At 57.2% G+C, this 115,343-nt stretch carries 87 protein-coding genes and 4 pseudogenes (2 of these 91 only partly in view); 42 read left to right on the top strand and 49 right to left on the bottom strand.

Annotation, left to right across the window (positions count from 1 at the left end):
• A protein-coding gene (locus RGM3321_RS22495; protein WP_244394889.1) for a hypothetical protein crosses the window boundary here: on the top strand, positions 1–106 show its 3' portion. It extends 92 nt beyond the left edge of the window; only the last 106 of its 198 coding nucleotides appear in the window; its start codon lies off the left edge, out of view; the stop codon is at positions 104–106.
• Positions 107–284: 178 nt separating this feature from the next.
• Here the strand turns inward: RGM3321_RS22495 and RGM3321_RS22490 are convergent.
• Positions 285–570: pseudogene (locus RGM3321_RS22490) on the bottom strand (adenylyl-sulfate kinase); the annotation flags it as partial.
• A gap of 214 nt (positions 571–784) precedes the next feature.
• Between RGM3321_RS22490 and RGM3321_RS22485 the strand changes: the two are divergent.
• From RGM3321_RS22485 to RGM3321_RS22475, 3 genes are all read left to right on the top strand, one after another.
• Positions 785–2,239, top strand: a complete 1,455-nt coding sequence (locus RGM3321_RS22485; protein ID WP_244394888.1) for an iron-containing redox enzyme family protein — start codon at positions 785–787, stop codon at positions 2,237–2,239.
• Positions 2,236–3,180, top strand: coding sequence for a class I SAM-dependent methyltransferase (locus RGM3321_RS22480; RefSeq protein WP_244394887.1), 945 nt, complete (start codon positions 2,236–2,238; stop codon positions 3,178–3,180). Before RGM3321_RS22485 ends, RGM3321_RS22480 begins: the two co-directional genes overlap by 4 nt.
• A 172-nt stretch (positions 3,181–3,352) precedes the next feature.
• A complete protein-coding gene (locus RGM3321_RS22475; RefSeq protein ID WP_244394886.1) occupies positions 3,353–3,766 on the top strand; it encodes a VOC family protein in 414 nt (137 codons plus the stop codon).
• Between the two features lie 4 nt (positions 3,767–3,770).
• On the opposite strand, the gene RGM3321_RS22470 is transcribed toward RGM3321_RS22475, so the two are convergent.
• The gene (locus tag RGM3321_RS22470; protein WP_244394885.1) at positions 3,771–5,282 is read right to left on the bottom strand and encodes a Fic family protein; all 1,512 of its coding nucleotides are present in this window, start codon (positions 5,280–5,282) and stop codon (positions 3,771–3,773) included.
• Positions 5,283–5,505: 223 nt separating this feature from the next.
• Here RGM3321_RS22470 and RGM3321_RS22465 point away from each other — a divergent pair, with 223 nt between their 5' ends.
• From RGM3321_RS22465 to RGM3321_RS22420, 10 genes are all read left to right on the top strand, one after another.
• The gene (locus RGM3321_RS22465) at positions 5,506–7,650 is read left to right on the top strand and encodes a TonB-dependent receptor (RefSeq protein WP_244394884.1); all 2,145 of its coding nucleotides are present in this window, start codon (positions 5,506–5,508) and stop codon (positions 7,648–7,650) included.
• Complete coding sequence (locus tag RGM3321_RS22460) at positions 7,650–8,429, top strand: ABC transporter ATP-binding protein (RefSeq protein ID WP_244394883.1); 780 nt, start codon at positions 7,650–7,652, stop codon at positions 8,427–8,429. Before RGM3321_RS22465 ends, RGM3321_RS22460 begins: the two co-directional genes overlap by 1 nt.
• A 1-nt stretch (position 8,430) precedes the next feature.
• Positions 8,431–9,390 carry an ABC transporter substrate-binding protein gene (locus RGM3321_RS22455; protein WP_244394882.1) on the top strand — a complete coding sequence of 320 codons (960 nt, stop codon included), beginning with the start codon at positions 8,431–8,433 and terminating at the stop codon, positions 9,388–9,390.
• A complete protein-coding gene (locus tag RGM3321_RS22450) occupies positions 9,387–10,427 on the top strand; it encodes an iron ABC transporter permease (RefSeq protein WP_244394881.1) in 1,041 nt (346 codons plus the stop codon). The genes RGM3321_RS22455 and RGM3321_RS22450 overlap by 4 nt, the downstream gene beginning before the upstream one ends.
• Before the next feature lie 177 nt (positions 10,428–10,604).
• Positions 10,605–11,933 carry a UDP-glucose/GDP-mannose dehydrogenase family protein gene (locus RGM3321_RS22445; protein ID WP_244394880.1) on the top strand — a complete coding sequence of 443 codons (1,329 nt, stop codon included), beginning with the start codon at positions 10,605–10,607 and terminating at the stop codon, positions 11,931–11,933.
• The gene (locus RGM3321_RS22440) at positions 11,930–12,925 is read left to right on the top strand and encodes an NAD-dependent epimerase (RefSeq protein WP_244394879.1); all 996 of its coding nucleotides are present in this window, start codon (positions 11,930–11,932) and stop codon (positions 12,923–12,925) included. The genes RGM3321_RS22445 and RGM3321_RS22440 overlap by 4 nt, the downstream gene beginning before the upstream one ends.
• Positions 12,926–12,936: 11 nt before the next feature.
• Positions 12,937–13,680, top strand: coding sequence for a glycosyltransferase family 2 protein (locus RGM3321_RS22435; RefSeq protein WP_010213812.1), 744 nt, complete (start codon positions 12,937–12,939; stop codon positions 13,678–13,680).
• Positions 13,677–13,961 (top strand): lipid-A-disaccharide synthase N-terminal domain-containing protein, encoded by a 285-nt coding sequence (locus RGM3321_RS22430; RefSeq protein ID WP_003367870.1) that lies wholly within the window; start codon positions 13,677–13,679, stop codon positions 13,959–13,961. Before RGM3321_RS22435 ends, RGM3321_RS22430 begins: the two co-directional genes overlap by 4 nt.
• Entirely contained in the window at positions 13,958–15,487 is a 1,530-nt protein-coding gene (locus tag RGM3321_RS22425) for a glycosyltransferase family 39 protein (protein WP_244394878.1), read from the top strand. Before RGM3321_RS22430 ends, RGM3321_RS22425 begins: the two co-directional genes overlap by 4 nt.
• 289 nt (positions 15,488–15,776) lie before the next feature.
• Positions 15,777–16,103 (top strand): SdiA-regulated domain-containing protein, encoded by a 327-nt coding sequence (locus RGM3321_RS22420; RefSeq protein ID WP_244394877.1) that lies wholly within the window; start codon positions 15,777–15,779, stop codon positions 16,101–16,103.
• Between the two features lie 54 nt (positions 16,104–16,157).
• Here RGM3321_RS22420 and RGM3321_RS22415 read toward each other — a convergent pair whose 3' ends face one another.
• Positions 16,158–17,735, bottom strand: coding sequence for a carbohydrate porin (locus RGM3321_RS22415; protein WP_244394876.1), 1,578 nt, complete (start codon positions 17,733–17,735; stop codon positions 16,158–16,160).
• 167 nt (positions 17,736–17,902) lie between these two features.
• On the opposite strand from RGM3321_RS22415, the gene RGM3321_RS22410 reads away from it, so the two are divergent.
• The 7 genes from RGM3321_RS22410 to RGM3321_RS22380 all read left to right on the top strand — a co-directional run bounded on the left by RGM3321_RS22410 (position 17,903) and on the right by RGM3321_RS22380 (position 25,680).
• Positions 17,903–19,177 (top strand): ABC transporter substrate-binding protein, encoded by a 1,275-nt coding sequence (locus RGM3321_RS22410; protein ID WP_244394875.1) that lies wholly within the window; start codon positions 17,903–17,905, stop codon positions 19,175–19,177.
• A 21-nt stretch (positions 19,178–19,198) separates the two neighbouring features.
• Entirely contained in the window at positions 19,199–20,161 is a 963-nt protein-coding gene (locus tag RGM3321_RS22405) for a sugar ABC transporter permease (RefSeq protein ID WP_003403357.1), read from the top strand.
• On the top strand, positions 20,158–21,000 hold the full coding sequence (locus RGM3321_RS22400; protein ID WP_244394874.1) for a carbohydrate ABC transporter permease: 843 nt from the start codon (positions 20,158–20,160) through the stop codon (positions 20,998–21,000). Before RGM3321_RS22405 ends, RGM3321_RS22400 begins: the two co-directional genes overlap by 4 nt.
• 27 nt (positions 21,001–21,027) lie before the next feature.
• Positions 21,028–22,173, top strand: coding sequence for a sn-glycerol-3-phosphate ABC transporter ATP-binding protein UgpC (ugpC, locus tag RGM3321_RS22395; protein WP_347880982.1), 1,146 nt, complete (start codon positions 21,028–21,030; stop codon positions 22,171–22,173).
• Positions 22,170–23,684: a glycoside hydrolase family 32 protein gene (locus RGM3321_RS22390; RefSeq protein ID WP_244394872.1), complete on the top strand. Its 1,515-nt coding sequence runs from the start codon at positions 22,170–22,172 to the stop codon at positions 23,682–23,684. Before ugpC ends, RGM3321_RS22390 begins: the two co-directional genes overlap by 4 nt.
• A gap of 67 nt (positions 23,685–23,751) precedes the next feature.
• A complete protein-coding gene (locus RGM3321_RS22385) occupies positions 23,752–24,744 on the top strand; it encodes a LacI family DNA-binding transcriptional regulator (RefSeq protein WP_244394871.1) in 993 nt (330 codons plus the stop codon).
• Between the two features lie 129 nt (positions 24,745–24,873).
• Positions 24,874–25,680, top strand: a complete 807-nt coding sequence (locus RGM3321_RS22380) for an isocitrate lyase/phosphoenolpyruvate mutase family protein (protein WP_244394870.1) — start codon at positions 24,874–24,876, stop codon at positions 25,678–25,680.
• Between the two features lie 748 nt (positions 25,681–26,428).
• Here RGM3321_RS22380 and RGM3321_RS22375 read toward each other — a convergent pair.
• The 7 genes from RGM3321_RS22375 to RGM3321_RS22345 all read right to left on the bottom strand — a co-directional run bounded on the left by RGM3321_RS22375 (position 26,429) and on the right by RGM3321_RS22345 (position 31,331).
• The gene (locus tag RGM3321_RS22375; protein ID WP_244394869.1) at positions 26,429–27,568 is read right to left on the bottom strand and encodes a hypothetical protein; all 1,140 of its coding nucleotides are present in this window, start codon (positions 27,566–27,568) and stop codon (positions 26,429–26,431) included.
• A gap of 502 nt (positions 27,569–28,070) precedes the next feature.
• On the bottom strand, positions 28,071–28,406 hold the full coding sequence (locus tag RGM3321_RS22370) for a hypothetical protein (protein WP_244394868.1): 336 nt from the start codon (positions 28,404–28,406) through the stop codon (positions 28,071–28,073).
• A gap of 2 nt (positions 28,407–28,408) precedes the next feature.
• Positions 28,409–28,771, bottom strand: coding sequence for a hypothetical protein (locus tag RGM3321_RS22365; protein WP_244394867.1), 363 nt, complete (start codon positions 28,769–28,771; stop codon positions 28,409–28,411).
• Positions 28,772–28,887: 116 nt separating this feature from the next.
• Positions 28,888–29,385: a hypothetical protein gene (locus RGM3321_RS22360; RefSeq protein ID WP_244394866.1), complete on the bottom strand. Its 498-nt coding sequence runs from the start codon at positions 29,383–29,385 to the stop codon at positions 28,888–28,890.
• Between the two features lie 45 nt (positions 29,386–29,430).
• Complete coding sequence (locus RGM3321_RS22355; RefSeq protein ID WP_244394865.1) at positions 29,431–29,652, bottom strand: hypothetical protein; 222 nt, start codon at positions 29,650–29,652, stop codon at positions 29,431–29,433.
• A gap of 230 nt (positions 29,653–29,882) precedes the next feature.
• Positions 29,883–30,452 carry an acyl-homoserine-lactone synthase gene (locus RGM3321_RS22350; protein ID WP_024959005.1) on the bottom strand — a complete coding sequence of 190 codons (570 nt, stop codon included), beginning with the start codon at positions 30,450–30,452 and terminating at the stop codon, positions 29,883–29,885.
• A gap of 84 nt (positions 30,453–30,536) precedes the next feature.
• Complete coding sequence (locus RGM3321_RS22345; RefSeq protein ID WP_122278722.1) at positions 30,537–31,331, bottom strand: autoinducer binding domain-containing protein; 795 nt, start codon at positions 31,329–31,331, stop codon at positions 30,537–30,539.
• A 110-nt stretch (positions 31,332–31,441) separates the two neighbouring features.
• Between RGM3321_RS22345 and RGM3321_RS22340 the strand changes: the two genes are divergently transcribed.
• From RGM3321_RS22340 to RGM3321_RS22300, 9 genes are read left to right on the top strand one after another with little or no spacing between them, the layout of a single operon-like run.
• The gene (locus RGM3321_RS22340; protein WP_244394864.1) at positions 31,442–38,146 is read left to right on the top strand and encodes an SDR family NAD(P)-dependent oxidoreductase; all 6,705 of its coding nucleotides are present in this window, start codon (positions 31,442–31,444) and stop codon (positions 38,144–38,146) included.
• On the top strand, positions 38,143–41,163 hold the full coding sequence (locus RGM3321_RS22335) for an alpha/beta fold hydrolase (RefSeq protein WP_244394863.1): 3,021 nt from the start codon (positions 38,143–38,145) through the stop codon (positions 41,161–41,163). Before RGM3321_RS22340 ends, RGM3321_RS22335 begins: the two co-directional genes overlap by 4 nt.
• On the top strand, positions 41,164–46,620 hold the full coding sequence (locus RGM3321_RS22330) for a beta-ketoacyl synthase N-terminal-like domain-containing protein (RefSeq protein ID WP_244394862.1): 5,457 nt from the start codon (positions 41,164–41,166) through the stop codon (positions 46,618–46,620).
• A complete protein-coding gene (locus RGM3321_RS22325; protein WP_244394861.1) occupies positions 46,604–52,027 on the top strand; it encodes a beta-ketoacyl synthase N-terminal-like domain-containing protein in 5,424 nt (1,807 codons plus the stop codon). Before RGM3321_RS22330 ends, RGM3321_RS22325 begins: the two co-directional genes overlap by 17 nt.
• Entirely contained in the window at positions 52,017–52,904 is an 888-nt protein-coding gene (locus RGM3321_RS22320; RefSeq protein ID WP_244394860.1) for an ACP S-malonyltransferase, read from the top strand. Before RGM3321_RS22325 ends, RGM3321_RS22320 begins: the two co-directional genes overlap by 11 nt.
• Complete coding sequence (locus tag RGM3321_RS22315) at positions 52,901–54,304, top strand: FAD-dependent oxidoreductase (RefSeq protein WP_244394859.1); 1,404 nt, start codon at positions 52,901–52,903, stop codon at positions 54,302–54,304. The genes RGM3321_RS22320 and RGM3321_RS22315 overlap by 4 nt, the downstream gene beginning before the upstream one ends.
• A 7-nt stretch (positions 54,305–54,311) precedes the next feature.
• Positions 54,312–54,893 (top strand): isochorismatase family protein, encoded by a 582-nt coding sequence (locus tag RGM3321_RS22310; RefSeq protein WP_244394858.1) that lies wholly within the window; start codon positions 54,312–54,314, stop codon positions 54,891–54,893.
• A gap of 58 nt (positions 54,894–54,951) precedes the next feature.
• The gene (locus RGM3321_RS22305) at positions 54,952–56,181 is read left to right on the top strand and encodes an MFS transporter (protein WP_024684157.1); all 1,230 of its coding nucleotides are present in this window, start codon (positions 54,952–54,954) and stop codon (positions 56,179–56,181) included.
• A complete protein-coding gene (locus tag RGM3321_RS22300; protein WP_244394857.1) occupies positions 56,174–57,805 on the top strand; it encodes an ATP-binding cassette domain-containing protein in 1,632 nt (543 codons plus the stop codon). Before RGM3321_RS22305 ends, RGM3321_RS22300 begins: the two co-directional genes overlap by 8 nt.
• A gap of 254 nt (positions 57,806–58,059) precedes the next feature.
• On the opposite strand, the pseudogene RGM3321_RS22295 reads toward RGM3321_RS22300, so the two are convergent.
• Positions 58,060–58,431, bottom strand: a pseudogene (locus RGM3321_RS22295) (IS21 family transposase); the annotation flags it as partial.
• Positions 58,432–58,445: 14 nt separating this feature from the next.
• Here RGM3321_RS22295 and RGM3321_RS22290 point away from each other — a divergent pair.
• Together RGM3321_RS22290 and RGM3321_RS22285 are read left to right on the top strand one after the other, a co-directional pair.
• Positions 58,446–59,213 (top strand): annotated as a pseudogene (locus RGM3321_RS22290) (IS66 family transposase); the annotation flags it as partial.
• A 55-nt stretch (positions 59,214–59,268) separates the two neighbouring features.
• Positions 59,269–59,409 (top strand): annotated as a pseudogene (locus tag RGM3321_RS22285) (GNAT family N-acetyltransferase); the annotation flags it as partial.
• A gap of 31 nt (positions 59,410–59,440) precedes the next feature.
• Here the strand turns inward: RGM3321_RS22285 and RGM3321_RS22280 are convergent.
• Entirely contained in the window at positions 59,441–59,899 is a 459-nt protein-coding gene (locus RGM3321_RS22280; protein WP_008012704.1) for an Lrp/AsnC family transcriptional regulator, read from the bottom strand.
• Positions 59,900–59,954: 55 nt separating this feature from the next.
• Here RGM3321_RS22280 and RGM3321_RS22275 point away from each other — a divergent pair, with 55 nt between their 5' ends.
• Together RGM3321_RS22275 and RGM3321_RS22270 are read left to right on the top strand one after the other, a co-directional pair.
• Complete coding sequence (locus RGM3321_RS22275; RefSeq protein ID WP_328590143.1) at positions 59,955–60,647, top strand: alpha/beta hydrolase; 693 nt, start codon at positions 59,955–59,957, stop codon at positions 60,645–60,647.
• A complete protein-coding gene (locus RGM3321_RS22270; protein WP_008012709.1) occupies positions 60,640–61,389 on the top strand; it encodes an alpha/beta hydrolase in 750 nt (249 codons plus the stop codon). The genes RGM3321_RS22275 and RGM3321_RS22270 overlap by 8 nt, the downstream gene beginning before the upstream one ends.
• A gap of 49 nt (positions 61,390–61,438) precedes the next feature.
• On the opposite strand, the gene RGM3321_RS22265 is transcribed toward RGM3321_RS22270, so the two are convergent.
• The 5 genes from RGM3321_RS22265 to RGM3321_RS22245 form a co-directional block, all read right to left on the bottom strand.
• Positions 61,439–63,007: an IS66 family transposase gene (locus RGM3321_RS22265; RefSeq protein WP_244394856.1), complete on the bottom strand. Its 1,569-nt coding sequence runs from the start codon at positions 63,005–63,007 to the stop codon at positions 61,439–61,441.
• A 61-nt stretch (positions 63,008–63,068) separates the two neighbouring features.
• Entirely contained in the window at positions 63,069–63,404 is a 336-nt protein-coding gene (tnpB, locus tag RGM3321_RS22260) for an IS66 family insertion sequence element accessory protein TnpB (protein ID WP_244394855.1), read from the bottom strand.
• Entirely contained in the window at positions 63,401–63,733 is a 333-nt protein-coding gene (locus RGM3321_RS22255; RefSeq protein WP_244394854.1) for a transposase, read from the bottom strand. The genes tnpB and RGM3321_RS22255 overlap by 4 nt, the downstream gene beginning before the upstream one ends.
• Before the next feature lie 295 nt (positions 63,734–64,028).
• A complete protein-coding gene (locus tag RGM3321_RS22250) occupies positions 64,029–69,353 on the bottom strand; it encodes an ATP-binding protein (RefSeq protein WP_244394853.1) in 5,325 nt (1,774 codons plus the stop codon).
• Between the two features lie 348 nt (positions 69,354–69,701).
• Positions 69,702–70,865, bottom strand: a complete 1,164-nt coding sequence (locus RGM3321_RS22245) for a DUF6516 family protein (RefSeq protein WP_244394852.1) — start codon at positions 70,863–70,865, stop codon at positions 69,702–69,704.
• 164 nt (positions 70,866–71,029) lie between these two features.
• Between RGM3321_RS22245 and RGM3321_RS22240 the strand changes: the two genes are divergently transcribed.
• Positions 71,030–71,419, top strand: coding sequence for an antitoxin Xre-like helix-turn-helix domain-containing protein (locus RGM3321_RS22240; RefSeq protein ID WP_122278732.1), 390 nt, complete (start codon positions 71,030–71,032; stop codon positions 71,417–71,419).
• Positions 71,420–71,943: 524 nt separating this feature from the next.
• On the opposite strand, the gene RGM3321_RS22235 is transcribed toward RGM3321_RS22240, so the two are convergent.
• The 3 genes from RGM3321_RS22235 to RGM3321_RS22225 are packed head-to-tail and all read right to left on the bottom strand — an operon-like array spanning position 71,944 to position 76,258.
• Positions 71,944–73,293, bottom strand: coding sequence for a transposase (locus RGM3321_RS22235; protein ID WP_244394851.1), 1,350 nt, complete (start codon positions 73,291–73,293; stop codon positions 71,944–71,946).
• A complete protein-coding gene (locus tag RGM3321_RS22230; RefSeq protein ID WP_244394850.1) occupies positions 73,290–75,299 on the bottom strand; it encodes a transposase in 2,010 nt (669 codons plus the stop codon). The genes RGM3321_RS22235 and RGM3321_RS22230 overlap by 4 nt, the downstream gene beginning before the upstream one ends.
• The gene (locus RGM3321_RS22225) at positions 75,296–76,258 is read right to left on the bottom strand and encodes a hypothetical protein (protein ID WP_244394849.1); all 963 of its coding nucleotides are present in this window, start codon (positions 76,256–76,258) and stop codon (positions 75,296–75,298) included. The genes RGM3321_RS22230 and RGM3321_RS22225 overlap by 4 nt, the downstream gene beginning before the upstream one ends.
• Before the next feature lie 616 nt (positions 76,259–76,874).
• Between RGM3321_RS22225 and RGM3321_RS22220 the strand changes: the two genes are divergently transcribed.
• Positions 76,875–78,482 carry a TnsD family transposase gene (locus RGM3321_RS22220; protein ID WP_244394848.1) on the top strand — a complete coding sequence of 536 codons (1,608 nt, stop codon included), beginning with the start codon at positions 76,875–76,877 and terminating at the stop codon, positions 78,480–78,482.
• 162 nt (positions 78,483–78,644) lie between these two features.
• Positions 78,645–79,157, top strand: a complete 513-nt coding sequence (locus tag RGM3321_RS22215; RefSeq protein ID WP_236436698.1) for an HAD domain-containing protein — start codon at positions 78,645–78,647, stop codon at positions 79,155–79,157.
• Positions 79,158–79,289: 132 nt separating this feature from the next.
• Here RGM3321_RS22215 and RGM3321_RS22210 read toward each other — a convergent pair whose 3' ends face one another.
• From RGM3321_RS22210 to rpmH, 22 genes are all read right to left on the bottom strand, one after another.
• Positions 79,290–80,168, bottom strand: a complete 879-nt coding sequence (locus tag RGM3321_RS22210; RefSeq protein ID WP_244394847.1) for a hypothetical protein — start codon at positions 80,166–80,168, stop codon at positions 79,290–79,292.
• Positions 80,169–80,437: 269 nt separating this feature from the next.
• Complete coding sequence (gene glmS / locus RGM3321_RS22205; RefSeq protein ID WP_244394846.1) at positions 80,438–82,273, bottom strand: glutamine--fructose-6-phosphate transaminase (isomerizing); 1,836 nt, start codon at positions 82,271–82,273, stop codon at positions 80,438–80,440.
• A gap of 9 nt (positions 82,274–82,282) precedes the next feature.
• Positions 82,283–83,050, bottom strand: coding sequence for a DeoR family transcriptional regulator (locus tag RGM3321_RS22200; RefSeq protein WP_244394845.1), 768 nt, complete (start codon positions 83,048–83,050; stop codon positions 82,283–82,285).
• Positions 83,051–83,270: 220 nt separating this feature from the next.
• Positions 83,271–84,638, bottom strand: a complete 1,368-nt coding sequence (glmU, locus tag RGM3321_RS22195; protein ID WP_244394844.1) for a bifunctional UDP-N-acetylglucosamine diphosphorylase/glucosamine-1-phosphate N-acetyltransferase GlmU — start codon at positions 84,636–84,638, stop codon at positions 83,271–83,273.
• A 125-nt stretch (positions 84,639–84,763) separates the two neighbouring features.
• Positions 84,764–85,189, bottom strand: a complete 426-nt coding sequence (locus RGM3321_RS22190) for a F0F1 ATP synthase subunit epsilon (protein WP_002555981.1) — start codon at positions 85,187–85,189, stop codon at positions 84,764–84,766.
• 44 nt (positions 85,190–85,233) lie between these two features.
• Positions 85,234–86,613 carry a F0F1 ATP synthase subunit beta gene (gene atpD / locus RGM3321_RS22185; protein WP_002555982.1) on the bottom strand — a complete coding sequence of 460 codons (1,380 nt, stop codon included), beginning with the start codon at positions 86,611–86,613 and terminating at the stop codon, positions 85,234–85,236.
• 27 nt (positions 86,614–86,640) lie between these two features.
• Complete coding sequence (gene atpG / locus RGM3321_RS22180; RefSeq protein WP_003367855.1) at positions 86,641–87,501, bottom strand: F0F1 ATP synthase subunit gamma; 861 nt, start codon at positions 87,499–87,501, stop codon at positions 86,641–86,643.
• Positions 87,502–87,551: 50 nt separating this feature from the next.
• A complete protein-coding gene (atpA, locus tag RGM3321_RS22175; protein ID WP_002555984.1) occupies positions 87,552–89,096 on the bottom strand; it encodes a F0F1 ATP synthase subunit alpha in 1,545 nt (514 codons plus the stop codon).
• A 21-nt stretch (positions 89,097–89,117) separates the two neighbouring features.
• A complete protein-coding gene (locus RGM3321_RS22170; protein WP_003315956.1) occupies positions 89,118–89,654 on the bottom strand; it encodes a F0F1 ATP synthase subunit delta in 537 nt (178 codons plus the stop codon).
• A gap of 12 nt (positions 89,655–89,666) precedes the next feature.
• Complete coding sequence (locus tag RGM3321_RS22165) at positions 89,667–90,137, bottom strand: F0F1 ATP synthase subunit B (RefSeq protein ID WP_002555986.1); 471 nt, start codon at positions 90,135–90,137, stop codon at positions 89,667–89,669.
• 57 nt (positions 90,138–90,194) lie between these two features.
• Positions 90,195–90,452, bottom strand: coding sequence for a F0F1 ATP synthase subunit C (gene atpE / locus RGM3321_RS22160; protein ID WP_002555987.1), 258 nt, complete (start codon positions 90,450–90,452; stop codon positions 90,195–90,197).
• Between the two features lie 138 nt (positions 90,453–90,590).
• Positions 90,591–91,460, bottom strand: a complete 870-nt coding sequence (gene atpB, locus RGM3321_RS22155) for a F0F1 ATP synthase subunit A (protein ID WP_244394843.1) — start codon at positions 91,458–91,460, stop codon at positions 90,591–90,593.
• A 16-nt stretch (positions 91,461–91,476) separates the two neighbouring features.
• The gene (locus RGM3321_RS22150; protein ID WP_002555989.1) at positions 91,477–91,884 is read right to left on the bottom strand and encodes a F0F1 ATP synthase subunit I; all 408 of its coding nucleotides are present in this window, start codon (positions 91,882–91,884) and stop codon (positions 91,477–91,479) included.
• A 146-nt stretch (positions 91,885–92,030) separates the two neighbouring features.
• A complete protein-coding gene (locus RGM3321_RS22145) occupies positions 92,031–92,903 on the bottom strand; it encodes a ParB/RepB/Spo0J family partition protein (RefSeq protein ID WP_244394842.1) in 873 nt (290 codons plus the stop codon).
• A 9-nt stretch (positions 92,904–92,912) separates the two neighbouring features.
• The gene (locus RGM3321_RS22140) at positions 92,913–93,704 is read right to left on the bottom strand and encodes a ParA family protein (RefSeq protein WP_002555991.1); all 792 of its coding nucleotides are present in this window, start codon (positions 93,702–93,704) and stop codon (positions 92,913–92,915) included.
• Positions 93,705–93,722: 18 nt separating this feature from the next.
• Positions 93,723–94,367 (bottom strand): 16S rRNA (guanine(527)-N(7))-methyltransferase RsmG, encoded by a 645-nt coding sequence (gene rsmG / locus RGM3321_RS22135; RefSeq protein WP_244394841.1) that lies wholly within the window; start codon positions 94,365–94,367, stop codon positions 93,723–93,725.
• The gene (mnmG, locus tag RGM3321_RS22130; protein WP_244394840.1) at positions 94,364–96,256 is read right to left on the bottom strand and encodes a tRNA uridine-5-carboxymethylaminomethyl(34) synthesis enzyme MnmG; all 1,893 of its coding nucleotides are present in this window, start codon (positions 96,254–96,256) and stop codon (positions 94,364–94,366) included. The genes rsmG and mnmG overlap by 4 nt, the downstream gene beginning before the upstream one ends.
• Before the next feature lie 587 nt (positions 96,257–96,843).
• A complete protein-coding gene (mnmE, locus tag RGM3321_RS22125; RefSeq protein WP_244394839.1) occupies positions 96,844–98,214 on the bottom strand; it encodes a tRNA uridine-5-carboxymethylaminomethyl(34) synthesis GTPase MnmE in 1,371 nt (456 codons plus the stop codon).
• Positions 98,215–98,292: 78 nt separating this feature from the next.
• Entirely contained in the window at positions 98,293–99,984 is a 1,692-nt protein-coding gene (yidC, locus tag RGM3321_RS22120; protein ID WP_244394838.1) for a membrane protein insertase YidC, read from the bottom strand.
• A 2-nt stretch (positions 99,985–99,986) separates the two neighbouring features.
• On the bottom strand, positions 99,987–100,232 hold the full coding sequence (gene yidD, locus RGM3321_RS22115) for a membrane protein insertion efficiency factor YidD (RefSeq protein WP_002551313.1): 246 nt from the start codon (positions 100,230–100,232) through the stop codon (positions 99,987–99,989).
• Positions 100,225–100,626, bottom strand: coding sequence for a ribonuclease P protein component (gene rnpA / locus RGM3321_RS22110; protein WP_002551314.1), 402 nt, complete (start codon positions 100,624–100,626; stop codon positions 100,225–100,227). The genes yidD and rnpA overlap by 8 nt, the downstream gene beginning before the upstream one ends.
• A gap of 16 nt (positions 100,627–100,642) precedes the next feature.
• Positions 100,643–100,777, bottom strand: a complete 135-nt coding sequence (rpmH, locus tag RGM3321_RS22105; RefSeq protein ID WP_002551315.1) for a 50S ribosomal protein L34 — start codon at positions 100,775–100,777, stop codon at positions 100,643–100,645.
• Positions 100,778–101,360: 583 nt separating this feature from the next.
• Between rpmH and dnaA the strand changes: the two genes are divergently transcribed.
• From dnaA to gyrB, 4 genes are read left to right on the top strand one after another with little or no spacing between them, the layout of a single operon-like run.
• A complete protein-coding gene (dnaA, locus tag RGM3321_RS22100) occupies positions 101,361–102,896 on the top strand; it encodes a chromosomal replication initiator protein DnaA (protein WP_058407678.1) in 1,536 nt (511 codons plus the stop codon).
• A gap of 38 nt (positions 102,897–102,934) precedes the next feature.
• The gene (gene dnaN, locus RGM3321_RS22095; protein ID WP_244394837.1) at positions 102,935–104,038 is read left to right on the top strand and encodes a DNA polymerase III subunit beta; all 1,104 of its coding nucleotides are present in this window, start codon (positions 102,935–102,937) and stop codon (positions 104,036–104,038) included.
• Positions 104,039–104,060: 22 nt separating this feature from the next.
• Positions 104,061–105,164 carry a DNA replication/repair protein RecF gene (gene recF, locus RGM3321_RS22090; protein WP_244394836.1) on the top strand — a complete coding sequence of 368 codons (1,104 nt, stop codon included), beginning with the start codon at positions 104,061–104,063 and terminating at the stop codon, positions 105,162–105,164.
• A gap of 4 nt (positions 105,165–105,168) precedes the next feature.
• Positions 105,169–107,586, top strand: a complete 2,418-nt coding sequence (gene gyrB, locus RGM3321_RS22085; RefSeq protein ID WP_244394835.1) for a DNA topoisomerase (ATP-hydrolyzing) subunit B — start codon at positions 105,169–105,171, stop codon at positions 107,584–107,586.
• Positions 107,587–107,641: 55 nt separating this feature from the next.
• On the opposite strand, the gene RGM3321_RS22080 is transcribed toward gyrB, so the two are convergent.
• From RGM3321_RS22080 to RGM3321_RS22070, 3 genes are read right to left on the bottom strand one after another with little or no spacing between them, the layout of a single operon-like run.
• The gene (locus RGM3321_RS22080; protein WP_244394834.1) at positions 107,642–108,529 is read right to left on the bottom strand and encodes a transporter; all 888 of its coding nucleotides are present in this window, start codon (positions 108,527–108,529) and stop codon (positions 107,642–107,644) included.
• Positions 108,530–108,556: 27 nt separating this feature from the next.
• Entirely contained in the window at positions 108,557–109,591 is a 1,035-nt protein-coding gene (locus RGM3321_RS22075; RefSeq protein WP_244394833.1) for a phenylacetaldoxime dehydratase family protein, read from the bottom strand.
• A 1-nt stretch (position 109,592) separates the two neighbouring features.
• Positions 109,593–110,603, bottom strand: a complete 1,011-nt coding sequence (locus RGM3321_RS22070; protein WP_244394832.1) for a nitrilase — start codon at positions 110,601–110,603, stop codon at positions 109,593–109,595.
• Positions 110,604–110,769: 166 nt separating this feature from the next.
• Between RGM3321_RS22070 and RGM3321_RS22065 the strand changes: the two genes are divergently transcribed.
• Positions 110,770–111,759 (top strand): helix-turn-helix domain-containing protein, encoded by a 990-nt coding sequence (locus RGM3321_RS22065; RefSeq protein ID WP_244394831.1) that lies wholly within the window; start codon positions 110,770–110,772, stop codon positions 111,757–111,759.
• A gap of 126 nt (positions 111,760–111,885) precedes the next feature.
• On the opposite strand, the gene RGM3321_RS22060 is transcribed toward RGM3321_RS22065, so the two are convergent.
• The 4 genes in view from RGM3321_RS22060 to glyQ are tightly spaced (at most 57 nt apart) and all read right to left on the bottom strand, a layout consistent with a single transcriptional unit that may run on beyond the window.
• Positions 111,886–112,656: a lysophospholipid acyltransferase family protein gene (locus tag RGM3321_RS22060; RefSeq protein WP_244394830.1), complete on the bottom strand. Its 771-nt coding sequence runs from the start codon at positions 112,654–112,656 to the stop codon at positions 111,886–111,888.
• Positions 112,657–112,713: 57 nt separating this feature from the next.
• Positions 112,714–113,268, bottom strand: coding sequence for a D-glycero-beta-D-manno-heptose 1,7-bisphosphate 7-phosphatase (gene gmhB / locus RGM3321_RS22055; RefSeq protein WP_244394829.1), 555 nt, complete (start codon positions 113,266–113,268; stop codon positions 112,714–112,716).
• A 10-nt stretch (positions 113,269–113,278) separates the two neighbouring features.
• On the bottom strand, positions 113,279–115,333 hold the full coding sequence (gene glyS / locus RGM3321_RS22050; RefSeq protein ID WP_244394828.1) for a glycine--tRNA ligase subunit beta: 2,055 nt from the start codon (positions 115,331–115,333) through the stop codon (positions 113,279–113,281).
• A protein-coding gene (gene glyQ, locus RGM3321_RS22045; RefSeq protein WP_002551326.1) for a glycine--tRNA ligase subunit alpha crosses the window boundary here: on the bottom strand, positions 115,330–115,343 show its 3' portion. It continues 934 nt past the right edge of the window; 14 of the gene's 948 nt are visible here — the last part of the coding sequence; its start codon lies off the right edge, out of view — the gene reads right to left on this strand; it ends in the stop codon at positions 115,330–115,332. The genes glyS and glyQ overlap by 4 nt, the downstream gene beginning before the upstream one ends.

The following is a 115,343-nucleotide window of genomic DNA, read 5'->3' as shown; positions in this document are numbered from 1 at the left end:
TTTCGAGGCTCAGGCGCTGCTTGCACGTCGGGGTCTTCAGGTGATGATGGCTATGAAGGTCTTCGGGGTTGGAACCTTGCTTGATAACAACCTGCCAGGACGCTGATCACATCCGGTCATCAATGGCACACGGTCTATCTATAAGACGAGTCCCCAGGCAGGCTGGACACCAGCCTTGCCTGTGGATAAGTCACTCGGTTACTGAAAAGGGTATAGCCATGACTCGTATGACTATAGAAGATCTATTCATTCACGAACGCTCAGATATTTACAGCGCCGAAAGTCACTTCAGCGATGCGCCTGATGTTCTCCGAACGGTCTGCCGCAGCAAAACCCAGATCCCGGCACAAACCCTGGCGTATGTTGTCGCCATCCTGGGTATACGCAAGCCTGCCACGGTCCATCAACGCTCGCTCCAGTGCAAACGCTATGGTGGATTTTCCAGCGCCGCTGAATCCGGTCAGCCAGACTGTTTTCGGGGGTTTGCTTCAAATGCTGCTCACGGTCTGTCGAGGACACTTGGCTGGTTTGCCAGACAAGGTTCTGTACGCCATGTGAGTTGTCCCTGATCGCCTGTTCCTGATGTGCACACAGAACCAGAATACATTTTTTCCGCAAGGCATTCGTGCTTATGGAATAACCACATTCGCCACCTATCGGTCCCCGGCAAAATACGCTGAATTTCCCCGTATCACGATACTCACTTATTCACGCTGTACAGAAAAACAGAAAGTCCCGCGTGACCGCGTCAATCGTGATTTTCAACTGCCGAGGTACGATTTTCATGACGTCTCTTCAAGTGATGACCGGCAATACCGTCGTCAAAACCGTCGTTGAAGAAGCCTGTTCAAAAACCGTCTATCAATCATGGATGAGTGAACGTGCTCCAGAATATCAACACGATGCGGTCATGTTTCTGAACCACTGCCTGGCCCAGGCCGAGCGGGAAAACTGCGACCTTCCGGCTCAGCCTGAAATGCTGGAGCACTGGATGGAGCAGAACGTAGGGGTCGTAGCCGATCACTATGCGCTCTATCTTGAACAACGTCGCGCCGGACAACCCAGGCGATTTTTCAAGACCAAGGCTCAAGCGATGTATTTCATTCAGCAGGTCGCGCCGACCAAGCTGGTTGACGGCGCATGGCTGTATGGCTTGCTGCCGCATTGGGCAGACTACCGTTTTCACGGCCTGATTCGTACTTACCTGGAAGAACTGGGCGACGGCGAACAGGCGCAGAATCATGTCTCCCTGTACCGCAAATTGCTGGCCGATCTGGACTGCGATACCAGCGCCCCCCCCCTGGCAGATGACGCCTACCTGCAAGGTGCCATTCAGCTGTCGCTCGGGCAACTGAGCGAGCAGTACCTTCCCGAGGTGATTGGTTACAATCTGGGCTATGAACAGCTGCCACTGCATTTGCTCATCACATCTTTCGAACTGAATGAACTGGGCATCGACCCTTATTACTTCACGTTGCATGTGACGATCGATAACGCCAGCACCGGCCACGCACGCAAGGCTGCGCAGAGCGTTCTTGAGCTGTTGCCTGTGGGCCAGGAGCGTGACGAGTTTTATCGCCGTGTCGCCAATGGTTACCGACTGAACGAGTTGGGTATGGGCTCTACCCAGGTCATCCAGTCGTTCGATCTTGAACAGGAAGTGATCGCCATGCTGGAGCGCAAGCGAACCTTTGGTCAACACATGCATTCCGACTATTGCCGTCTGGACGGCAAGACGGTCAACGAGTGGCTTGCCGAGCCCGACCAGATCCCGGAGTTTCTTGCCGTGCTGCAGAACAGGGGCTGGATCAAGCGTAACGAAGACCCTCTTAATAGCCGCTTCTGGAAACTGTTCGAAGGGGTCGGTGCACCGATGTTCGGCGTGTTCAACGGCTACGAGAAGCAATTGGTGCACGACTGGATCGCTGGCGACTGGCTGTCGGATGGCAGCGCTCAGCCGCCTGCCGGCAAGCGTCTGCCGGAAGCATTTCGTTCCCGTTTCCGCAACCTGCAAGGCGGCGCTCAGCCATCCCCGGTTCTTGCCATGCCTGCGTCGGCGGACGCTGACCCGGATGTGCGCGAACTGCACATGAAACTCGAATCGGCAGCAGCGTCCGAGAAGATGTCCACGTTGATCGAGAGCATGTCCCCGGCAAGGCACGCGACGGCCGCCGGGCTGCATGCCACTCGCCTGTTTGTCAGCAGCATGGCCGAGCGAGTGACAGGAGCCCGTCCATGAGTCATTCACTGCCCGACAGCGCCGCGCTGATTGCGCTCGCCCAGCGTCTCAAAACCAGTGGCTATCGTTTCATCACGCCCACGCCGTTGACTCATCAACACGTCAATCAACGCCCGGAAAACCGCATTGCCGCGTCACTGCGGGATGTCTTCGGATGGAGCCGTACGATACCGGAGTCCATGCTTCCGGTTGCAGAGGCTCAAGGGCTGTTGGAAGCCGGTATTCTTCAACGCAGCGAAGACGGCTTGAAGAGCCGGGTGAGATTTTCAAGCCTGGATGACTTGTTACTGGTGCATTCCGCGTTTCCTACCGGCGATGAAGACTCGGTGTTTTTCGGTCCGGATACCTATCGCTTTGCGCACTCCATCAATCGCCATCTGCAAGGCACTTCGCACCCGATCAACCGCGCCGTCGACATAGGCTGTGGCACCGGCGCTGGTGCCCTGCTGATCGCGGTTGCGTGCCCGCAGGCGCAGGTCTGCGCCGTCGACATCAACCCCAAGGCCCTGCATTTCGCTCAGACCAACGCCAAGGTGGCCGGACTGAAAAACATGCAATGCTGCCATAGCGATATCCTCTCGGGCCTGACGGGCAACTTCGACCTCATCGTTGCCAACCCGCCGTATATGAAAGACGCCAAGCGCCGCGCCTACCGCCACGGTGGTGATGCATTGGGCGCGGATCTGTCAGTGCGCATCCTGCGCGAATCACTGGATCGCCTTACCCCGGGCGGCTCGTTGGTGCTCTATACCGGCGTGGCCATGGTGGGCGAGCACGACCCGTTCTTCGAGGCCGTGCGCGACGATATCGATCATGCGGCCCTGGCATGGACCTACCGCGAACTGGACCCGGATGTGTTTGGCGAAGAGCTGCTTGAAGAGGGTTACGAAGATGTGGACCGTATTGCAGCGGTGGAGTTGGTGGTAACAAGGCGGGCATAGAAATGCCCCGCAGGCCATTTCGGTTTTCTTCAATAGTTCAGGCTTATAACGCACATAAGAACAGAGCATTGGTCTGCGTGTCGGCCTCCCGTGAAACTTGCCACAAGCCTTTGATCAACGAAACGCCGCTGATCAAGGAAGACTTGTCGCAAAACGGAAGGGATGACGCCACATGCTAAGACTCAACAAGATTATCGAAACGGCGCTCTATGTAGAGAATCTCGCCAAGGCCAAGGACTTCTATTCCGACACCCTTGAACTGGAGGTCATGTTTGAAAGCCCCACATTGGTGGCATTCAATGTGGGCGGTGTGAGTACCTTGCTGCTGTTCAAATGTGGAGGTTCACTGCAGACGCAGTATCTGAGCGGCGGAGAAATACCGCCTCATGATGCGCAAGGGCGAATTCATGTGTGCTTCGCTATCAACGCCGACCAGATGCAACCCTGGGCTGATCGCCTTGCTCAGGCCGGAGTCGCCATCGAAGGCCGGACTGAATGGCCTCAGGGCGGATCAAGCATTTACTTCCGCGACCCCGATGAAAATCTCGTCGAGCTGCTGACTCCAGGATGCTGGGCGATTTATTGAGTCGTTATTGATCAGTGACCCCAGCATATTTCTGTGCCGCATGCTGCTCAGCGAGCACGGCGTTCGTGATTTTTTCGATGTAATCAAACACCTCTTCCTGCACCGAATATATGTAGTGTTTGCGACGGTTTTTGGAGACAGTCCCGTTATTGGCGAGGCACATCATGACCAGATTAGCCAGGTCGCTTCCCCGCACGTCATAGCTTTCGTTGACCTTCTTTACGATCGTGTCGTAGTTCTCAAGGAAGATCATCTCGTCACGAAGCTCGACCTCAAGCGCTTGTTTCGCCATTTCCAATGTAAAACGCACAGCGGGTGTCGCGTCCCAAAATCGATAAATCGCGGAGTCACCGGAGAACTTGAATACATACTGCTGCTGATCAATCCACTTTACATCCCAGAACTCTCGCGCCGGGCGGGAAAACAGTTGGAGTGTCTCCAGATACAACCGCTCCTCACGTTTCATCGCAACAGAAACCGGCAGGAGCAGCCCATTTCCTAACGCGCCCGCACGACATAATGTGTGGTGGATCAGAAAACGGGAAAGACGCCCGTTCCCGTCCATGAACGGATGCAGAAACACGAAACCAAACGAGATTATCCCGGCAGCGACCAAAGGATCGATACGCATTGGAGCGTCATTACCCAACGACATCAGCTGTCCCATCAGCTCGCGGCACAAATCCGGTTCGGGAGGAATGTAGGTTACCCCTGCGGCGCCTTGCAAACCGCTCGCCAGATGATTCTGCTCATGGCGAAATGCCGCCGCCATGTCCAAGGGGTTTGAAATCGTCGCGTTCTGAAGACTGACAAGATAATCCTCACTAAGAGGAATACGTTCATGGGCTTGTCTGAGCAACTGGATGAACTTGCGAGATTTGTCTTCGCTTGGTGATTCTTTTTCGATCGCAAACGAATTCTGGGTTTCATGGAGGTATGCCCAATGGATGGCCCGATCCATCATGTCCGCTGGCAGGCCTTTGATGAAGGCTTGAGCGCGCCCCACGATGTCATACTCCAGAAGGGCTACAACCTCAGGTGTCCGCTCGACGATGGCACAGTAAGCAAGTGTCCCGATGCCGTTGAACTCCACACGCCAGCGAGAATTGCGCTCACCAGACATGGTGATGTAAAGGTTCGGGTCAAACAGAGGGACGAACTGGCCTCTCACGGGCGAATGCTGGCGTACTTGTTCGTGGGTAAACGCTTCGCGCAAAAAACAGGCTTTACGGATGTAAATGCCATTGGGGGCTCGCTCCAGCTCTTTTTCCAGCGCGGCCAGAGAAATGTGTGGCAACGCCTGGGCAAGAATGCTCAGGCTTATCCCTTCGTGCTTGAGCGCGAACAGCAAATGGCCCAGCAGATCCTCCGGATCGGGTGCAACGCTTGGGGGTACGGCCAGGGTTTCGCCGACTTGCTCAATCCTCGTGACAGGCTGAACCCTTGCAGGTCGATACAGAGGAAAGCCGGCGAGCTTTAGCGATTCCTGAAGCCAGGCATATCCGGCCAGATGCATGGGAAAATCCTTATTTTTCAGTCCAGACGTCCAGGTTTTTCTCACTTAGCAAAGAAAATCCTGACTTCAAGCGATTATGCTCGTTTTTTCTTGATTAACTAGCAATAGGCGTAGGTCTTTTCACATCCTTGGAGAAAAACCGACGTGCGTATCGTCGCTAAAATGATATGTTATAACACCTACAAATCATCAAGCGCAGTCCCCTAAAGCGACCCTTCAATTCATGATCAGCCCTCTTTTCCAATCCCGCCGTGCAGTCACAACGCTCTGCCTGCTGGCCTGCGGCGCAGGTTACGCAAACGCTTCAGAACAGGTCGAGCTTGCTCCGTCCACGATTAACGCTATGGCCCTGTCGCAAGATGGAGAGCATCTCGGTTCAGTTACCCATGCCGGTTCTCGCCTGTCATTGACGGCCTTGCAGACCCCGTCCAGCACCAGCTCGCTCGATGGCGACGAGGTGCGCAGTCACGGTGACGCCAATGTGCAGCAGGCCGTAGCCCGCAGCCCTGGTATCACGGCGATCGGTACGCCCGGCGACGGAGGCACGGCGTTGTCCGCGCGTGGTTTCACTGGTCAGGGCTCGGTGATGCAATTGTATGACGGCAGTCGCATGTACAGCGCCATGGGCACCGTCACCATGCCGGTCGATACCTGGGCAATCGACCGCATTGAAGTGCTGCGCGGCCCGGCCTCCGTGCTCTATGGCGAAGGTGCTACCGGGGCAGTGATCAATGTCATCCCCAAGAAGCCTTTTGAAGGCGATATCGAAAACCACCTGCGCCTTGGCTACGGTTCGTACGATAGCCAGCAAACCGCGCTGGACAGCGGCGGCTCGTTAACCGATCAATTGAGCTATCGCTTGAACCTTAATCAGCTGCGCAGCAACGGCTGGATCGATGACGGCGACTCGCAAGGCACGTTCTTCAGCGCTGCCCTGCGCAGGCAGGCCAGCGAAGACCTGTCGTTCACCCTCGCCCATGACGGCGGCAATCAGCGCCCGATGAACTACTTCGGCGTGCCGATGATCAACGGCCGTTACCACGAGGGCTTGCGAGACAAGAACTACAACATCGAGAACGACAAGCAACATTACGATGACCAATGGACGCGGCTGACCACCGACTGGCAGATCTCCGACCGGCTGACTTCATCCAACGAGCTTTACTACCTGACCTCGCACCGACGCTGGCAGAACGCCGAAAACTACAACTGGGACGCTGCCACTCAGCAGCTGTCGCGCAGTGGGTATTTCAGCATCAAGCACAATCAGGAGCAGGTGGGAGATCGACAGACGTTCACCTTCAAACACAGTCTGGGCGGGCTGGATAGCCAGAGCGTGCTGGGGATGGACGTCAACCGTATCCGTTTCAAGTTGACCAACAATTCCCCCTACAACGATGTGAGTCCGGCGGGAGACCCCATTGATATCGAACATCCCGCACCGGGCAATTTTCAGAGTGCGTCGCCCTATTCGGAGCTGTTCAAAAGCACGACCCGACAACTGTCGGTCTTCGGGGAAAACCGCACGCAACTGAGCGAGCAACTCTCGATAATCACAGGCGTGCGGCGTGACTACGTGGATATCGAACGCAACGGCCTGCGTGACGACAGCCGCACAGAAAAGGACCTGATCGGCAACAACTGGAAAATCGGACTGGTTTACGCGCTGACGCCGGAAAGCTCTGCTTACGCTCAATACTCGACCAGCACCGATGGCGTTGGCAGCCTTGTCTCGCTCAACCCCACGCAGCAACAATTCGACCTCGCCACCGCCAGGCAATCGGAGGTAGGTTTCAAACAGTCACTGTGGGACCAGCGCCTGGAGTGGACGCTGGCGGCTTACCATATCGTCAAGAAAAAGCTGCTCACCACCGATGCCGGCAATCCAGACCTCACCCAACAGGTAGGCCAACAGTCTTCCGACGGGCTTGAGGCCAGCATGAAGCTGCAACTGCCACAGGACTGGGCCCTGACCGCCAACGCGGCCTTCGTTCGGGCGCGCTATGACCAATTTGATCAAAGCGTATCGGGCGTGGCCGTCTCGCGTGACGGCAATACGCCCGTCGATGTGCCAAAGCGCACGGCTAACCTGTGGCTCGATAAACAGCTCGACAGTTCTGTGCAGATCGGCGCCGGGCTGCGCTACGTCGACAGCCGATACGCCGATATCGCCAACACCCGCGAACTGCCCGCCTACACCGTGGCCGACGCCAGCCTGTCATGGAAAGCACTGCGCAATACCACGCTCGGCTTGCAGGCGCGCAACCTGTTTGATCGGCAATACGCAGCGAGTCAGTACAACGAAGGCCAGCAATGGATTCTGGGTGAACCCCGCTCGCTGTACGTGACTGCGGACCTGAGTTTCTGATGCTTGCGCTAGAGCGTCTCGCGTGGGCACCAGAAAAGGCGTCGGTCTGCGCGCACGAACACTTCGCCCTGAAAGATATCGACCTGCAGATCGCTGCCGGCGAGTTTGTCGGCCTGATCGGTCCCAATGGCAGCGGCAAGACCAGCCTGCTGCGTTGCGCATTCCGCTACAGCCGTCCGCACAGCGGCAAGGTCGCGATCAGCGCTCACGATATCTGGTCCCGCAGCCCGCGCTGGTGCGCTCGGCACGTCGCAGTGGTTGCCCAGGAGTTTCCCGATGCATTCGGCCTGACACTGCTGGACGTGACGAGCATGGGCCGCGCGCCTCATCAGGGCTTCTTCGCTGCGGACAGCGCCCACGACCGCGCGATTGTGCAGAGTGCTTTGAACGCCGTAGGGCTGACGGGCTATGAACAGCATCGGTTCGACACATTGTCCGGCGGCGAGAAACAGCGTTGCCTGCTGGCGCGGGCACTGGTGCAAGAGCCTCGTTTGATGGTGCTGGACGAGCCGACCAATCACCTCGACCCGCGCCATCAACTGGAACTGCTGGGGCTGGTCAAACAGCTCGGCGTGGCGACGCTGGCCAGTATCCATGACCTGAACCTGGCGGCAGCATTCTGTGATCGCCTGTGTGTCATTCATCACGGCCGGCTCATTGCGCAAGGCACGCCCCAGGAAGTGCTGACCCCGGAAATGCTGCTCAACGTATTCGGCGCCAAGGCGCTGGTCGACAGCCACCCTCTGCGTGATTACCCGCGCATTACCTGGATACCCTGAAATGAACGCCCTGCTCACCCGCTTGGCTTTGATCACTTTGTTGTGCAGCCCGATGGTGCAAGCGCAACCCAGCGCCTACCCCGTCACCGTGCAAAGCTGCGACCGCTCGGTGACCTTCACGGCTGCGCCGCAGCGTGCAGTCAGCAACGATGTAAACCTCACCAAAATGATGGTTACCCTGGGTTTGCAATCACACATGGTGGGCTACAGCGGCATCACCGGCTGGAACAAACCTGATCAGGGCCTGCTGCGCGACCTTGGCAACCTGCCCGAGCTGGCCAGCAAATACCCGTCTCTGGAAACGCTGCTCAATGCCAACGCCGACTTCTATTTTGCCGGCTGGAACTATGGCATGCGGGTGGGAGGCGACGTCACGCCGCAGAGCCTGGCCCCATTGGGTATTCAGGCCTATGAGCTGACCGAGTCCTGCGCGCAGATAATGCCGCGCGCTGAAGCAACGCTTGCGGATGTCTACAACGACTTGCTGAACCTGGGCCGGATATTCGACGTACAGGCCCGCGCAGAGACGCTGGTTGCGCAAATGCGCCACAGCGTAAGCAAGGTTCAGGCAAGCGTGGCAGGCAAATCGCCGCCCCGGGTTTTTCTGTATGACAGCGGTGAAGACCGGCCCATGACCGCCGGGCGTCTGGCAATCCCCCAGGCACTGATCAGCGCCGCGGGCGGGCAGAATGTCATGGGCGACGTCGCGGCCAGTTGGACCCACGTCAACTGGGAGTCGGTTGTGCAAAGTAACCCCGAGGTTATCGTGATCGTCGACTACGGCGAAGTCAGCGCCGCGCAGAAACAGCACTTCCTTGAAAGCAACCCGGCGCTGCAATCAATTGACGCGATCCGCAACCGACGCTATGTCGTGCTGCCCTACGTGGCGATGACGCCTGGTATCGATAACGTCACAGCCATCGAGACGCTTGCAGCGGCATTTCATGACGTGACGCGATGACCCTGGCGCAGTGGCTGACCGAGCGTCCTCGCCGGTACACGGGTTTGCTGATCACTCTGACGCTCGTGCTGCTGCTCTCATGCCTGGTGTGCATCACCTTCGGCGCGGCCCCTGTGCCGTTGAACCGGGTGATGGATATCCTGATGTTCAAGCTGTTCGGCGCGAGCGAAAACCCACCCCTCTGGACCGCGGGACAGGAAACCATCGTCTGGCTGATACGCACGCCCCGTGTGTTACTGGGTGTGCTGGCAGGCGCGGGACTGGCCCTGATCGGCAGCGTCCTGCAAGCCGCGACGCGCAACCCGCTGGCCGACCCTCACCTGCTGGGAGCGACCTCGGGCGCGACACTCGGCGCAGTTATCGTGGTCATGCATGTGGGAGAAGTGCTTGGCACGCTGACATTGCCACTGGCTGCATTTGTCGGCTCGCTGGTCAGCCTGTGCCTGGTGCTCTGGCTGGCCAGCCATAAAGGCCGCCTGGACAGCCAACGCCTGCTGCTCGGCGGCGTGGCCGTGTCCTTCGTGATGATGGCAATCGCCAACCTGTCGCTGTTTCTGGGCGACCACCGCGCCAGCTCTTCAGTGCTGTTCTGGATGCTCGGCGGGCTGGGGCTGGCGCGTTGGGAGCTGCTTGTTGTGCCACTGATCACGGTTCTGTCTGGCTGGGTTCTTTTGCAAGGTCTGGGTCGTTCCCTGAACGCACTGATGGGCGGCGATCAGACCGCCACAAGCCTTGGTCTGCAAGTACGCAATGTGCGCCTGCTGGTTTTCCTGATCGCCTCACTGATGACCGGAGTACTGGTTGCGCTGTGCGGCTCCATAGGTTTCGTCGGCCTGATGGTGCCGCACATCGCCAGACGTCTGGTGGGCTCGGAACATCGACGACTGTTGCCCGTCGCCACGCTTCTGGGTGCTTTGTTGATGATCTGGGTGGATGTCATTTCCCGCACGCTTATCGCGCCAGAAGATCTGCCTATCGGTATTGCGACGGCTTTGTTGGGAGGGTTGTTTTTTATTTTCATGATGAAGCGAAACTAGAGGCTGCCAACTGATCACTTGAAGTATGACCGCCCTTGGCTTTTTCACTACATGACAAACTCATGTCATCGTTTCTTAACACATTTATGACATTTATCTTGCGCTAGTTGTTCAAGACGCGTTCGGGCACCTGAAACAAACCAGGCTCCACAATTCATGGAGCAGAAGGAGCAGCACGTGAAAGTGACAGTGTTCGGAACCGGTTATGTGGGGCTTACCCTTGCCACCTGCCTGGCGGAAGTGGGCCACACTGTATGCTGCATGGATGTCGACAGCAAACGCATTGATGCGCTGCGCGAAGGCATATGTCCTATATTCGAGCCCGGTCTTGGCGAACTTCTCCGCAACGGCCTGGACTGCAAAAGACTAAGTTTCACAACCGATGAAGTGCACGCCAGCCGCTTTGCAGAGTTGGTCTTCATCGCAGTTGGCACGCCAGCGCAAGCCGACGGCAAGGCAGACCTGAGCCAGGTGTTTGCCGTGCTGCGCTCCGTGCTTAGACACGCTGACGGTGCTCGGATCATTGTCAACAAGTCCACTTCGCCCGTAGGGACAGTTGACCGCCTGCTCGCTGAAATCGCTGCCAGTCCACGACGCGATGACGGCTTTGAAGTGATCAGCAACCCAGAGTTTTTCAAGGAAGGCTGCGCGGTCAGTGACTGCCTGCGGCCGGATCGCATTATCGTCGGCGGGGCCAGCCCGCGAGCGCTGGAGCAGATGCGCGAGTTGTATCAGCCGTTCAGTCGCAACCGCGAGAAGTTTGTGATCATGGATGCACGTAGCGCGGAACTGGCCAAGTACGCTGCCAACTGCCTGCTGGCGACCAAAATTTCGTTCATCAACGAGATGGCCAACCTGGCCGAACAGGTGGGTGCCGACATAGAACAGGTCCGGCTTGGCATTGGCTCCGACCCTCGCATTGGCTACGACTTCATTTACCCAGGCTGCGGCTTCGGTGGCTCATGCTTTCCCAAGGACTTGCAGGCGCTTATCGGCACGGCCAGCGAGCACGGCGTGGAAACGGCATTGCTCAACGCCGTCGAACAGGTCAATCGTCGCCAGAAGAATCGTCTGTTTGAAAATATCCACGCTCATTATCACGGCGAACTCAGGGGCAAGGTCTTTGCTGTCTGGGGGCTGGCCTTCAAACCCAATACCGACGATATTCGCGAAGCATCCAGCCATGCCCTGCTTGAAGCACTCTGGGCAGCCGGTGCCAGGGTTCAGGCCCACGATCCGCAGGCGATCGAAGCTATCAGGCATCATTATGGCGAGCGTGATGACCTGCAACTGGTGCAGTGCAAGGAAAGTGCTTTGGAGGGCGCAGACACTCTGGTAGTGGTTACCGAATGGCAGGACTACCGGGTGCTGGATCTGGACCAGCTCGGCGAGAAACTGCGGGATAGAGCGGTTTTCGATGGCCGCAACCTGTTCGACCCGTCGCAATTGCGTGATGCCGGATTTGCCTACTATGGCATTGGTCGTGGCCAGGCGATCCAGTCATGACGGTGCTCGTGACAGGTGCTGCCGGATTCATTGGCTTCCATGTCGCCAAACGTCTGTGCGAGCTCGGTATAGAGGTCGTCGGTATCGACAACCTCAACGACTATTACAGCGTCGAACTCAAACAATCGCGACTGGCCATACTCCAGCGCCTGCCAGGTTTCACGTTCAACAGGCTGGACATCACCGATGCCGAAGGTCTGTCCGCCCTGTTCGCGCACAATGAATTCGAACAGGTCATCCACCTGGCAGCCCAGGCCGGTGTGCGTTATTCGCTTGAGCAACCGAATGTTTACGCCCAATCCAACCTGGTCGGCTTTATCAACATGCTCGAGGCCTGTCGGCAGTATCGACCCGCGCACCTGATCTACGCGTCGAGCAGCTCGGTCTACGGCGCCAATACGCGCATGCCGTTTCAGGTTGAGGATGCCGTCGACCGGCCGTTGTCCCTGTATGCCGCCACCAAGCGCGCCAATGAACTCACCGCCTACAGCTATTCCCACCTGTACGGCCTACGCGCCACAGGACTGCGTTTTTTCACTGTTTACGGACCTTGGGGCCGGCCTGACATGGCGCTGTTCAAGTTCACAAAAGCCATGTTGGCCGGGCAGCCTGTGGATATCTACAACCATGGCGAAATGGCCCGGGACTTCACTTACATCGACGATATTGTCGAAAGCATCCTGCGTCTGCGCTTGCTGCCGCCCGTCACCGTTGGCAGCGAGCCGCCTCACCAACTCTTCAACATCGGCCGCGGTCAGCCCGTCAAGCTGCTGGAGTTCGTCGATTGCCTGGAGGCCGAGCTAGGCCTGCGCGCCGAACGACGCTACCTGCCTTTGCAAGCAGGCGACGTGCTGCAAACCTGGGCTGACGTCAGTGCGCTGAGCCAATGGATCGACTTTCAACCACAGGTCTCGGTCGACACCGGCGTCAGGGCCTTCGTCGACTGGTATCGGGAGCATTATCAGGCCCGGCTCTGTGTGCCACTTCAATAACAAGGACTTCCATGACCACGCCCACTTTTCTCTCCGTCGTGATACCGGCCAAAAACGAAGCCGATAACCTGCCCAGCTTGATAAAAGAGATTTGCACAGCGCTGGACGGTGAGCGCTACGAGATCCTGGTCGTTGATGACGGCAGCACAGACGACACCTTGAAAGTGCTGACTCACCTCAAGGACAGCGGGCTGACCGTGTTGCGGATCCTGCGCCACGAGCAGTCGCTCGGCCAGAGCACCTCGGTCTATCACGCAGCACTGGCGGCCAACGGCACCTGGCTGGCGACCCTGGACGGTGACGGTCAGAACGACCCTGCGGACATTCCAGGAATGCTGGCGTTGGTACGCGCTCACGAAGCAGGCCCCGGGGCGATCCAACTGGTGGCAGGGCACCGTGTGAACCGACGCGATACGGCCAGTAAACGCTGGGCCTCGCGATTCGCAAACGGCCTGCGTAGTCGCCTTCTCAAGGACGCTACCCCAGACACCGGTTGTGGCCTGAAACTGATCGAGCGGGCAGCTTTTCTGCGCCTGCCGTACTTCGACCATATGCACAGGTTCATTCCAGCGCTGATTCAGCGGCATAACGGCCGCATGGTCACGCACCCCGTCAACCACCGCCATCGCCAGGCTGGCGTGTCCAAGTACGGCAATCTGGACCGCGCACTGGTGGGCATTCTGGATCTGGTAGGCGTCTGGTGGCTGATCCGCCGCACCCGCCTGGATGTTGAAGCACAGGAACTGCGGTCATGAAACCGGACAACGAAACCTTCTGGCTGATCCTCGGCTTTGTCGGTCAGGCCGTCTTTACCGGACGCTTTGTCCTGCAATGGCTGTACAGCGAATTCAAGAAGCGCAGCATCATCCCGGTAGGCTTCTGGTACCTGAGCATGCTGGGCAGCACGATCCTGCTGGCCTACGCCATTTATCGACAGGACCCGGTCTTCATCGCCGGCCAGGCCTTTGGCCTGCTGGTGTACATGCGCAACCTGCAGCTGATCAGCCGACAGGCCAAGACACCTGAGGAGCAATGACGGTGCGAACTCACCTTTCGCCGCGCCTCGAGGGATGGCTACTGGTCGCGCTGGCCATTTTACTGGTCGGGGGCGGCCTGGGCTTGCGTCTGCCACAGAACGTGGATGAAGAGCGGTTTCTCGGCGTTGCCTTGGAAATGCTGCAGAACGGCTCATGGTTCGTCCCGCACCGGGCCGCGCAGATTTATGCCGACAAACCGCCGCTGTTCATGTGGGCGACGGCATTCTTCATTTGGCTGACCGGCAGCCCGAATATCGCGCTGTACCTGCCCGGGCTGCTCTCTGCAGGCGCAACCACCGCAGTCCTCTACGATCTGGGCACCCGCCTGTGGAACCGACGCATCGGTCGGTACGCCGCACTGTTGTTCCTGGCGACCTATCAGACCTACAGCATCCTGCGCACCGGGCAGATCGACAGTTTTCTGTGCCTGTGGATTGCGCTGGGCTTCTACGGCCTGGTTCGCCACGTGTTGCTCGGGCCGGCCTGGGGCTGGTTCTATTTCAGCTGTGCGGCCATGGGCCTGGGCATTATCACCAAGGGCGTCGGTTTTGTTCCCGCGTTGATGTTGATCCCTTACGCCTATGCCGCGCACAAAGGTTGGCACGGTGTCGTGGCCATGCCTGGGCAGGCCGCGCGCTGGGCGCTGGGACTGCTGGTGTTATTGCTGGCCTGCTGCCTGTGGCTGGTGCCGATGATTATCTCGGTCGTGCGTGACGGCGGCCCGGAAGGGTTCGCCTACGTGCAGGAAATACTCTTGCACCAGACCGCCAATCGCTACGCCAGCGCCTGGGACCATCGCGAGCCCTTCTGGTATTTCTTCGTCAAAGTCATCCCCCAGTATTGGCTGCCATTGGTGCTGGTACTGCCCTGGCTGATCCCGGCATGGCGCCGACAACTGAGCAAGCGAGATGGCCGGGTTCTGGTACTGCTCGGCTGGGTCTTGCTGGTGCTGTTGTTCTTCAGCCTCTCCAGTGGCAAACGCAAGATCTACATCTTTCCGGCGCTGCCCGGACTGGTACTGGTCGCCGCCCCCTTGCTGCCCTGGTTGTTGAAACGTTGGTTCCACGACCACGTCAGGGCTGGGCGACTATTCCCGGCAGTGGTGGTTGTCTGGCTCGGCCTGTGGTTCGCCAGAGGGTTCATCGAACCCGTCATAGAGGGAGAAAATCCACACAAGAACCTGATGGAACAAGCCGCCAGCGTCACCCAAGGAGCCGACCTGGTACTGGTCAACTGGCGCGAGGGCCACTGGCTGTATGCACGCCAACCCATTGTGCATTTCGGCTTTGCCAAGCCATCGGCAATCGAACAGGCCGCCCGTTGGCTACGAGAACACCCCGGCACCTTTGCTCTGGTCCCAGGTGAACAATTGGCCAATTGCTTCTTGCCGGAAAAAGCCCGGCCGCTGGGTCAGACCTCCAGAGCTGACTGGTTCATCGTCGATGCCGATGCCGACAACGGCCTGTGTAAACCGGAACCGCTCATGAACGCCTATCGCTTCGCCTGGCAGCAGAATGTTGATTAATCACCCGCCCAGCCGCCCAACACGCGGGAGTGCCTGAAGCCATGCAGTTGGAAACAATCAAGGCAAATCGGCTGACGTGGTCGAATGTCGCTCGAAGGCAGGTATCACTCGCATAGATAGTGCTGAGTGCAGGTGCTCTGGGGGTTCTGCTGCTGGCTTACGCCGTGTCGGCACACTTTCAGGTCCACCAACAGCTGTACCATTACGGTCGCACCTGGTTGAAGGGCAATACGGCAGCCGAAAAGAATATCTGGTTGCCGGAGTCCTGCGCTCCATCGATCAGAACCGTTTGCAGATCAAAATTGCCGACCGGCTGGACTGGATCACGAAAAGTGTCGCTGCACGCGACCTTTCAGACGGTCACTACGATCCGCGAACCGGTCATTTACTGCTGCTCAGCGACCAGTCACGCTCGATCACAGAACTGGACGGTAAAGGGCGGTTCGTCAGCATTCGATCGCTGCTGGGTGCATTTTCCGACCTCCAGAACAGCGCTCCCCAACCTGAAGGCCTGACCATGGATCGCGACGGTAACCTGTACGTCGTCAGCGAGCCAAATCTGTTTTACAAGTTCTCAAAAATGCCGAAACAATCCGTTGAAGAAATCAGGCCCTGAGCGCAGCGACGAGTTGAGAGCCTGACATTTCACTGGCACTTCTGAAATACCGAACTAGAACCAGGTTTCCATCTGAACGCCAAACTGCCAGACACCCCCGGAGTTGAAGTCGGTTTTGCCGAAGTTGCCGCTCGTGCTGTATCGGTCCAGGTCCGAAGACCAGTTCATGAGGCTTGCGAACACTCGCAATTCGGGACGCGTTAGCAGGTCACCCATGTCCGGCTTGAACGTCGGCGCAACTGTGAACTTCCAGAAGTTGCCGTCGACTGCATTGCGTTGCAGGTAGCCTTTGGGGTCAAGGTCCATGGTTTGCCAACTCAGCTCGTAGGCCATCTCGAAGTTACTGTTGATCTCGTTGGCCAGGCGCATGTTCAGAGTGAGCCAGCGGTAATCGTCGCCTTTGACGTATCGGTCTTTGCTCTGCTCGGCCAGCAAGCTCGGGCCGATGCGCCATCCCGGCGCAATAGGCGTCTCGCCGTACATCGCCAGACGCACCGCGCGGGCGTCGTCGATCAGTTCGCCATCCGCGCCAATGTCCTTGACCTGAGCCCCCAGGCCCTGCCCATAGAGCAACGCCGTCTTGAAGAAGCCTTCCCTGCCGAAAAAGTCTTTCTGGTGATTGGCCAACATGGAGTGCAGGCCTGAATCTGCGGGCGCAAAACCCGCTTGATTGGTGCGCGTACCGACGTCGTTTTTCTTTGCTCCAATGGCATTGAACATCCACTGCCACTGACCATTGTCGAAGAATTGGTTGGAGGTCAGGATATAGCTTTCCACATCGGCATCGACGCCGCCCTCACTGAAATCTCCGTAGTTACGTCCGATCAGGGAATAATTCGAGCGCCAGTCCTTGTTCATCTGCACATCGTAGATACCGCCACCGGTACCGGCCAGAAAGACCACGTCCGAGTCCAGCCAGTGAATATCGAAATTATCCCTGTCGAATCGCTTGCCGGCCCACAGCGTGGCGTTCTCGAACACCGAATTACCCTTGAAGGCGGCAATATGGTCGAGTTCAGTAAATACCTGACGCACGTTCAGGCTGCTTTCTTCGGCTGTCCAGTCGTTATAGCTTTCAACGCCATCGGCGATGGAGACGGTGAATTTGGCACGCGTGCCGTTCTGCGCGTAGATCTCTTTCGACAGATCGAAGCGCATGTAGGTGTCGTCTTCGTTACCCAGCCGCCCGACCGCCCCACCGACTGAACCCGCGGGGGTTGTATAAGGCCCGCCGCGACCGCCGCCCAGCCTGTCGTTGATCAATAGACCGGAGCGAGCATAGCCCTTGAAGCTGAACCCGTCGGTGAGGTGCCCGGCACTGCCTGGCTTGTCCATGCTTTGCTGGCGGGCTTCGAGTTTTGCCACACGATCATCCATAGCGGGCTGTGGACTGGCTGCCACAGTCGGCGCGGAAGTGGCCGCGGCAGGCTGCGCAGCGGGGGTGGCGAGTTTGAGTTGCTGCAGTTCCCTGGCGAGCGCCTGGGTTTGCTGTTCGGCTGCGGCTGCACGTTTTTCCGCAGCGCTGGCACGGGCTTCAAAAGCGGCCATCCGTTCTTCCAGAGTCGCGGCCTGAGAGACGGTTGTCGAGGTGCCGAGTACCCCTGCGAGTAGCCATCTTGATGCGTTCTGCATGTGGACTTCCTGTTTTGTTTTTATTGTTTTCGTGACGTCGGCCGCGCCTTTTTCCTTCAACGCAAAATTGTGCAAATCGAAGAAAAAAGGGTGCTACATCGAAAATACGCTGCTACATTGACGATGTTAACGTTAACTTTTATAAAAACAAAAATAAAGAGGGCTCTATGAAACAGCTGAAATCTCTTCTTCCCGCCGCGCTGCTCACCCTGTCTGCCGGTTTTTCTGCGCTGTCGAACGCAGCCGATCTGACGATCTCGTGCGGGGCCGTCGGCGCTGAATTGCAACTGTGCAAGGAGGCAGTCGATAGCTGGTCAAAACAGACCGGCAACAACGTTCAGGTGGTTTCCACGCCTAACTCTGCGACCGAGCGCCTGTCGTTCTACCAGCAGATCCTCAGTGCCCAGTCCACTGACATCGACATCATTCAAATCGACATGGTGTGGCCGGGGATGCTCGCCAAACACCTGACGGACCTGCGCGAACTGCTTCCGGCGAATGCGACACAAGGCTATTTCCACTCCCAGGTGGACAACGCCACCGTCGACGGCCGACTGGTGTCGATGCCCTGGTTTACCGATTCGGGGCTGCTGTATTACCGCAAGGATCTGCTCGACAAGTACCAACAGCCGGTCCCCCAGACCTGGGAGGACATGACCGCTACTGCCAAACACGTGCAAAAAGCCGAGCGCGATGCCGGGAATGCCACTATGTGGGGCTATGTGTTCCAGGGGCGCGCCTATGAAGGCCTGACGTGCAACGCCCTGGAATGGATCAGCAGCCAGCCGGACGGCGGACTGGTCAACCCGCGCGGAGACATCGTGGTCAACAGCCAGGCCTCACGAGTCGCGCTGACCCTGGCCAAAAGCTGGGTCGGCGACATCTCCCCGCGCGGCGTACTCAATTACACCGAGGAAGAAGGGCGCGGTGTATTCCAGTCGGGTAACGCGCTGTTCATGCGCAACTGGCCTTACGTCTGGGCCTTGGTGCAAAGCAAGGACAGCGCGATAAAAGACAAGGTTGGCGTAGCGCCCCTTCCCAGCGGCGGCGCGAACGGCACCCATTCTTCAACGCTCGGAGGCTGGGGGCTGGCGGTTTCGCGCTACAGCCGCAACCCCAAGCTGGCGGCAGATCTGGTTGCCTACCTGACCAGCGCCCAACAGCAAAAACAGCGTGCCTTGGCAGGCGCCTACAACCCGGTCATCGAGTCGCTGTATGCCGACCCCGAGTTGCTCGCGGCGATGCCTTACTACCCCCAGTTGCACAGCATACTCAGCAAAGGGGTCATGCGCCCCGCCGCCATCACGGCCAACGGCTACCCACGCGTCTCCAACGCCTTCTTCGATCGGGTGCATAGCGTGCTGGCGGGCGATATACCGGTCGATCAGGCACTGGTCGAACTGGAACGCGAACTGACCCGCATCAAACGCCGGAACTGGTAAGCCACACGTAAGGAAATCAACATGCCTGTCTCTTCTACCGACTACCCCGGAGACGACGAACTCGTCACCCGGGAAACGCCTGTACAACGTCGCAGGCTACGCGCCGCCTGGCTGTTTCTGACGCCGATGCTGGTGTGCCTGGTGCTAGTGGCGGCCTGGCCATTGTTGCGCACATTCTGGTTCAGCCTGACCGACGCCGATCTGTCGGATACCGGCAGTGGCTCATTCGTGGGCCTGAGCAATTATCTGCTCTACGACGGCGTCATCTGGTCTGGCGTGCTGGTCGATCCGCAATGGTGGAACGCGGTGCGCAACACCCTGTATTTCACCGTGGTGTCGGTCGGGCTGGAAATGGTTCTGGGACTAATGGTGGCGTTGCTGTTGAACGTCAAGTTCACCGGCCGCGCGCTGGTCCGTGCATTGATTCTGATCCCTTGGGCGATTCCGACCATCGTCTCGGCGAAGATCTGGTCGTGGATGCTCAATGACCAGTTCGGCATCATCAACCACATGATGCTGAGCCTGGGCCTGATTGACGCGCCACTGGCCTGGACGGCAGATGCGGATCTGTCGATGTGGGCAGTGATCATCGTCGATGTCTGGAAGACCGTGCCCTTTGTCACCCTGCTGATGCTCGCGGCACTGCAGATGCTGCCAAGCGATTGCTACGAAGCCGCCAGGGTCGATGGCATTCATCCGGTGCGGGTGTTCTGGCGAGTGACGTTGCCGTTGCTGATGCCCGCCTTGTTGGTCGCCGCGATCTTTCGCATCCTCGACTCGTTGCGGGTCTTCGACGTCATCTACGTTCTGACCTCCAACTCTTCGAGCACCATGAGCATGTCGGTCTATGCCCGCCAGCATCTGGTGGAATTCCAGGACGTCGGCTACGGCAGCGCCGCCTCCACCCTGCTGTTTTTGGTGGTGGCCGTGATTGCCATGCTTTACCTGTACCTCGGACGTCGCCAGCTGGAGGTGCGCTCATGAACCTGCGTCAACTGAAAAAAGCGCTGCTGCGCCTGGCCTTCTGGGGCCTGGTCGGGGTCGTGCTGCTGTACGCGATCTTCCCTTTCTATTACGCCATCCTGACCTCGCTGAAACCGTCCAGCGCCTTGTTTGAGGTGAGCTACTGGATCACCGCAGCCGACTTCTCCAATTACGCAGCGGTCCTCAGCCAGGCTTCATTCCTGCAGGCCATCGCCAACTCGCTGGTGGTTGCGCTGAGTGTGGTGATGCTGGCGCTGTTCCTGGGCCTGACCGCGTCCTATGCCTTGGGTAGGGTCAAGTTCCGTGGGCGCGGCACGGTCCTGATGATGGTGCTCGGGGTCTCCATGTTTCCTCAGGTCGCGGTGCTGTCGGGACTGTTCGAAGTGATCCGCGCACTGGGTCTGTACAACACCTCATGGGCGCTGATCCTGAGCTACACGATTTTCACCCTGCCCTTTACCGTCTGGGTGCTGACCACGTTCATGGGGCAACTGCCGCATGAACTGGAGGAAGCGGCAATCATGGATGGTGCCTCGCCTTGGGTCACGCTCACCCGTGTGCTGTTACCGCTGCTGTGGCCCGCACTGGTCACCACTGGCCTGCTGGCCTTTATTGCCGCGTGGAACGAATTTCTGTTTGCCCTGACCTTCACCCTGACAGATGCCCAACGAACGGTCCCGGTCGCCATCGCCCTGATTTCAGGTGGCAGCTCTCACGAATTGCCCTGGGGTCTGTTGATGGCGGCGTCGGTACTGGTGACCATCCCCCTGGTGATTCTGGTGCTGATCTTCCAGCGCCGCATCGTTTCCGGCCTCACTGCCGGCGCGTTGAAAGGCTGATGCACACAACTGACAAGGAACAGCATCGTGATGAAATTGAAGCTAGCCAACATCAACAAGCAATTGGGCGGCGCGCGTATTCTGCGCGACGTCAGCCTGGAGATCGCTGCCGGTGAGTTCGTTGTGTTCGTCGGCCCTTCGGGCTGCGGAAAGTCGACGCTGCTGCGCTTGATCGCCGGACTGGATTCGATCTGTGCTGGCGACCTGCTGATCGACGGACGCCGGGTCAATGACCTGGAACCGCGCGAGCGTGGCGTCGGCATGGTCTTTCAGTCTTACGCTCTGTACCCGCACATGAGCGTCTACGACAACATCAGTTTCGGTCTCAAGCTGGCCAAGATGGAAAAAGGCAGCCTGCGCGAACGCGTGCTGAAAACCGCACAGATCCTGCAACTGGAAAAACTGCTGCAACGCAAACCCAGGGAGCTATCCGGTGGGCAGCGCCAGCGTGTTGCAATGGGCAGAGCCATGGCGCGGGAACCGGACATTTTGTTGTTCGATGAACCGCTCTCCAACCTCGATGCCTCGTTGCGGGTGCAGATGCGCAACGAAATCGCCAGGCTCCACAAACGGCTGGGCTCGACCATGATTTACGTCACTCACGATCAGGTAGAGGCCATGACCCTGGCTGACAAAATTGTCGTCCTCAACGGCGGTCAGGTCGAACAGGTTGGCTCACCACGCGAACTCTACGAGCGCCCCGCCAGCCACTTCGTCGCAGGTTTTCTGGGCTCGCCGAGAATGAATTTTCTGTCAGTACGCTTGCACGCACCAAGCCGCAACAGCCTGATCGATATCCCGGCACTGGGCATGACATCCCTGCCCTTCGACAGCTCGAACCTGGCCGACGACGCGCAATTGACCCTGGGTGTCCGTCCGGAACACATATCTCTAAGTGCAGCGAACAGTGGCACTGGCGTCACCGTGACCGGTGTCGAATACCTGGGCAGCGAGGTCTACGTGCACCTCGCTACAGACGAGAACGAGCCCTTGATCTGCCGGTGCGAAGCAAAAGCCGGATGGCAGGTGGGCGACCGGGTCGCGCTTTATTTCGATACCGAAAATCTGCACGTGTTCGACGCCGATGGCCTGGCCTTGAAACGCCACTCTGACACCGACCAACACCTGACCCGCGACACCACGCCGCACTTCGTACAAGCGGGTTCCCTATGAGTTTTTCTGTGAATGCCATGAACGGTCCAATGTCCACCACCCTTGAGCGCGCGCACCATGCATTGAGGGATAGCCTGGCGCAGGTGATCCACGATTATCGACCCGGTTATCACCTGGCCCCGCCTGCGGGCTGGATGAACGACCCTAACGGGGTGGTGTACTTTCGCGGCGAATACCACGTGTTTTATCAGCACCACCCCTTCGATGCGAAATGGGGCCCGATGTACTGGGGCCACGCCAAGAGTGCTGATCTGGTCCATTGGCAGCACCTGCCCATTGCATTGGCACCGGGCGATGACTGCGACCGGGACGGTTGTTTTTCCGGCAGCGCAGTGGTGTGTGGCGACACACTGGCACTGATCTACACCGGGCACACCTGGCTGGGTGAGGTAGGCGACGAGCTTTTGATCCGTCAGGTGCAGTGCCTGGCCACCAGTCTGGACGGCATCAACTTCGTCAAACACGGCGCCGTCATCGACAGCCCGCCACAAGACACGATCATTCATTTTCGTGATCCGAAGGTCTGGCAGCAGGATGACCACTGGTACCTGATTGCCGGCGCGCGCCTGGGCGACGAGCCGCTGCTGCCGTTGTATCGGTCTGCGGACCTGCACGCCTGGGAGTTCGTGAGCTATGTATCCATTGGCAATGAAGGCGATGGTTATATGTGGGAATGCCCAGACCTGTTTCGCCTTGATGGACGCGATGTACTGCTTTACTCCCCCCAGGGCATGCCAGCCCAGGGCTACGAGCGACTGAACAAGTTTCATACCGGCTACCGAGTGGGCCAAATCGACAGCCAATGGCAGTTCAGCGGTGGGCCCTTTATCGAATTGGATAACGGCCACGACTTCTATGCTGCGCAGACTCTTGTGGCTGCCGATGGCAGACGTCTGGTGTGGGCGTGGCTCGATATGTGGGAAAGCCCGACCCCCACTGCAAACCATCACTGGCGCGGAATGCTCGGCCTGCCTCGCGAACTTGAGTTGCGTGACGATCGCCTTTGCGTACACCCCGCCCGCGAACTGACAGCGTTGCGCAACACGTCATTGCCAGGCACTCCGTGGTGGAACGAAACGGGTACCCAGTGGCAGACCGACGTACACGGCGATCTGCTCGAAATCCACGTGCACCTGGACCTGCTCGACTGCATCGAAGGTCATCTGGGAGTGGCGTTGCGCTGTAGTTCAGATGGCAAGGAGCAAACTCTGCTTTACTACGATGCGTCGCTAAAACGTTTGATACTGGACCGCGATCAGTCGGGCACCCACGTCAGCGGTCAACGCAGCGTAGCAATAGACCCACAACAGGAGCGGCTTGAGTTGCGAGTCTTCCTGGATCGCTCGTCCATTGAGGTGTTTGACCAAAACGGCCGCTTCAGCTTCAGTAGCCGTTTTTATCCACAGACCGACAGCCTGGGGGTCAAGCTCATTGCCAATGGAACCGGAGGCCGGGTGCGTATTGCCAACGCTTGGGAACTCTCCTCGGGATACTTACAGGTAAATCATTGAAGTCGCGAAAAAAATCAGGCCTCTGTAGCATTATAATTATCAGTCAACCTGACAGGCCCCGCCTTGCATGACCTCAGTTAAAGACGTTGCACGATTGGCCGGTGTGTCCCTGATGACGGTATCTCGGGCGCTCAATAATCCGGAAAAACTGAGCCCTGAGACGTATCAGCGAGTCCGTAGCGCGATTGACGAGCTTCAATTCGTACCCAGCCTGTCAGCGCGCAGGATTCGCGGCGACAACTTACAGACACGAACCATCGGAGTGTTTGCGCTGGACACCGCGACAACGCCGTTCGCGGTCGAGCTGCTGCTGTCCATCGAGCAGACCGCACAGCAAGCAGGCTGGAACGTATTTATCCTCAACCTGCTAAGCAACCCGCCCACCGACCAGAACGTCGACCTTATGCTGTCCCACCGACCTGACGGGTTGATCTTCAGCGCCATGGGGTTGCGCGAAGTGACTATTCCCCAGCGCTTGAAAAGCAAACCGCTGGTGCTCGCTAACTGCGTAGCCGATGACAGCAGTCTCGTCAGTTATGTGCCGGACGACGAAACAGGTCAGTACCGCGCATTGCACTACGCGTTCAGCCAGGGCTATCGACGTCCTTTGTTTATCAATCTGCCAAAAAAGAGCCTGGCCTGGAAAATTCGCCAGGCGGGTATGCAGCGTGCTTGCCAGGCATTCGGCCTGGCTACCGGCGAACTCTTGCAGTACGACCTCTCCGAGCACGACGCCTATGGGGAAACCGCAGCCATCCTCGAACGGCACATGATTGATGGCCGTCCGCAGTTCGATATTCTGATCTGCGGCAATGACCGTATAGCCTTTTGTGCCTACCAACTGCTGCTGGGCCGTGGCCTGAAAATCCCCGGTGATGTCGCCGTGCTGGGCTATGACAATATGATCGGCATCTCCGAACTGTTCATCCCCGCGCTGACCACGGTGCAACTGCCGTATTACGAGATCGGCCGCAATGCCGCCCGCTACTTGATCGATGGCCTCGAAGTCTCGGGTGCCCAGCCGGTAGATTGCCCGCTTGTGGTGAGGGAATCGTTATGAAATGAAGGGCTTGTGTGGGCTGGATCGCGCCTCAACGCGGAGTAACCACGCTTGTATAGCGGACGGCTTCTACCTCCAGTCGCCTGCCTGCCAAGGTCAACAGATGGCAACTTTCAGACAGGAAGTGTTATGAAACCACTGGACAATGTTTTTCATGAGTTGCACAAGAATGGCCTTTTGATCCTGGCCAATGTCAGCGATGCAGGCGGCGCAAGAGTCGTAGAGTCATTGGGTGCCACCGCGATCGCCACCAGCAGTGCGGGCATGGCATGGGCGCATGGTTACGCCGATGGCAACCAGCTCCCCCTTACGCGGCTGGCGGCCAGTGTTGAATCCATGACGCGAATACTGCACGTCCCACTGACCGTAGACATTGAGGCCGGTTACTCCGACGACCTCCAACACGTTGCCAGGGTTGTCGAAGCGGTTGTCGCTTCAGGTGCCGTGGGTATCAACATCGAAGACGGTACCGCACCACCGGAGGTACTTGTGCGCAAAATCGGAATTGCCCGAGAAGTCGCCAACAAGCACGGCGTTAACCTATTCATCAATGCGCGCAGTGATGTCTACCTGAAAGGCCTGGTGCCCGCCTCCCAGCGTCTCGATGAAATCATCCGGCGTGCAGCGCTTTATGCACAAGCAGGAGCCAACGGCCTTTTCGCCGCAGGTATGGTCACACCCGCCGAGATTTCCACACTGTGCAACGCCTCCACACTACCGGTGAACCTGCTTGCCCGCGATGGGCTGTCAGCGCCCGGCGAATTGCAGCGCCTAGGCGTTAGACGCCTGAGCGCTGGCTCAAGCATTGCGGAGTTCCTGTACGGCGCGATGGAAGGGCTGGCCCGCTCTTTCATCGAGCGCGGACAGCTGGATACGCAGGCGCTTACGGGTTTTACGTATGGGAAGTTGAATGGCTTGATGGCGGAGCGTGGATAAAGCGACAGGCCCTTGGGCAGATTGAGCGAAAAGTGCTCAGGAGCATTGGGCCATGACGTCTTCCGCGACATCTCGACTTAAGTAACGCGGCGCGGTGATAGGCCCTTTAAGGCCCATCACTGCGGATGCAGAACACTCCAGACCGGTGCTTTTCAGGGACCTAAGCCCGCGATGTTCATGTATTCAGGGAATCTCGTGGGGAAGGAAAAGCGGCGGCGTGCGAAGGTTCTAATTCACAAATACCACCTGGATTTTGAGAATTAAAGCTGTCGCAGCAGGCTTCCATTTTCCGGGCCCTGCAGCCCATCGGAGAGGAAACGCAAAACTGTCGCAAAAGCCGAAAACCACGAAAAGAGATGACGCGCTAGAGAATTAAATCTGTCGCAGCTAGTAATGACGTGGCTTGCCGGCCGTTTTAACTTAAACCAAGCACCGGCGATTGATCAGGAGGCGATGCGCCGGAGACCGGATTCGCCATAGGTACGCAACACTCATACCAGCCCGCGTACTACGGTTAATTTATGACCGTCCGACTTTTCGCAACGGCGAAACCTCTGAGCACACCTGTACTGCATGCGAAATAGCGGTAGACAGTGCCTGTGGCCATTCCCGTATCAACAGCCACGCCTGAAACCTGGGTTTCTTTCTAAAACGCCGTGGTTGACTAACGCTCGAACGGACTCAAGGATGCGACTTGGATTATCTTTGAGGCGAGCTTCGACTGCTGACGTTTCAGCAAGCAGGCCTCTCAAATGTCTCCAGCCGATGGCAATAGCAGCATGAGTGAATGACTCAGAGCATCGCGCAATCCCGTCGGGATGCTCGCTGAACCTTGCCGTGAAATTGGACTCACCATCTGCCCATCAAACGCATTGCGGATTGTGTCGATTACATCGTCTCGTACCTTCGTCATGTCGTATTGAACGATGGGGGTCGTGCCAGGGAACAGTGTATGTATTTCCATGAGCTGTGCCAGCTCGGCCAGCCTATGCTCATGCGTCGCTACAAACGCAACTTCGACATGGCCACCATTCACTGGAGGCTTCAACAGCAGCTCTGGCGTCCTCAACAGCAATAAATCCCACGCTGTAGCGGAAATATTTCTGACCGCCTTTTTACGTGAGCTGTTCTGCTTGATCCCAAGCAAAGAGCCTGCTTGACCACTGAAATAATGCAACGCCAACTGACTTTCCCGCGCAAGAGAGAAATTCAGCATGGAGCTGATGAACTGTTGATAAGCAATATACTGTTCAGCCGGCGAAGCCCCTCTCATTTCAAACTCGCGCAACAAGACCATTTTTAGCAGCGCAATTTCTGTGGCTTCAACGGTCTCTAGAGCCTCGCGCTGGCTGTGACTAGTGATAAATGAATGCACGTGCTTTTCTGCGATGTCATCAAGGGAATCTGCGGCTTCCTTCGCAAGATAATGCTCAATGGCGGCCGGAAGCAGGCGTACGGTACCCGTCGCTAGAAAATAATCGGTGTCCATCGCTAAGAATTGGTACAGCAGCCGTAATCGCCTGGTGGCGTGGAGCACGAAATTAGCATGCGTTGACTTTGCGTACTGCTCCGTTAAAAAGAAGCCGGCGCTAATATCCCATCCTTCGCGTGAAACGAACTCAGTAAAGCCTCGCATGCCATCGCTGACCTCCCCACCGGACATCAATTCTGCGATGCCGTCGAGCAAGTTCGAGTCGACCACGACCTTTGCACAGGCTGGATAGGCCAGCTCGCCTTCTTCCCAGTACTGCTGATTGATCAAATACGGCTGTTTGCCACCAAATTGATCAATCAGCATGACGGGCTTATTGATCCCAAACGTCTTCGTACCGCGTAGCCAAGGCGATTCGATTGGAGAGTCCTTCACCAACCATTTGAATGCCGTCATGTTGCTCCTTCATTTCCCGGTTTTTTTGCACAACTGCTTACGAATCAGCCGTATTCTGCCAGCGATGTTAGTACGCGGGCCCTTTGGCTGGCGCGCTCGATCAAATCGGCCACTCGCTTCCCGCTCAGACATACCGATTCGGTGTTTGGACATTCGACGCTCATGAGCTGTCTGACCAAGCTGCCCAGCCAACACCAGCACCTCTGCTGTCAATCTCCAGAGGGCGGGCTTTGTTCCTTCTGATCTTGAAGGGCTTCCCGCATCGTGTTATCGCTGATGCAGCATTGACCCATCTGCCGACTTGGCGATGCCTCCTAAGTATTCAGCCCACAGTTAGACCTGCTAACGCATTACGAAGTAGAAACTTGGGTCAGCGAAATTTCGGCAGCTGGGTCAATTCTTCATCAGCGGCAACACAAAACGGGGGTGGCCATTCGTCTTACACATCATAGATACATCCAGCGAGTCGGGGAAATGGCGTACAAGTCTGTCGGAGATCGTGTTATCCCGCAGGCTTAATCGATACCAGCTCTATGTATCTGAATTTCTTGCGAGCAGCCTTCGTCGCATCGAGCTCGGCCTGAAGCGTACTCAAGGTGTGGGCTTCATAGACAAACAACTCCATCTTGCCTTCAAACTCATTGCCGACAGGCAGCGTGACCACAACTTTGGGAATACCCGATCCTGACGATTTACGTTTTGCAATCGGCTTGCTAGGCGAAGGCGCTGCTGGGGGCAGGGTCTCATTTTGCTCCTTTGCAGAAGCCGGCGACGGAGCCGCTCTTGCAGTTCCAAACAAGGCTCGACGCATTTCCTCTTCAGTAAGATTTGGACACATGTTCAATCGTCCAATGAATGCTTACGCCGAAGGTGCTCGCCCAGATCTGCCGCCCGCTTTTGAACCACGGTGAGCTGACCTTCTCGAATACCGAAATCGGACGGAGAGGTGCAGATCTCAATTTCGGCAGCCTCCTTAAGCGCAATCTGGAAATAGGCAAATCCGTTGACCTGGACCGTATGCTCCCCACAAAACTCGATTTCGATGATTCCGGCCGTATCCTCTTCGTCAGCAAGGTCGCCAGCAGGAGACAGACGTGCTCCGGTAAGCGCGTGCGTCAGCGGACCAGTGGTGGCAACACTGCACTGGAACTGAGGCAACTGGCGAAGTGCATCGATGTAGCGAACGCTCAGATTTTTTTGCAAATTAATGCTCCTTTCACTTGTTGGGTAAACACCAAATCCAGCTCAGAAATATCATTTAGGGCCAAGCTGCAGTTCCGCCTATCTCAAAACCATGAACAGTACACGACGGATAGCAATCAACGCATGATCGCATGCGTTAATCGATGAGTCGCTAATCGGCAAATCATCGTCCCTACTAGTAGGCGCCGACCAAACCGCCAAGGACAGATATCGGATAGGTCAAACTCGTCAGTCACCTCATCCCACTTCGGACGCGTTTTGAGCACGAATCGATCGATGAACGCGGAGACGACGTTATCGTGGAGCCGGGCGGACTTGACGGCGTGCTCCAGCTCGCTCCGCTTCATCGTGAGGATCGCCGCCTGACTCGCGATGCCAATCGACTCAAGCGCATGGACGAAGCCGAGGCCTTCTTCTAGCGTAAAGCCCATCGCTGCGTTCCAGAACGCGAGAAAAGTCTCGGTATCGTCACCGTCTGTGGCAGCACCGATGCTGCCTTCTTCACCTATCAACTCTTCGATCTCGCCCGCTTTGGCGTAATGCTGTTTGGACCGGACAGCATGGGCTTCGAACCGCTCGTTGGTCGCCTTAGACAAAAGAGGGTCGAGCACCATTTCTCCCAGCTCGTCGCGGAAGAGAAGGTCACCTAATGGAGATATCTACAATTGGGCAGGTACCAGCGGATAACCATGCTCGGCCAGCAACTGACATACTGCCTCCGAGTCATCCGCCGCCACTGCTGGCAAAACAGCGATCGCCGACTGCTGCCCAGCCACATTGAACATGGTGAGTTTGTCGCGAAACCGCTCGATCCATACCACGGAGTCACCAGGGATGGCCCAGCGCTCGCGAATAGCAAGGTGCTGAGGGTCATCCTTCAAGGCGGTGACACCTGCCAGATGGCAGAGGATCAGCTAGGATGCCGGGATCTTTCTGGAAACTGCATCGGGAGCTAAAAGTAGAAAAATGGTACAAAGAAAATCTGCGAGAAATCGACGAGAAATCTTTGCCCGAGATCCGTTACCCCAACCGTCAAGCGCAGCTACCCAGTCAGTTCGCTGTGTCACTGGTGCCTGGGATGGGGTCGTGGTGAACGCGCGAGAGGCTTGGTTCAAGCCGACATCTTATGTCGTGGGCACGGCAAGGCACCTTGCTGCCCCGCCTGAAAACGCAGCGCCACCAGTGTGTCGTTCTCGTGTCGGTGCGTCGGGCCCATACGCTCATGCCAAATGCCGTGCCTGCGAAAGTATCTTTCCAACTGCACCGTCGTGACCGCCACGACAGTATCGGCCCCCGATGCACCCGCTTCTAACAGCGCATGGCGAAAGAGCGCAGCCCCAACATCAGGACCGGCCTGTTTGGCAGCAGCGAAGCGCGATACTTCCCACACATGTGGATCGACCGGCAACGGAGCATCGCTGATCCACGCAAAAACCTCTCCCAGTAGATAAGGTTTGAGCGTGGGCAATAATCGAGCGCAACTCACGACCTGTCCGTCCTCCAGACCAACGATGTAGCGCGCATGAGGAGTATCGAACTGATCGGTCTCTACGCGGGCCGTCTGCTGATCCAAGGGAAGGCGCCATCGCAATTTACGGATGAAAACCTCGTAGCGAAAACGTATAAGCGATTGGTAGACACTGTCGCCCAGTTCACTCGCGCTGCCCGCCAGAATCTCCATCTACATCACCCGAAGTTTGAAAGCACGCAATTACCCCATGACCGAGCGATCAACGACAACTACCTCTTCTGGTAGCGCGAGCGTTCAGATCAGATTCAATGCCACGGCGTGTGCGGCCGCGTGTGCCTTGTTGGGCGATCCAAACTTACCGACGATCTTCTTGATATGAAAATTCACCGTGTTATCGGAGATGCACAGGATCTGGGCGATATCACTGACGCATTTGCCGTCTGCAGTCCATCTGAGGATTTCCACTTCCCTGTCGGAAAGGACGCAGCGTTCGACTGCCGACAGGTTCCACCGCGCCAACGCCTGGCGGCTGGCATCGCTCAGGCAACGCAGCTTCACCCCCAGCTCCAGTTGCTCGATCTGACTGACCCGGCCACGGCCTCGAGCAAAAGAGATGACGTGCGTATCACGGCTGGTCGCCAAGGCACTGTAGGTCATTCCATGAACCAGGCCAAACTGAGCGGCCTCGGCGAAGAAACGTCGGTGGCAGCTGGCTTGAACATCACTCCAGTTCAAGACATCCGCTTTGGCCATGCTGTGCTCAATCACAGGATCAATCGCACCATAACTTTGCTCGTCATAGCGCTCCTGCCACTCAAGCGGATAGGTGCCCATGATGAGCGTCTTACGCCGAGTGAAAGGCGTGGGCGCTTGCAAGGCCAGACCAACATGTTCGAAGCCACACTCTATGGCCTCACGGTGCAGGATCGACACCAGATTTTCGATTTCATGAGCCGCCGAAATTTCTCTCATGACGTCGCTATACCACTCCAACATTCCCAATCCCACCGACGAGCCCTCCTGGTCATCCACCGGCTGAACAGTGTAGAGCGCTTTTGCCCGTCTCGCAGCCCCGGTCAGACCACACATCGCCTATACGAATAAACGCCACGATTAATCACCTACCAATTCTTGTAATTTCTTGCATCTGGCCACTGCCCTAGCATCCCTGTTCCCGCCCGCAGCCAGAAGGCAATGCCATGCAATCCGATGAGCGTTCGACTTGCCACACCGCGAAAATCGTATGGTCTGCCGAATCTTGCAGCCCTGCCTCGACCGGTAGAACGTGGCTTGCAATAGCAGATGGCCAACACTGCGATACCCCCGACGGCTGCATTCCGATCGATGCCGACCGGATCGCAGGCAGCGCCCTCGCGGCGGGCGACACTGTGCTGGTGGCTGTATCCGAAACCGAAACCTCTGGCCCATGGCAGCTGGCGCAAAGCCAGTTTGAGTCGATTCATCGCATCATCGCCGCGCTGCTGGCGACGGGCACGCCTCTGAAGCTTTTGCTTTTCAGCGGTATCGCCAACGCCGACGCAGCTGCTGCGCACGGCTTGTTGCAATCCCTGCGCTGCGAAACCGAACAACTGGCTCACACCTGGCTGGAAAGCGATGCGAGCCTGGCACAGTCACTCACCATCTGCGGGCTAATGCAGCAGGAAGGGCTTCGGCGCCTGCGAGTCGAGGGTGGCAAGCGCCTAGTGGCTCATCTGCACCAACAAGTAACGCCGCTCGCGAACGAACCCAGAAGCCAGGACGGGCCGGCGCTGATCATCGGCGGCTTGGGTGGCATCGGCCAGCACCTGCTGGAACATATCGTCGGCCAGCAACCGGTTTTCGTCATGGGCCGCTCGCCCTTGAGCGATGAACGACGCTCGCGCTTGAAAGCGCTGGGTTGCTCAGGCTACTTCCAAGGCGATGCGACGGACACCGAGAGCCTGCGACAGACGCTTTCGACGCTCCATGAACGCTACGGTCGGGTGGACACCGTCTTTCACCTCGCCGGTCATCTGGAAGATGGCCTTTTCCAATCGCAGACGACTCCCTCTTTGGAAAAGGTCATGAAGACCAAGATCGCGCCGGCCCTTGCCCTTGCGCATCTGCAGAACGAGATGGCAATACGCCGCGTGGTCATGTTCGGCTCGCTATCAGCAACCGTCGGTCTGGCAGGACAGACGGCCTACGCATCAGCCAACGCCTACCTGCATGCTCTGGCTGAGCGGCAATGCCTGCAAGGCCATACGGGCTGGTCAACCATCGGCTGGGGTATCTGGGATGTGAGCGGTATGGCGATGGGCCAGGACCGCGGACTGCTGTTGCCTATGGCCCCTGACAAAGCCCTGGCGGCGATGGATGAGCTGCTTGCCGCCCGCTGCGCCGACGCCCTGATTTACGCTGGCAGGCTGCTGACTGAGGCACCCTCCGGTCGACAAGCGGCGAAAGCCAGTCGCGCGCCAACGCTGGATACTAAGCTGCTAGTGCGCCAAGCCATTGCCAAGTTTACTGGCCTGGAAAATCTCGCAGAGGCTGAAAACGTGCTGGATCACGGCGCTGACTCAGTCGCGGCGATCAGCATTGCCGCAGAGATCGAACGCCGCCTGGCCGAGGCAGGCATGGTCACTAGAGTCCCCCGCTCCATCCTGTTCGAGCACCCGAGTATCTCGAGCCTGTCGGCCTACATAGAGGCTCGCGCGGCAATCATTGGACTGCAGCCCGAGCCCGCGGTGGCCCCCCAGTCCCCTCCCGAGCTCACTTGGCGAGCCCCCTCCCCAGATGTGCGCTCTCACACCCAGGACGAGCCGCACTGGCGGGCGCAGGATATTGCCATCGTCGGTATGGCGGGCTCTTTTCCAGGTGCTACCAGCATGGAAGAATTGTGGCCGCTGCTGGCAGAAGCGCGATTGGCAGTGCGCCCCGTCCCATCGCAACGCTGGGACTGGCGCGCGTTCTATGACAGCGATGCCAGCGCCGCGGGCCGTAGCTATGCCCGCCATGGCGGCTTCATCGACAATGTCGAGATGTTCGACCCGCTGTTCTTCCAAACCACGTTCAAAGCTGCCGAGCGCATGGACCCAGCCGAGCGCAAACTGCTGCAGACGACTCACCATGCGCTGGAAAACTCAGGATTCTTCGCCGCGCCGACTCCAGACGTAGGGGTTTTCATCGCAGCGATGTACGGACACTACCAGCAATTGGAAGCGTCCCAGCCCATCGACACCTCGTTCTCTGCCCAGGCCAACCGGCTTTCTTATCATTTCGACTTCCGTGGGCCATCGCTGACCTTGGATACCATGTGCTCAGGATCGCTGACGGCCCTCCATCTGGCCATCGCAGCACTGCGCCGCGGCGAGTGCCGGCAGGCAATCGTAGGCGCAGCCAATATCATGGTCAGCCCACATAAATATCGGGTGCTCAGCCAGGGCAAATTCCTCAGCCCGACAGGCCGCTGTCATACCTTCGGTGCACAGGCAGACGGGTATGTCCCAGGTGAAGGGCACGTGGTCTTCGTCCTTCAGCCCTTGCAGGAGGCAATCGATGCCGACGCACGCATCCATGCGGTCATCCATGGTAGCGCGGTTAACGCAGGCGGGCGCAGCAGCGGCTTCACGGTACCCTCGGCAGCAGCGCAAACCAAGGTCATCGAAGCCGCACTGCGCGATGCCGACCGCCAGGCACACGACATCACCTACATCGAGGCGCATGGCACCGGCACTCGCTTAGGAGATCCGATCGAGATCGAAGCGCTGAACGGCATATATGGGGCACGTGATTACGGGCACTGCGCCGTAGGATCGATCAAAAGCAATATCGGCCATCTGGAGCCTGCCGCCGGTCTGGCGGGGTTGGCCAAGATCGTGTTGCAACTTCGTCACCGCTCGCTCGCCCCTACGATCGGTTGCGACATCGCCAATCCATTGATACCCGTCGGTGAGGGAACAGTTCGTCCGCAGACCGAACTTGTGCCTTGGAACACACCTGACGGCCAGCGTCGCTACGCCGGTCTAAGCAGCTTCGGCGCTGGTGGTGCCAACGCCCATGTCATCGTGGGCGAATACATGCCGCCGCAGGTGAATGCACCGGCACGACATGACGCCGTACCCATGGCAGTGGCCATCAGCGCGCAAAGTGAAGCGTCGTTGAATGCGCTCAAGGCCGCCATCCTCGACTACCTGCTTAAGCAGGAGGGGCTGTGCCTGGAGGACGTCGCCTACACGTTAAACGTGACCCGTCCGGCAATGCGCTACAGGTTCTGCGCCTTGGTCACCGACCTGGATGACCTGGCCAACGCACTGGCATCGTCGACTGCGCACCAAGCGACCTTCAGCGCTCAGCTCGAGCAGGCAGCCAGCCGCTTTCAGGCAGGGGAAAGCATCGACTGGCGGCACCACAACCCACCGGGCAAGATGCTCGACCTGCCGAGTTATCCTTTCGAGAAAATACCACTGTGGGCCAATGAACTACGTGTATCACACGAACCACAAAGCTCGAATCCACCACCAGAAACCGATGATAGGCTTCTGCTCGCAGTTGCGGACTTCACGTCCAATGCGTCCGAGACAACGCGCACGTTCACCAGCCCCTTCACCTTAATTGTCGATCCGGAGCTGGATCGACAACTCCGAGGCCATGGGCATCGGATCGTCGTGCTGGACCCGGTCGACCCGGCGCCAACATCGTCCTGCGGCGCCCCCCGTACCACCAACCTCGTACAAGCCTGCAAGCGCGCACTCGACGACATCCCGCAAGAGCATCCCATCGTCATTGCCCTAGGTAACACATCGAGTACCCCTATCGCGCAGGAGCCTACCCAACGCGCGCTGCACTGGGCACTGTTCCAAGCCATTGCTCATCTGCAAGGCCCAAGATCACTGATGGTCTGTCTGCCAAACGAACCCGATGCCCAAGCAGGTCTCGTCGGCTTGCTGCGCAGTCTTTGCAAGGAACAACCGCAACTGAGGATCTTGTCACTGCAGCTCGGCGGTTCGCTGGCTCACCCCAATGTTCTCCAGCAGGCCTTGGCACGCCTAGCGTTCATACCAGTCAGCGGCCACGTGCACGAACGCCTGCAGGGCACGCAAAGCCAACGCCTGCAATGGCGCCCGATAGAGTTGCCAGTCGCACCCCCGACGCTATGGCGTCAGGGCGGACATTACCTGATCGCCGGAGGCTTCGGCGGAATCGGCCAAGCCGTCGCTCGCCGACTGGCGAGTGACTTCGGTGCCCATATCAGCCTGGTAGGACGGCGACCTGACAGCGCGCACATCAGGCATGAGTGCCAACAAATGAGCGCGCAGGGCGGGACGGTTCGCTACTACAGCGCTGACCTGGCAGACGTCGGGGCAGCCAAGGCATTGCTCGCCCAAATGAGCCCACTGAACGGTGTGCTGATCGCGAGCGGCGTGCTGCGCGATGGGGTACTGACCGACAAGGCGTTCGAAGACTTTGAACAAGTCGCACGCAGCAAGATCGAGACCACCCTGGCGCTGGACGAAGCGATCGGCTCGGCCCCGTTGGACCTGTTCATGCTGTTCTCTTCAATCGCTGCGGCATTCGGCAACGCAGGGCAGACCGACTACGCCTACGCTAACGCCTGGCTCGATGGTTTCGCCCAGGCGCGCAGCCGTGCGGTGGCGCTCGGGCAGCGCCATGGCCGCACCCTCAGCGTCGCATGGCCGCTCTGGAAAGACACTGGCATGCAAGTCGATACCCAGACCCTTCAGTTCATGACACATGAAACCGGGCTCGAGCCCCTTGAAGCGAACACTGGGGTAGATCTGGTACTGCGACTGCCCTCAGCACTGGCCGCAGATGTGTGGGCGGTGGCGGTACTTGGCGGCGATACCGGACGCATCACCGAACGGTTGCTCGCACCACCTCGCCAAGATCCCGCAGGCAATCGGGCTTGCGAGTCGAACTCACCTGATGCATTGCGTGAGGCAGTGAACGAACTGCTCGAGACGCTCACCGCCATTCCTGCGCAGAGGATTGATCCTGAGGCGCGTTGGGGCGAGATGGGGCTCGACTCGGTCGGCCTACAAGAACTGGCGAAAAACGTACAGGCTCGGTTCTCGGTGCCGATGGCCGCCAGCGCCCTGTTTCGCTACAACACCCCGAGTCAGTTGGTCCGCTATCTCGACAGCCAACGGGCATCCGACACACAAGACCTAAGCACGAGCAGAGCACCCGACGCCGGCCATCCCGATGAATCGCTCACAGGCTATGCCATCATCGGTATGGCCGCCACGTTGCCAGGTGGGGACACTGTCGAGACATTCTGGGACTCGCTCCTGCATGGGCGCAGCGCCATCGTGCCGATGACGCGCTGGCCCGAGGAGGACCTCTACGGCGGTGCGGTGCGGAATATCGAGCATTTCGATGCACGCTTCTTTGGTCTCTCGGCACGTGAGGCGATGCTGATGGATCCCCAGCATCGACTGTTCCTGCAAACGGCATACAACGCCTGCCTCGACGCGGGCTATCGACCAGGCGACATCACTCGCACCGGTGTCTTCGCGGGCGTGCAGTTCAACGACTACCAGGTGCTGCTGCAGCTGTGGGGTCGCTCAAAACATCCCTTCGCCGCCACGGGCAACGCTCATGCGATGCTCTCCAACCGGGTGTCCTACCAATTCGGTTTCAGTGGCCCCAGCGAAACGGTCGACACCGCTTGCTCGTCAACACTGGTCGCCTTGCATCGCGGCATCAAGGCCCTGCAGGAACAGGAGTGCGATACGGTACTGTGTGGCGGAGTCAGCCTAATGATCGACCCGGTCGTAACCCACGCGGCCGCCAGCATGGGTGTGTTGTCGGCGAGCGCTCGCTGCGCCACGTTCGATGAATCGGCTGATGGCTATGTGCGCGGTGAAGGGTGTGGCGCCTTCCTCATCAAGCGCTACGCCGATGCGGTGCGCGATGGCGACAACATCAGAGCGCGGATCGTCGCCAGCCAGGTCAATCACGGGGGGCGTGCCAATTCGCTGACTTCCCCCAACCCGAACGCCCAGTGTGATCTGTTGCTGGCGGCGTACACGCCCGAGTTGGCAGAGCGCCTGGGCTACATCGAGGCGCATGGCACCGGGACGCGCCTTGGTGACCCGATAGAGCTGCAAGCCCTGAGTGCCTTCATCGCCCAGCAAGCCCCCGCAAAGCCACCGGCAAGCGTGCTGGTCGGAGCGGTCAAGACCAATACGGGCCACCTGGAACCTGCAGCAGCCGTACCGGCCTTGGTCAAGGTCATCAAGGCGATAGAGACCGGCTGGCTGCCTGCCAACTTGAACTTCCGTCAGCAAAATCGGGAAATCGACCTACAGGACACGCCTTTTTCACTGCTCACCGAAAAGCAACCCTGGCGGTCAAACGACCGTGTCGCAGGCATTAGTTCCTTCGGCTTTGGCGGCACCAATGCGCATGTGGTGCTAACGCAGGCCGATGCACCGACACAACAAGTCACGGCACAACCTGGGCAACTGCACTTGGTAGGCCTGTGCGCCAGAACCAAGGAATCGCTTGAACGCATGCGCGATGAACTGATCGAGCATCTGCGCAGCAACCCGCACCTGCCCCTGGCAGACGTGGCCCGGACCTTGGCAATAGGGCGTGAAAGCTTCGAGCACCGACTGGTGGTAAGCGCCATGGATCTGCCCTCATTGATCGAGCAGTTGAGCAGCGCGGCCTTGCACTACGTCGAGCCCCAAGCCCTCAGGAGCCACGTCAACGAAGGGCCGCTGCTGGAGCTCGACAACAGCGTCGTCACCGAGCTTGCGTCCGCTTACCTGCAGGGCCGCGACACGCTCAGACGCATTTACCTGAAGGGCCCCGGCAGACGCATTTCGCTACCTGGCTATGCCTTCGACAGCAAACCTTACTGGTTCGAAACCGCCGCAGACCTGGAGGCCTCATGACTCACCCTGACGCATTATCGTTATCGGCCCTGCAGAAACTGTTCGCCGATGCGCTGCTCGAAGTCGAGCCGCTCGACGCAGACGAACCCTACATCGAACGTGGCGTCGATTCGATCCTCGCGGCGCAGCTGGCGAAGGCCATTGCCCAACGCTTCGCAGTGCCCTGCCGCACGGCGGACCTGTTTGAGGCCGCCTCGCTGCGCGAGCTATTGAAACTGCTTCAAGTACGCATCGAACCTTCGACCACAACACGGACAACTCCAAACGAAAACCCTCGCTCCAAGACTGGACGCACACCGGTGATCGTGGGCGCCGCCGGTCGTTTCCCAGGTGCGGCATCGCTCGACGAACTGTGGGCAGTGCTCGAGAGCGGCAAACCGCAAACCGGCGTCATGGGTGAGCACAAACGAACCGGGAGCTTCAAGGGTGGGTTTCTGCGGGACATCGACGCCTTCGACAATGGCTTCTTCCATCTCTCGCCCAACGAGTCGGTCTGCGTCGATCCGCAGCAACGGCTTTCCCTGGAGCAGGCCTGGCACGCCATTGAGTGCAGCGGACTGACCCTGACCGAGCTCAAGACACTGCGTTGCGGCGTATTCGCCACCGGGCTGCCGGGCGACTACCGCCACGTACTCAGCGCACACAGCGAGCAAGCAATCAGTGCTGCGGCTTTCACCGGCAATGCGTTCTCCGCCTTGGCCGGTCGTATCGCCTACTGTTTCGACCTGCCGGGACCTGTGCTTTCGATCGACACCGCCTGCTCATCCTTCCTGGTGGCACTACACCAAGCCGCCATGGCGTTACGCAGTGGCGAGTGCGATGCCGCTATCGTCTGCGCAGCGACGCTGTTCTGCACCGATGAAGTTTTTCGCCTAGCACAGGCAAGCCAGGTGCTCTCTGCCTCCGGGCACTGTCTTGCATTCGACGAACGCGCTGACGGCTTCGCACCCGCCGAGGGCGCCGGAGCGCTGTTGTTGACCACCCAAGAGGTGGCCCAGAACCTGGGGCTGGCAATGCTCGCGCAGCTCGATGGCAGTGCGGTTGGCCACGATGGTCGCAGCAATGGCCTGATGTCGCCGAGTGTGAGCGGGCAAACCGAGGTCATCCGTGCAGCCTGGGAGGATGCGCGACGACAAGGTGGGCAAGGACCTGAGCACATTGCCCTGATCGAGACCCACGGTACAGGAACCCCAGTGGGCGATCCGCTCGAAGCCAAGGCGTTGGCGCAGACCTACGGGGAGCTCGAGGGACAAGGGCTGCGATACCTTGGAGCGAACAAAACGATCTTCGGTCATACCTTGGTCAGTTCTGGGCTACTCAGCGTGCTCAAGGCTCTATTGGCCCTGGACCGGCAGCAGATACCCGGGCCGCTGCTGAGGCCATCCTCTTCTTCGCACTGGCACGACATCATGCCGGTATCATCCCCGCACACCGCACATGCGCTGCCGCCCGGCGCCGGCATCGCCATCAGCGCGTTCGGCTTCACCGGTGTGAACGCCCATGTGTTGTTGCACAAGCCAGGCAGCGCAAGCGCTGTACAGGTCGATATCGAAGGCCTGTGCATCAGCGCCGCCAGTGAGGCCGGACTACAAAGAACGGCACTATTGCTGGCCCGATTTCTCGCCCAAGGCACACTGTCATATGCACAAGTGTGTGCCAGTTGTGCCGCCAGAACGCCTCAGGCCGTGCGGGCGGTGGTCTGCGCAGAGCAGGTCGACCAAGTGGTCGATGCCCTGGCGCGATGGGGGCGCTCGACTCCGACAGGGGTGGTTGTCGCTCGCGACTACCAAGAGCTGCCCGCCAGCACTCGTCGACCCGACGGCGTCGCTGCTCGCTGGCTGCAAGGCATGGCTACCCGCATCGGAGTATCCCAGGCCATCCATGTGCCCCCCTACCCCTTCGCCCGCCGCGCGTTCTGGCCTGGCCTGCCAAGCACAGCCACAGACCAGGACAACGCTGGCGGATCCGCCAACGTGCTGGAGGAACTGCGCCAACGCCTGGCCCAGCTGTGCGGCTACCGACTCGAAGAGGTCGATAGCCAAGCTCCGCTGTCCAGCCTTGGGCTCGACTCCCTGACGGTACTGCAACTGCTGGCACCCTTCCAGAAACGGAGCGGGAAGATAGCTGTCGAACAGGCCTTTGCCGCAAGCACTCTTGCCGAACTGGCCACGCTGATCGAACGTGCGGCGCAGTCGGGCCGGGTAGCTGACCAAGCGGCGACCGACCTGCCACTGGGCCTGCGCCGGCGTCAGACCCGCAGCGGCCTGACAGTGCTGGACCAGGCAGGCAACTTGCCGCCTGTGATACTGGTCAGCCCGCTCAATGCCTCACCCAGAATCTGGGTGCAGCAGTTGCCCATGCTGCGTCGTGATGGCTGGAATCCTTGCATCGTCGAATTGCCGCTGCATGACGCAGTACAGCCCGATACCCCAGAGATCGATCTGGGTAGGGTCGCTGCGCAATTGGCGCAATTGTGCGAGGAACTGTCCGTGGCGGGTCAGCCAGTACCGTGCATCGGCTGGTCGCTTGGAGGCTGCGTGGCACTGCATGCTGCGCTCCAACACTCGCCCTGCGTAGGGCCCATCACGGTGATCAGTGCCGCGCCGTGGTTCGGCGAGACGATCCTGGAAGACACTCTGCAAGCGCAAAGTGAACTGGAGGGGCGCGGCGAGATGTTCGACCAAATTCTACCGGGTAACGGCAGCGTCGCCTCACGGATCGGCGCGGGCCTGAACCTCAGGAGCCTGGGTGCCTACATTAATGCGCTGAGTACATTCGACATCCGCGAGGCATTGGGAGATCTGAACGTGCCGCTGCTGGTCATCCACGGCGCTCAGGACAATGTGATCCAGGCCCAGTGCGTCATGCCGCTGCGACAGCTCGAAAAGGCACGGTTCTTGGAGATTGCCGATGCCGGTCACTTCTCGCCTCTGACACACGCCACGCTCGTCAACCGAACGTTGCTCGACTGGCTACACGTCAGCAAGCCCTCCGCCAACGTCACTCAGGTAGCTTGAATGGACACCCTCATTGCCGATTGCCGTCCTGCCACACCAGAAGAAACGCTGATCTGGCGCCGCAGCCAGACGCATGCCGGCGATCCGGGACTGATATTGAGCTACCGCTTCGCGCTGGCATCATCGGTGGATGTCCAGCTTCTGGACCATGCACTGTATAGGTTGCTGGCCGGGCCCTTCGCCAGCCTGCGCAATACGTTTTTGCTCAACAACGGCACGCTGCTCAGCAAGCGCCTGGCCCTCAGCCCTGAGGTGCTGGAATACGATAGTTGCCCGCAACCATTGCAATCCCTGACGCAGGGCCGCTCAAGGCACTATCGCTTCGTCCTGCAGACACTTGAGGACGGGCAGTGCTACCTGGACTGCCTCTTCAGCCACCTGGTGATGGACGGCGTGAGTCTACAGCGCTTTCTGGCAGCCCTTAGCGAATGCTACGCCGGCCGCACGCCGGTGCCCTGCCCCGCAGCCGGCCCACGCACACCGGCGCCTGCAGGTTTCTGGAGCGAGCTGCTCGGCGGCTACACCCTTGAGCAATCCCTGCCGATGATGCCGCCTGCCTCAGGCCCCCGGTCAGGTCAGGTCAGGACAGCCACAATGACCTTGAGCCGGGTCACCCCCGATCAGTGCAACACCCTGCAAACCAGCGGATTTCGCCTGACCTGCGCGGCCATGGCACTGACCCTTGCCCGCTACCTGCGGGCTTGGGAGCAGAACGCCAAGATAATGCTATGCCATACAGTACAAGTGCCTGGCGGCCCCGACGCAGGGACCTGCAGCAACCTTGTTCCTCTGCCTGTCGACGTGGATGCCTGTTCAGACGCTCACACACTGTTGCAACACATTGGCGAAACACGTCGACGCATCCGTCCCTTCCAGCACACACCATGGAACGAGCTGCTGGCTCAGTTCCCGGCGGGGAGCGCAGGCAATGTCGTCATCAATGAGTCGCCTGGGCTGCTTACACCGACCGCCCCAACGATAGGCGAGGTCTGCGAAGTTCGTGCCTTGCCATGCGCAGGTGGACCGTACGATCTGGCCGCCGTGTGCTCGATGGCCGGAGGATGTCTGCAAGTGCGCCTGGAAGCCAGTCACGAACGCAGCACGCCGCGCTGGTTCGCGCAGTTCGCAGAACAGTTTCAACACAGCCTACACGACTTGCTCGAGGACACGCAGCAGCCCTTCGCAGCGCTGGCAACACTGAAGCGACCAGAGCCTGGCGAACGAGGCCAACGAATCCCTCCCGTTTCGCTGGAGCAGATGCTGTGCGCACTGGAACAGGCCGAGGCAGAACGGATTGCGGTAATTGACGACGATGGTGAGCTGACCTACAGCGCACTGCGCAGCAGTATCGATGCCACCGTTGTACGCCTGGCGCAACAAGGAGTCAGCCAAGTCGGGGTCTGCATCGGCCGCAACCGTTGGCTGCCGATCGCACTGCTGGCAGCGCTCAAGCACGGCGCTCGCTTCACCCCACTTGAGGCCGGCCTGCCCGACGAAGCATTGAGCGATCTGATCCACCGAACCCAGATCAGCTACGTACTGTGCGATCGCTCTACCCATGCCCGTCTTGCCCATGCGGCTCCCCAGGCGGTGCTCCTGAACATCGAAACACAGGTGATGTCCGGGGCAGGAACGTCTACATCGTCTTCGCAAGAAATCGACCCCATTGCCTACCAGATGTTTTCCTCAGGCAGTACTGGCGTCCCCAAGGGTATCCAGATCGGCCGTGACAATCTGGCAGCCTTCCTGACGGCCATGGCCGCGATGCCGTTCTGCTATCCGGGTGCGCGCTGGATTGCGCTGACTCCACTCAGCTTTGACATTTCCTTGCTCGAAGCACTGCTACCGCTGTGCAGCAACGGCTGCATTGTGATGGCCGACGACCCTGTACGACGCAGTGGCCGACAACTGATCGATCGTATCGAGCGAGATCGGATCGAAATCCTGCAGCTCACCCCATCCAGCCTGCGTCTGTTGAAAGACTCCGACTGGCAGGCACGACGCCCCATCACCCTACTGTGCGGTGGCGAGCGTCTGAGTCAGGAAATGGCAGACTGGGTCCTGGCTGCAGGCCATACGCTGTTTCATGTCTACGGCCCTACCGAGGCCACCATCTGGGCCAGTTGCCAGCGCGTCACCCGCGGCATGCCGCTCAGCATCGGGCATCCGCTGGACAACACCGCCCTGCAGGTCGTGGACGATCAATTGCAGCCGCTCGCCTTGGGTGTTCCCGGCGAACTGCTCATCAGCGGATCGTTGGTCGGAGCGGGTTACCTGCCGCCGGCCCCGCAGCACAACTTCATCGAGCCATTCAGCGCGCAGAGCAATCGCGCCTACCGCACCGGCGATCGAGCTGTAGCCTGGGGCGAGCAACGTATCGACTACCTCGGTCGGCTGGACTCTCAGGTCAAGATACGCGGCCATCGCGTGGAGCTGTCCGAGGCTGAGGCGCTGATCAGGCGCCTTGCACCCGGTGTGGAGCCTTGCTGTGTGGTGCGCGAGGAGCCTGTCGCCTACCTGTGCGCATTCATTCGACCGGCTCAAGGCCATCCATTCGACGTGGAAACGCTGCGCGCACAAGTCGCCTCTCGGCTACCCGAGCAGCGTTGCCCATCACGCTATGTATTGGTGGACCAGTGGCCGCACACCCCCAACGGCAAGCTCGATTTGCGCAGGCTGATGCAAGCCGAGTTGCAGACGCTGGCTCGCTCGGCGCATGAGCAAGAGAGCGGTCCAAGCCGCGACAGCGAGTCGCAGGGAATCACCGAGCTGCGCAGATTAATTGCCGAAACATTGGGTGTACAGGTCCAAGACCCCAATCAGTCACTGGTCGCTGCGGGTGTGGATTCAATCGGCTTCAACTTGTTGGCAGAGCGCTTGCGCCACGAACTCGCAGTGGATATTGCGCCGCATCGCTTTTACGAACTCAGCAGTCTCACCGCCATCGCCAACGCATTGCATACCGAAACGCCCAGCGAACTTTCCAGTCCCAAACCAGCAGCCCAGTTTGAGGCTGCGCCGCTGGCCATCCTCGGGATGGCAGGCGTCGGCCCGGCAGGGCTGGACATCGATGAACTTTGGCAAGCGATGCTGGAGCAGCGCAATTGCATAGCCCCATGCGTCAGATCCGATTCGCCGAGCATCTTGCCGGGCGGCTACCTGAATGACATCGACAGCTTCGATGCCTCTTTTTTCGGCATTTCGGCCGTTGAGGCTGCGCACATGGACCCACGCCAGCGTCTGCTACTGCAAGAGTGCTGGCGGACCTTCGAAGATGCCGGCCTAGTCCCCGACGACTACCGCGGCGCGCGCGTTGGTTGTTATATCGCGGCCACAGGCTGCGAATACGCCACGGTCGTATCGGCGCGGCAAAAAACGGCCCATGCCTACGACATGACAGGCACCTCGGCGAGCATCCTGGCCAACCGGCTGTCGTACCAATTCGACTGGCGGGGGCCATCGGTGACGATCGACACGGCCTGCTCCAGCGGTCTGACCGTACTCGCCCGAGCTGCGGCCGATCTGCATCAGGGCCGCTGCGACATGGCGTTCGTAGGTGCGGTGAATCTTCTGATCGATTCACGCACAGATGATGCATTGCGTGCAGGACAGTTCCTCTCACCGAATGGTGTCTGCTCCCCATTTGCCGAAGCTGCGAACGGGTATGTCAGGGGCGAAGGCGTGTTTGCCATGCTGTTGTGTAGAGCCGGAGAGACATTGCCCGGCCTGGGGCCGTGTGCGCTGCTGGCAGCGGTCGAGGACGGCCATTGCGGACGCTCCGCATCCTTGACCGCGCCAAGCGCCAGCGCCCAGTCTGACATGATCGCAAGTATTTATCGCTCCCTTGGCGGCACCTCAGATGTCGGATTCATCGAGACCCACGGAACAGGCACGCGCCTGGGCGACCCCATCGAGGCCGAAGGCATCAGTCGCGCACTGAGCAGCATGCACGTTCGGGGCGACGCACCGATCTGCCTTGGCACGTCCAAGGCCGCCTTCGGCCATCTGGAGGCTGCTGCCGGACTGTTCGGCCTGATCAAGGCGGTCAAGGTCGTCGCCGAAGCCATGGTGCCGGCAAACCCGGAGCGAGGCCCTGAGAACCCGCGGGTGAAACTGGAGGGTGCGGCACTAGCCAAGGCCGGCAACCAGAACTGGCCCAAGGCCGGCGATATTCGCCGGGCCGGGGTCTGCAGTTATGGCTTTGGAGGTTCCGGGGCACACGCGGTGGTGCAAAACGTTCCCTCACGGCCCGCCAGCCACGAACGAATGCAAAACCAAGCCCCCTGCCTTGCAGTGCTCTCGGGATTCGATGCGCCAGCACTCAAGCGTCAGGCCAAGGCTCTGAAAACCTGGCTGACGGAACATCCGGATGCGAGTCTTGCTGCCATTACCAAGACCCTGGGATTGCATCGCACCGCAATGGCCTCGCGCGTTGCCGTGGCGGTGCACGATCACCAGAGCCTGCTTCAGGCCCTGGAATGCATCATCGAAGACCATCCCCTACCTGCAATCGAAGACCTTGCACTGCAACAGGCAGCAAGCAACTACCTGCAGGGGGGCGCGCTTGAGCCGTCACTGTTCGACCCCTCGATACTCCCAGTACGCTTGCCAACTTATCGCTTCGATGGCAGCCATCGCTACCCACTGCCATCGACCTTGCAGCTGAACTTGAAGCACTGCCACGATCGCCCCTCGGAGGTGACCGCACGTCACCCTGTCTTCCAAGACCATCAGGTGAACCGCCAAGGCGTTCTACCCGGCGTATGCGCATTGTATTGGGGGTTACGTCTCGCCCGCCACGATACCTTGCACAGGAGCCTGATGGACATCACCTGGCGCGTACCGCTCAGCCAGTTCGCCGCCGATAGCGCGCTGGATCTGACCCTTACAGACGATGGCACGTTCAGGTTGCTGGCAGGCGACACACCGTTGGTCAACGGGACGCTCTCGTTCGACCTGCATTACCCGGCTCCGACCAGCCAGGCATTGCAGCGCCTGCGTGAGGTCCAAGGACGCCTGCCGGATGCGCGGCGTATAGATGCTGCCCGTCTTTACGAGGCATTCGATGCCTTGGGTATCGAGTACAGCAGGGATTTTCGCAGCGTCATCTGGGTTGATCGGCAAGGGCCGCTCGCATGCGCACGCCTGATTTGCCACGGCACTGAAGCGATCCAGCAGTGGGGGTTGCTCGACGGGGCATTGCAATCGGGATTGGCCTTGACCCTGGAGAGCCGCAGTACACCCGTATTGCCATTCACCCTGGGCGCACTGGTCTGGAGCGCACCTGTGGACTGCCCGGCCGGCACCTACTACGCCTTGACTGAGAAGACCAGCGACTTCAGGACCCAGATCCTGCTCTGCGATGACCGTTTCCGAGTGATCGCGCAATTCATAGACCTGGGCATCAAGCCTTATTCCGGGAACATTTTGGGAGACGCGCATGAACAGCAACGCTGACACACCAAGCCTTGGCCTCTTCGAGCCTGACTGGCAATTCACCATGACCGCGCATTCGCCCCAAGAATCGGTGCCAGACTGGATTCTGGTGCCAGCAACACAGCCGTCGCTGGCAGAGGAAATGGCAGGACTACTGGGCGAGCAGCGGGTGCGAACCTTTACCGAAGCGCCGCTTGACCTGCCACCCGGTGATCACTACGCAATCATCGTACGCAGCCCTTGGGCACAAGGGGCACAAACGTCGGTGACAGTGGCGGTGCTGAATCTGCTCAAGACTCTGAGCCGGCTACAGCGCGCACGGATCGATGTGGTTGCCTGCCGAGCCCTTGCAGGACCACCCGGCCAGGATGTCCGCTATCCGTTGGATGCGACCTGCCTGGGGCTGGCCCAGACTGCCAGTCGCGAGTATCCCCACCTGAGCATCAATGCCTTCAGCCTGTGCGATTTCGCTGTAGCCACCTTGCACCGCGCGTTCAGCCACCGCCCCACACATGCCCCCGCGACACCGGTGCACATCACTCAGGACGGCTATGCCGTCCGCCACTTCAAACGGGCATCGCTGAACAGCAGCGTATCGGGCCTAGCCCTGCGCAAAGGCGGGCACTATCTGGTGCTGGGTGGCACGGGCGGTCTGGGACGGATGCTTGCCAGCTATCTGGTTGAGCGCCATCAGGCGCGGGTGCACCTGGTCTCGAGGTCTGCGCCCGACTTCGAACTGCATGAACTCATGCGTCATAGCTCCTGCGACATCAGCGTGCCTCAAGCGCTCGAGGCGATCTTCGAAGCGCACGGCCCGTTCGACGCGGTGATTCATTCTGCGATGGATCTGCACGACCAGACCCTAGACACCTTGCAGCCTGCCCAGCTTGAACGCAATCTGCGGCCCAAGCTCCTGGGCAGCTATGGTTTGATTCAAGCACTGCGCCAGCATCCGGTAGATTTCGTGCTGTTCTTTTCCTCGATCCAATCACACCTTGCCAATCCTGGCCAAGGCGCCTACACGGCCGCCTGCGCGGTCAAGGACGCCATGGCCGCCTTGCTTGAGGAGACCTTCCAGATCCCTTCGAAGATCATCAACTGGGGTTACTGGGGCAGTGTCGGCGCGGTGGCCGCGCCTTACTATCGGGAACGCATGGAAAAGGTCGGGGTTGGCTCACTCGAAGCCGAAGACGGCATCGCCACCATCGAAGCCCTGATCAGCAGCGACCAACGCCAGGTGATGGCGCTCAAGGCCAACGCACAAGCCCTGTTGGCCATGGGCTTCGAAACCGCCGACAGCCCAGGCGTCGTGCCAGTCGATGAACTTCAAAGCCTAATCCCCCCGTTTGATGATCAGGCCGAATGGGTCAGACGCAACGAGCAGGCCAGCGTGGCGCTGGATGAATACGCCCGTCGCGCCATTCATCGCATAGGCATTCCCACCAACATCGCAGCTCACCACCAAGCACTGGCCCAGGCACTGAGCGCCATAGAGGATGCGCCCCAGGCGCTGGATCGACACAGCTTGTTGCAGCGCTTTGCCCACCTGCGCGCGCACCTTGATCTGCTGGACGCCTGCATGGCCGACTTCGCCTCGATCCTGCAAGGCAAGACCGATCCGCTAGAGGTGCTGTTCCCCCATGGCAGCTTCGACCGGGTAGAGGGGGTGTACCGTAACAACCCCGTGGCCGACTATTACAACCAGACCATGGCGACCATCGTCGAGCGTCTGGCCGTCAGCACTGAACAGCCGCTTCGCGTGCTCGAGATTGGCGCTGGCACAGGCAGCACTACCGAGCAAGTGATGGCGCGCGTGGGCCACAGGCTAGGCCAGTACCGCTTCACCGACCTCTCACTATCTTTCATCAACCGGGCCAGAAGAACCTTCGACCAGCCCTGCTTCGAGGCCAGCATCTACAACGTGGAACAGCCTCCTCAATGGCTTGGCGCATTCGACATCGTGCTGGCGACCAACGTGATCCACGCCACCCGCGACATCCGCGAGTCACTGCGCAATATTCGTCGCGCATTGCGTCCAGGCGGCGTAATCGTGCTCAACGAGGTGACGGCACTGCAGCACTACGCAACCTTGACGTTCGGCCTGACCAAGGGCTGGTGGCTCAACACCGGCCCCGAGCGAATAGAAGGAAGCCCATTGCTCGACGCGGCCACCTGGCAGCGGCTGTTGCGCGAAACCGGCTTCGAAAACACCGAGCACCACGGCAATCAAACCCAAGGACTGATCGTCGCCCGCGTTCCTGTATCGGCCACGGCAGGCGCGCCAGCCGAAAGGGCCCCTGCCGCCAGCGCCAGCCAAACCTCGGGCGCAGCAGCCGCGAACATCGACGAGGTGCGCTTGAGCTCGGCGATGGCGTTCGCTCGGGACGCGATCGCCTCGGTCATGCACCTGACCCCTTCTGATCTCGACCCCACGCGAGCACTGAAGGACTATGGGATCGACTCCCTGATTGCGCTGGAGTTAGTGAAGCCGTTCAAAGACAAGGTCGGATACGTGCCAGCCACGCTGTTCTTCGAATACCCCACCCTCGCCGACCTGGCGGGCTATCTGGAGCAGTGCCACCCAGAAGCCTTCAAGGTTGCGGACAGCAGCGCCCCTGCAACCGCCGCGCAGCCTGGTGGGGAGTCCGACACCCTGCACTTCGTGCGTGAAAGCATCGCCAAGGTCATGCACATGTCCCTCGACGAACTCGACGATGACGCTGCATTCGCCAGCTACGGCATCGACTCACTGATCAGCCTGGAATTGATCAAGCCGTTGCAGGCTCGTTACGGCTATCTGCCCGCGACCTTGCTGTTCGAATACCCAAGCATCGCGCAACTGGCCGGTCATCTGGGCCAGCACGCCACGAGCGCGCAAGCCAAGGTAACAGCTGCGGGTCATGCACACGCCACGACCGGGCAAGGACCACAGCCTGCTGACATGCGCACCGATCAACCAGCGCAGGCGCAAGCGATCGCCATCATCGGCTACCGCGGACGTTTCCCGGGTGCGGAGGACACCGCACAGCTCTGGGAGCGACTGCTGCAGGACGTGCCTCTGAGCAGTCCGGTACCTCCCGCACGCTGGCCCCGGGAGCAAATGCAAACGTCGACCTATGCCGGTGTTGGTGCATTTCTCAGTGACGTCGACAGGTTCGATCACGGGTTCTTCAACATAACACCAATGGACGCAACCCTGATGGATCCCCAGGAACGGTTGTTCCTGGAGACCGCGTACCAGACATTTCTGCATGGTGCTCATCCGGCATCGCGACTCAAGGGCAGCCGAACCGGCGTGTACGTCGGCGTGATGAATACCGGCTATGCCAACCTGACACCGATAGACAGCGACGGCCCTAGGCCGACATCACTGCATTGGTCGATCGCCAATCGGGTGTCATACCACTTTGATCTGCACGGTCCGAGCATGGCGGTCGATACCGCATGCTCTGCCTCCTTGACCGCTCTGCACACTGCGGTGAATGCGTTGCGCCTAGGCGACTGCGACATGGCCCTGGTCGGAGGCGTGAACGTGATCGCACACCCTCGACAGTACGACGACTTGTGCCGCTTGCACATGCTCTCGCTAGAGGGCGTATGCCGACCGTTCGGCGAGGGCGCCGATGGTTTCGTCGACGGCGAAGGGGTGTGCGCCATGCTGCTCAAACCGCTCGACCGGGCTCTGGCGGATGAGGATCCGTTGTACGGGGTGATAGAAGCCTCGGCACTAAATGCCGGAGGCAAATCCAACGGCTACAGCGCACCCAACCCGCAGGCGCAGTCCCGCCTGATTCGCGAGGCCTTGGACAAGGCCAAGTGGGCTCCGACGCAACTGGACTACGTCGAGGCTCACGGCACCGGCACCGCGCTCGGCGATCCGATCGAGTTCAAGAGCCTGGCGGCGGTGCTTGGCGAAGGACGCACAGAGACCTCGCGTCTGCCGATCGGCTCGATAAAGGGCCACATCGGCCACCTGGAGTCGGCAGCCGGACTGGCGGGTGCAGTGAAGATCCTGCTGCAGATGCGTCATCGCACACTGCTCCCGTCGCTGCATGCACACCCGGCCAATCCATTACTGGAGCCTCAGGCGACCGGGCTGATGGTCAATCGCCATGCCAGGCCATGGCCTGCACGCGATAACCAACCCTATCGCGCGGCGTTGTCGTCCTTTGGCGCAGGAGGTGCCAACGCACACGTGCTGCTGAGCTCTGCGATCCAGACCTCGAGGCCGGCGAGACATCCGACATCGGCGAGACAGCTGATCATGCTGTCGGCCCATAGTGTTCAGGCACTGGATGCCTCTCGTATCGCGCTATTGCAATGGTTGGAGCAAAACGATGTGCCTCTGCCACGCCTGGCCTCCAGCCTTGCCCACCAGCGTGATCACCTACGCCACCGCCTAGCCGTGTGCAGCGACTCGACGCAGGATCTGCGCCGCCAGTTGGCGCTATCGTTGGTAGACCTGCGTGGTAACGGTGAAAGCACTGCAGTGGCGGGTTGTGATGCAAACGCGATGAACTCGATGCGCATGCCGGACCAGCAGCAAGACATGGACCTGGACAGCGTTCGCCAGGCTTATCTGGGTGGTGCACTGCCAGATTGGCACGCCCTGTTCGCAGCCGATGAACCGCTCGAGCTGCCGGAATATTGCTTCGACGGCACGCCACTCTGGGTGCAGGCTCGGGAGTCGGGTTTCGAAAGCCTTGACACGCTGCTGGCCGACCACAACATCGACGGACAGGCGATAGTACCGGCAGGCTACTACTTGGCACGCCTGCTGGCTGACACTTCAACCGCTGGACTGATGGATGTGCGATTCGAGGCCCGCGCCCAGTCGTTTGATTACGTCGGCACGGAGCAGACAGCGGATAGGTTTGCAGTGACCATCGCCAACACTACTGTCGCCAGCGCCTCCACCCTGGAGCAGCACAGCCACGACCAGCAGCAGCCTTGGACGCTGGACTCGGGCCATTACCTGCAGCGCACAGCGATCTACCAGAAGTTCGCACGCATGGGCTATTGCTACGGTGACTCACTGCGCCTGCTGCGCTGGGCCTGTGTTGGAGACGACAAGGTGCAGGCGAGTGTGCTGCCCGCGCGCAGCTTCGCTTTGCCACTGTCGCCCGCGATCATCGACGCCGGTCTGCAGACCGCGCTACTGCTCGACGACGGAGAGGCAGGTCCGGCCTGGGTACCTTGGATGGCCGAGAAGGTCGAGCGGCTGTCCACTCATGCGGCGATTGCCTACGTGTGCTGCCAGCGACGCGAAAAAACCGCCCGGAGCGTGACCCACGATTTCGAGTTTCTTGCTCAGGACATGAGTCCGGTCCTGCGTATCCAAGGCTTGGTTTCACTGAACCCAACCCATGATGTGGCGCGCGGGCAAAAGCCTGCGGCACGCCCGAAGGTGGTGCTGCATGAACTTTGAACGACCTGGCGCGCTGGCAATCGTCTTTCCTGGCCAAGGCTCGCAATTTCCTGGAATGGGGCTGGAGCTTCTGCCCAGGTTCCGCGAGATGACCGAAATCGCTGAGACACTGCTGGGCCTGCGGCTAGCCGAGTTGCTCGAAGATGCCGGCAGACTTGCCGACACCGCTTTCACGCAGCCTGCCGTATTCGTCGTCAGCGCGATGAGCTTCGAGGCAATGCGCCAGGACCGCGATATAGATCGAGCCGACCTGATGCTTGGCCACAGCCTGGGGCTGTTCGGCGCCATCCACGCCAGCGGCCGGCTCGGTTTCGCAGACACCTTGAAACTGGTGATCGAGCGTGGACAGCTGATGAAGGCTGCCGGGGACGGGGCGATGCTCGCGGTGATGGGCATCGACGCCCAGGGCCTGGAGGCCTGCCTGCTCGAACAGGGGCTGGACAGTCTCGACATTGCCAACGTGAACGGGCCGGAGCAAACCGTGCTCAGCGGTCCGAGCCAGGCCATCGAGCGCGCGGCACACGACCTTCAACAACGCGGCCTGCGCGCGGTGCATCTGAATGTCAGCGGGGCGTTTCATTCCCGGTACATGGAAACCGCACGCGTAGCCCTGAGTCGCTATGTGGAGCGGGTCACTTTCAGCCCCGGGACCTGTCCATTGATTTCCACCACCCATGGCGGACCGGTACCTGACACCCATCTGCTCGAAGAAATCGTTTTCCAGCTGACCAGCCCGGTGCGCTGGCTGCAGACAATCCAAGTGCTGAGGCAACGTTATTCACTGCTCGACTTCATCGAGCCGGGCCCGGGCCAGGTACTTACGCGCCTTATAGCTGCCATAGACGCCCATCACCAATCGAAAGAGGCATCGCGATGAAACCACAACGAATCGCTATCGTTGGTGGCGGGACCGCAGGCGCGACGCTTGCCTGGCATCTCGCCGCGCTGCACCAGGTCACCCTGTTCGAGGCGGGCGAGCAGTTGGGTGGCCACGCTTTCACCCACACCCTGATACATGAGGGCAAGCTAATCCATGCCGACATGGGTGTCGAATATTTCACGGAGCGGCTCGCACCCAATTTGATGGCGCATCTCAAGGCGCTCGATGTGGGAACCTTCGTCGCGCCCTTGTCATTCAGTTGCCTGAACCCCGACGCCTCCGAGCTATGGAGCAACCAGCACACCGGCAAAGCATTGAGTCCGGCGCTGCGACAGGCATTCGATCGGTTTCATCAGGACATGGTTGAGGTCAGCCTCCACCAGGAACGCTACAAGAGCTGGTCGGTGGGAGATTTCGTCAGGGAGCGGGGCTACGACTCCAGCTTTGTCCACCAAGCCTTGCTCCCGCTGTTGACCGTGTACTCCGGATGCAATGGTCCCTCACTGGACTACAGCCTGGTGTACTGCGCGGTCTCCTTCAACATGAATCTGCTGTCGTTCTTCTCACCCGCCTACTGGCGCAAGGCCACAGGCGGGATTGATGGATACCTGAAGATCATGCATCGCGTGCTCGGCCCGCGGGTGCGCCTGAATACCCCAGTGACGGCTGTCCGTCCGCACGAGCGGGGCGTGGAGGTCAGCACGTTTGCAGGATCACAGGATTTCGACCAGGTTGTACTGGCGAACCACGCCGATCAGGCGCTGCGCCTGCTCGAGACGCCCACTCCCGAACAGACAACCCTGCTCGGGGCGTACGAATATGTTCCGGTCGAAGCCATCCTGCACAGTGACAGCGCAGCGGTCGCCCACGGCTCGCCCGAAAGTTACTGCGTCTTCGTCAAAGCCGCAGACGCACCGGCCGAGGCGAACAATGCCTGGGGGACCCTGACCCGAGTAGTCACCCACTTCGAGCCCTCATCCACGCCGCTTTACGTGACGTTCGACCCGAAAATGGTGCTGGACCCATCCAAGGTCATCCTGCGCAAGCAGTGGAAGCTGCCCAAGCTGCGACCACTCGACCTGCATCGGCGCTCCCTGATAAGGGCGATCCAAGGCCGTGAACGAATCTGGTACTGCGGAACCGACTTCTCCTATGGCGGCCATGAAGGCGCCCTGACCTCAGGTCTGGTGCTGGCCCAGCGTTTCGGCGCGTCAGTGGACCAAGGCAGCAATGCCAGTGCACGCATCCAGTTCGAGCTGGTCAAGGACCTGATGGGCGTTGAATCGGCGTCCGGGAAACTGATACGCCAACTGGACCAGCGCCTGCTGCGCATCGCCGAAAAAATGGGCGCCGTCGAGCGTCTCGCACCGCGCGTGATGCGCCATTACTTGCAATGAGGCTTGCATGACATCTTCGATCCCTTCCCGTGCCCATGGCAAAAAAACCCTAATCATCAACAACATGCAAGTCGATCTGCTGCCCATGATCCAGGACGCTAGCCGCGTGCTGGAGCATTGCTGCTGGCTGGCGGAGCTTGCCCAGGAAATCGAGCTGCCCATTGCTCTAGTCTGCCATGAAAAGCTGGGCGCGCTGCCAGCACGACTACGCAAGGCAGCAGGTGTTTGCACAACATTCTCCAAATGCCACTTCAATGTGCTCGATGAACGGGGGATCGACATCTTCCGTACCGCTACGCCCGGCAATCACTGGATTTTCGCGGGTGTGGAAACCCACGTGTGTATCCTGCAATCGGCACTGGCGCTACGCGCACGCGGTGACCAGGTTTCGGTTGTGGTAGACGCAGTGGCGTCCCGCAGCGTCCTGGATCACGAGGTCGCGCTCTCGCGCATGTCACGCCACGGTGTGGAACTGATCACCCGCGAAATGTTGTTCTTCGAAACCATGGCGCAGTCGGAGCGATGCGATTACCTGGCGCTGAGCCAACGCTTTCTCGATGGCCGCTACCTGAGGACCTACGGCGAATGACTCGGATTGCCGCACCTGACACCATGCCCACTCGCACCTTTTTCGCAAGGAGTCAGCCATGACCGCCGTTCTCTCGCAGACCCCCGCCACTGCCAAGGCCGCGCCCTTGATCCTGCTGATGATCATTTTCATCGACGGCCTGGGCACGGCATTGCTGCTGCCGATGCTGCCGATGCTGCTCGACCCGGGCGACCCTGCGGGGGTGGTTTTCGGCAGCGCACCTACTGCCGCTCGGACCGCCGGGCTCTACGGCGTGCTGTTGGCAGGCTACGCCTTTGCGATGATGGTGGGCGCGCCTCTGCTGGGTGCGCTTTCAGACCGCATCGGGCGGCGCCCAACGCTTCTGCTTGCGGTGACAGGGTCGGTCGCCGGGTATGCCCTGAGCACTTGGGCCGTGAGCGTGGGCAGCGTGGGCTTGCTGATCGCCGGGCGCTTGCTGGGAGGCACCTTCGCCGGTAGCGTCCCGGTAGCACAGGCCATGCTGGTCCAGACCCCCGACAGCGCAATGAAACGCATTGGCTGGGTAATGTTTGCCATGACTGCGGGGTTTTTCGCCGGTCCCGCGCTCACGGGCATCCTGCTAGCAGCTCATACACCGGGAGCAAGCCTGCTCCTGCCCTTGCAGGTCGCGCTGACCCTCAGCGTGCTGTGCCTGTTGATGGCCTTCTTGCTGCCCTCTACCCCAGCTCCGGCTGCAACAATGGGCCCATCGCTGATCAGACAGGTCTTGAACGGCTTCACCTCGCCAGCCACGCGCAGACCATTGTTTGCGCTGCTCTGGCTGCAAATCGGCTGGAATCTCTTTTACCAGTACTTGCCCTGGATGCTCGCACGCCAGAGCCAGACCGTAGGCAGCATCAGCCTACTGCTAACAGTGGTCGGGATCGGCATGTGCATCGCCTTCATCTGGGTGGCCGGAGCCTTGCAAACCCGGTATCCAGCGCCACAGATCGCGCGCGCTGCCATCCCCGTGCTGGTGGTAAGCTGCGCATTGCTAGCGGCCACGCTCGACAACTCGCTTGCCCTGGTTTTCGGTGCGCTTGCCGCGATCGCATATGGGGTGGCCTACACTGCCTTGATCGGGCATGCCTTGGCATGCGAGCAGTCAAGCCTGCGTGGCACGGTGCTGGGCATCGCCGCTTCACTGGCTGCCGGCGCCGCAGCCGTCACGGCGTTGCTGGGCGGGATAATCGGCGTCTGGGGCAATCTGCTGCTGGCCTCGTTGAGCGTGGCTGCGCTGGCCCTGAGCTGGGTCATCCTGCTTTTGGGAAGAGATCGAGATGAGTAGCGACAACGCCACCTTGATCATCAAAGACCTGACCTTGCGCCTGCCAGACGGCAGGCCGCTGTTCTCGAGGCTCAACGCAACGTTCTCCAGGCAGTTCACCGGCATCGTCGGGCCCAACGGCAGCGGCAAATCGATGTTGGCGCAGATCATGGCGGGTCGCCTGACCGCGAGCGAAGGCAGCGTCCAGTGTGCTGGCAGTGTCGGTTATTTGCCGCAATGGCTCGGGCCTATCGACGGGACCGTTGCCGACCTGCTGGGGGTACATAACGCTTTGCAGGCCTTGGCAGAGGTCGAGGCGGGCGCCTGCGACCCAGCGCTGTTCGACCTGATCGACGACCGCTGGAACCTGCTGGGCGATATCCACGCCTGTCTGACGCGCTTGGGCCTAGCCCATCTGCCGCTTGATCGCGCAAGCGAGGCCTTGAGCGGAGGCGAGACTGTACGCCTGATGCTCGCCGGTCTGCGCCTCGGCGGCGCGCGGGTATTGATACTCGACGAGCCCACCAACCATCTGGATCGCCAGGCCCGCGAGCAGTTGAGCAAAGAGCTGCGCCAAGGCAAGGAAACCCGCATTGTCATCTCCCACGACCGGGCGCTGCTGGAACATGCCGATCGTATCCTCGAGCTTCGCAGCGACGCGCTGGTTCAATACAGCGGCGGCTACAACAACTATCGCGAGCAGCGCCAGGCGGAGCAGGACAACGCACAGGCTACACTGGTCAGGGCACGCGCGGCACGCGACAGCGTCGAGCAGCAGATCACCATGGCCCGCCAGCGCGAAGTGCAAAGTGCCAGTCATGGTCGAAAGGTGGCGCGTGCCACAGGCACCCCGGCCATCGTCGCCAATGCGCAGGCAGAGCGCGCCGAGCAGCACAGCGGCCATCAGCGCATCCAGCAGGCGCGTCTGAGCCAAATGGCGCGAGAGCGGGTCGACCAGGCCAATGCGAACGTCGAGCCGGTACGCCCAAGCCAACTGCTCGCCCCGACCGGCCTGGTCGCCAACGCGACCCAAGTGGTCACGCTCGAACACTGCGAGCTCCCCTACGGCCCCCCCGACAGCCGCTTCATAGATCTCACCCTGCACGGCCCGATGCGAGTCGCGGTGATCGGGCCGAACGGCTGCGGAAAATCAACCCTGCTGAAGGTGATAGCCGGGCAACTGGCGCCCGCCAGCGGCATCGCCCGGCATATCTTACGCACTCACCTGATCGACCAGCACGCTCAAACCTTCGACCCCGAGCACAGTATCGAGCAGGTGCTACGCAATGAGCTGGGCACTGTCGAGGAGGGCCGCTTTCGCCAGGTCTTCGCCAACGCCGGGCTCGACGCTCGGCAGATGGCTACGCCATTCGGTCGGCTCAGTGGTGGCGAGCGCCTGCGCGCAACGCTCGCCTGGCTGGCAGGCGGCCCCGAACAGACGCAACTGTTGCTGCTCGACGAAGTGAACAACCATCTCGACATCGCGGCCTTGGAAGCAGTCGAGCAGTTGCTCGGACAATTCAAAGGCGCGCTCATAGTGAGTGCTCACGATCCTGATTTTCTGCAGGCCTTGGAATTGACGCACCAGTTCATCTGGCAACCAACAGGTTGGCGCTACGAGCCGTGGGATGATGGCGGGCAATGAATAGCGAAGGCTGAATTACGATTCCGGGCATCGACAGGTAAGAAATTCCCGAATCTGAAGCCCGGTGTTATCGCTGATGCAGAATTGACCCATCTGCCGACCTGGCGTTGCCCCATAAGGAGTTAACCCAAAGTCAGACCTGCTACCGCTTTACGAAGTAGAAGCGTTGGTCAGCGAAATCTCGGCAGCAGGGTTAAGTCTGCATAAGCGGCAATGCGGTGCGCTTGGGCTTCTGCTTTTTCTCGGCCGGAGTTATGGGCATCAAACAGCATCTCGTGGCCTTGGCTGGGGTACGCAATCAACCAGAATGCGCGGCTGGCGCACAGCTTCATGTGGGAGACCTGGATACGTCGAAAAAGACCACCGATCAACAGACCTTCTTCGCTCCAGTCAAATTGAAAGGCCTCACCGAGCGCAAACGTCAGCGGTACAAAAGCGCGTAAAGACTTGCCTTGCTCGCCTCGCCAAGAGCGCACAAACGCCGTGAGCTGGCTGTAACCGCCGTCATAACCCTCGGCCTTGATTTGCTCAAAAAGTGCTTTGGCGCTCCTGCGGTTGTGTTTTGGCCGGAACGAATCGGCCTGGAGCGCCTGCTCCAAGGTCTCGTGAAAAAGACTGAGCTTATTGAAGGTTGCGCACCGTTCAGATGCTCGCGCCAGGCGAGAAGAAAACTCACCGCGCTTACGTCTGGGCCTACAGCACCACGCCGTTTTCGGCGCTCAAGGCTGTGGTTTATGACTTCAGTCCCAGTCGTGCAGGCGAGCATGCACGCAACTTCCTTGGGCGGTGGAACGGCAAGCTGGTATGCGACGATTTCGCTGGCTACAAAGCCGGTTTCGAGAAAGGCATCACCGAAATTGGCTGCATGGCCCACGCCCGTCGCAAGTTTTTCGATCTGCACGTGGCGAACAAAAGGCAGCTGGCTGAAAAAGCGCTGTACTCGATTGGCGGCTTGTACGAAGTTGAACGCCAGGCTCGGGACATGAGCGATGAGGATCGTTGGCGAATACGCCAGGAAAAGGCAGCCCCGATCATCAAAACGCTGCATGACTGGATGTTGGCCCAGCGTGATCTGGTGCCCAACGGATCGGCAACAGCCAAAGCCCTGGATTATAGCCTTAAACGCTGGGTAGCGCTAACGCGCTACCTGGACGATGGTGCTGTACCCATCGACAATAACCAGGTGGAGAACCAGATCAGACCATGGGCACTTGGGCGCTCAAACTGGTTGTTTGCCGGATCGCTTCGCAGTGGCAAACGGGCGGCCGCGATCATGAGTTTGATCCAGTCGGCGCGCATGAATGGGCATGATCCGTATGCCTATCTCAAGGATGTACTGACGCGGGTGCCAACGCAAAAGGCAAGTCAGATCGAACAACTGCTGCCGCATCATTGGATAGGTGGCTGATCTGCGCGAGGCCTATTTCCCGTACCCTCACGGACAAACGATACTAAGGACAGATATGCGCATTCGAGCAACAAGCGAGAACGACTGGATGCTACTCAAGCGCGTCAGGCTTGCCGCGCTTCTGGATACGCCAACAGCCTTTGGCGTCAGTTACAAGACTGCTGCTGACTATGACTGTGACCAGTGGAAACAAAGGTAAGCGTCTGGCAATCACGTCTTGCGAGCAGTTAATTGTCTGGGTCACTTCTCGGACGTACAGGTACCTGTTTGCGCACGGCATTGGACAGAACCAACGATGTCGTGACCGAACCATGGACAGCCAGCGCATCGACTATAGTCTCCAAATCAGCAGGCTGAGAAAACGCGCAACGGACTATGAAGCAGTCTTCTCCCGTAATCCTGTCAGCTTCTAGCACCTCAGGTATGTTGTTAAACAACTCCAGATAGCGCTTGATGTGCTGGTGAGTTGTGCGAATGCGCAGAATCGCCTGCAACCCCAACCCTACCTCACGCAAACTTACCCGCGCGCTGTAACCCTCTATGACACCCGCAGCTTCGAGTTTCTGAACTCGCTCGCTCATAGCCGGTTGGGAAAGCCCAATGCGCTTGCCCAAGGATGCCAGGCTTTGCCGTGCATTCTTTTGCAGTGCCTCCAGTATCTGCCAATCTTTGCTGTCCAGCCCCATGCTTTTCCTCTACTGAGTAATCCGATGAATCATCGGTTGACGACGCTTCTTTCGGATGATTTGCCATCCAAGGTCGATGTGTCATTCGCTACATTCTGCGGACACCCCTTCTGAGAAACAAGAAATGACACCTTCGATATTGCTCCTCCCGGGCATTGGCAATTCCGGCCCAGGTCACTGGCAGACGATATGGGCACACACCGACGCTTCCATGGAGAGCATTGGGGGGCAAGACTGGAATCGACCAGTTTGCACAAAGTGGGTCGAGAATCTGGAGGCCGCTATTAGCCGAGCGGGGCCCGACATCGTGTTGGTAGCCCACAGCCTTGGCTGCCTGCAAGTCGCCCACTGGGCGCAATGTAGTCGCACATTGGTTAGGGCCGCTTTGCTGGTTGCCGTACCAGACCCCGACCGCTCCACTTTTCCGAACGAGGCGCTAGGATTTAGTCCACTTGGCCTGAAGCGTTTTGCATTTCCAAGTACCGTTGTCGCAAGCTGCAACGACCCATATGCAGATATGGATTATAGCCAGCGATGTGCAGAAGCCTGGGGCAGCCGCCTGGTGAACATCGGGCCCCAAGGGCACATTAATTCGGCCAGCGGACTTGGTGATTGGCTTCAGGGGAGAGCGTTGCTGGAAGATCTCGTCGCAATGTCTGTGAGACCCGTCCCAGATGTTCGCTCAACCGTTCACGATGCTAAAGAAAAGAACTCACTTCATTGTTCGCAAGGAAAGCCAAATGAATAACGCATCCAACGCCCCTGTTGTATTCATCAACGGCCTTATCGGTACGTTGAATGATCCTGAGATTCATAGACAGCTCGGTGATCGACCCTTCCTTGCACCTGATCTTTACGGCTATGGAAACCATCAAGGTACGCCTGTAGGGAATATCAATATTCAGGGACAGGTCGAACGAATACGCGAGGTGGTCGAAGCCGAGTTCAATGAATGTGCAGTGAATCTTGTTGGGCATTCGGTCGGTGGAGTGGTGGCCTATGCATTTGCCCACCGCTACCCAGAGCGCGTGAAGAGCCTTGTCAGTGTTGAAGGTAACTTCACCCTGAAGGATGCCTTCTGGTCATCGTCCGTCGCGAACATGTCAGTAGAGCAAGCAGAAACCATGCTGGAGGGATTCCGGGCCGATCCCGAGGCCTGGCTGGAGCGATCCGGAATACTGGAGCCCGCTGGCCAAACAGAAACCGCGAAGACCTGGCTTGCCCACCAACCTGCTTCAACCTTGCAAGCTATGGCCCAATCGGTAGTGGCGGTCACAGGGCGCCCTGACTATCAAACAATCTTAAGGAGCGTGTTCGCTTCGGTACCGGTGCATTTGTTGGCGGGTGAGCACTCAGTCGGAGGTTGGGATGTTCCTGACTGGGCAAATAAGGGAGCGACGAGTCTCACCATCATGCCAGACGTTGGACACCTAATGATGTTGCAACATCCCGCTGCATTCGGTCGACTGGTTGCGGGCCTATTAGCCTGAGTGAGAGTTGATACACGCAAAAGCGTCTGCCGAAGGCACCATGCCTAAGCTAGGAACCCGTCCACTGATGCGGCAGCAGTTGTCCGATCTCGCTTGCTCGCTGCGTCGGCAGCCGCTTGAGAACATCCTTTAAATAGGCGTATGGATCATGCCCATTCAGCCGCGCCGACTGGATCAAGCTCATGATCGCCGCCGCTCGTTTGCCGCTGCGCAGCGACCCTGCAAAGAGCCAGTTCTTGCGTCCAAGAGCCCATGGCCGGATCTGGTTCTCTGCCCAGTTGTTGTCTATGGGTACGGCCCCGTCATCGAGGTAGCGCGACAGCGCCGCCCAGCGTTTCAGGCTGTAATCCAGGGCTCTGCTGATAGCCAAACCTTCAGGCACAAGGTCGCGCTGGGCGATCATCCAGGCATGCAGCATATCCATCACCGGCACGGCTTTTTCTTGCCGTATTCGGCGCCGTAAATCCGGCTCCAGATCGCGGACTTCGCTTTCGATTTCGTAAAGCAACTGGATGTAGCGCAGAGCCTGCTCGGCGAGCGTGCTCTTGTTGGTGGCATGCAGTTCGAAGAACTTGCGCCGCGCATGGGCCATGCAGCCGATCTCGGTTACGCCAAGTTCAAAGCTGGCCTTGTAACCGCCAAAATCATCACAAACCAGCTTGCCCTTCCAGTCTTGCAGGAAGTTGCGAGCATGTTCACCGGTGCGGCTGGGGCTGAAGTCGTAAACGACCGCTGTCGTTTCGCAGAACTGGCTGGTAGCGTAGGCCCACACATAAGAGCGGTGGGTTTTCTTTGTTCCCGGCATGAGCATCTGCACCGGTGTCTCATCGGCGTGGATGACCTGCTGCCCAAGCACTATGTCGCGCAGCGCATCGACCAGAGGCTGCAACTGCACGCCAGTTGCACCCACCCATTGAGCCAGTGTTGAGCGTGGAATCGCCAGGCCCGCTCGACCGAAGATCGACTCCTGACGGTAAAGAGGCAGGTGGTCAGCAAACTTGGCGATCATGACATGGGCAAGTAGGCCCGCAGTCGGGATGCCCTTATCAATAACCTGCGCCGGAACCGGTGCCTGAATGAGCGTTTCGCAGTCATCGCAGACCCATTTGCCACGCACATGGCGTTCAACGGTGAACACGCCGGGCGTGTAGTCCAGCTTTTCGCTGACGTCTTCACCGATGCGTTTGAGGGCGCAGCCGCATGGGCAGTGCGTATTGTCCGGTTCGTGATGGATCAGCGTGCGTGGAAACTCAGCCGGTAATGCAGTGCGCTTGGGCTTCTGCTTTTTCTCCGTCGCCGCTGGCGCGGTTTGCAAGTATTGAAGCTCGGCTTCAATCGCTGCGATATCGGTGTCGATCAAGTCATCCAGCAGGCTGGCCTGCTCAGGATTCATCTGCTCGCTGCACTTGGCAAACTTCAAACGCTTGAGCTGAGCGATCTCGTGAGTCAGCTTCTCGATAACCGTTTGATCGCGGTTGATCTTCTGGCCCATCGTTTCGACCGTCTTGCCCAGCGTGTCGACCTGGTGGTCGAGGGTCTCGACACGCTGCATCAACTGCGCGGCCAAGGCGCGCAGTTGTTCAGGGGTCAAGTGATCAAGATTGGGTAGCGAAGTCATGGGGCCGATTTTGCCAGAGCAGGCAATTCGCGGCGATAGACCGATAGGCTAATGGCAGCCATTAAAGCAGTGTGATCGAGCCTCCAGAACCTGCGCGTTGCCATGGCAGACCCAGCACCAATGCCTGAAGTTGCTCGGCATCCAGTTCCATCTCAGAACCATGGCGAATGCCAGGCCAGTGGAACTTGCCTTGGTTCAACCGGCGCGCCGCCAGCCATATTCCGAAGCCGTCATGCACCAGCACTTTCATGCGATTGGCGCGGCGGTTGGCGAACAGATAAGCGCAGTGCGGCTGCGCCGCACCGAACACCGCGATAACCTTGGCTAACGCCGTTTCGGTACCTGCGCGCATGTCCATCGGTTCGATGGCGAGCCAGATGGAGTCGATGCGAATCATCGCAAAAGGTCTCGAAGAAAAGTCGCACAGGCGGCAGCACTTTCAGTTGGCCAGTTCACTTTGATGGTGCCGCGCGGGTGCTGTATTTCAACGCAGATATTCGATGATGCTGGATGGGAGTTTGCCCCGGCCAGCGGCATGGCTAACGGAATAAATGCAGGTAGGAGCGCCGGGCTTTTCTGCGCTTGCAGCCGAATCCATTTGTGGACGAGGTTTGCGTTGAGGCTATGGCCGAGCGCGACGCTGGCAATCGAAGCGCCGGGCTGTGCACACTCTTGAATGACCTGGGCCTTGAAGGACTTGGAATAGGAACGGCGTGTTGGCTGCATGAAATACCCGCTTTAAAGGCTAGAACTGGTGCCCACTTAATTTAAGTGCACACCATGTCGTGGCCTTGCAGGGCTGAGTAGATGACTTGGCCGGACGGATACCATCAAGCTAGAGGACGGGTTGGTTGGCGAGAAGCCAAATCTCCCCCCGCCCACCCCATCACTGAGTTCTCCTGGCATTCGGTAGCCCGCTTCACGACCTGATAGCCGGACAATCACACGTTTCCCTGCCACGTCGAGTGCAGTCGAGCCCCGTTTCCAGACTGTCTCTGGCTCCCCTAAGAGCTTTGTTCTCTCAAGTAATCCTCACGGTTTTGAATGCTTCAGTGACCTGCACTGCCGCTGCGCGGCGATTTCCCATGTCAACTAGAGCATCGAGGCCTCGCAGCAGGACCTGTGCCGTCTCACAAGGAAGCGGTGACACCTTCTCGGAAAACCTTTGAATGAGATTGGCGATTCTTGCGGGTAGATTCCTATCCTGCCACCCCGCCGGCACGCCGTCTGCATGAGTGAGAACGATATCTAGCTGTGCAGCAAAACGATCCAGGGGGTAATGTTCAAATGCACGCTCACACTGGGTTACAAATGCATCAGCTACCACCGCCACACTCCCATGGGCATTCAGCAAAGGTGCCGAGACGTCAAAAACCGCAGGGAGCTCACGCCAGTTTCCGTTAGCAAATCGCGCCGCGCCACCTGCCTTTTCGATCTCGACAAAGAACACTTCTCTAACCATGGTAGATAAGTCGGAATCTGAAAGAGAACCGTACCTGCCAGAGTAGCGGAAGCTTTCGCAGGCAATCATCCTCGAAACTATTAGCCTGAGCAGCCTCAACGGTACATCTGAAAGTTCGGCCTCATCGAGCAGGCTACTAATCAAACTTCCCTGGTAACTGACCATCAGAGAGGTGAAGACTTTATCGCTTGACGCAGCAGCTGGCTCAACAAACCGTTTAGAGCTTTCTTCAGTACTGATGAAAAGAGACAGTTTGCCGAGAAAACCGAAAAGACAACGTCTCCATACATATAGATCCGACGCCTTTTCGTCCCAGTCTGTCCTCCCTTCTTTTATCGCCCACGAAGGGTAAACACGCTCAATCGTCCACAGAACCAAATCGTCGCACCATGCCAAGAAGAGCGGCTTGCGCTGTAGGTCTGACAGTACAGCTTCGAGCGGGATGTAATTAAGGATTTTTCCTAACCACTCAGTGTCGGGCTGAACTGATGGATAATCCCACTCTGCGATGACAGCTCGCCCACGAACCGTTCTTTTCAATGGAGCCTCGTCTGCGACAGGCACCCAAGCCGGAGGGATTTTAGGAAGCTCTTTAGGTTCCCGCTCGGAGGAGTTGACCCCGTCCAACGCTTTCGCTAACAAAAGCGAAATGCGAGCTCGGCTAAGCTTCTCTTTCTCTTCCTGAGGCATCGCGAACGGATGGTGCTCAGTCATTGCTAATGATACCGCCAGGTCAAGTGCTGACCACGCGACGTCTGGCAGCCGGTTCCAAGACCTCAGCATCCCTCCAATTGCCTCAATGCAAATCTGCTCATATGGGTGCGCAGAAAGCCTGACTAGCAGGGAGTGCGCGTCTTTACCGAGCGGAGATTCGTCAAGCAACGCCACCAGGCCGCGGGTTATGTAGAGCACTGGGTGATGCATCAGATGGGAACTGCGCACGAAGAACTCTGGACATTCTGGCGTCATCACTCCTCTGTCACAAACGTCTACCGCCCAGTCAGCATCTTCATTGTCGGACCGATGCGTGAGGACAATTGCTGCTACACCTGCAACTATCCCTTGCCGCCGGTACTCTGGGCTTATATGAGAGTGCCCAGCAACAAAGAGATCGGGTGTGTCCAAAGACTTAGCATATGCGATGACTTCTTGGAGCCCTATCGAGACATCGATTGCCCCCTGCTCGAAGGTTGTATCAACCCATTGAAGGATCCTGAGATGTTCGAACATCTCCTGATGTTTACGACTTATTTCCTGAACATCAGAGGCTTGGACTCTGGGGTTATCCATTTGGATAGATACCTGAGTTCCATGCTCCGCTACCTCAAAACGATAGTTTTCGACCTTTCCGACCTCCGCCCAGATCTCGGCATTGCGTACGAGTTTATTCACCAAGGCCTTATCGGCGCGCTCCTCCTCATAGTCAAAAGGTAAGCTCGCAGGAAAATCCTGTAGCGCTGCCGCAAGCTCTGTCGCTAACGTTCCCCGTTGAGCCACAAATGCTGACGATAGCCATCTGATGTCAGTGCGTCTAGAAGGACGATTATTGGCGACTTCGACCGCATCAAAGTGGCTTTTATCTGGATGCTCAAAGCCTATTCGATTAGCTAGTGCAGAGCTTGTCTCCGAGGCGCACCGATTTATATCCCAAGTCCAAAGCCGCTGGTTGGACAACAGCGGAAGACTTGAGGCACTTAGAAGCTGAGACTCTAGAATGATCGCAACGCCGATCCCTAAGGCGGCGATACTTGTATGACCTTCTAGGACATCACGGAGGACTATGTCCGGTTCAGTGCCATTCGCCAATTGACCGATGGCCCAGGCCTCCAGCGCCATCAGTCCACTGGCTATGGGCTTTGGGCCTCCTACGCCCCGACCCCATAGGTAATGCCGCCCATCCCCTTGGAAGCTGCATTCGCCCCAAGGGAAATGGAGCGATAGCGGAATCGGAGTACCGGTTCGCAGATAGCTGTGTACATGGAGCTGACGCCAAGCCTCAGCAGCGTGGTTCGTCAGCTTTCTCACAAGTGTTCGTGCCTGCTCAGGAGCAGAAATAAAGAGTGAGTGGAAGGGCTCTCGAGTTGGAGCGGCAGGGAAGAAACCATGGGACTGATCGGTGCAAAGATTCTCCCAATCGTGATATCCGAAGTCTTGCTCTACAAGACGTCTGGATTTGGAATTCCGATTGGCCTCAAGGACTGCATCCGGTAACGGGTTTTGCAATGCTTGGAGTGCGAAAGTGACCAATGAATCGGGACACACTCTGCTCAGCGTTGGCGCGTGTAAGAAGACTTCAGACACGACATTAGTTGGCAGGTTTTCTCTCTCAGCCCATTTATCCACATAAGCTGAGACCAGTGCAGGGTAAGCAGTACCGGCCCTCAGCACCAACAGCCGCAGGCGTGACTCCAACTCCTCGATTTTTCCATATCCCAACTCATCCCAGACACCTTTATTGAATGAAATATTTTCAGAATGAGTGACAGTTTCGATGCTCTCCAGCCAAGAGCCAACCTGAGTCAAAATGGCTTGCGTAACCGGATTTTGAAAGCCAGCACAGGCGTTCTGCCATACTTCGAAAACCGACGTGATCTCGGGTCGAAGTGACACAGCTAATTTATCCGCGTGTCTCACAAGCCAAAAGCAGAAGCGGCGCCATGCAGAGAAATCAGAAGGAAGGGCCATCAGGTCGGACCACACCCAGCGCTTCAATGGATCAAGATCAGGAAACAGTTCCACGTTCAAGGGCAATGGATTTGGTCGTGTCTTGTCTGCCTGAAACCAGACCGCTAGGCGCCCAACGAGTGCAGTTGAACCCTGCAATACAGCGGAGTTGTAGGCGGATTCGTATTTGGCGAAATTTGGCAGCCCAAATGGGCCCAGCAACCATGCGCGTAGCCACTGAGTCCGGATAGTCGTCGTATGCTCAAGAATGTCTAGGTGTTTATGCCACTCTTCTCCCTCAGACAACTCGGCCTGCGAAAGCAACTCTATAACCCGTCCGAGAACCGGAGGTTCGCCCACATTGCGGATGACGTCGATCCATCGATCATCTTGTGAGACCAGCAATTGAAGAAACGCCCACTCAAAGTAAATATCGTGAACAAATTTAACCGTTAAGCCCGCCCTAACAGGGCGCACGATCCCATCTGCCATTAAATCCGCAAGCGCGTCAGGATCTACGTCAACAGAGGAAATCTTTTTTCCAAGCTGAAATGCGCCGTTTTGTGCGAGCTGCAAAAGCGCCCTCTGACGTCGAGCAGCTTGAGCTGACTCAGCGCCATACCCACCTGCAAGCCACCATGCTGTCGCCAGCTGTATTTCGGAATTCATCGTCTGATGAGACATGCCTACGTGTCTGACCAGGATGGAGGTGAAGAATGGGCGTCTCACTACCGCTTTTATCTGGGGGGCACCGAAAAGTAGTGGTTCCATTGCTGGAACGCTGTCGGCCAAAGTCCTCGCCTCAATGTCATTAAATTCTGACACCTCCACGACCTGCACACCACCTTGCACCAATAGAGCAGGTAGCCACGTCCTCACTGGCTCCATTCCTATATCACGCAGGGTCGCAATGGCTCTCCAATTTTGGAGAAGCGGCGAAGCGACAATAGTGTTCATTACATCCAGCACTACCCGCCGACCGTCCACTTCAAGCCTGTCTATTCCGTCGATATAAACCACTGGGGTGCCAGTGGCTTCAATTTCAACCATAAGACTTTCCAAAGTGGCATTCGATAGTCCGATGCTGGTCGCATACTGCGCCCAAGAAGCTCCTGCAAGACGGTCTGCTTTGAGGAAAAGTACGGGGCCAGCCGTAAGCCTTCGGTCAATGAGCGAGCTAAGAACAACGGACTTACCGGTACCTGGCAGCCCCGTGATCAAGACGACTTTGCTCTGTTGCATAGCATCGAGCGAAGCTTCGACATATGTGTCCCTGGAAATCGCTAGGCCAGCAATTGTGTCAAGCACCTCTAATCGCGCTCGCGAAGATTCTTCGGCTATCCGTCGAATATCTGCATGCAGGGAGGGTGCGCCGTTGAGATGAAAGGTGCCATTGAGCCTAGATACCAACGTTTTACGGTCAAACGAAGCTGCAACTCCTTCCGCCACTCTCACGAGTGAAAGCAGACGCCGCCAGAGATCATCAGCTCGTGGCTGCTCGGTCGGGTGAAGGCAATTTGCCAAGGAAATTACTGCTTGGGCTTCGGTGGTCGAGCCCTCGTGAAGCATCTCCATACGCATAAGCACAAAGTGAGCAAGAAGCTGGTGTGCGGCTACGTCATGGTCACTATCAGGATCGGCAGCGGCTATCAGGACTTTGACAATGTCGAAGTAGGTGGCCTTGTTGCCCGCCACTCCCTTGGCTCGAAGCTTCTTGATAAACCGGTGCGGATCGCTGTCGCCTCGTGCCCATTCACACAGAGTCTCAAAATCACGCTTACTGGCGTCCGCCATTTCGCCGATAACAGCCCCCACCCGGTCTATGCCAACCCGAAATGCATCCGTGTGGAGGGTGAGGTGCGCGCGCTGGATAGTTTCTTTGAAATCGGTGTTGGATGCCGAAGCGCTCACTACTAGCTTGCGTTTCACCTGCAGACTCAAGCTCATCCGAGTCCCGTCTTGGCCCTCAGCCCAGACGATAACGTCATCCAATGGATGGCCTGACGAACCTTGTTGAACCGCCAGGTGCCTTACTATTCTTCCAGGAACTCCTGGGGCCGTCGTCTCTGCGAGCAGCGCGGTCGCATAGACCGCCGCAATTCCATCCTCAAAAGTGAACCCTGCACCTGCAGTCAGTTCGGGACTTGCTGGAGCTGCGGCGCCATTGGCAGCTTCAGCCGATTTCACGCTAGGTCGCCCGCCTTCTTTCCTGCTGGCCATATCCCTATTCACCCGATAATTCACTTTGGTTATTAAGCCAAAGTCTCTCATAGAGTCGAGGAAGCATGCTATCAACCCGGATCAAACAGTTATTGAGGTAGCCGACAATATGCACCTATATGAATGGGTGTATTGGTCAACTAATTTCGGACACCGCGTTAAGTTTTTTCACGGCCATAACTGGCGTCAGCCCGTTGCTTGTCGATAGGGGTACCGCACCGAGATATCACTGACCCTGTCAGACTCCTCGCGTACCCCTACCTTTGCTGGGTTCGTGTTGATGTAAAGGTGGGTTGATCTCACGTCAGCACCTGGGTCAATTCAGCATTGGCGCTGAAAACTCTGAGATCATTGGTTCGAAGTCATCAGCCAGGCTTCGGCGTCCGACACCATTTTTCTAATCAATTTCACATCCATTCCAACGTTCCCATAAGTGAAACTCGACTCGACAATCTTCTTCTTGGACTTTCTCAGGTCAGGATGGAGGTGGTCTGGCCCATAGGGCACGTCATGGTGATTGGCCGAGTCAACTCGCGACAAATTCGTCCCGTTGGGCGCTTGAACGTTGTAAGCGTAATTCATGGGCGACACATACCTGACAATAATGGCTATCCCAGAAGGCCGTCTGGCCGTGATGGTTTGGTCTTGCACTTTCTCGATTACGCAGCCGAGTTCCGTTTTGAAGGCATCGCATGCTAGTTCCAGTATCTCACTCGCGCTCACTTGCTTGAAATTATCGAACATCACCATCCCACCCAGATGCATGGCAACGTAGTTCATCAAGGTTGATTGCTCTTGCGCTTCTTCTTCATGTGTAGAGCAAAGTTGCAATCCGATGAGCAGACCTGAGCCTCCCTTTATCGTGCTCGTGGATACCCGATTTGTTTCTGTCCCGCACACCAAACATTTGCCATTCGATGAAAGCCAGATCGCTCCGTCCACCGCCGTATTTTTGCGACGCCCCTGATATAGACCCTCAAATGAGCGAGTTTCATTGTCGCGCTCCTGGCGCCAGCTGCTGAAGCGCTGAGGATAGTTACGATCGTCAATAAGCTCGGAGAAACCAGTGTCGTGAATCGGCCTGAGGGTTATTCCATTCTGCTCAAGAAATACACCAATGCTAGCTAACATGAGCATATTATCGGTCTTTAGGAAGTAGATTCGCGTCGCAGGAAACCTGTTGGCCGGTTTGTAGAGAGCGTTTATATGAAACGTTCCCGATGCAATGTACAGATGAACGTCGTCTGCTCCTTGCATCATCCATAACAGCGTTTCCTTTTCACGAACCTCAATCGGCAATAGCGGATTCTGTTCTGAAAGGAAATTGCCGCCGAAGACTTGTATTGCGCCGTCAGTCGCGCGGCCGTCGAGCTTGAGTGCTACGCAGTCTTTGATTACATCATTAAGTTTCAACGTTAGGTTCCACTTCTGTAATTGTCTTGCTCGGTAGATGGGGGCCTCCAGGCGAATCCACAAGCCGTTGTCCAAGAGGGAGAGCAGGATGCGAAACAATTACGTCATCGCTGAATCGTAGACCGTAGCGATGATCTGGACCCGGCTTCTTTCGATAGCGCCCAGCCTACACGCGGGCAGAGTGATTGGAGTCGCCTTCACAGTGACCAAATGGCTCGCATCTGAATGTAAACTGCTTTCACAGCAGAGGAGGTGCGATCACTATGACCAGCAAACGTATTTCTCAACAGCAATCTATGATCGGCCTTAGGGTCGCCCTACGGATCATTAGCGCCTGGCAAGCGACACCTGCCCAGGCATGCGGCATTCTTCGTATCTCCGCCTCGACTTTCCGTCGTGTTTCGCAAGGCGTGGACGCTGGCCGCAGGCTCGATTTGGATCAACAGCAGCGCATTGGGATGGTGCTCGGTATCCACGCATGCTTGCGCACCGTCTTCGACAACCCGGCGAACGTTCAAGGTTTTCCAAGCCTCACGAACCATAATCCCTTCTTTGAGGGACGATCACCGATTGAAATCATGGCCAATGGCGACATGATCTCCTTTTACGAGACCTACAAGCGTATTGAGCAATTTCAGCTGGGCCAGCACTGAGCCGCAGCCCATTTAGGCCGGGGAGGGAATATGGATTCGAGGCGACAGGAAGTAACTTCGCACGAGTTCGACAGGCTTTTAAGTCAAATCGATCCAGAAGATACCCTCTAGTGAAGTGAGCTCGCTGCCTAGCTGTTAAAGTTTGCCGGTGAGCCTGCCGGTTTAACCCTGTATTGCGTGGCGACGATGATGCTCCTTTCAGGCCCTATGGCTTACCGAGCGAGGAGCAAAGCACTTGCTAACGTAGGTACAGATAGCACCGGTCCCAGTTACCTATAGAAGAATTATTCTCGGTACGAAGATCAAGTCCCTTGATTGCTCCAGCGTTGCAGCGGGCGAACATGTGTGCCGCCAGGATTGCGATTATGGGCGGCGGCCTTCCTTGGAACGGGGCGAGAGATATGGTCCGACCTGAAAATTGCCATACTCGCTCCAGATTGAAAAACTTAATTAAGTGTTGCTCCTTCACAGCCGTCTTCCAAGGCTCAATGATCTTGAAGCTCTGAATGACCTCCTATGCCTAACTATTTCGGCTTCTTGGGTTTTTGAGGCGCAACAGTGTCGATGAATTCGAGGAATGCATTCGCCTGCTCATCGGCCGACAGAGTCACGACAGGAGCACGTACGCGGGACCTTGACGACTTTGAGGTTTCCAGAGAGGGAGGAAATATATCTCTCATGATCGCGCGCTCTTTTTCAGTCATGGCTGAATCGTAGACCGTAGCGATGACCCGCTCATGTCGATCGGCTCGAGCGAAATTCACAACGTTGGCTCTCATCGCCACAGGCAAATCAAAGGGGCACTGCAGATCTCGATTCGTCTTCTTTTTTCGACCGCCCAGCGCAAGCAGCTGCAACTCCTCTACCTCCATAGCACTGACAGTGTAAGCGGCGGAGCGGTAGGCACGAGTTATATCGAACAGACCCACCCACTGCCGCCCAGCAATGCGACACTCCACGTAGGCAAGCGCTAATAGCTGCACCGCCAGACGCTTAATCCCAAAAGTGCAGCGGTACAACTCGGCGGCCAGCTCAACTGGTTCTACTGTTATGATCCCATTACTGACTCTCAAGCATTCTGCGACATACGCCTGCCAATCCTTGCCGTCCGGGTCGTCCGGCAACATGATTCGCGGGGCGGAGAGCAAGCGCTGTCTGTCCTCACTGTTTCTACCGAAAAGTTTGTGACCAAGGCTGTAATTACATACAAAAACCATAGGAAGTCCGATCGAAGCCATGGTCAATAGAACGTCCGTCACCTTGGCCGCCCCGGAGCCTGTGTTGCTGTGTTGCATCTCCTCCAATAGTGCGAGACAAACGCCATCTCGGTTAGCACGACTACGAGACTCCTGAAGCAACTGAGCGACCGTTGTCCTCCCGACACGCTTGCCATCCCCTAAGACAAAGTCTTCAAGCAGCGCCTTGCCGCTCGCTTTACCGCGAGCGCTGGCATACCAATGCGACATCAAGGTTACGGTGCCTTCGTATAGGTCGCACGAAAGCTCCACTGGTCGCGGCAGTACCTTGCGCAAAGCAGCAATGGTTTCGCTTTTGCCTACTCCAGCGAGCCCGGTGAGACACACTGGAGAAACTTCCACCTCTGGCGGGTTGAAGATCTTTGATGCGTAAGCAACCTCACTGGTGAACAACTGCTGATTGTGGACCGCCGCTTTGCCGATCATTTCTCTGATAAATGCCAGCGAGAACTCGTTGGGGATGAAAATTTTTTTGAGTGCGCTTGCGAACTGTTCAGCCGCGATCATGACATCGAGGTGGGCAAGCGCTGAGACGGGCTCAGGCTTGACAGTGACTTTGGCGCGAATCCCTTCCATGGCCAAGCAATCACTGAACCGGGTATCTATCACCTTGTTCATCCGGCCTTCCCTGAAAAACGAGCCAAGTCCTCGGAGTCCCGCTTAGCTGATGCGTTTTTCGCAGGACGACCATTCTTGCGCTGCCCCGCGAAAGCATCCTCTCCAGTTAGCTGTTTGAATCTATCCCAGAAATACTGCTGAGTAGCAGGGGTTTCGTCACGAAGGGCTGCGGAGCCTTCACGTCTTATTAAATCTATTGTTTGCAAGTCTCGAAGCGAAATATCGACGGAGCACTCAAGCGTTCGTTGAGAGCGTACAAAATCGAGCTCATGGAGCTCGCCGTACACCTCTATCCAAATGTGTCGGACACACATCGTCAGGGTAAAGGCCTTTGTAGAAATCACCCCGCCTTTCGCCACACGATCAAACACTCCCGTAGCGACCAGGGACGGCGATCTGTATTTGCGACCATAGAAATACACGGCATCGCCTCGAATGACCGCCGGGCATTCAGTTAAGAAAGCTCTGATAGCAGTGTCGAACTGCATACCGTGAGCGGAGTTCCGCCCTCGGCTATCCCAGTAATTGAAAATCTCGAGCGGCGTTGGCTTGACCCCGGCCAGAATCAGCTCCTCGTCTAAGCGACGGCTGGCATCAGATGTATGGTTGTCGGCGAGTACCCGCACGATCTCCCGCTGAGCCATACGGACGAAATTCAGCTTGCTATGGAAATAGGTCGGTTGGTCGTGCGTCTTCTTGTCTCGTGGATGAGAGGCCTCCACGGATGCCTTAGACTGCCCTGAGAACACGGGAGTGTTTTCAAAAGTGCCTAGCCATGTGATTTCAGATTCTACATCGAAGGTGGCTCCAGGGCCGCGGTCAAACACGAGTCCACGTGCAAGTCCCTCACTTGGCCACTCGTCTGACTCAATAGTCACCGCAAACAGCTCACAATACCTGACCTTGTTCGAGGCGATCGAAAATAGACACATTTTGTATGCCTCCATGTTCTCCTTGCCTTCGGCGAATCCAATGCCTACGACGAGCCCTGAGAGGGCACAAACCGCACGAACAACACAAAAACTATCAACCGCATTACCTTCGGAAACGCCTGACAGTTTTTCGGAGATGTAGTAACCGTCAAACTCTACTCTCTGGTTTACGTTGAGTAGTCGATCAGCAAAGCTTCCGTAGGACCCGGAGACAGCGCGAGTTTTATGAGTCCCTCTCACACCTATGGACCGCTGCCTCGGGCTGACCGATTGCTCGACCTGATACCTCACTTGAGAAAGTGTGGGAAAGGGTTCACCGTTAGGATGGATGAATTCAATTTTGCCTTGTTTTTTCAACGCGACGCAGCCGAAAACTTTTGTCAAAATTTCACTATAAATAGTGGCTGCGGTTTTATAGGGAGACCTGAAAGCGAGATACCCGGAAAGAATTTTTTCTTTCATTGCCTTGTCTGAACGGTACCCCCAGTTCTTGCCTTTGGCCGAGGGCCGACCCAGCCTACGGACATGGGAAGGATCATCCCGTTTCCAGCAACCTATACGATGGAGCGGCGGCATTAACGCCCATTTGTTTTGACCAAATACGATATAGGTATAAAACCAGAGCCGCAGGCGCGAAGCATTTTGTTGAGGCCGCAAGGCCTTAGCATGGGCATTGATGACCGAGTCCGGGCTGTCGCTGGCAAGAGTCTCTTCAAGTCGGAAAACGAGGTCAGATATTGCTGCAAAACGTCGATTCACTTTTTGATCGTAGCTTTCCCTGACCGATACACGCAGGCTTTCGCGGTGTGAAACGGAAACGCGCTCGACTGGCTCAAGCCACGGGGGGTGCTGATCTGTAATACCGCCCTCCACTATCAAGCCAGCTTCAAGTGCGTCCTCGAACTCGATCCTAGTAAGTGTGATCAGGTGGGATCTAAGCTCTTTGTCATCGTCAGCAAATTCGACCAGGCGTACCCGGTTGGTGCCGCCATCACTGCGAAGAAAGTGATAGGTCGCACCTTTTGCCAAGCACTGAAATCCTTCAGGCGCAGTTAGCCTCGAACCGGTCATCATGACTCTTTCTCCTGGAAGAGCGTCCCATATGCCTCAAGAAGATCGCCGCCATCCGTAGATAGAGGGCGGTCGATAAGAATCGGCCGGAAGAAATTGACCGGCAGCTTGCGCTCCCATATATCCTGGTAAATTTTTGCAATAAATTGATCACGACTTCCCCAGCGTATCGCATACCTTATTGCTACATAGGCTACGGGGTCGCCTTGCTCAACGGCCTCGAATACCGCACCGCTGAAGTCGCTAAGCAGGCTTGGATCAAGCGTCAGCGGAAGCTGGTGAGTCATGAACAGCAAGTCCAGGTTGGCGGCCACTGTAGGTTCTACTGCATCAAGAGAGACCTGCACGGTGCGTATGCCGGCGCTGGCGTAGTAAACCTTTTCCAGCTCGGTTCGAAGCTGCGCATGGGCACGGTCTTTACTCTGCTGTACCGGGGTTTTCGCGCTTGAGAGTCTGCGCTCGCCGAACGCTTCTTTACGATCCTTTACTGTCCAGTTGACGACGTAAGGAATGCTTTCTCCGCCCAATAGATATAGCAGCAGGTCACCCTGGTAGGGGAACGGCATCTTCACTCGGCGCCCATCAGCCAAATTGACACCAATTTCGTAATGCTTAAACCCAAGCTCCTTCGCAATTTCTACCGTTCCTTTAGCCGGAGCCAGAAAAAAACCTTTCGCCATGGGGTGGCCACGTAATGGATGACCATACGTCACCGGCCAAAGCATTTTCTGCTCGTGGAGATCGATCAGGTAAGGATGGTATAGAGCCAATTGCGTGAAAACTTTTTCAGGAGTCGAAAGCGCGTGTAGCTCCCGGCCAAGCTTACGACTATTTAGCCTGCTGATACGCGACCCTTTAGGGGCTTCGCGGGGCAAGGCGAGTGTGGAGGGGATGTACTTTTCTCCCCACTCGAATCGACCTTGACGGCTCATGATAAGGGCAAATCTTTGTTGCGGAGTCATTGAGGCATTCCAGTCTTGAAGGGCACCACGGAATCATCTGCGTTGGGGATAAAATCAATGACTTACGTGAAACCCTTGCCATTCGGGCAAGTTCATAGTCGCGACGTTGTGGATAACGCGCAGTTCTTGTGGATGAACGAGGCCGTGCGAGACTTGACGTCTCACATCGAGAAATAGAGAATGGGATGGTCAGCCTTCCAAATCTGACTTATCCACAGGGGCTCAAGGTTGCACTTGAGCCCCTGCCTCTATACCGGGTTCTGTTGTATTTAGTGGTATGCCATCAGTATCCTTTTTACGCGGACGTCTTGGTCCTGTGAAGAGCGGTTGGCATCCCTCACCTGTAGCGTGAGATACCCGTTCTGAAACGGAATATATTACCTCTGTAGATTAGTCTCTTACAATAAAAAATCGCGTCTTGACACAGTCTTTCATATACACGCTTCTAGGGACGTACAGTTCGAGCCTTTAACGGAACAATTTATGATCAAGATATTCTTAGTTTGAAAGCATTAGGCTGAAGATGATATTAAAAAATTAAACTTTAGTGCTTTATCGAATTTCCTTTTAACCTGAAAACTTGCATAACATACCATTTTAAACCGGGATAAGGGCAATGGATAGGTTATCCGCGTCAGAGCCCAAAGCATTTCTTCGCTGGCTTCAAGATGAAACCTTCTTTAGCCTCTGTAGTCGCCAGCACCGGCTTTTAGGTCACCTGGACGCGTCGAGCACATTGGCGTGGCTCTACGGTTCATGCCATTGTCCCGTCACTCATGATTTTCCTGGGAATTTTTCTGCACTCAGAGCCGACGTGAAATATTGCTGGGGTGACGTCGCATCTATCATTAATGACCACACCATACTTCCCCTTTTCTATGCTTTTCAGTCAAAGGAGCAGATAGACTCTGTAGTCAAGACATTGGAAAGCCCATCAATAGGGTCACTCAAATATCGCCTGGGCTTAGTGACCGGGGGTTTTGGAGCAGAGCATCCACTGAAAGCATGCACAGCATGCATGGCTGAGGATCAAAATGTGCATGGAGTCGCCTACTGGCACCTATCTCATCAGTTCCCCGGCGTTATTCAATGTCCTATTCACGGTTTGCTTTTGAGAGAAAGCACGGTTAACCGTCAATGGTCAGGCCGCTTCAGATGGGCGCTTCCTGACCCCCAGTTGCTGGAGCCATCTAAACACCCGGAGTCTTCGGACGTTACGATCTGCCGCTTTGGTGCAGCAGTACTAGAGCTTGCGACGTTTGGAAAGTCCTCACGTTTCGACCCTTCGATTGTCTGCGCTGCATACGGGGAGGCTCTTAAGGGACAGGGGTTCTCTCGCACAGAACGGACTGGCACCACAGCGTCTTTCCTTGAGCATACCTTCAGGTTGCAGAGCTACACCCCACTCAACCTCCTTCCTACCACACAGCATACCGCAGCTATATTCATCTCTCAGATGACACGTAAGCCTCGTAGCTGTGTTCACCCATTGAAGCACCTGACACTCATTACCTGGCTATTCGGTGGGCTCTCACCGTTTATCGAAGCTTGCGAACGCTTAAGCTGTACCCGCGCTGAGCTGGGTAGCGTCCTTACTGATAGCAATAGTACATCCACAATACTCTCGAGGTTAAAGATAGCTTTACCCAATAATCAGTGCCCTGCTAGACGACCCAAGAAACTTAAGGCTCATATTCGAGAAAATATAATTGAGCTTTTGAGCGAGGGAACCCATAAAAAAATAGCATGCTATGAATTCAACATTACCGTATGCACCGTCAATCGCATCCTCCGATCAGAGCCGGGGTTACAACGACTATGGACTGAAAAGCAACTTGAGTTTAATCTGTCACTGCACAGAACAGAGTGGATACGTACAGTTGCGGCATGGCCCGAACTTAGCGCAGAAAAAATACGGAAAAAAATACCAAGAGCATATGGCTGGTTATATCGAAATGATCGAATTTGGCTAATGTCTAATACAAAGAAAATGCCTCGTGGTTGCTGTGGAAATAACTCAAATGTAGATTGGCTGCAACGTGATAAAGTAATGATTGATTTGATCACTTCTAAGTTAATTGAAAATCATGGAAAATTAGACGGCTTAAAAATAAAAATGCGTGATATCTACATGGAGATACCATCATTATTCAGATCACTTGAGAAACGAGAACGCTACCCAAAAACGCGGGAGTTACTGGCAAAAATTATCGCTGGATCTTGATATATAGTGCAGGTGCCAACGCGGTAGAGGTAGATATATGGTAAAACTTTACAAGTTTCACGATCGCGAGGTGGACAAGCGTAGGAAGCGTTTCATACAAGTTGCCAGTAGATCGTGAAAACAATTTTTTGAAATATATCAATGACAGAGTGATAGCACGCCATGCTGACAGCTAAACACCATGTACTTTTTCTAGACTTTGACGGCGTACTGCACCCTGACGCTGTTTATCTCTCAAGCAGTGGCCCGATCCTTCGCAACGAGGGTGAGCTCTTTATGTGGGCACCCAATCTAGAGAACGTTTTGGAGCAATTTCCTTCCGTCTCGCTGGTTTTAAGCACCAGTTGGGTTCGTCGCTTAGGGTTCAAGCGAGCAAAAAATTACCTTTCGACTGCTTTGAGCTCGCGAGTAGTGGGAGCCACTTGGCATAGCTCAATGGCAAAAGCTTGGGCGGATGATGATCCATGGGATGGTCGGAGCAGGTACGAGCAAATCAGCCGATATGCATCACGATGCCACCTTCGTAGTTGGATTTCGATAGACGATGACGCGGAAGGTTGGCCAGCTGTCGCAGGACATCACCTTATCTTGTGTGACTCAAATAAAGGATTAGGAGAAGCATCGACATTGCACGCTCTTGAAAAGCGATTGGCTGAAGTGGTTTCAGATGCTTAGGCATTAGACTATGTCAGTTCAAACCAATCATCACTAGCAGTAATTAAGGCTGTAGCAAGGTGAAGACCGTTTTTTGTGCATGGCAAAATACAAATTTCTTATAAAATTTTCTGATGTATAAGCATTTCTAGTCTACCGAAGAAGACTACTACCTCCTATTCTATATCTGCTCGTGGCTGAGGTCTTGTCGCGACAAATCGACATATACTTAGTTATATGATGCAACTCGTATCCATACCTTCGCACCTCTGTCACGAACTCTGCAAAACTTTCAAACCCTAAAACTATACAATCAAATATAAATAGACTTATCCCCTCACCATCGTGCTTGTATTGCTTACCACTTTGAAGCCTTTCCGATGATTTTTTAAGGTCATCAACATAAAAACCAAGAGCTGCATGCTGTAGATGCGAGGACGCCATTTCATAGACAAGCCGCTTAAGAATTACGTCGTAAACCAATAATTTAGGAAGACAATATTCATATGAACATATCTCTCCGTATATCGTGGCGGCCTTTATTTCATCTTTTTCTGAGATACTTACAGAATCTATTTCCGAAAAATTTCGACCTTTGCAGCCTTCCCACATAGACCTAAATCCCTTACCAGCCCCATGCTCAGAAAGTGCTACACCGCAAAATGGACAATCAACTACAAGTGTTAACTTATGAGTAGCGCAGACATTTATAAAATCTGGTATGCGGCGCCAGTAGGAAAACCCATGCTTTTTCATGTCGTCTTTAACACAACTCGGACAAAACGCAGGCTTCCTTTCTTCATTCTCTATAAAGTTATTATAGAGTTCAAATTTTGTACCCGAATAAGAAAAGTCCGCAATATCGCTTTTGAATAAAGATTTCAACGGATAACTAGTGTGATTATGGATTAACCAATTGAACCCATAGCACCCATCCCACCCGAGATACTCTGCAATTGCTCGAACATTTCCATTTTTCATCACAAACTTTGACGCATCGCTGATTACTTTTTCAGGGTGGCCAAAACTCAAAAATATGCTGCGTTCGACATAAGAACGAAGTGACTCATTGGGTTGTATTTTCGGCCGCATAAGATTTTTAGCTCAGGTACAGCTAGTCGGTATCTAACAGAGCGAATAGGGTCCGTCACGTCGTCAGCGACGCGAACGAACCCCGAGAGGCAAAGAGGGCTGTCTAAGTGATGGGGCGAGAAAATATTTTGGAGAAACCTGCGACAGATTTAATTCACATGCGACAGTTTTAATTCTCAAAAATCACACCACTTCCCCCTGTGGATAACTTACTCCACCGTCACCGACTTCGCCAGGTTCCTCGGCTGGTCAACATCCGTCCCTTTCAGCACAGCCACATAATACGAAAGCAGCTGCAACGGAATGGTGTACAGAATCGGTGCCAGGGCGTCGATGATGTGCGGCATGGCGATGACGTGAGTGCCTTCGCCGTTCTTGAGCCCAGCCAGCTCATCCGCAAACACGATCAACTCGCCGCCGCGAGCGCGTACTTCCTGCAGGTTGGATTTGAGTTTTTCCAGCAGCTCGTTGTTCGGCGCGACAGTAACGACCGGCATGTCGGCATCGACCAGCGCCAGCGGGCCGTGTTTGAGTTCACCAGCCGGATAGGCTTCGGCGTGGATGTAGGAGATTTCTTTGAGTTTGAGTGCGCCTTCCATTGCTACAGGGAATTGCGCGCCACGACCGAGGAACAGGGTGTGGTGCTTCTCGGCGAACAGCTCGGCGACTTTCTCGATGGTGCCGTCCATTGCCAGGGCTTCGCCCAGACGGGTTGGCAGACGGCGCAGTTCTTCGACCAGTTGTGCTTCAACGCCCTCCTCCAACGAACCTTTGACCTGGCCGAGTGACAGGGTCAGCAGCAGCAAGGCGACCAGTTGGGTGGTGAAGGCTTTGGTCGATGCCACGCCGATTTCCGGGCCAGCCTGGGTCAGCAGGGTCAGGTCGGATTCACGTACCAGTGAGCTGATGCCGACGTTGCAGATCGCCAGGCTGGCCAGAAAGCCCAGTTCCTTGGCGTTGCGCAGCGCTGCCAGCGTGTCGGCGGTTTCGCCGGATTGCGAGATCGAGACGAACAAGGTGTCCGGCTGAACCACAACCTTGCGGTAGCGGAACTCGCTGGCCACTTCCACCTGGCAAGGAATGCCGGCCAGACCTTCAAGCCAGTAACGCGCGACCATGCCTGCGTGGTAGCTGGTGCCACACGCCACGATCTGAACGTTGCGTACTTTGGCGAACAATTCGGCAGCCTGTGGACCAAATGCGTGGACCAGCACTTGCTGTTGCCCCAGACGACCTTCGAGGGTGCGCTGCACGACCTTGGGTTGCTCGTGGATTTCCTTGAGCATGAAGTGACGATATTCGCCCTTGTCAGCGGCTTCGGCGCCTTCATGGTATTGCACCACTTCACGCTCGACCGACACACCGTCGACGTTCCAGATCTGCACGCTGTCGCGACGGATCTCGGCAATATCGCCTTCTTCCAGGTACATGAAACGGTCGGTCACCTGACGCAGCGCCAGTTGATCGGAGGCCAGGAAGTTTTCACCCAGGCCCATGCCGATCACCAGCGGGCTGCCACTGCGGGCGGCCAGCAGGCGATCAGGTTGTGCAGCGTTGATCACGGCAAGACCGTAGGCACCGTGCAATTCTTTCACGGCAGCCTTAAGGGCAACCGCCAGATCCGGCGTGTCCTTGAGCTTGTGGTGCAGCAGGTGAACGATGACTTCAGTGTCGGTATCGGATGCGAACACGTAACCCAGGCTTTTCAGCTGTTCACGCAGCGCTTCGTGGTTCTCGATGATGCCGTTGTGGACAACTGCCAGTTTATCGGCCGAGAAGTGTGGATGAGCGTTACGTTCACACGGAGCACCGTGGGTCGCCCAACGCGTGTGGGCGATACCCAGACGGCCGGTCAGCGGCTCGCCTGGCAGTGCCTGTTCCAGCTCACTGACCTTGCCCGAGCGACGACGGCGCTCAAGGGTGCCTTCGTTGGTGAAAACAGCCACGCCTGCGCTGTCGTAACCGCGGTACTCAAGACGCTTGAGGCCTTCGAGCAAAATGGCCGTGATATTACGTTCAGCAACGGCGCCGACGATTCCACACATGGTTATCTCCTAGCTGACAGCAGCACAAATCAGATTGATGCCGCGGGCCTGTATCTGATCGCGTGCTTCAACGGGCAGACGATCATCAGTAATAAGGGTGTGGATACTGCCCCATGGCAGCTCCAGATTGGGGATCTTGCGACCGACCTTGTCGGCCTCGACCATGACAACAACTTCCCGGGCGACTTCCGCCATGACCCGGCTCAAACCCAGCAGCTCATTGAACGTGGTGGTGCCACGATTCAGATCGATGCCGTCAGCGCCGATGAACAACTGGTCGAAATCGTAGGAGCGCAGTACCTGTTCGGCGACCTGCCCCTGAAAAGACTCCGAGTGCGGATCCCACGTTCCGCCGGTCATCAACAGAACTGGTTCGTGCTCCAGCTCGGTAAGGGCTCGCGCTACATTCAGGGAGTTGGTCATGACCACCAGACCAGGTTGCTGGCCCAGTTCAGGGATCAACGCAGCCGTAGTGCTGCCACTGTCGACAATAATTCTGGCGTGCTCGCGAATTCGGGAAACCGCAGCGCGGGCAATTGCCTGTTTGTAACGGGAAACCGGCTGGCTGCTTTCGCTGATCAGCTCGTGAGGCAGCGGCACTGCGCCCCCGTAACGGCGCAACAGCAAACCATTGGTTTCGAGGGCCGCCAGATCCTTTCGAATCGTAACTTCAGAAGTTTCAAAACGTTTGGCCAAATCGTCGACACTGACTTCACCCAGCTCATTTAGCAGGGCGAGAATGTTGTGGCGACGTTGTGGTGTGTTGCGCTTCGACATGACAGCCTTAAGTTTCGTTTCGAAAGATAACGAAGGCAATCAAAACCTATTTTTTGGGTTTGGTCAAGGTTTCGGTGTCTGTGCCTGATCATACCCATGCTGCGCGTGGGTATGCAGTTCTGGACGCTCCGCGTCCTATCTTGAGTGTCAGGTGTGGATAGTTATGGACGCGTGCCAATGTTAAGCATTGGCACGAGGATCATCATGGACTGTGGATAACTCAGTCTTTCCTGATTTTTACCGGACGCTTCCACCCTTCGATGTTGCGTTGGCGGGCGCGGGCCACGCCGAGTTGTTCAGCGGGCACGTTCTGCGTGATGGTCGAACCGGCTGCGGTCGTCGCACCATCAAAGATATCCACAGGCGCAACCAGTGAGTTGTTAGAACCAATGAACACGTCTGCACCCAACGTCGTCTTGTGCTTGTTGGCCCCATCGTAATTGCAGGTGATGGTACCAGCGCCGATGTTGGTTCTTGCACCGACTTCGGCATCCCCTAGATAAGTCAGATGACCAACCTTCGCACCCTCGCCCAGGTTCGCATTCTTGAGTTCAACAAAGTTACCCACATGCGCTTTGGCACCCAGCACACTGCCAGGGCGAAGGCGGGCAAACGGGCCGGCATCGCTACCCTCGCCCAGAATTGCGCCTTCGATGTGGCTGTTTGCTTTGACGACGACACCCTTGCGCAGGGTGCTGTCCTTGATCACGCAGTTAGGGCCGATGACCACGTTGTCCTCGATGACTACCTTCCCTTCGAGGATCACGTTGATGTCGATCAGCACGTCGCGGCCGACGCTGACTTCGCCGCGCACATCGAATCGCGCAGGGTCACGCAGGGTCACACCACCTGCCATCAACCGGCGGGCTTCGCGCAGCTGATAATGGCGCTCCAGCTCGGAGAGCTGTTTGCGATCATTGGCGCCCTGCACTTCCATTGCGTCGTAAGGCTGCTCTGTGGCAACAATCAGCCCGTCATTGACGGCCATGGCGATTACGTCAGTGAGGTAATACTCGCCTTGGGCGTTGTTGTTCGACAGCCGCCCCAGCCAGTCAGAGAGACGCTTGGCAGGCACCGCGAGAATGCCGGTGTTGCCTTCGGTGATTGCCTTCTGTGCATCGTTCGCATCCTTGTGCTCGACAATCGCGCAGACACGATTCCGCTCGTCGCGAACGATGCGGCCGTAGCCGGTAGGATCGTCCAGGGTGACGGTCAACAGGCCCAGTTGCTGCGGATTGACGAGTTTGAGCAGGCGCGCAAGCGTCTCCACTTCGATCAACGGCACATCGCCATAAAGAATCAACACGGTCTCAGCTGTAAGTGCAGGCAGCGCCTGAGCAACAGCGTGGCCTGTGCCCAGTTGCTTGTCCTGCATCACGAAATTCAGGTCATCGGCTGCCAGCTGTTCACGAACAGCATCAGCGCCGTGTCCGATCACGACGTGTATTCCACTTGGGGATAACTGACGCGCGCTGTGGATAACATGGCCGAGCATGGAGTTGCCAGCCACGGGATGCAGGACCTTGGGCAAGGCAGAACGCATCCGGGTACCTTGGCCAGCAGCGAGAATAACGATATCGAGAGACATGATAGGACTACCAACTGAGCGGCAACCGGGCCGAAGGCGGGCTGACTTGAAAAAGGAAATCTGAAAAAAGAAAAAGGGTAGCCGAGGCTACCCTTTTTCTCAATCGCGCATCGAATGCAGCGGGGTTAGCCGCCGAACTTCTTGCGAATTTGCTGAACGGTGCGCAGCTGAGCTGCAGCCTCGGCCAGACGAGCAGTTGCAGAGCCGTAGTCGAAATCTGCGCCTTTCTCGTTCAGAGCCTTCTCGGCAGCCAGTACGGCAGCCTGAGCAGAAGCTTCATCCAGGTCGGCAGCACGTTGCACAGTATCGGCAAGCACCTTGACCATGTTCGGCTGAACCTCAAGGAAACCACCGGAGATGTAAAACACCTCGGCTTCCCCACCCTGCTTGATCAAGCGGATCGGGCCCGGCTTCAGATCAGTGATCAGCGGCGCGTGGCCTGGAGCGATACCGAGATCACCCAGGTTGCCGTGCGCAATCACCATCTCGACCAGACCGGAGAAGATTTCCCCTTCCGCGCTGACGATGTCGCAATGGACTGTCATAGCCATTTGCTTGCCTCAACCTAATTAGCGCCCGTTTCCGGGCGCCGGGATTACAGTTTCTTGGCTTTCTCGATCGCTTCTTCGATGCCGCCGACCATGTAGAACGCTTGTTCTGGCAGGTGGTCGTAGTCACCGTTGAGGATGCCTTTGAAGCCAGCAATGGTGTCTTTCAGAGAAACGTATTTACCTGAAGCACCGGTGAAGACTTCTGCCACGAAGAAAGGCTGGGACAGGAAGCGCTGGATCTTACGAGCACGGTTAACCAACTGTTTGTCGGTCTCCGACAGCTCGTCCATACCCAGGATCGCGATGATGTCTTTCAGCTCTTTGTAACGCTGCAACACATACTGAACGCCGCGAGCGGTGTCGTAGTGTTCCTGGCCAATGACGTTCGGGTCCAGCTGGCGCGAAGTCGAGTCCAGTGGATCTACCGCAGGGTAGATACCCAGGGAAGCGATGTCACGGGACAGTACGACGGTGGCGTCCAAGTGGGCAAACGTGGTCGCAGGCGACGGGTCAGTCAAGTCGTCCGCTGGTACGTATACGGCCTGGATCGAGGTGATCGAACCATTCTTGGTGGAAGTGATGCGCTCTTGCAGAGTGCCCATCTCTTCAGCCAGGGTCGGCTGGTAACCTACTGCGGAAGGCATACGGCCCAGCAGTGCGGATACTTCAGTACCGGCCAGGGTGTAACGATAGATGTTGTCGACGAACAACAGAACGTCGTTACCTTCGTCACGGAACTTCTCGGCCATGGTCAGGCCGGTCAGTGCTACGCGCAGACGGTTACCCGGCGGCTCGTTCATCTGACCGTAAACCAGTGCCACTTTGTCCAGAACGTTGGAATCCTTCATCTCGTGGTAGAAGTCGTTACCCTCACGAGTACGCTCACCCACACCGGCGAACACGGAATAACCGCTGTGCTCGATCGCGATGTTACGAATCAGCTCCATCATGTTTACGGTCTTGCCGACACCGGCACCACCGAACAGACCGACTTTACCGCCCTTGGCGAACGGGCAGACCAGGTCGATAACCTTGATGCCGGTTTCGAGAAGATCGTTGCCGCCTGCCTGCTCAGCGAAGGACGGTGCAGGACGGTGAATGCCCCAGCGCTCTTCGGTGGCAATCGGGCCAGCTTCGTCGATCGGGTTGCCCAGCACGTCCATGATCCGGCCCAGAGTCGCTTTACCGACCGGTACGGAGATGGCTGCGCCAGAGTCTGTTACTTCCAGACCACGCTTCAAGCCCTCGGTGGAGCCCATCGCAATGGTACGAACCACGCCGTCGCCCAGCTGCTGCTGAACTTCCAGGGTGGTTCCTGCCGCGCTTTGAACTTCCAGCGCGTTGTAGATACTCGGTACGCTATCGCGTGGGAATTCCACGTCGATCACGGCGCCGATGATTTGAACGATACGTCCGCTACTCATTAGCTGGTTCCTCTAATATTTGAACCGTTAAACCGCGGCAGCGCCGCCGACGATTTCCGAGATCTCTTGGGTGATCGCTGCCTGACGCGCCTTGTTGTAGATCAGCTGCAAATCGCTGATCAAATCACCGGCATTGTCTGTGGCGTTCTTCATCGCGATCATCCGCGCTGCTTGTTCAGCTGCGTTGTTCTCGACCACCGCCTGGTACACCTGCGATTCCACGTAGCGAACCATAAGGCCGTCTAGCAGCTCTTTGGCATCGGGTTCGTAGAGATAGTCCCAGTGGTGCTTGAGCCCTTGATCCGGGGTTGCCACCAGCGGAATCAATTGCTCCACTGTGGGTTGCTGGGTCATGGTGTTGATGAACTTGTTGGATACCACGGACAGGCGATCAATACGGCCATCCAGGTAGGCATCCAGCATCACCTTGACGCTGCCGATCAAGTCGTTGATCGACGGCTCTTCGCCCAGGTGGCTGATCGCAGCGACGACGTTACCGCCGAAGTTGCGGAAAAATGCCGCACCTTTGCTGCCGACCACGCACAGATCGATCTCTACACCGTTTTCACGGTTCACCGCCATGTCCTTGACCAGAGTCTTGAACAGGTTGGTATTCAAGCCACCACACAGACCACGGTCACTGCTCACTACGACATAACCGACGCGCTTCACAGGGCGCTCGATCATGAACGGGTGGCGGTACTCCGGGTTGGCGTTTGCCAGATGACCAATCACCTGACGAATGCGCTCCGCGTAAGGACGGCTAGCAGCCATGCGCATTTGAGCCTTGCGCATTTTGCTGACCGCCACTTTTTCCATGGCGCTGGTGATCTTTTGCGTGCTTTTGATGCTCGCAATCTTGCTGCGAATCTCTTTTGCGCCTGCCATGTAACACCTATCAGGTTAGCAAGCGGGAGCCTTGCGGCCCCCGCTGCGGCTTACCAGGTTTGGGTGGCCTTGAACTTCTCGATGCCGGCTTTCATGCCAGAATCGATTTCGTCATTGAAGTCACCCTTCACGTTGATCTTCGCCATCAAATCGGCGTGATCGCGGTTGAAGTAAGCAATCAGCGCTTGTTCAAAGCTGCCAATCTTGGCGATTTCGACGTCAGTCAGGAACCCACGCTCAGCGGCATACAGCGACAGCGCCATGTCAGCGATCGACATTGGTGCGTATTGCTTCTGCTTCATCAGCTCGGTAACGCGCTGACCATGCTCAAGTTGCTTGCGGGTCGCCTCGTCCAGGTCAGAAGCAAACTGGGCGAATGCCGCCAGTTCACGGTACTGAGCCAGAGCGGTACGGATACCACCGGAAAGCTTCTTGATGATCTTGGTCTGAGCGGCACCACCCACACGGGATACCGAAACACCGGCGTTCACAGCCGGACGGATGCCGGAGTTGAACATGGCCGATTCCAGGAAGATCTGACCGTCGGTGATGGAAATCACGTTGGTCGGAACGAACGCGGAAACGTCGCCAGCCTGGGTTTCGATGATCGGCAGTGCAGTCAGCGAGCCGGTTTTGCCGGTCACTGCGCCGTTGGTGAACTTCTCTACGTACTCTTCGGAAACGCGCGATGCGCGCTCCAGCAGACGGGAGTGGAGATAGAACACGTCGCCCGGGTAAGCTTCACGGCCTGGTGGACGGCGCAGCAGCAGGGAAATCTGGCGGTACGCCACTGCTTGCTTGGATAGATCGTCATAAACGATCAGCGCGTCTTCACCGCGGTCGCGGAAGAACTCGCCCATGGTGCAACCCGAGTACGGTGCAAGGAATTGCAGCGCAGCGGATTCGGAAGCACTTGCAGCCACGACGATGGTGTTAGCCAGTGCGCCGTTTTCTTCGAGCTTGCGAACAACGTTGGCGATGGTCGATTGCTTCTGACCGATTGCTACGTAGACGCAGAAGATGCCGCTGTTCTTCTGGTTGATGATTGCGTCGATGGCCAGAGCGGTTTTACCGATCTGACGGTCACCGATGATCAGCTCACGCTGGCCACGGCCGACAGGAATCATGGCATCGACAGCCTTGTAGCCAGTCTGTACAGGCTGGTCTACCGACTTACGCCAGATCACGCCTGGAGCAACTTTCTCGACTGCATCGGTCTCGGTGTTGTTCAGCGGACCTTTGCCGTCAACTGGGTTACCCAGTGCATCGACAACGCGACCCAGCAGTTCCTTACCAACCGGAACTTCGAGGATGCGGCCAGTGCACTTGGCGCTCATGCCTTCAGCCAGAGTCGTGTATGCGCCCAGTACAACGGCACCCACGGAGTCTTGCTCAAGGTTCAGCGCCATACCGTAGACGCCGCCCGGAAACTCGATCATCTCGCCATACATTACGTCGGCCAGACCATGAATCCGCACGATACCGTCAGACACGCTGACGACTGTGCCTTCGTTACGGGCTTGGGAGGTTACATCGAGCTTGTCGATGCGACCCTTGATGATTTCACTTATTTCGGAAGGATTGAGTTGCTGCATTGCTCTGCTGCCCCTTCAAACTCAAGATTTCAATGCTTCGGCTAGTTTCGCGATCTTGCCACGAACTGAGCCATCGATAACCAGGTCGCCGGCGCGGATTACGACACCCCCTATGAGAGAGGCATCCTCCGCAGCATGCAGGCGCACTTCCCGGCCGAGCCGTGCACTGAGAACCTTGGCGAGTTTGTCTTGCTGTTCTTGGTTCAATGCGAAAGCACTGGTGACATCCACATCGACCGATTTTTCCTGCTCGGCCTTGTACAGGTCGAACAGTTCGGCGATCTCCGGCAGAAGCGGGAGGCGGTCGTTTTCAGCAACGACGTGAATGAAATTCTGTGCCTTGGCATCGAACTTTTCGCCACACACTTCAATAAAAGTGGTGGCCTTTTGTGCGCTCGTCAGTCGCGGGGCCTTGAGCATGCGCTGCATGGTGTCGTCTTGCGACACCGCAGCAGCCAGGCCGAGCATGGCTGACCAATTGGCCAGCTGCTGGTGGGCCTGCGCGTGCTCGAAGGCCGCCTTCGCGTAAGGTCGGGCCAACGTGGTCAGTTCTGCCATGATCGCCCTCGCTTAAATTTCAGCAGCCAGTTTGTTAACCAGCTCCGCGTGCGCGTTTTGATCGATTGTGGCACCCAGGATCTTCTCTGCGCCATTGACTGCCAGGCTGCCCAACTGGGCGCGCAAGGCGTCTTTGACACCGTTCAGTTCCTGCTCGATCTCGGCCTGAGCCTGGGCCTTCACACGGTCAGCTTCAACGCGCGCCGTTTCACGGGCTTCGTCGACAATCTGAGTACCGCGTTTCTTGGCTTGCTCAATGATTTCAGCTGCTTGAGCCTTAGCTTCGCGCAGTTGTTGACCCGCTTTCTCTTGGGCCAGCTCCAGGTCGCGAGCTGCTCGGGAAGCAGCGTCCAGTCCATCCGCGATCTTCTTCTGACGTTCGTGCAAAGCCGCGATGACCGGAGGCCACACGAACTTCATGCAGAAAATCACAAAAATGAAGAACGCAACGGACTGGCCAATCAGGGTTGCATTAATGTTCACGCCAACACCTCGCTCGTTCGTTGTCCATCACACCAATCAACTCGAAAATTCGAGTGATCAGCCAGCGAGTTGACCAACGAAGGGGTTCGCAAAGGTGAAGAACAGAGCGATACCAACACCGATCATGGTCACGGCGTCGAGCAGGCCCGCAACGATGAACATTTTAACTTGCAGCATTGGAACCATTTCCGGCTGACGCGCAGCGCCTTCCAGGAATTTGCCGCCCAACAGGCCGAAACCGATTGCAGTACCCAGTGCGCCCAGGCCGATCAACAGTGCAACAGCGATAGCGGTTAGACCAACTACAGTTTCCATCTTTCCTCCCGACTTTTACGTCGTATTGGTTAGGTTTTTTTAATTGAAGCGGTAAAACAAAATCGTTTCTACATCAGCCCTTGCGGGCACCGTCCCGCCGATAGCGAGACGGTCATCAGACACGTCCTGAGACGAATCTCAATGGTTATCTTCGTGAGCCATCGACAGGTAGACGATGGTCAGCATCATGAAGATGAACGCTTGCAGGGTGATGATCAGGATGTGGAAAACAGCCCACGCCCACTGCAGCACTACACCCAGACCGCTGAGCCACAACAGACCGCTGCCGAACATCACGGCGATCAGAATGAAGACCAGCTCGCCAGCATACATGTTGCCGAACAGACGCAGAGCCAAGGAGATAGGCTTGGCGATCAGCGTCACGAATTCCAGCAGGAAGTTGACCGGGATCAACAGCGCCTGAACGAACAGGTTCTTGCTGCCGAACGGGTGAAGGGTAAGTTCGCCGATGAAGCCGCCGATGCCCTTGACCTTGATGCTGTAGAAAATGATCAGTGCGAACACAGACAAGGCCATGCCCAGTGTGGCGTTCGGGTCAGTAGTCGGAACGGCACGGAAAGGAATGTGCTCGTCGCCCGAGATCAGCATCGCCAGCTGCGGAATCCAGTCCACCGGAACCAGGTCGACCGCGTTCATCAGGAAAACCCAGACGAAAATGGTCAGCGCCAGTGGTGCGATAACCACGCTGCGGCCGTGGAAACTGTCTTTCACGCTGCCGTCGACGAAATCGACCAGCACTTCGACGAAGTTCTGCAGTGCGCCAGGCTGACCGGAAGTTGCCTTCTTGGCCGCCATGCGGAAGATCAGAACGAAAATCAGACCCAACGCAACCGACCAGCCGAGGGTATCGACGTGGAAGGCCCAGAAACCCATTTCCTTGGCTTCTGCTGCGGTGTGGGCAAAGCCCCATTCGCCATTGGGCAGGTGCCCGAATGTAAGGTTCTGCAAGTGGTGCTGGATATAGCCCGAAGCTGTTTGCTCTGCCATGGTTGCCTCAAACGCCCTAAGGTCTCGAAAGTCTTGTTCTCGTAAGCAGGGGAGCGAACCAGTTGACCACCTGGATCAACATGAACACACCGAATACCGCCAGCGGTGCCAGTGGCTTCACACCTGCGAACGTCAATGCAAAAAGCACTGCCGTGAAAATCAGTTTGCCTGCCTCGCCGGCGTAGAACGACCGCACGATGGCTTGCGCTGCTCTGGCCCCGGAGAACCGGAATGCCTTGTGAGCAAAGTATAAATTGGGTAGCCAGGCTATCAGGCCTCCGCAGAGTCCCGAATATCCTGCAACGACTCCTTGCCACTGCCACAGCACCAATGCGGCCATGAGCAGCACGATCAATTGAGCCAGCAATAGCGGAAAAACCGCCAGGCGATAGAACGGCAAGCGGTCTGGCATGCGGGATTCCATCGCAACTGCTCCTTTGATGTCGGTCGCCATAATCAATAACTTGGCATAATTTGTGCCGACAAAATGCGCGCAGAGTATAGGGGCGGTTCAGCCCCTATTCAACAGTCGGGTAGTGATTTCCGACTATACGCTACAGAGCAATTGTTTCAGCGGATGTGAGCGAGCACTCCTTGCAGCTCATCCAGCGAGTTGTAACGGATGACCAATTGGCCTTTACCCTTCTGCCCGTGACGAATCTGCACTGCAGAGCCTAAACGCTCGGCCAGACGCTGTTCGAGGCGGCTGATATCAGGGTCGGCCTTGACTGGTTCGACAGCCTCCGGCTTGCCGCTCAGCCACTGCCTGACCAGTGCTTCAGTCTGGCGCACGGTAAGACCACGTGCGACAACATGTCGCGCACCTTCGACCTGCCGATCTTCACTCAGACCGAGCAAGGCACGTGCATGCCCCATTTCCAGGTCGCCGTGGGACAGCATGGTCTTGATGGCTTCAGGCAAGGCAATCAGGCGCAACAGGTTGGCCACACTGACACGCGACTTGCCGACGGCATCCGCCACCTGCTGCTGAGTCAGTTGAAACTCCTGCTGCAGGCGCTGCAGCGCCATGGCCTCCTCGATAGGATTGAGGTCTTCGCGCTGGATGTTCTCGATCAACGCCATCGCAATCGCGGTTTCGTCCGGAACATCACGGACAATCGCCGGAATCGTCTCGACGCCTGCCTGCTGGCTGGCACGCCAGCGACGTTCACCGGCGATGATTTCAAAGCGGTTGTCGCCGATAGGCCGAATCACGATCGGCTGCATCACGCCCTGTGACTTGATCGACTGCGCCAGTTCTTCGAGCGCTTGAGGATCCATGTCGCGGCGCGGCTGATACTTGCCACGCTGGATAAGGTCCAGTGGCACATGCTGCAACTCACTTGGCGGAGCCTTGACGGCCTGCTCTTCCAGCGAACTGACGGTTGGACTGCTCAGAAGTGCGTCCAACCCACGTCCGAGACCTCGTTTCTTGACGGCCATGGGAATTCCTTAGGTTGGCTGAGCGGTTTTTGCGCCGCGACGTTGACGACGAACCAGTTCACTTGCCAGGGCCAGATAGGCCAGCGCACCGCGAGACGATTTGTCATACGCCAGCACCGGCATGCCGAAACTCGGCGCCTCGGCCAGCCTGATGTTCCTCGGGATCACGGTGTCGTACAACTGCTCGCCAAAATGTTCCTTGAGCTGCGCCGAAACATCGTTGATCAGGCTCAGACGCGGGTCATACATGGTGCGCAGTAAACCTTCGATTTTCAGCTGCGGATTGAGCAGTTCAGCGATCCGCTTGATGTTATCCACAAGGTCGCTGAGACCCTCGAGAGCGAAGTACTCGCACTGCATGGGGATAATTACCCCGTCTGCCGCGACCAGTGCGTTCAGCGTCAGCATCGACAACGAGGGTGGGCAGTCGATCAGAATATAATCGTAATTTTCGCGGATCGGCGCCAGCGCATTGCGCAGACGACTCTCTTTCATCTGCATTTCCAGCAGAACCACTTCACCCGCCGTTAGATCACGGTTGGCCGGAAGCAGTTGATACCCGCCGTGTTCGGAAAACTGCATGGCCTCGCCCAGATCGCATTCGCCGATCAACAGGTCATAGACCGAGTTTTCCAGATTATGTTTATCCACACCGCTGCCCATGGTCGCATTGCCCTGGGGATCGAGATCGATCAACAGCACACGGCGTTTGGTCGCGACCAGCGACGCAGCGAGGTTGATGCATGTGGTGGTCTTGCCGACCCCACCTTTCTGGTTCGCTATCGCGAATACCTTAGCCATTCTTGCTTGTGTTCCCCGTCATGCCGTGCGGCGCAGTATCAGCAGATGGCGTTGGCCTTGGCAACCCGGAACGGTCAAGGCTTGTGCGCTATCGAGGTGAAAATCCGAGGGCAATGCTACCAGCTCATCGTCAGGATGCAGCCCTTTCATTGCCAGCCAGCGTGTATTCACGTCGCCCATATGGCGAGTCCAGCCCGTGAAGTCTTCAAGGCTGCTGAACGCACGGGAAATGATCCCGTCGAACGGCGCATCAGGCTGATAGTTTTCTGCACGGCTGTGGATAACTTCAAGATTATCCAGTTTCAGCTCAAGTTTGACCTGTGTCTGAAACCGGGTCTTCTTGCCATTGCTGTCCAGCAGCGCCACTTTGCGATCCGGAAACAGGATGGCCATGGGAATGCCAGGCATCCCACCGCCGCTGCCGACGTCGATCCAGCGTGTACCTTCGATGAAGGGCACCACACTGAGACTGTCGAGCAAATGTCTGGATACCATTTCGTCCGGGTTGCGTACAGCGGTCAGGTTGTAGGCCTTGTTCCACTTGATCAACAACGCCAGATACGCCAGCAATTGCTCGTGCTGCGCCTGACTGAGGTCAATCCCCAATTCCCGGGCGCCGGTGGATAACTCTTGGGCGTGTTTCGGGGTGACCATAGAACTCAAGCGCTTTGCTCCAACTGACGGCCGGCGCCGCGTTTTTTCAAATGAATCATCAACAACGAAATAGCCGCCGGCGTAACGCCAGGAATGCGCGAAGCCTGTCCGAGTGTTTCTGGCCGAGTTATCCCCAGCTTGCTCTGGATTTCTTTCGACAGCCCTGAAATGCCGGCGTAATCGATGTCTTCCGGCAGACGCGTATCTTCACTGGCGCGCAGACGGGCGATTTCGTCCTGCTGGCGATCAATGTAACCGGCGTATTTTGTCTTGATCTCGACCTGCTCGGCCACTTGTGGATCAGCGCAGCCCTGCCCGGTAATGGCAATCAGGCTGGCGTAGTCGATTTCCGGACGTGTCAGCAGGTTGAGCAAATTGTATTCATGGGTCAGTGGCGTGCCGAAGTGTTCGGCAATCGCATCGCCCTGCTCGGTGCCAGGGCGTACCCAGGTACTTTTCAAACGCTGTTCTTCCAGCTCGATGCTTTCACGCTTGGTGCAGAACGCAGCCCAGCGGGCGTCGTCGACCAGACCCAGCTCGCGGCCTTTTTCGGTGAGTCGCAGGTCTGCGTTGTCTTCACGCAGGATCAAACGGTATTCGGCCCTGGAGGTGAACATCCGGTAAGGCTCTTGCGTACCAAGTGTGATCAGGTCATCGACCAGAACACCGATGTACGCTTCATCGCGACGCGGGCACCAGCTGTCTCGACCCTGCGCGCGCAGTGCGGCATTGGTCCCGGCCAGCAAACCCTGGGCACCGGCCTCTTCGTAACCGGTAGTGCCGTTGATCTGGCCAGCGAAGAACAGACCGCCGATGACTTTGGTTTCCAGGCTGTATTTCAGATCACGCGGGTCGAAATAATCGTATTCGATGGCATAACCAGGGCGAACGATGTGTGCGTTTTCCATGCCGCGAATCGACTGAACGATCTGCAGTTGTACGTCGAATGGCAACGATGTGGAAATACCGTTCGGGTACAGCTCGTGCGTGGTCAAACCTTCCGGCTCGATGAAAACCTGATGGCTTTGCTTGTCGGCAAACCGGTGGATCTTGTCTTCGATCGACGGGCAGTAACGTGGACCAATACCTTCGATCACGCCGGAATACATCGGCGAGCGATCGAGGTTGGACGCAATGATTTCGTGAGTCCGCGCGTTGGTGTGCGTGATCCAGCAACTGACCTGCCGCGGATGTTGTTCTTTGCTACCCAGGAACGACATGACCGGGATAGGTGTGTCACCTGGTTGTTCTGTCATCACCGAAAAATCCACAGAACGCCCGTCAATACGTGGCGGGGTTCCGGTTTTCAAGCGGCCGACGCGCAGCGGCAGTTCACGTAGCCGGTGAGCAAGTGCGATCGATGGGGGGTCGCCGGCACGTCCGCCAGAATAGTTCTGCATACCGATGTGGATAAGTCCGCCAAGGAACGTACCGGTGGTCAACACCACCGAATCGGCAAATATGCGCATACCCATTTGGGTCACTACACCGCGCACCTGGTCCTGTTCGACGATCAGGTCATCACAGGCTTGTTGAAATATCCACAGGTTCTGCTGATTTTCCAGCGTTTCACGAATGGCTGCCTTGTACAGCACGCGATCAGCCTGCGCACGAGTAGCCCGTACAGCAGGGCCCTTGCGACTGTTCAGCACACGGAACTGGATACCACCTTTGTCAGTAGCCATGGCCATCGCACCACCGAGGGCGTCGATTTCCTTGACCAGGTGACTTTTGCCAATGCCACCGATGGCCGGGTTGCAACTCATCTGGCCGAGTGTTTCCACGTTATGGGTCAGCAGCAGAGTTTTTACACCCATACGTGCCGACGCCAGTGCGGCCTCGGTACCGGCATGACCGCCACCGATGACGATCACTTCAAAACGGGAAGGGAAATCCACCACGCACCTCGTGCCTGTTGTCGATGAGAAATTGGGATAGCTGACAAGTATAGGGACTTACCCCACCTGAATGAAACCCGCTGGACAAAATTTAACCAGCTGTGGAAAACTCACGGATAAAGAAAATAAAAAGGAAAGAAAGTTTATAAAGCCTTGTTTTTATGTTTATTCTTACTGAGCCAACTTTCTGTGGATAGATTGCTACAGGCCCTTATTTTCAATGTGTACAGAGTTTCAAAAGTCTGTGTTCAGGCGGGGATGAGGGGTTTGGATAACCGTCCTGAGCCTGTTGATAAGATAGCCACTTGTCCACAGGCGCATTTATCTTCAGGTTTGCACCCTGCTTACCCACCGGGCTAAAGGGCAGTTATTCACAGGGCTTAATCCACAAAAAAACCGCTCTTCAGAATAAATCAGGCACAGAAAATCCCTCACTCGGGCATTTCTGCTCGTCAGATTCAGGTGTCGAGGCGAAGTTAAAGGAAGAATGGCGGAGTATGTGGATAACGCTGTAGATGAGAGAGGCGTCTTGTGATGCTTGAAGGCATGACCCAAGGCGGGTCATGCCAGGTGTTAGTCTGGGGTAATCACTTGCCGATGCAGAAGCTGGAGAAGATTCTGCCAAGCAGGTCGTCTGAGCTGAATGCGCCGGTAATCTCGCCAAGCGCTTGCTGTGCCTGACGCAGATCTTCGGCCAGCAGCTCTCCAGCGCCTGCCAGCGTGAGTTGAGCCCTGCCGTGCTCCAGCGAGTCACTGGCGTGGCGCAGTGCCTCGAGGTGGCGTCGACGTGCGCTGAAGCTGCTTTCAGAGGTTTGCTCATAGCCCATGCAGGCCTTGAGGTGCTCACGCAGCAGTTCAAGCCCCTCGCCCCCTGACCTGGCGCTCAGGCTGATGGTGACATGGCCATCAACGCTGGTTTGTAGATCGACGGGGTCTCCACTCAAATCTGCCTTGTTACGGATCAGAGTGACTTTAGACGGGTCCGGACGTTGCTCAAGGAATTCGGGCCACAGTGCAAACGGGTTTGCTGCCTCGGGTGCCGTTGCATCCACAACCAGCAGAATCCGGTCAGCTTCACCGATAGCCTTGAGTGCGCGCTGCACGCCGATCATTTCCACCTGATCCTGGGTATCACGCAGGCCCGCTGTGTCCACTACATGCAACGGCATTCCATCGATGTGGATATGTTCACGCAACACATCGCGCGTAGTGCCGGCAATCTCGGTGACGATGGCCGCTTCTCTGCCCGCCAAGGCATTCAGCAAGCTGGATTTGCCTGCATTGGGACGCCCGGCAATCACAACGGTCATCCCGTCGCGTAACAAGGCACCCTGCCCCGCTTCACGCAGCACTGTGGATAACTCGGTGCGTACGTCATCGAGCATGTTCAGGACATGGCCATCGGCAAGGAAGTCGATTTCCTCCTCGGGGAAGTCGATTGCAGCTTCCACATAGATGCGCAGGCTAATCAACTTCTCAGTCAAGTTATCCACACGCCGCGAAAAAGCGCCCTGCAACGAGCGCAGTGCATTGCGCGCTGCCTGTGCAGAACTTGCCTCGATCAAGTCAGCAATGGCTTCTGCCTGGGCAAGATCGAGCTTGTCATTGAGGAACGCACGCTCACTGAATTCTCCCGGGCGTGCCAGACGGCTACCCAATTGCAGACAGCGCTGCAGCAGCATATCCAGAACGATGGGGCCGCCGTGGCCCTGAAGCTCAAGCACGTCTTCGCCGGTGAACGAGTTGGGCCCCGGAAAATACAGTGCGATACCTTCATCGAGCACCTGTCCGGCATCGTCGACAAAAGGTCCGTAATGGGCAAATCGTGGCTTGAGGGTCCGACCGATAATGGCTTCGGCGGCCTTGCTCGCCAGAGGACCTGACACCCGGACGATACCGACACCGCCACGCCCTTGGGCTGTGGCGATGGCGGCAATGGTTTCACGAGGAACGTTCATGCTCCGGCTCCCGGACAAATGACAGATAGCAAAACGCCCCACGAGGGGGCGTTTTGTAGAACTTATTCACAGGTTAGATCAGGCAGCTGCTTTCTTGGTAGCTGCTTCGATCTTGCGCGTGATGTAAGCCTGCTGAGCAATCGACAGAGTGTTGTTCACAACCCAGTACAGAACCAGACCGGCAGGGAACCACAGGAAGAAGAACGTGAAGATGATTGGCATCATTTTCATGACCTTGGCCTGCATCGGGTCCGGCGGAGTCGGGTTCAGACGCTGCTGGATGAACATCGTCGCGCCCATGATGATCGGCAGGATGAAGAACGGGTCTTTGATCGACAGATCGGTTATCCACAGGATCCAGGGAGCCTGACGCATTTCCACGCTTTCCAGGAGTACCCAGTACAGCGAAAGGAAAACCGGCATCTGGACAAGAATCGGCAAGCATCCACCCAGTGGGTTGATCTTTTCTTTCTTGTACAGCTCCATCATTGCCTGGGACATCTTCTGGCGATCATCGCCATGTTGTTCTTTCAGCAGTGCAAGCTTCGGAGCCACGGCGCGCATGCGTGCCATTGACTTGTAGCTGGCTGCAGACAGCGGGAAGAACAGGCCTTTGATCAGCATGGTCAGGACAATGATCGACCAGCCCCAGTTGCCGAGGATGGCGTGGATATGTTGCAGCAGCCAGAAGATAGGCTGGGCAATGAACCATAGGAAACCATAATCGACGGTCAGCTCCAGACCTGGGGATAACTCTTTGAGTACCGCCTGGCTTTTCGGACCTGCATACAGGGTAGCGCTGGTTTCACCTTGTGTACCGGGTGCAACCGACAGAGTCGGGCTGGTGAAGCCGATGATGTAGTTGCCCTGGCTGTCTTTACGGGTCTGAACAGCGTTGGTGGCGTTGTGATCCGGAATCCACGCAGTCACGAAGTAGTGCTGCAGCCATGCAACCCAACCGCCCTGGACAGTTTCCTTGACCTGGCCCTTGTCGATATCTTTCATCGACACTTTCTTATACGGCTCGGCCGCAGTCCACAGGGCAGCACCCAGGTAGGTAGCCGTGCCGGTAGCAGTCGTCGAAGAAGGATCGGAGCTGGCATCGCGCTTTAATTGCGCGAACAGATTACCGGACCAGGGTTGTGCGCTCTGGTTATCCACAACATAGGTCATGACCAGATCGTACAGACCGCGCTTGAACGTGAAGCGCTTGATGTAGTTGACGCCGTTTTCCGAGAATTTCAGATCCACGACCATCGTTTCCTGGCCATCAGCCAGTTGATAAGTCTTTTGTGTGGAGGTGTAAACCGGACGACCGGCAGCGCGTGCATCAGGACCATTCGTTCCAGTCAGGCCGCTTTGGGCCAAAAAGGTACGCTCGCCGCCATTATCAAACAGCTGGAATGGAACATCAGGACGATCCTGACGACGCGGGTACAGAGGCAAACGAAGCTGAACGACGTCACCACCCACCGGATCGATCGCCAGATCGAGCACATCGGTCTTGACGTGGATAAGGTCTTTGCTGGCTACGGCCGGAGTTTCAAGAGGTGCTGCAGCCGTATTGGCCGTAGCGCTTGCGCTTGGAACATCGGCACTTGCAGAACCATTAGTACCAGCGGCCGTATCCGGAATACCCGGTGCGGTGGTGCTGGCTGCAACATTCTGGGTCGGCATGGCAGCCTGGCCATAGTCTTGGTTCCATTTCAGAACCCCGACGTAGGTCACGATTGCCAGGGCGACGATCAGGATCGTGCGTTTAATATCCATGATTACTCGGCCATCGAAGAAGAACGGGAGGTGGGGACAGCTGGAACCGGGTCATAACCACCGGGATTCCATGGGTGACAGCGACCCAGGCGACGAATTGACAGCCAGCCACCGCGCAAAAGGCCATGATTTTCGATGGCTTCATACGCGTAGCAGGAGCAACTGGGGTAGAAACGACAGTGACTGGCCATCAGCGGGCTAATGGCATAGCGATAAAACTGGATCGGAACGAGTGCCAGTTTACGCATCTGGACTGTCTACCCCTGCAGGTTCGGATTTTTCTTCCGGAATGGGTCGGCTACGGGCCAGACGTTTCCAGAGCTTGCCGAAATGCTGAATCAGTTCAGGGTTTTCTACGTCACCCAAACCTTTACGCGCGACGATAACGATATCCCAACCGACCAAACTGTCTTGGTGTTGGCGAAATGATTCGCGCATTAGGCGTTTCAAGCGATTGCGCTCGACGGAGAGCTTCACGCTCTTTTTACCTATCACCAGCCCCAGACGGGGATGATCAAGGTCGTTATTGCGCGCAAGGAGCAGGAGATTTTTCCCCGGAACCTTGCCGGTAGGGGAGTCAAAGACTGCCTTGAAATGCCGGGGAGTCAGCAAACGCTTTTCCCGACTGAAGTCTCGACTCACCTCCTGTGCCGATTTATCAAACTGCCAGACGCTTACGGCCTTTGGCACGACGACGCGAAAGGACTGCGCGGCCGTTTTTGGTGGCCATACGTGCACGGAAACCGTGGGTGCGGGCGCGCTTGATAGTGCTGGGTTGGAAAGTACGTTTCATGGCGTGTTACCTGGTTCGTCCACTACGGGCCGGAATGGCCCCCGTTTTAAGAGACCGGGGATTCTAGAGAAAGGAGGCCCGCAGGTCAATTTCCAACCAGCTTTTCTTCATACGCGTCTTTTATAGGCAATTTTCCTCTGGAACCCGTTTTGGAGCAGTCAGGCTCTGGTCAGTTATAGAAATAAAAAGAAGAGAGTATTTAAAGCTTCTTTATAAAGCTTATAACTCTTACGTAGACATTTTCTGTGGATAAAATCCTACAGGCCTTATAATTCAATGTGTACAGCGAAAAGAAAAGTTGTCTAGAAGCGGTGCCTTGCCTGTGCCGCACTGTCGGAAAAGCTGTGCATGGAATGCGGTTTTATCCATAGGCGAGTTATGCACAGAGTTTAGTCCTGACTTATGCAATGGGCTGAAGATGGGTTATCCACAGGGCTCAGGATTTGACCGTTTGTCGTGTGACCACTCTATAAATCGTTGATTTATAGCTGTCTGTGAGCAACCTACATGTGGATAAGTCGTCTGCGGATCGTTACAATGGCGGCTGTTTTTGCCTCACCGGCTTTCAACTCAGGGGATATCCGTGTCAGTGGAACTTTGGCAGCAGTGCGTGGAGCTTTTGCGCGATGAGCTGCCTGCCCAGCAATTCAACACTTGGATCCGTCCGCTACAGGTCGAAGCCGAAGGCGACGAGTTGCGTGTGTACGCACCGAACCGTTTTGTTCTCGATTGGGTCAACGAAAAATACCTCGGCCGTTTGCTGGAGCTTCTGGGCGAGCATGGTCAAGGCATGGCGCCTGCTCTTTCCTTATTAATAGGAAGCAAGCGCAGCTCTGCACCGCGTGCCGCTCCGAATGCGCCATTGGCCGCCGCAGCGTCCCAGGCGCTGTCTGCCAATTCGGTCAGCAGCGTCTCGTCGTCTGCGCCCGCCATGGCTGCACCGGCTGCTCCTGTCGCGATGCCTGCACCGGCTCAGAACGTTGCAACACACGACGAGCCTTCACGCGACAGCTTCGACCCAATGGCCGGCGCCAGCTCGCAACAGGCACCCGCTCGTGCGGAGCAACGTACCGTGCAGGTTGAAGGCGCGCTCAAGCACACCAGTTACCTGAACCGTACGTTCACATTCGAGAATTTCGTCGAGGGTAAGTCCAACCAGTTGGCACGCGCCGCAGCCTGGCAGGTTGCCGATAATCCCAAGCACGGCTACAACCCGCTGTTCCTTTACGGTGGCGTAGGTCTTGGTAAAACTCACTTGATGCATGCTGTGGGTAACCACCTGCTGAAGAAGAACCCGAACGCCAAGGTTGTCTACCTGCATTCGGAGCGCTTCGTCGCAGACATGGTCAAGGCCTTGCAGCTCAATGCAATCAACGAGTTCAAGCGCTTTTACCGTTCAGTCGATGCACTGCTGATCGATGACATTCAATTTTTTGCTCGCAAGGAACGGTCTCAGGAAGAGTTTTTCCACACGTTCAACGCGCTGCTGGAAGGTGGGCAACAGGTCATTCTGACCAGCGACCGCTATCCGAAAGAAATCGAAGGCCTTGAAGAACGTCTCAAGTCGCGTTTCGGCTGGGGTCTGACGGTTGCTGTCGAGCCTCCGGAGCTGGAAACCCGCGTGGCTATCCTCATGAAGAAAGCGGATCAGGCCAAGGTCGATCTGCCTCATGACGCGGCGTTCTTCATTGCCCAGCGGATTCGCTCCAACGTTCGAGAGCTGGAGGGCGCGCTCAAGCGCGTCATCGCTCACTCGCACTTCATGGGTCGCGACATCACCATTGAACTGATTCGCGAATCGCTGAAAGATTTGCTGGCGTTGCAGGACAAGCTGGTGAGTGTGGATAACATTCAGCGCACTGTCGCCGAGTACTACAAGATAAAGATCTCCGATCTGCTGTCCAAGCGACGGTCCCGTTCTGTTGCCCGGCCTCGCCAGGTGGCGATGGCGCTTTCCAAGGAACTCACCAACCACAGTCTTCCGGAAATCGGTGACGTATTTGGTGGTCGGGACCATACGACTGTTTTGCACGCTTGCAGAAAGATCAACGAGCTCAAGGAATCCGATGCGGATATCCGCGAGGACTACAAGAACCTGCTGCGCACTCTGACTACGTGATAACGCCAGTGCAGCTTATTAAGGCAAGGGACTAGACCATGCATTTCACCATTCAACGCGAAGCCCTGTTGAAACCCCTGCAATTGGTCGCCGGCGTGGTAGAACGCCGCCAGACCTTGCCGGTTCTTTCCAATGTGCTTCTGGTCGTCGAAGGTCAGCAACTGTCGCTGACCGGTACGGATCTGGAAGTCGAACTGGTTGGCCGCGTCCAGCTGGAAGAGCCCGCGGAACCTGGAGAAATCACGGTTCCTGCGCGCAAGCTCATGGACATTTGCAAAAGCCTTTCCAATGACGCGCTGATCGACATCAAGCTCGATGACTCCAAGCTGATCGTCAAGGCAGGTCGTAGCCGTTTCACTCTGTCCACGTTGCCTGCCAATGATTTCCCGACAGTGGAAGAAGGCCCGGGTTCGCTCACGTTCACTCTGGTGCAGAGCAAACTGCGCCGCTTGATCGAGCGCACCAGCTTTGCGATGGCCCAGCAGGACGTTCGTTACTACCTCAACGGCATGCTGCTTGAAGTGAGTGCCGGTATCTTGCGTGCGGTTGCCACCGACGGCCACCGCCTGGCCATGTGCTCGATGTCTGCCGATATCGAACATGCCGATCGCCATCAGGTGATCGTCCCGCGCAAAGGTATTCTCGAAATGGCCCGTCTGCTGACCGAGCAGGACGGTACGGTCAGTATCGTTCTGGGTCAGCATCACATTCGTGCGACGACTGGCGAATTCACCTTCACCTCCAAACTGGTCGATGGCAAGTTCCCGGATTACGAGCGTGTGCTGCCTAAAGGTGGTGACAAGCTGGTGCTCGGTGATCGTCAGGCGCTGCGTGAGGCGTTCAGCCGCACGGCGATTCTGTCAAACGAGAAGTACCGCGGTATCCGGCTGCAACTGGCCAATGGTCAATTGAAAATTCAGGCCAACAACCCTGAGCAGGAAGAAGCAGAGGAAGAAATCGGCGTAGAGTACAACGGCGATTCGCTGGAAATAGGTTTTAACGTGAGCTATCTGCTCGACGTGTTGGGCGTGATGACGACCGAGCAGGTGCGCCTGATTCTGTCGGATTCCAATAGCAGCGCCCTGGTGCAAGAGTCGGATAACGACGATTCCGCCTACGTTGTCATGCCGATGCGTCTGTAACTTCATGTCCAGCGCAACCTAGATGTCTCTTAGTCGCGTCTCGGTCACTGGGGTGCGCAATCTGCACCCGGTGACCCTCTCCCCCTCCCCGCGTATCAATATCCTCTACGGCGCAAACGGCAGTGGTAAAACCAGTGTTCTGGAAGCCATCCATCTGCTGGGGATAGCGCGTTCGTTTCGTAGCAGTCGCCTGCTTCCTGTCATCCAGTACGAGCAGCCCTCTTGCACCGTATTCGGACAAGTCGATCTTGCGCAAGGTGGCCACAGCAATCTCGGTGTTTCGCGCGACCGACAAGGCGAATTCCAGATTCGTATTGACGGGCAAAATGCGAGAAGTGCCGCTCAGCTTGCTGAAATATTGCCACTGCAACTGATCAATCCGGACAGCTTCCGATTGCTGGAAGGCGCTCCGAAGATACGCAGGCAGTTTCTGGATTGGGGAGTGTTCCACGTGGAACCTCGTTTCATGGCTACTTGGCAGCGCCTGCAGAAGGCCCTCAAGCAGCGAAACTCATGGCTTCGGCATGGTACACTTGACGCCGCTTCACAGGCGGCATGGGACCGAGAGCTATGCTCGGCAAGTGACGAAATAGATGAATTCCGTCGCGCCTATATCAAGGCATTGAAGCCCGTCTTTGAACAGACTTTGAGCGAACTTGTTGAGCTTGAAGGTTTGACCCTGAGCTATTACCGAGGATGGGACAAGGAAAAAGAGCTGAGTACAGTGCTCGCCTCTTCCCTGTATCGTGATCAGCAAATGGGCCACACCCAGGCTGGACCACAACGAGCTGACCTGCGCCTTAGATTAGGCGCTCATAACGCGGCGGACATATTGTCTCGCGGTCAGCAAAAGTTGGTGGTCTGCGCATTGCGTATTGCTCAGGGACACTTGGTCAGCCAGGTCCGTCGCGGCCAGTGTATTTACCTGGTAGATGACTTGCCCTCCGAACTGGATGACAACCATCGACGCGCGCTTTGCCGCTTGCTGGAAGAATTACGCTGCCAGGTGTTTATCACCTGTGTAGATCAAGAATTTTTGAGGGAAGGCTGGCAGACGGAAACGCCAGTCGCTTTGTTCCACGTGGAACAAGGCCGTATCACCCAGACCCACGACCATCGGGAGTGATTGCATGAGCGAAAACCAAACGTACGACTCGTCCAGCATTAAAGTGCTGAAAGGACTTGATGCCGTACGCAAGCGTCCCGGAATGTACATCGGTGATACAGACGATGGCAGCGGTCTGCACCACATGGTGTTCGAGGTGGTTGATAACTCGATCGACGAAGCATTGGCAGGCCATTGCGACGACATCAGCATCATCATCCATCCAGACGAATCTATCACCGTGCGCGACAACGGCCGCGGTATTCCGGTAGACGTGCATAAAGAAGAAGGCGTGTCGGCAGCCGAGGTCATCATGACCGTGCTCCACGCTGGCGGTAAGTTCGATGACAACTCCTATAAAGTATCCGGCGGTTTGCACGGTGTAGGTGTGTCGGTTGTTAACGCCCTTTCAGAACTTCTGCTGCTGACGGTTCGTCGTAGCGGCAAGATCTGGGAACAGACCTACGTGCATGGTGTTCCACAGGAGCCGATGAAAATCGTAGGCGAAAGTGACACTACCGGTACTCAGATCCACTTCAAGCCTTCTGCTGACACGTTCAAGAATATCCACTTCAGCTGGGACATTCTGGCCAAGCGAATTCGTGAATTGTCGTTCCTGAACTCCGGTGTTGGCATTGTCCTCAAGGACGAGCGCAGCGGGAAAGAAGAGCTGTTCAAATATGAAGGCGGTCTGCGTGCCTTCGTTGAATACCTGAACACCAACAAGACGCCGGTCAACGAAGTGTTCCACTTCAACATCCAGCGTGATGATGGTATCGGTGTCGAAATTGCCCTGCAGTGGAACGATAGCTTCAACGAGAACCTGTTGTGTTTCACCAACAACATTCCGCAGCGTGACGGCGGTACTCACCTGGTGGGCTTCCGTTCCGCGTTGACGCGTAACCTGAACAACTACATCGAGCAGGAAGGTCTGGCCAAGAAGCACAAGGTCGCGACCACTGGCGACGATGCGCGTGAAGGTTTGACTGCGATCATTTCGGTCAAAGTACCTGACCCGAAATTCAGCTCGCAGACTAAAGACAAACTGGTTTCTTCCGAAGTCAAAACTGCCGTGGAACAGGAGATGGGCAAGTACTTCTCCGACTTCCTGCTGGAAAACCCGAACGAAGCCAAAGCCGTCGTTGGCAAGATGATCGACGCTGCCCGTGCCCGTGAAGCAGCGCGCAAGGCTCGCGAGATGACTCGCCGCAAAGGTGCGCTGGATATCGCTGGCTTGCCAGGTAAGCTTGCCGACTGCCAGGAGAAGGACCCTGCCCTCTCCGAACTGTACCTGGTGGAAGGGGACTCTGCTGGCGGATCAGCCAAGCAGGGGCGTAACCGTAGAACCCAGGCCATCCTGCCACTCAAGGGCAAGATCCTGAACGTTGAAAAAGCGCGTTTCGACAAGATGATCTCTTCTCAGGAAGTGGGCACTTTGATCACCGCGCTGGGCTGTGGTATCGGCCGTGAAGAGTACAACATCGACAAGTTGCGGTATCACAACATCATCATCATGACCGATGCTGACGTCGACGGCTCGCACATCCGCACCCTGCTGCTCACCTTCTTCTTCCGTCAGTTGCCTGAGCTGATTGAGCGTGGCTACATCTACATCGCTCAGCCACCGCTGTACAAGGTCAAGAAAGGCAAGCAGGAGCAGTACATCAAGGACGACGAGGCCATGGAAGAATACATGACCCAATCGGCCCTTGAAGACGCCAGCCTGCACCTCAGCGAATCGGCACCCGGCATCTCCGGTACTGCGCTGGAGAAACTGGTCAACGACTTCCGCATGGTCATGAAGACCCTCAAGCGCCTGTCGCGTCTGTATCCACAGGAACTGACCGAACACTTCGTCTACCTGCCGCCGATAACGTTGGAGCAACTGTCCGACCACGAGGGCATGCAAGCCTGGCTAGCACTGTTCGACGCGCGTCTGCGCACCGGCGAGAAATCGGGTCTGGTCTACAAGGCCAGCCTGCGCGAAGACCGTGAACGTAACGTCTGGCTGCCAGAGGTCGAACTGATCTCCCATGGTCTGTCGAACTACGTCACCTTCAACCGTGACTTCTTCGGCAGCAATGACTACAAGACCGTTACCGCTCTGGGACTGCAGATCAGCACGCTTCTGGAAGAAGGTGCCTACGTGCAACGTGGCGAGCGCAAGAAGCCCGTCACCGAGTTCAAGGAAGCCCTCGCCTGGTTGATGGCCGAAAGCACCAAGCGCCACACTATCCAGCGCTACAAAGGTCTTGGTGAGATGAACCCGGACCAACTGTGGGAAACCACCATGGACCCGAGTGTGCGTCGCATGCTGAAAGTGACCATCGAAGACGCCATCGGCGCTGACCAGATCTTCAACACCCTCATGGGTGATGCGGTCGAGCCACGTCGTGACTTCATCGAGAGCAATGCGCTGGCAGTGTCCAACCTGGACTTCTGATGAGCGTATGATCAAAACATCGACCCCGGCGAAAGCCGGGGTTTTTGTTTGTGCTCTAAAACAGTTTCGCCAGTCGTAGATTCAAGCGGGCCTTTTCCCGAAAGCCCTCCTCCACTTCTACATCCTTGCCGAGTACGGCCTGAACCTGAATAGACGGCGTCAGCATGTGAGTGGCACTCACACGCAGGTAGGTAGTGCTTAGTTGATCGTCTTGATTGACGCCACCCACCCGGTTTTCTCCGCCATCAATATGGCCTCCACCAATGGCAAACCGGGTTTGCGGCGAAACTTTGTAGCTCAGGTAAGCCTGATATTCGTAGCGTGTCTTCTGTTCCAATGTGTCACTACCTGAACCGTAATCATCGTTATCGCTGAACCATGAGACATCCGCAGCGGTGTCTAGAGCCCATCTGGCATTGAAGTGATGGATGTAGGCTGCTTGCAGCAAAAGATGCCAGCGGTTTTCACCCATGTTGAGTGTGTCGTCGTTTTCGTAACTGCCGGTAGGCAAATAAAGGTAAGGCGCCACGGAAAAGACATCCTTATTTGCAGTGGCTAAGGTCCACTTTACCGGTGCGCCGAGAATCAGATCTCCGGTGCCGGTGGTCTGGCCAAGCGCGCTTGCCTCACCACCAGCCTTCAGATGTCCATAAGGCAGGATGAACTGTGGCTCTATCACCGCGTTGTTGCTCAGCGCAAACGAGTGGATATAGCGAAGCAGGCTGACATCGGTCTTGAGCCGAAAATCGTCCGAGACTTTGTTACCGTTGCTGTAAAAGTCCGAGCTTTCAGCGTGTTGTGCATAAACCAGCAAAACGTTCATGCCGGGAGGCAGCGGCTCATAATCGCCTGCGGTGATTTCCAGTGCATGAGTCACGGTCGACCAACACAGCATGGTAGAGCTGGCTAGCACTGAACGGGCAACCAGGTTGAGTCTTTGCATATCTGTTTCCTCAAGGATTAATGCGTGTCAGCGGCTCAGCAAGCCGCTGCCGGGGTGGCAATTGAGGTATTCGAAATACTGGGCCTCACGGGGGATCACCGCGATCTCATGGTAGAGGCGTAACTGGACCTGGAAGTTGAGGGTCTGTACGTACTGCATGAAGCCGCCGAAGATCGCCACATGAGTGGGATGGGTCTTTGCCCAACGCTCCAGGTTGCTCAGGTCATCGAACCAGGCGAGGCCGAAGCTCTTCTCCAAAGGCTCGCCGCTCTCGTTGTCCAGCGCTTGCATGAAGCGACAGCTCAGGCAGCCGACGGTGGCGCCTTCGTCGCGCAGAAACGTCATGCCGGTCTGCAGCACGGGCTGTATGTCGTTCAGGTACAGATCACGTTCCTGTCCGGTGGTGCTGCTCCAGTCCTGCCCGGAGCGAATCAGGCACAGGTTGTCGCGACCGGACATACGCACCCTGCCGGCACGCAGCACGTCCGCACTTGAAGGATTGCTGCTACCTGCCAGTGCATCAGTCTGGGCAAAAGGGATACGGTCGCGGGAACTGCCCCAGTACGCGTGTTCCTGAATAGGCTCACTCATGTGAGTGGCCAGGTGAGTAACACCTTCGGGCACATCCGGCGCGGAAAACAATGTTTCGAAACGCTCGGTGCTGGGGCAAACGACCTCTAGGAACCATCCCAGCGGTCCTGTTTCACGAGCCGGATCCTGCCACCAGCGCAAGAACCCCGAGCTGTTTCGCCACTGATTGAAAACGTCCACGTCGTGCCAGTAAGCGATTGCTATGCAGGTATTGAAACCATCCGCGTCCACGCAACGTGCGCTGTCCCAATACTGCGGACCTGAGTCGCTATCAAAATGATCGGTTATCGCTGCCAGTTCTGGCACACCTACAGGGAGGAGGGACTGGACGCCGAAATAAGCCATCACCACCTGCCCTGCCAGCGGATCGAAACGCGCGGACCATGCAGGAAAAGGTGGTTGATAGCCCTCGGGCAGATTGCTGTTCAGCTCACGTGGCTTGCGCAGATGTTCAGGAATCGCTGAGTGCATGTCACACCTCCAGCGCGATGTCAGGCCGAAGCAGCTCGATGGACTCACTGCTGATCGGCAGGCCTGGCAGATCGACTACACATGGAGTGGGATTGGGATTGAACATCAGACGAGTCACGTCGGGACGTGAGTAATGTCCAGCCGGGTCGGCTGCTACTTTGGCCAAGGTCAATGCGGCTGGATCAAGTGTTGCGTAGAGCAGACCTTCCTCATGTTCGCCCAATGGGGTCGCCAGATCACTTCCGTCCGGACCAAAAATCCGTGCGTGCCCGCCACCGGCCTGCAGCAGGCTGCGTTTGGCATCACTGTCGCAAAGCATTTCGATCATTTCAGGGGAAACGATTGCACAGGGTGCGAGGACGAAGCATTGCCCTTCTGCGGCATAAACCCGCGAAGCCGCAGTATTGACCTCGGGGCCCAGGGCACTCGTGGCGTTGCGGTACAGGCTGAAGCTTGGCCAGGCCGCTACGTGAATCTGTTCGTTCTGTGCGTACATGGCGTACTTGGAAAGCGGTTGCAGGTGCTCCCAGCAGCAAAGCGCACCGAGAACGCCGACAGGGGTTTCAAAGGTACGCAATGATGCACCGTCGCCTTCGCCAAACATCGTACGTTCCACATGAGTAGCCTTGAGCTTGCGACGCACGCCAACCGTTTCACCGTGATCGTCGATGATCCACTGACCGATATACAGCGACGCTTTGTTGCGCTCGCTGTAACCGAGCACCACATAAATACCGAGATGGCGAGCTGCATCGCTGATACGTCGGGCCTGAACACTGTCCAGCACCAGCGACTGCTGGTGATAACTCTGCACCAACGGCATGTTCCAGGCCGGTGCGTCGAGCCACAAAAACCACGGATAGCCCGGAATCCACGTTTCCGGGAATGCAATCAGACCGGCTCCGGCGGCTGCCGCCTGCTCCATCAGGGTTATGGTCTTGTCTACGGTGGCGTCCAGATCCAGGAACACGGGCGCAGCCTGCACACAGGCGACTTTCAAAGGCTCTTTCATCGTCAAAACTCGAATGGCTGTTGGATGGCCACAGGCTATGAGCTTTCCTGGCGACGGTATTAGGACGTAAAGGAACGGCTTTTTGACTGCAAGGGATAGGCTGACAGGGATGGTTTCAGACTTGCATGGCGATTGGCTCGACGCATCGAAGTGCAGGTTGAACGCGATGAGCATCTATTTCGATACCAACAGCATTACCGTGCGGGAACGGGCAGAGTTCTGGCAGGAAGTGGTGTGCAGTACTTTCGTGCCATTGGAATGTGCCTTCCCGGATCGACAAAACTTCCAGGGTCGTTTGCGCTCGCATAGCGTCGCAGGGCTTGGCTTGGTTGAAGTACAGGCCTGCGAGCAGACGGTCGTTCGAGATACCTCGAGTATTTCGCGCAGTGACGACGAGTTCGTATTGGTGAGTCTGGCGCTTGAAGGCCGGGCACAGGTGTCTCAGGAGGGACGCGAAGCGATATTGGAGGTCGGCGACTTTGCTATCTACGACACTCGTCGCCCTTACCGACTGCACTTCGACAGTGCGTTCAGTCAGACCGTGGTGCAAATCCCGCGCAACAGTCTGCACCAGCGCCTGTGCAATCTGGAGTATCTGACCGCTTTATCCATGTCTCGCGATAACCCGCTCAATGGACTGGTCTTCGACTTTTTTACCGGTCTGGCTGCACTCGAGAACCGGGTAGGCGAATCGCAGCAGTCGCGGATAACCGAGCAAGGGCTGGACTTGTTGGCAATGGCTTTGTCCGAAAGAGTCAAAGGGCAGGCACAAGGTTCGAGACGCAGTGGCTTACTGCTGCGCATCAAGGACCATATTCAGGCCAACCTGGCAGATACAAAACTGTCTCTGGCCAGTGTCAGCGTCCGATTCGGAGTGAGCACGCGCTATGTCAGCAGCCTGTTTCAGGATGAACAGACCTCGTTCGGGCGCTATCTGTTGGGCTCCCGGCTACAACGCTGCGCCAGTGATCTGCGCGAGCCATTACTCGCCAATCGACAGATCAGCGAGATCGCCTGGCGTTGGGGATTCAGTGATGTCGCTTACTTCAGCAGAGTCTTCCGCCAGCGCTTCGGAGTGCCTGCAAGGGAATATCGGCTTGAAACTTCGCCAACCCCCCGGCATAAAAAAACCGACCTCTTAAAGGTCGGTTTCTGATACATCATCAAAACTTATGCACGTTTTTCCGGTTTTTATAGCCTGAAAAAATATGTATACGAATTAACAGGTTAGGCAGCCTTTTTCAGCGATTTCAGAAAAACCGTACACAGGTTATCCACAAAATCACGCTGGGACTTTTTCAGGGCTTGCTGCCGGTGCAACAGGCGAGCCCATCGCGCGCTGTGCGTCCACATTCCAAGCCTGCACACGATCATTCAACGCAGCAATGGCGCGCGGGCCTGTACCTTCTGCGTACATCGGTTCGCCAATCACCACCTGAATAGTGCCTGGCTTTTTCGCCCAGCCATCCCGAGGCCAGTATTTGCCAGCGTTATGCGCGATAGGCAGGACTGGCAGATCAGCGTTTACCGCCAACGCAGTACCGCCGCGAGAGAATTTTCCGACCTGGCCATAAGGTACGCGTGTGCCCTCCGGGAAGATCAGCACCCAGACGCCATCCTTGAGGAGTTCGTCGCCCTTCTTGGCGATTTCCCGCAGTGCGGCTTTAGGGTTATCGCGGTCAATGGCAATGGGGCGCAGCATCGCCATGGCCCAGCCGAAGAACGGCACGTAGAGCAACTCACGCTTGAGGACCTGGCTCAGTGGTTCGAAATACGCCGACAGGAAGAAAGTCTCCCAGGTGCTCTGATGGTTGGAGATGATCACACAGGGCGTTTTCGGTACGTTTTCTGCGCCAGTCACTTCAACCTGGATGTTCAGGAACACCTTGGTCAGCCAGATGGCGCAGCGGCACCAATAGACGTTGATGAAGCGATAGCGAGCTTTGAACGGCAGAAAAGGCGCAATGAAAAAGCTCAATGTGCACCACAGCAAAGAGCTGGTGCCCAGCAACAGGTAAAAGAAGAAGGTCCTGATTGCCTGCATGATCGACATAGTTACGTTTACCGTACGGGCAGGTGCCCGCTCCTTGAGCGTCCTGAACCTGATGAGCTAATTGTTCAGTGAAGTGCTGTTGTGGATAAGTTCTGCGGCAACCGCCGCCAGATCGTCAAAAATCAACGTGCCTGCCGGCACTCCGCCGTCCATCGTTTTACGGCCTTTGCCGGTCATCACCAACACAGGCTGAGAATCGACGGCCAAAGCGGCCTGCAGGTCACCTTTACTGTCGCCCACGAACCAGAGACCTTTGGGGTCTACTGCGTAATGAGTGGCGATGGCTTGCAGCATGCCGGGTTTGGGCTTGCGGCAGTTGCAGCCATCGTCTGGCCCATGTGGGCAATAGACAATCAAACCGATCTCGCCACCCTGCTCTGCCACCAGCTCGCGCAAGCGCGCATGCATGGCGTCCAGCATGGCCAGATCATAATAGCCTCGGGCAATGCCCGACTGGTTGGTGGCGACGGCCACCGTCCAGCCAGCCTTGCTCAGATCTGCGATAGCCTTGATCGAGCCGGGAATGGGCACCCACTCCTTCACTGACTTTATGTAAGCATCGGAGTCATGGTTAATGACTCCGTCTCGATCAAGTATCAGCAGTTTCACCATCCACCCCTTCTCAGCCCAGCAGCGAGATATCGGCAACGCCAAGGAACAGGCCGCGCAAACGCGACAACAAGGCATAGCGGTTGGCGCGCACATTGGCGTCTTCCGCGTTGACCATTACCGCTTCGAAGAATGCATCGACCGGCTCACGCAACATCGCCAGACGCGCCAGCGATTCGCTGTACTGACGCTCGGCAGCCATCGGCTGGACCGCGTGGTCAGCCTGCTGGATGGCCGAGTACAGCGAGAACTCGTTGGCGTTGTCGAAGTACTTGGGCTCGACGGTCTGGGCAATGCTGCCCTCGGCCTTGCTCAACAAGTTCGATACACGTTTGTTCACTGCGGCCAGTGCTGCGGCCTGTGGCAGTTTGCGGAAGGCCTGGACTGCCTGGACGCGTTGATCGAAATCCAGCGCCGAAGCCGGTTGCAGGGCACGCACCGAAAGGTACACCGCCACGTCGACGCCTTCGTCTTCATAGCGCGCACGCAGACGATCGAAGATGAAGTCGAGCACCTGTTCCGCCAGACCGGCTGGCTTGATCTTCGCGCCGAACTGCGTGACGGCGAACTTCACCGTTTCGATCAGGTTCAGGTCGAGCTTCTTCTCGATCAGAATACGCAGGATACCCAACGCAGCACGACGCAGCGCATACGGGTCTTTGCTGCCGGTGGGCAGCATGCCGATACCGAAGATACCGACCAGCGTGTCGAGCTTGTCGGCAATCGCCACCGCAGCACCGGTCAGTGTGGTTGGCAGTTCGGCACCTGCGCCACGCGGCATGTACTGCTCGTTGAGCGCCAGTGCGACATCTTCAGGCTCGCCGTCGGCCTTGGCGTAGTAGTAACCGGCGATACCCTGCATTTCCGGGAACTCGCCGACCATTTCGCTCGACAGGTCGCACTTGGACAGCAGACCAGCCCGTGCAGCACGCTGGGCGTCGCCGCCAATGCGTGGGGCGATGTAGGCAGCCAGTTTCGAGACACGCTCGGCCTTGTCGAACACGCTGCCCAACTGCGCCTGGAACACGACGTTCTTCAGGCGATCGTTGAAGGTTTCCAGCTTCTGCTTCTTGTCCTGCTTGAAGAAGAACTCGGCGTCGGTCAGGCGTGGACGAACCACCTTCTCGTTACCGGCAACGATTTGCGCCGGGTCCTTGCTCTCGATGTTGGCCACGGTGATAAAGCGCGGCAACAGCTTGCCGTCGACATCCAGCAGGCAGAAGTATTTCTGGTTGTCCTGCATGGTAGTAATCAGCGCTTCCTGAGGTACTTCCAGGAAGCGCTCTTCGAATGAACACACCAGCGGAACCGGCCATTCGACCAGACCGGCCACTTCGTCCAGCAGGCTTGGCGGCACGATGGCGGTGCCTTCCTGTTGGGTGGCCAGCTCGTCGACGCGCTTGCTGATGATCTGCCGACGTTCGTTGAAGTCGGCCAGCACATGAGCGGCGCGCAGGTCACTGAGGTAACCGGCAGGCGAAGAAATACGCACGTCTTGCGGGTGATGGAAGCGATGACCGCGCGAATGACGACCCGCGCTCTGGGCAAGGATCGTGCAGTCCACCACCTGATCACCGAACAGCATCACCAGCCACTGGGTCGGACGCACGAACTCTTCCTTGCGGGCACCCCAGCGCATGCGCTTGGCAATCGGCAGGTCGTTCAGCGAGTCTTCGACGATAGTCGGCAGCAGCGACGTGGTCGGCTTGCCGAGGATGGTCTGGCTGTAGCGCAGTTTCGGGCCGCTCTGATCGATTTCGCTCAGATCGACGCCGCACTTCTTGGCGAAGCCCAGGGCGGCCTGAGTCGGGTTACCGTCGGCATCGAACGCTGCCTGACGCGGTGGGCCGTCGAGGTTGACGCTGCGATCCGGTTGTTGCGTGGCCAGTGCGGTAATCAGCACGGCCAGACGACGCGGTGCGGCGTAGACCTGTTTGGCGCTGTAGGTCAGACCTGCGCCTGCGAGGCCTTTTTCAATACCGGCGAGAAACGCATCGGCCAGGGAAACGAGGGTCTTGGGTGGCAGTTCTTCAGTGCCCAGTTCGACCAGAAAATCTTGAGCACTCATTGCGCTGCCT

The sequence above is a fragment of the Pseudomonas sp. RGM 3321 genome, from assembly GCF_022836805.1.
GTDB lineage: Bacteria > Pseudomonadota > Gammaproteobacteria > Pseudomonadales > Pseudomonadaceae > Aquipseudomonas.
This window is presented reverse-complemented; position numbering and strand designations above follow the sequence as displayed.

Coding starts and splice junctions, on each gene's coding strand:
- RGM3321_RS22485 (WP_244394888.1), top strand. CDS start 785: ATGACGTCTCTTCAAGTGATGACCGGCAATACCGTCGTCAAAACCGTC.
- RGM3321_RS22480 (WP_244394887.1), top strand. CDS start 2,236: ATGAGTCATTCACTGCCCGACAGCGCCGCGCTGATTGCGCTCGCCCAG.
- RGM3321_RS22475 (WP_244394886.1), top strand. CDS start 3,353: ATGCTAAGACTCAACAAGATTATCGAAACGGCGCTCTATGTAGAGAAT.
- RGM3321_RS22470 (WP_244394885.1), bottom strand. CDS start 5,282: ATGCATCTGGCCGGATATGCCTGGCTTCAGGAATCGCTAAAGCTCGCC.
- RGM3321_RS22465 (WP_244394884.1), top strand. CDS start 5,506: ATGATCAGCCCTCTTTTCCAATCCCGCCGTGCAGTCACAACGCTCTGC.
- RGM3321_RS22460 (WP_244394883.1), top strand. CDS start 7,650: ATGCTTGCGCTAGAGCGTCTCGCGTGGGCACCAGAAAAGGCGTCGGTC.
- RGM3321_RS22455 (WP_244394882.1), top strand. CDS start 8,431: ATGAACGCCCTGCTCACCCGCTTGGCTTTGATCACTTTGTTGTGCAGC.
- RGM3321_RS22450 (WP_244394881.1), top strand. CDS start 9,387: ATGACCCTGGCGCAGTGGCTGACCGAGCGTCCTCGCCGGTACACGGGT.
- RGM3321_RS22440 (WP_244394879.1), top strand. CDS start 11,930: ATGACGGTGCTCGTGACAGGTGCTGCCGGATTCATTGGCTTCCATGTC.
- RGM3321_RS22435 (WP_010213812.1), top strand. CDS start 12,937: ATGACCACGCCCACTTTTCTCTCCGTCGTGATACCGGCCAAAAACGAA.
- RGM3321_RS22430 (WP_003367870.1), top strand. CDS start 13,677: ATGAAACCGGACAACGAAACCTTCTGGCTGATCCTCGGCTTTGTCGGT.
- RGM3321_RS22425 (WP_244394878.1), top strand. CDS start 13,958: ATGACGGTGCGAACTCACCTTTCGCCGCGCCTCGAGGGATGGCTACTG.
- RGM3321_RS22415 (WP_244394876.1), bottom strand. CDS start 17,735: ATGCAGAACGCATCAAGATGGCTACTCGCAGGGGTACTCGGCACCTCG.
- RGM3321_RS22410 (WP_244394875.1), top strand. CDS start 17,903: ATGAAACAGCTGAAATCTCTTCTTCCCGCCGCGCTGCTCACCCTGTCT.
- RGM3321_RS22405 (WP_003403357.1), top strand. CDS start 19,199: ATGCCTGTCTCTTCTACCGACTACCCCGGAGACGACGAACTCGTCACC.
- RGM3321_RS22400 (WP_244394874.1), top strand. CDS start 20,158: ATGAACCTGCGTCAACTGAAAAAAGCGCTGCTGCGCCTGGCCTTCTGG.
- RGM3321_RS22390 (WP_244394872.1), top strand. CDS start 22,170: ATGAGTTTTTCTGTGAATGCCATGAACGGTCCAATGTCCACCACCCTT.
- RGM3321_RS22385 (WP_244394871.1), top strand. CDS start 23,752: ATGACCTCAGTTAAAGACGTTGCACGATTGGCCGGTGTGTCCCTGATG.
- RGM3321_RS22380 (WP_244394870.1), top strand. CDS start 24,874: ATGAAACCACTGGACAATGTTTTTCATGAGTTGCACAAGAATGGCCTT.
- RGM3321_RS22375 (WP_244394869.1), bottom strand. CDS start 27,568: ATGACGGCATTCAAATGGTTGGTGAAGGACTCTCCAATCGAATCGCCT.
- RGM3321_RS22370 (WP_244394868.1), bottom strand. CDS start 28,406: ATGTGTCCAAATCTTACTGAAGAGGAAATGCGTCGAGCCTTGTTTGGA.
- RGM3321_RS22360 (WP_244394866.1), bottom strand. CDS start 29,385: ATGGTGCTCGACCCTCTTTTGTCTAAGGCGACCAACGAGCGGTTCGAA.
- RGM3321_RS22350 (WP_024959005.1), bottom strand. CDS start 30,452: ATGGAGATTCTGGCGGGCAGCGCGAGTGAACTGGGCGACAGTGTCTAC.
- RGM3321_RS22345 (WP_122278722.1), bottom strand. CDS start 31,331: ATGTGTGGTCTGACCGGGGCTGCGAGACGGGCAAAAGCGCTCTACACT.
- RGM3321_RS22340 (WP_244394864.1), top strand. CDS start 31,442: ATGCAATCCGATGAGCGTTCGACTTGCCACACCGCGAAAATCGTATGG.
- RGM3321_RS22335 (WP_244394863.1), top strand. CDS start 38,143: ATGACTCACCCTGACGCATTATCGTTATCGGCCCTGCAGAAACTGTTC.
- RGM3321_RS22330 (WP_244394862.1), top strand. CDS start 41,164: ATGGACACCCTCATTGCCGATTGCCGTCCTGCCACACCAGAAGAAACG.
- RGM3321_RS22325 (WP_244394861.1), top strand. CDS start 46,604: ATGAACAGCAACGCTGACACACCAAGCCTTGGCCTCTTCGAGCCTGAC.
- RGM3321_RS22320 (WP_244394860.1), top strand. CDS start 52,017: ATGAACTTTGAACGACCTGGCGCGCTGGCAATCGTCTTTCCTGGCCAA.
- RGM3321_RS22315 (WP_244394859.1), top strand. CDS start 52,901: ATGAAACCACAACGAATCGCTATCGTTGGTGGCGGGACCGCAGGCGCG.
- RGM3321_RS22310 (WP_244394858.1), top strand. CDS start 54,312: ATGACATCTTCGATCCCTTCCCGTGCCCATGGCAAAAAAACCCTAATC.
- RGM3321_RS22305 (WP_024684157.1), top strand. CDS start 54,952: ATGACCGCCGTTCTCTCGCAGACCCCCGCCACTGCCAAGGCCGCGCCC.
- RGM3321_RS22300 (WP_244394857.1), top strand. CDS start 56,174: ATGAGTAGCGACAACGCCACCTTGATCATCAAAGACCTGACCTTGCGC.
- RGM3321_RS22280 (WP_008012704.1), bottom strand. CDS start 59,899: ATGGGGCTGGACAGCAAAGATTGGCAGATACTGGAGGCACTGCAAAAG.
- RGM3321_RS22275 (WP_328590143.1), top strand. CDS start 59,955: ATGATTTGCCATCCAAGGTCGATGTGTCATTCGCTACATTCTGCGGAC.
- RGM3321_RS22270 (WP_008012709.1), top strand. CDS start 60,640: ATGAATAACGCATCCAACGCCCCTGTTGTATTCATCAACGGCCTTATC.
- RGM3321_RS22265 (WP_244394856.1), bottom strand. CDS start 63,007: ATGACTTCGCTACCCAATCTTGATCACTTGACCCCTGAACAACTGCGC.
- tnpB (WP_244394855.1), bottom strand. CDS start 63,404: ATGATTCGCATCGACTCCATCTGGCTCGCCATCGAACCGATGGACATG.
- RGM3321_RS22255 (WP_244394854.1), bottom strand. CDS start 63,733: ATGCAGCCAACACGCCGTTCCTATTCCAAGTCCTTCAAGGCCCAGGTC.
- RGM3321_RS22250 (WP_244394853.1), bottom strand. CDS start 69,353: ATGGCCAGCAGGAAAGAAGGCGGGCGACCTAGCGTGAAATCGGCTGAA.
- RGM3321_RS22240 (WP_122278732.1), top strand. CDS start 71,030: ATGACCAGCAAACGTATTTCTCAACAGCAATCTATGATCGGCCTTAGG.
- RGM3321_RS22235 (WP_244394851.1), bottom strand. CDS start 73,293: ATGAACAAGGTGATAGATACCCGGTTCAGTGATTGCTTGGCCATGGAA.
- RGM3321_RS22230 (WP_244394850.1), bottom strand. CDS start 75,299: ATGATGACCGGTTCGAGGCTAACTGCGCCTGAAGGATTTCAGTGCTTG.
- RGM3321_RS22225 (WP_244394849.1), bottom strand. CDS start 76,258: ATGACTCCGCAACAAAGATTTGCCCTTATCATGAGCCGTCAAGGTCGA.
- RGM3321_RS22220 (WP_244394848.1), top strand. CDS start 76,875: ATGGATAGGTTATCCGCGTCAGAGCCCAAAGCATTTCTTCGCTGGCTT.
- RGM3321_RS22215 (WP_236436698.1), top strand. CDS start 78,645: ATGCTGACAGCTAAACACCATGTACTTTTTCTAGACTTTGACGGCGTA.
- glmS (WP_244394846.1), bottom strand. CDS start 82,273: ATGTGTGGAATCGTCGGCGCCGTTGCTGAACGTAATATCACGGCCATT.
- RGM3321_RS22200 (WP_244394845.1), bottom strand. CDS start 83,050: ATGTCGAAGCGCAACACACCACAACGTCGCCACAACATTCTCGCCCTG.
- glmU (WP_244394844.1), bottom strand. CDS start 84,638: ATGTCTCTCGATATCGTTATTCTCGCTGCTGGCCAAGGTACCCGGATG.
- RGM3321_RS22190 (WP_002555981.1), bottom strand. CDS start 85,189: ATGGCTATGACAGTCCATTGCGACATCGTCAGCGCGGAAGGGGAAATC.
- atpD (WP_002555982.1), bottom strand. CDS start 86,613: ATGAGTAGCGGACGTATCGTTCAAATCATCGGCGCCGTGATCGACGTG.
- atpG (WP_003367855.1), bottom strand. CDS start 87,501: ATGGCAGGCGCAAAAGAGATTCGCAGCAAGATTGCGAGCATCAAAAGC.
- atpA (WP_002555984.1), bottom strand. CDS start 89,096: ATGCAGCAACTCAATCCTTCCGAAATAAGTGAAATCATCAAGGGTCGC.
- RGM3321_RS22170 (WP_003315956.1), bottom strand. CDS start 89,654: ATGGCAGAACTGACCACGTTGGCCCGACCTTACGCGAAGGCGGCCTTC.
- atpE (WP_002555987.1), bottom strand. CDS start 90,452: ATGGAAACTGTAGTTGGTCTAACCGCTATCGCTGTTGCACTGTTGATC.
- atpB (WP_244394843.1), bottom strand. CDS start 91,460: ATGGCAGAGCAAACAGCTTCGGGCTATATCCAGCACCACTTGCAGAAC.
- RGM3321_RS22150 (WP_002555989.1), bottom strand. CDS start 91,884: ATGGAATCCCGCATGCCAGACCGCTTGCCGTTCTATCGCCTGGCGGTT.
- RGM3321_RS22145 (WP_244394842.1), bottom strand. CDS start 92,903: ATGGCCGTCAAGAAACGAGGTCTCGGACGTGGGTTGGACGCACTTCTG.
- RGM3321_RS22140 (WP_002555991.1), bottom strand. CDS start 93,704: ATGGCTAAGGTATTCGCGATAGCGAACCAGAAAGGTGGGGTCGGCAAG.
- mnmE (WP_244394839.1), bottom strand. CDS start 98,214: ATGAACGTTCCTCGTGAAACCATTGCCGCCATCGCCACAGCCCAAGGG.
- yidC (WP_244394838.1), bottom strand. CDS start 99,984: ATGGATATTAAACGCACGATCCTGATCGTCGCCCTGGCAATCGTGACC.
- yidD (WP_002551313.1), bottom strand. CDS start 100,232: ATGCGTAAACTGGCACTCGTTCCGATCCAGTTTTATCGCTATGCCATT.
- rpmH (WP_002551315.1), bottom strand. CDS start 100,777: ATGAAACGTACTTTCCAACCCAGCACTATCAAGCGCGCCCGCACCCAC.
- dnaN (WP_244394837.1), top strand. CDS start 102,935: ATGCATTTCACCATTCAACGCGAAGCCCTGTTGAAACCCCTGCAATTG.
- recF (WP_244394836.1), top strand. CDS start 104,061: ATGTCTCTTAGTCGCGTCTCGGTCACTGGGGTGCGCAATCTGCACCCG.
- gyrB (WP_244394835.1), top strand. CDS start 105,169: ATGAGCGAAAACCAAACGTACGACTCGTCCAGCATTAAAGTGCTGAAA.
- RGM3321_RS22080 (WP_244394834.1), bottom strand. CDS start 108,529: ATGCAAAGACTCAACCTGGTTGCCCGTTCAGTGCTAGCCAGCTCTACC.
- RGM3321_RS22075 (WP_244394833.1), bottom strand. CDS start 109,591: ATGCACTCAGCGATTCCTGAACATCTGCGCAAGCCACGTGAGCTGAAC.
- RGM3321_RS22070 (WP_244394832.1), bottom strand. CDS start 110,603: ATGAAAGAGCCTTTGAAAGTCGCCTGTGTGCAGGCTGCGCCCGTGTTC.
- RGM3321_RS22065 (WP_244394831.1), top strand. CDS start 110,770: ATGAGCATCTATTTCGATACCAACAGCATTACCGTGCGGGAACGGGCA.
- RGM3321_RS22060 (WP_244394830.1), bottom strand. CDS start 112,656: ATGTCGATCATGCAGGCAATCAGGACCTTCTTCTTTTACCTGTTGCTG.
- gmhB (WP_244394829.1), bottom strand. CDS start 113,268: ATGGTGAAACTGCTGATACTTGATCGAGACGGAGTCATTAACCATGAC.
- glyS (WP_244394828.1), bottom strand. CDS start 115,333: ATGAGTGCTCAAGATTTTCTGGTCGAACTGGGCACTGAAGAACTGCCA.